The organism is Streptomyces sp. NPDC002958, assembly GCF_055563255.1.
This window is the reverse complement of the sequence record NZ_JBVHDS010000005.1, coordinates 170977-286319: the sequence shown is the minus strand read 5'-3', so window position 1 is coordinate 286319 and position 115343 is coordinate 170977. Positions and strand designations below refer to the sequence as shown.

Here is a 115343-nt window from a genome sequence, read left to right as displayed (position 1 = left end):
ACCGTCGGTGGCAGTGAACACGAACGTACCCGGCCGGACAACATTCATCGAGAGCAGTTCGTCTCCTTCACGGAAACTCATGCCCTTGACTCCCGAAGTGGCACGGCCCATCGGGCGCAACGCATCGTCCGTCGCAGTGAACCTGATCGACTGGGCCTTCTTGCTGATGAGCAGCAGATCGTCCTCGGCCGACACCAGCTCCGCACCGATCAACTCGTCCGCAGTGCCTTCGGCGCCATCTGCCGTCTCCCGGAGGTTGATGGCGATGACACCACCGGAACGCGGCGAGTCGTAGTCCTTCAGCGCGGTCTTCTTCACGAGACCGCCCTTCGTGGCCAGGACCAGATACGGCGCGACCTCGTAGTCGCGGACCGCCAGGATCTGGGCGATCTGCTCGTCCGGCTGGAAGGCCAGCAGGTTGGCCACGTGCTGACCACGGGCATCGCGGCCGGCATCCGGCAGCTCGTACGCCTTCGCCCGGTACACCCGGCCCTTGTTCGTGAAGAACAGCAGCCAGTGGTGCGTCGTCGACACGAAGAAGTGGTCGACGATGTCGTCTTCCTTGAGCTTCGTACCGCGCACGCCCTTGCCGCCTCGCTTCTGCGAGCGGTAGTCGTCCGTCTTCGTACGCTTCACATAGCCGCCGCGCGAGATCGTGACGACGATGTCCTCCTCGGCGATCAAGTCCTCGATGGACATGTCACCGTCGAAGGGCACCAGCTTGGAACGCCGGTCGTCGCCGAACTTCTCGACGATCGCCGCCAGCTCCTCGCTGACGATCTGACGCTGCCGCTCCGGCGACACCAGGATCGCGTTGTATTCGTTGATCTTCGCCTGGAGCTCGTCGTGCTCGGCCGTGATCTTCTGGTGCTCCAGCGCGGCCAGTCGGCGCAGCTGCATCTCCAGGATCGCGTTCGCCTGGATCTCGTCGATCTCCAGCAGGCCCATCAGGCCCTCGCGCGCCACCTCGACCGTCTGGCTGCGCCGGATGAGGGCGATGACCTCGTCGATCGCGTTCAGCGCCTTGAGCAGACCACGCAGAATGTGCGCCCGCTCCTCCGCCTTGCGCAGACGGAACTTCGTACGCCGGACGATGACCTCGATCTGGTGCGTCACCCAGTGACGGATGAACGCGTCGATCGAGAGGGTGCGCGGTACGCCATCGACCAGCGCCAGCATGTTGGCGCCGAAATTGGTCTGCAGATCGGTGTGCTTGTACAGGTTGTTCAGAACGACCTTGGCGACCGCGTCCCGCTTCAGCACGACGACCAGACGCTGACCCGTACGCGACGAGGTCTCGTCACGGACGTCCGCGATCCCGCCGACCTTGCCGTCCTTCACCAGGTCGGCGATCTTCTGCGCCAGGTTGTCGGGGTTGGTCTGGTACGGAAGCTCCGTGACGACCAGGCACTGCCGGTTCTGGATCTCCTCGACCGCGACGACCGCGCGCATCGTGATCGAGCCACGGCCGGTGCGGTACGCCTCCTCGATGCCCTTGCGGCCCACGACGAGCGCACCCGTCGGGAAGTCCGGGCCCTTGATCCGCTCGATCAGCGCGTCCAGGAGCTCCTCCTGCGAGGCCCCCGGGTGCTCCAGATACCACTGCGCACCGGCCGCGACCTCACGCAGGTTGTGCGGCGGAATGTTGGTCGCCATACCGACCGCGATCCCCGCGGAACCGTTGACCAGCAGGTTCGGGAAGCGCGCCGGCAGGACCGTCGGCTCCTGGTTGCGGCCGTCGTAATTGTCCTGGAAGTCGACGGTCTCCTCGTCGATGTCCCGGACCATCTCCATGGACTGCGGCATCATCTTGCACTCGGTGTACCGCATGGCGGCGGCCGGGTCGTTGCCCGGAGAACCGAAGTTGCCGTTGGAGTCCACCAGCGGCATGCGCATCGACCACGGCTGCGCCAGGCGCACCAGTGCGTCGTAGATCGACGAGTCACCGTGCGGGTGGTACGTACCCATGACGTCACCGACGACACGGGCACACTTGTAGAAGCCCTTCTCGGGCCGGTAGCCGCCGTCGTACATCGCGTACAGCACCCGGCGGTGGACGGGCTTGAGGCCGTCCCGCACGTCAGGCAGTGCACGCGAGACGATGACGGACATCGCGTAGTCGAGGTAGGAGCGCTGCATCTCCGTCTCGAGCCCCACGGGCTCGACACGCATGCCCACACCGGCGGCGGTGGGCTCCTCTTCAGGTGTCACAGGGGTGTTCTCGTCGGCCATTGCTGGTCAAAGTCCTTTCGGGCGGCGGCTTGCTGGTACGGCCGACTCAGATGTCGAGGAAGCGGACGTCCTTGGCGTTGCGCTGGATGAACGAGCGCCGCGCCTCGACGTCCTCGCCCATCAGCACCGAGAAGAGGTCGTCGGCCTGCGCCGCGTCGTCCAGCGTGACCTGACCGAGGACCCGGTGGTCGACGTCCATCGTGGTGACGCGCAGCTCCTCGGCGTTCATCTCGCCGAGACCCTTGAAGCGCTGGATCGAGTCTTCCTTGATCCGCTTGCCGTTCTGCTTGCCCAGCTCCACCAGGGCATCGCGCTCCCGGTCCGAATAGGCGTACTCGAAGTCGTCCCGGCCCCACTTGATCTTGTAGAGCGGCGGGCGGGAGAGATACACGTGCCCGGCCTCGACCAGCGGACGCATGAAACGGAAGAGGAACGTCAGCAGCAGGGTATTGATGTGCTGACCGTCGACATCGGCGTCCGCCATCAAAATGATCTTGTGATAGCGGAGCTTCTCGATATCGAAGTCCTCATGGACCCCGGTACCGAAGGCCGAGATCAGCGCCTGGACCTCGGTGTTCTGCAGGATCTTGTCGACCCGGGCCTTCTCGACGTTCAGGATCTTGCCCCGGATCGGCAGGATCGCCTGGTACATCGGGTTGCGGCCGGACTTCGCCGAACCACCGGCGGAGTCACCCTCGACGATGAAGATCTCGCACTTCGTCGGGTCGTTGGACTGGCAGTCGCTCAGCTTGCCCGGCAGCGAGGCGCTCTCCAGAAGCCCCTTACGACGGGTCAGATCACGCGCCTTACGGGCCGCGACGCGGGCCGTGGCCGCCGCGATGCCCTTGCGGATGATGTCGGCCGCCTCGTTCGGGTTGCGGTCGAACCAGTCCGTGAGCTGCTCGTGGACGACCTTCTGGACGAAGGTCTTCGCCTCCGTGTTGCCCAGCTTGGTCTTCGTCTGGCCCTCGAACTGCGGCTCGCCCAGCTTCACCGAGATGATCGCCGTGAGACCCTCGCGGATGTCGTCACCCGTGAGGTTGTCGTCCTTCTCGCGCAGCAGCTTCTTCTCGCGCGCGTACTTGTTGACCAGCGTGGTCAGCGCGGCGCGGAAGCCCTCCTCGTGCGTACCGCCCTCATGCGTGTGGATCGTGTTCGCGAAGGAGTAGACGCCCTCGCTGTACTGGGTGTTCCACTGCATGGCGATCTCGGCCGAGAGGAGGCGCTCCTTGTCCTCGGCCTCGATGTCGATCACCGACTGGTGAATGACATCGCCCTTGCGGGAGTTCAGGTACTTCACGAAGTCGACGATGCCGCCCTCGTAGTGGTACGTGACCGTGCGGGCCTGCTCCGCCTCGGCGACCTCGGCCACCTCGGCAACATCCGCGCCCAGCGTCGCCTTCGCCGACTCGCGCTCGTCGGTGAGCTTGATCGTCAGGCCCTTGTTGAGGAACGCCATCTCCTGGAAGCGGCGCGACAGGGTCTCGAAGGAGTACTCGGTCGTCTCGAAGATGTCCCCGTCGGCCCAGAAGGTGACGGACGTCCCCGTCTCGTCGGTGGCCTCGTTGCGGGCCAGCGGAGCGGTGGGCACACCGAGCTTGTAGTCCTGGGTCCAGCGGTAACCGTCCGTCCGGACCTCGACCGAGACCCGCGACGACAGCGCGTTGACCACGGAGACACCGACACCGTGCAGACCGCCGGAGACGGCGTAGCCGCCGCCGCCGAACTTGCCGCCGGCGTGCAGCACCGTCAGCACGACCTCGACCGCGGGCTTCTTCTCCGACGGCACGATGCCGACCGGGATGCCTCGGCCGTTGTCGATCACACGGACCCCGCCGTCGGGGAGGATCGTGACGTCGATCGTGTCCGCGTGCCCGGCCATCGCCTCGTCGACCGAGTTGTCCACGACCTCTTGTACGAGGTGGTGGAGGCCGCGCTCACCGGTGGAACCGATGTACATGCCAGGTCGCTTGCGGACCGCGTCCAGACCCTCGAGGACGGTGATCGCGCTGGCGTCGTACGAGGCCGTGACCTCGCCCGGGGCAGTTGCCCCGCGGCTCTCACCGGGTGTGGACGGAATGTTCTCGTTGGGGTTGCCGGAATCGGCCACGAAGCGCCCTTTCTGGCACAGCACAGGCCGTTCTCCGGACAGTCGGGAGCGGCTGCGTCGTTCGGCTTGTATCGACGACTCCCGCGAAAATGCGGGATTGCGCACCAGTCTACCGGTAGCACCGACACGAATGGGGGTTTGCCGGTACCTGAGTACGCATGTGCCGCCCTGAATGAGCGGCTGACGACTCCCCATATTCAGGAAGGGCCCCCAAGAGGCTCACGCGGGCATTGAGCGCTTCGGCCTGTCAACCTCCCGCTACCGTGAGGGACACCCCCCTCTCCCTCCGCACTTACAACCACCACATACCTGCACAACACGGACGCGGCGGACAGCACCGTCAGGAAGACAGCACAAGGCCGTCACCACATCCGGAACAGAGCCCCCACATGGCTCAGAGCCTGTCGGGTGACCTCCGACCGGGCGGCCACGCCTTGGCACGCACGCTTCCCGCGTTGTCGTCGGTCACCAACTCCCCCATAGCCTTGAAGGGCCTTGAAGGCATGGGGGACCCCTTCGCGTCGACTCCCTCCTCCGCCTTGGAATCGCACGCACCAGACCGCGTCCGCTATCCGACCGGAGGTCACCCGACAGGCTCTCAGAAACAGGAAGATCCCAGCTCAGGCACCTCAGCCGTACGTATCGCCAGGACCGGTGCTCCCCGGCGCCCGCAGCGGACCGAACCTGCGCTGCGGGCCACCCGGCCCCAACACCCTGATCATCCTCACCGTGCCATGCCCCAGATCCGCGTTCAGCCGGGCCACCAGCTGGGGCGCCAGCAACCGCAGCTGCGTCGCCCACGCCGTCGAATCGCACTGCACCGTCAGCACCCGCTCGTCCGGATGCTCGTCGTACCGCAGCGGCACACAGTGATTGGCCAGATCCTCACCGACGATCTGCGGCCAGCGCCCCATCACCCCGCCCACCGCCGCAGGCGTCTCCCAGCCACGCTCAGTGATCAGACGATTGATCGCAGCACCCAGCGGCAACGGATCCCGACCGTCCGCCCGCGCCCCCGAACGCAGCCCACCGCCCCGCCTGGCCTGTTTCTTCTGCTGCGCCGCGGCACCACGCGCCCGCGCCTGCTCCTTCGCCGCACGCAACGCCACCCGCGCCAGATCGACCCCCGACGCTTCCGGCTGCTTCTCTTCCCCCGGCCACTCCTGCGACGGCCGCCCAGAAGCCCCGGGCACCTCTTCACGGCCGCTCACAGCCGCTCCACCTCACCCGCGGACACCGCATACCGCGACCCCGCCAGCACACCCGGAACATCGTCGTCCACCGCAGCCGTCACCAGCACCTGCTCACCCGGAGCCACCAACTCCGCCAACCGCTCACGACGACGCGCATCCAGCTCGGCAAAGACATCGTCCAGCACCAGCACCGGCTCATTGCCCTCACTGCGCAGCAGATCGTACGAAGCCAGCCGAAGCGCCAACGCATACGACCAGGACTCACCATGGCTCGCGTATCCCTTGGCCGGCATCCCCCGCAACCCCAACAACAGATCATCACGGTGCGGACCGACCAACGTCACACCCCGCTCGATCTCCTGCTTGCGCACATCCACCAGGGCCGCGATCAGCTGCTCGTACAGCTCCTCACGCGTACGCGCCGGATCCACCCCCGCACCGACCGAACTCCGGTATTCCAACGCCACCGGACCACCACCCGGCGCCACATCCCCATACGCCTTGTCCGCCAGCGGCTGCAACGCAGCGATCAGTTCCAGTCGCTGCGCCAGCAGCTCCGCACCCACCCGGCCCAGATGCTGGTCCCACACATCGAGCGTGGACAGATCCATCGACCGGCCGCCGTGCCTGCGCGCCATGGCCGCCGACTTCAGCAAGGTGTTGCGCTGCTTCAGCACCCGCTCGTAGTCCGACCGCACCCCCGCCATCCGCGGCGAACGCGCCGTGATCAGCTCGTCGAGAAAACGGCGACGCTCGCCGGGGTCCCCCTTGACCAGCGCCAGATCCTCCGGCGCGAACAGCACGGTACGTACGATCCCCAGCACATCACGCGGCCTGACCTGCGACGATCTATTGATCCGGGCCCGATTGGCCTTGCCCGGGTTGAGCTCCAGCTCGACCAGCTGCGAACGCTCGCCCTGCGTGACAGCAGCCCGGATGACAGCCCGGTCCGCTCCCATCCGCACCAGCGGCGCATCGGAGGAGACCCGATGGCTGCCGAGCGTCGCAAGGTAGCCGACGGCCTCCACCAGATTCGTCTTGCCCTGGCCGTTGGCCCCCACGAAAGCGGTGACGCCCGGATCGAGAGGTACCTCGACCCGGGCGTACGAGCGGAAGTCGGCCAGCGAGAGATGCGTGACATGCATGGGTGTAAGCCGACCTTCCCGGCTTCCTGCTCCGTGCTCCGTAGGTACGGGTCGGTCGGACACCCTGGCCCGGCCCGCTCCTCGTTGCGGTTACTTCTTGTTCTCGACCGCGTGGCCACCGAACTGGTTGCGCAGCGCGGCAATCATCTTCATCTGCGGGGAGTCGTCCTGCCGCGAGGCGAATCGCGCGAAGAGCGACGCCGTGATCGCGGGCAGCGGCACCGCGTTGTCGATCGCGGCCTCCACCGTCCAACGGCCCTCACCGGAGTCGGCGGCGAAACCACGGAGCTTGTCCAGGTGCTCGTCGTCGTCCAGTGCGTTGACCGCCAGGTCGAGCAGCCAGGAACGGATGACCGTGCCCTCCTGCCAGGACCGGAAGACCTCGCGCACATCGGTGACGGAGTCGACCTTCTCCAGGAGCTCCCAGCCCTCGGCGTAGGCCTGCATCATGGCGTACTCGATGCCGTTGTGGACCATCTTCGCGAAGTGGCCGGCGCCGACCTTGCCCGCGTGGACCGAACCGAAGTCACCCTCGGGCTTCAGCGCGTCGAAGATCGGCTGGACCTTCGCCACGTTCTCGGCGTCGCCGCCGTACATCAGCGCGTAGCCGTTTTCCAGGCCCCAAACACCGCCGGAGACACCGCAGTCCACGAAGCCGATGCCCTTGATGCCCAGCTCGACCGCGTGCTTCTCGTCGTCCGTCCAGCGGGAGTTCCCGCCGTCCACGACGATGTCACCGGGCGAGAGGAGCCCCGCCAGCTCATCGACGGTGGCCTGGGTCGGGGCGCCGGCCGGAACCATTACCCAGACGACCCGGGGGCCCTTCAGCTTGCCCACAAGCTCTTCCAGGCTGTCGACATCGGAGACGTCCGGATTGCGGTCGTAACCGATGACGGTGTGGCCTGCGCGGCGGATGCGCTCGCGCATGTTGCCGCCCATCTTGCCGAGGCCGACGAGACCGAGCTCCATCAGAGATTCCTTAAGCGTTGTGCCGATTCGTACCCACGACCGAGCCTACGCCCGGCCGGAGACAGACCGACGGGCATGCTCGGCGCTGAGCGTGCCCGTCGGGAACTGCCGGTGCAGAACCGATGGCCGGATCAGCCGGAGAGGCGGACCGGCATGATCAGGTACTTGTACGTTTCATCCGCCTCGGCATCCACGGCCGGGCGGCCGCTGAGCAGCGCAGGCTTGGTGGACGTCGTGAAGGAGAGCTGGGCGACCGGGGAGTCGATCGCGCTCAGCCCGTCCAGCAGGAAGGTCGGGTTGAAGGCGATCGAGATGTCGGCGCCCTCCAGCACCGCGTCGACCCGCTCCACAGCCTGTGCATCGTCGCTGGAACCAGCCTCCAGGATCAGCACACCCTGCTCGAAGCTGAGCCGCACCGGAGTGTTCCGCTCCGCGACGAGCGCCACACGCTTGACGGCCTCGACGAACGGAGCGGTCTCGATGACCGCGACCGAGTTGAACTCGGTGGGGAACAGCGTGCGGTACTTCGGCAGATCACCTTCGAGCAGCCGCGTGGTCGTACGCCGGCCCGCGCCCTCGAAACCGATCAGGCCCTCACCGGCACCCGAGCCGGACAGCGCCAGAGTCACCGTGTCACCGCTGGTCAGCGCCTTGGCGGTGTCCAGCAGCGTCTTGGCGGGCACCAGGGCGACCGCCGAGGCATCCGGGTTCTCCGGCTTCCACAGGAACTCGCGGACCGCGAAGCGGTAGCGGTCGGTGGAGGCCAGCGTGACCGTCTCGCCCTCGATCTCGATCCGCACACCGGTCAGGACCGGCAGCGTGTCGTCACGACCTGCGGCGATGGCGACCTGGGCGGCGGCCGAGGCGAAGACCTCACCGGGGACCGTGCCCGTCGCGGTCGGCATCTCAGGCAGTGCCGGGTACTCCTCCACAGGAAGGGTGTGGAGTGTGAATCGCGAGGAGCCGCACACCACCGTCGCCCGCACACCGTCTGTGGAAATCTCCACAGGGCGGTTGGGAAGGGCGCGGCAGATGTCGGCGAGCAGTCGGCCGGAGACCAGCACCGTGCCGTCCTCCTCGACCTCGGCGTCCACCGAGACCCGGGCCGAGACCTCGTAGTCGAAGCTGGAGAAGCTGAGGGCGCCGTCCTCAGCCTTCAGCAGAAGGCCCGCAAGAACGGGCGCCGGCGGACGGGCCGGGAGGCTACGGGCCACCCAGGCCACAGCCTCCGCGAGTACATCGCGCTCCACCCGGATCTTCACCGGAACCGCCTCCTGCTGTTGCTCGCTCGCCCTGCTGGCCTTCGTCGTCTGATCGGGCCTCCCACCGATGGCAGCGGGAGGACGCCGGGGACCAGTCTGACGTACGGCACCGACACTCGGTGCTGCTCGGGGTCAAGTCGCGACAAGAGGTCCGGAGAGCTTCGGCGCCGAGTTGTGCACAGGCCCCACTTTGAAGCGGATTCCGGGCTAACTCTAGGTGGCAGTAGTAGTAGGGCCTGTGGAAACCGTGGATAACGTCGTTTCCGCAGGTCAGGCTCAGTTTTTTGTCCACCGACCCTGTGGGTGGCACCGGTGGACAACCCGGCGCTTCTGTGGACACGCGAAAGTTCTGCACACCCGATGCACAGGGCAGGGGGGTTTCTCCCCAGGGCTGTCCCCAGCTTTACCCACGTTCCCCACAGCCCAACCGACCCTCCTGGTGTGACGCCTTTCACTCGGCGCAGTGAAGAGCGGTGTTGCGTTGCCGAACAGTGGACAGAGGTGTGGAGAAGCTCGAGAAAGCTGGGGACAACACGGGCCGGTCTGTGGGCTGCCGGTGGACAACATCAGCGGCTCCCTGTGGACGAATATTTTGTCCACAGGCTGTGGATGACTGTTGACCACAAATCCCCAGCCTCTTGACCTGGCCTGATGGAGTATCGGCAGTCGCCCCTGTGGAAGCAATATGGACAACTTTTGGATCCCCAGGCTGTGGAGGGGAAAATCTCCCCAGATCTGTGGAGAACGGACCGCCGACGCCGGGTATTCGAACACCGCGACTGCGTCAGGGCGTTGGAGGACGGCTTCGCAGGGGGTTTCGGAGCGGGCTTCGGTGGCCCTGCAAGGGGCTTTCGAGGCTTCGGGCGGGACCGGGGCGGGCTCCGGGCGGGCTTGGAGCGGGCTCCGGACGGCTGGGAAAGTTGCCCGGAGCGGCTTCCAGGTGTGTTTTGGAAAGGTCCCCGAGAGGGCTTTGGGCAACGAATAAGGGAGCCCGGGGAACCCTGTGCGGGTTCCCCGGGCTCCCTCCCGGCGCGTACGGAGCGGGGTGCCGGCGGCCCCTCAGCCGTTTTTGATGCGGTTGGTGAGCTCGGTGACCTGGTTGTAGATGGAGCGCCGCTCCGCCATCAGCGCGCGGATCTTCCGGTCCGCGTGCATCACCGTCGTATGGTCGCGGCCGCCGAACTGCGCACCGATCTTCGGCAGTGAGAGATCGGTCAGCTCCCGGCAGAGGTACATGGCGATCTGGCGGGCCGTCACCAGCACGCGGCTGCGCGAGGTTCCGCAGAGATCGTCCACCGTCAGTCCGAAGTAGTCCGCGGTCGCCGCCATGATGGCCGTCGCAGTGATCTCCGGAGCCGAGTCCTCGCCGCCCGGGATCAGATCCTTCAGCACATGCTCGGTCAGCCCGAGGTCCACCGGCTGACGGTTGAGGCTGGCGAAGGCCGTGACCCGGATCAGCGCCCCCTCCAACTCCCTGATGTTCCGGGAGATGCGGGAGGCGATGAATTCCAGGACCTCAGGCGGGGCGTTGAGCTGCTCCTGCACCGCCTTCTTACGGAGGATCGCGATCCGCGTCTCCAGTTCCGGCGGCTGTACATCCGTGGTCAGACCCCACTCGAAACGGTTCCGCAGCCGGTCCTCCAGGGTCACCAGCTGCTTGGGCGGCCGGTCCGAGGACAGCACGATCTGCTTGTTGGCGTTGTGGAGCGTATTGAAGGTGTGGAAGAACTCCTCCTGCGTCGACTCCTTGCTTGCCAGGAACTGGATGTCGTCGACGAGCAGGATGTCCACATCGCGGTAGCGCTTGCGGAAGGTGTCGCCCTTGCCGTCGCGGATCGAGTTGATGAACTCGTTGGTGAACTCCTCGGAGCTCACGTACCGGACCCGGGTGCCCGGGTAGAGGCTGCGGGCGTAGTGCCCGATGGCGTGCAGCAGGTGGGTCTTGCCGAGTCCGGACTCCCCGTAGACGAAGAGTGGGTTGTACGCCTTGGCGGGCGCTTCGGCGACCGCGACCGCTGCGGCGTGCGCGAATCGGTTGGACGCACCGATGACGAAGGTGTCGAAGAGGTACTTCGGATTCAGCCGGGCCGCCGGCTCGCCGGGGCCGGGTGTGGGGGCGGGCTGCGCGCCCATCGGCCCGGTGGCGCCACCGGGCCGTCCGGTGCCGGCGCCGCCCTGCCGGTGCTGGGAGTCCTGCATGTCGTGGCGCTCGGGGCGTTGTTGTTCGTAACCCTGGCGCTCGGGCGGCTGCGACCGGTAGTCGTGCTGCGGCTGCTGGGGGTGGCCGCCGGCGTACGGCTCGCGCCACTGCTCCACGGAGGTGTCGCGGTCCTGGAAACCGCCGAGCCGGGGCTGCTGCCAGGAGAGGTCCTCCTGGGTACGCGGCCACGCACCGGGGTCGGGGCGCTGCTGCTGGTAGTCGGGGTAGGCGGGACGGGCGGTCGGCATGCCGTCGTCCGTGGGCCGGTGTCCATATCCGTCGTACGCGTCGTTGTGCTGACGCTCATCGTGCTGCGGTCCCTGGTAGCGGTGCTGCTGAAGCTGCTGGGACTGGTGCATCGGAGGCGCGGGCGGGCTCGGGGGGTCGCCCGCGGAGTCGTCGACGGTGATCGCGATGCGGATCGGGCGGCCGCATTCGCGGCTCAGTGTCTCGCTGATGAGCGGCGCGAGCCGGCCTTCCAGGACGCGCTTGCCCCATTCATTGGGGACGGCGAGCAGTGCCGTGTCGGCGACCAGCGCGAGCGGCTGGCAGCGCTCGATCCACTGTTTGTCCTTGGGCTCGATGCCCTGCTGGCCCTCCCCGAGGAGTTGCTCCAGCACTCGTGGCCACACTGCGGCAAGATCGGCAGGTACGTCAGCCACAAGGCACGCTCTCTCGCTGGTCCCACGAATATGTGGTTCTCGGGACGGGATGGGTCGGGATGGGTGAGGACCGGCAGGCAGGAAGAAAAAGAACCGGAGTTCAGCCACGGTAGTCAGGCCGACCCGCGTGGTTCAAGTCGTTGTCCACAGCCTGTGCATAGTGGGGGGTGCTGTGGAGCCGGTTTGACCGGATGGCGTAGCCGCGCGTACCGTGACCAGGTCGAGTTGTCGATGGCTGCTGCCGCCTGCCTCCGATGGGCAAAGATCACGATCTGTGATTGTGAAGCGGTGCACTAGAGCGTTTACGCGAGTCTCTCGTGGGCGCACGGTGACAGCCAGGCGATGTCCCGCCAACACACGAGTCATTTCTGGAGCCCCCGAGTGAGCAAGCGCACCTTCCAGCCGAACAACCGTCGTCGCGCGAAGACCCACGGCTTCCGGCTGCGTATGCGCACCCGTGCCGGCCGCGCGATCCTCGCGTCCCGCCGTGGCAAGGGTCGCGCCAACCTGTCCGCCTGATCGCTTACAGGTCATGACGTGCTGCCTACCGAGAATCGGCTGAGGCGGCGCGAGGACTTCGCGACCGCAGTACGTCGAGGACGCCGGGCCGGCCGCCCGCTACTCGTCGTTCATCTACGCAGCGGTGCAACCGACCCGCACGTGACTGGGGAGAATGCTTCCCCGCCGCGTGCGGGTTTCGTTGTCAGCAAAGCTGTGGGTGGAGCGGTTGTGCGCACAGCGGTGAAGCGTAAGCTTCGCCACTTGGTCCGCGAACGGCTGGCGCTGCTGCCCCCCGGTAGCCTGGTTGTCGTACGAGCGCTGCCCGGAGCGGGCGACGCCGACCATGAACAGCTGGCCCGAGACCTGGACGCCGCTCTGCAGCGGCTGCTGGGAGGGGGCGCGCGATGAAGTACCCGCTGCTGGCTCTTATCAAGCTGTATCAGTGGACGATCAGCCCACTTCTCGGGCCTGTCTGCCGTTACTACCCGTCGTGTTCCCACTATGGATATACGGCGATCGACCGGCACGGAGCGATCAAGGGAACCGCGCTGACGGCTTGGCGCATCCTGAGGTGCAATCCGTGGTCACCCGGCGGCGTGGACCATGTTCCACCACGCAAACGTCCGCGCTGGCACGAGCTGCTGCGCAATGCCGTGCGCGGTGGCAAGGGCGGCGACTCCGCCGCTGATGTGCCTCCTCGGGGATCGGTCTCCGAACCCCCGAGCTCGGCCGCAGAGACTTCGCCCAATGCTCAAGGAGCCTGATTAGTGGACACGATTGCCAGTCTGTTCAGCGTTATCACCTGGCCTGTTTCATGGGTCATCGTCCAGTTCCACACGATGTACGGGGCGATCTTCGGCCCCGACACGGGGTGGGCCTGGGGCCTGTCCATCGTGTCCCTGGTGGTAATGATCCGGATTTGTCTGATCCCGCTTTTCGTCAAGCAGATCAAGTCGACCCGGAACATGCAGGTGCTCCAGCCGAAGATGAAGGCGATCCAGGAGCGCTACAAGAGCGACAAGCAGCGTCAGTCCGAAGAGATGATGAAGCTGTACAAGGAGACGGGTACCAACCCGCTCTCCTCGTGCCTTCCCATCCTGGCGCAGTCGCCGTTCTTCTTCGCCCTGTATCACGTGCTCTCGTCCATCGCCTCGGGCCAGACCATCGGTGTCATCGACCAGGCGCTGCTCGACAGCGCTCGTCAGGCACACATCTTCGGTGCTCCGCTCGCTGCCAAGTTCATGGACAGCGAAGAGAGGGTCCAGGCCCTCGGTGCTTCGCTGACCGATGTCCGGGTCGTCACAGCGGTCATGATCGTGTTGATGTCGGCGTCGCAGTTCTTCACCCAGCGCCAGCTGATGACGAAGAACGTCGACCTGACGGTCAAGACGCCGTACATGACGCAGCAGAAGATGCTGATGTACATCTTCCCGGTGATGTTCGCCGTCATGGGTATCAACTTCCCCGTCGGTGTCCTCGTCTACTGGCTGACCACCAACGTCTGGACCATGGGTCAGCAGATGTACGTGATCAACCAGAACCCGACTCCGGGCAGCAAGGCGCAGGACCAGTACCTGGGACGTCTGCTGAAGAGTGTCACCGCTCACGGTGAGGTTCGCGGCAGGACCCGGCGCAATACGGTCAAGCGGATCGTGTCCAAGGGCTCGGACCGCAATGACATCGAGCGGAAGTTCATCACGGGCCTGGCCAAGCTGGGCTTCGCCGCCCAGGAGGACGGCACGGTGATCAAGAGCGAGACGGCTCTTTCCGAGTCCGAGGGTGGTGCTGCGCAGAGGCGCCAGCAGCCCAAGCGCCAGACCAAGGCCCAGCGTCAAACCGGTGCCGCCCAGCAGACGGGGGCCAAGGACACCGATTCCACCGAGTCTGGATCCAAGACCTCCCTGCAGAAGGACGCATCGCAGGACGACAAGCCCAAGCCGGCGGGTAAGCCCGCGTCCGGCTCCTCACGCCAAGCCAAGTCCGGACAACGCAAGGGTCCGCAGCGGCCCAAGCACCCGTCCAAGAAGTAAGAAGGAGTCCATCCGTGACGGAAGGCACCACCTCCACGGCCGCTGAGGGCAGCGACACCCTGACCCGCCTCGAGCAGGAGGGTGAGATCGCAGCGGACTACCTTGAGGGCCTGCTCGACATCGCCGATCTCGACGGTGACATCGACATGGACGTCGAGGCGGACCGGGCCGCGGTCTCGATCATCAGCGATTCGGCACGTGATCTGCAGAAGCTCGTGGGCCGCGACGGTGAGGTGCTGGAGGCGCTCCAGGAGCTGACGCGGCTTGCTGTGCACCGGGAGACCGGTGACCGCAGTCGGCTGATGCTGGACATCGCGGGCTTCCGGGCCAAGAAGCGGGCTGAGCTCGCCGAGCTGGGTGCCAAGGCCGCGGACGAGGTCAAGAGCACTGGTGAGCCGGTGAAGCTGGACCCGATGACCCCGTTCGAACGCAAGGTTGTGCACGATGCGGTTGCGGCCGCTGGTCTGCGCAGCGAGTCCGAGGGCGAGGAGCCGCAGCGCTTCGTCGTCGTTCTCCCGGCCTGACCGGACCCTTGTTCTGTCGGCCCCGTCTGTTCGCAGGCGGGGCCGATCTTTGTCAGCCTGATAGTCAGCCATTCACAGTGCGTTAGTGCGGTATGGAAGGACGGTTCCCGTGACGGCGGAAGTAGAGCTTCCCCAGGCGCCCGAAGGGGCGCGGGCAGTTTTCGGTGAGTTCTTCCCGGAGGCTGTCCGGTACGCGGAACTGCTGGCCGATGCCGGGGTGAAGCGGGGGCTGATCGGTCCGCGTGAGGTGCCGCGGCTGTGGGAGCGGCATCTGCTGAACTGTGCGGTGCTCTCCGAGGTCGTGCCTGAGGGCGTCACGGTCTGCGATGTGGGCTCCGGCGCGGGCCTTCCGGGGATTCCGCTGGCGCTGGTGCGTCCGGATCTCAAGATCACCTTGCTGGAGCCCCTGCTGCGGCGGACGAATTTCCTCCAGGAAGTCGTCGAGCTGCTGGGGCTGAACCATGTGACGGTTGTGCGTGGTCGGGCCGAGGAGGTTCTGGGGACACTTCAGCCGGTTCACGTTGTGACGGCTCGGGCCGTGGCGCCGCTGGATCGGCTGGCGGGCTGGGGTGTTCCGCTGTTGCGTCCGTACGGAGAGATGCTGGCGCTCAAAGGCGATACCGCGGGGGAGGAGATCGCCGGCGCGCGTGCGGCCTTGAGTAAGCTCGGCGTGGTGGAGACCGAGGTCTTGCAGGTCGGAGAAGGCGTGGTCGATCCGATGTCCACGGTGGTGCGCGTGGTGGTCGGGGAGAGTCCGGGCGGTGTGAGGTTCGCCGCAAAGAGAGCCAAGGCCGCGAGGACGAGCCGCGCGAGACGTCGTCGCTGATGCGTTTGGCCACGCTGTGGAATCGACCGTTACATACGGTTCGAGCCATCTGTCGGTGATGGTCCCGGCAAGCGGTCATACGTACCCCACGCGGAGTGTCGTGCCCCTGTAGCTACGCTGCAGGGGCATCGTGTTTCACGTGAAACGTCGCTCTCTGCTGCATGGGATCATCAGCCGTGGTCGCGCGGCTGCCGCGCCGCAGCACCGCAGGCCCGTTAGGGCTACGGAGTTGTCCACAGAAGTGGATTCATCCACAGAAGAGCGGGCCTCGCTGGTTCACGACCCCGAAAGCATGGCAGGCTCTGTTCATTGTGAGCCTGAAGTCGAGGAGAGTGAATCCTTGCGGTCCGACGCCAACATCGCGGGACCGATGACCGATCCGGTCCCCGGTCCCCGAACCGAATCGGCGGGGGAGGGTGTTTCACGTGAAACACCGCCGCCGATGGACGACACACCCATCGGTCGCGCGGCCCAGCTGGCGGTCGAGGCCCTTGGCCGCGCCGGCGAGGGCCTGCCCCGTCCTGACCGGACGCGCGTCATGGTGGTGGCCAATCAGAAGGGCGGGGTGGGCAAGACGACCACGACGGTCAACCTTGCTGCCTCGCTTGCGCTTCATGGCGCACGCGTTCTGGTCGTCGACCTTGACCCGCAGGGGAACGCCTCTACGGCTTTGGGTATTGATCACCATGCCGAAGTCCCCTCCATCTATGACGTCCTGGTGGAGAGCAGGCCGCTCTCCGAGGTGGTTCAGCCTGTTCCGGATGTCGAAGGCCTCTTCTGCGCCCCCGCCACCATCGATCTCGCCGGTGCGGAGATCGAGCTGGTGTCGCTGGTGGCGCGTGAGAGTCGACTGCAGCGGGCGATCCAGGCGTATGAGCAGCCGCTGGACTACATTCTTATCGACTGCCCGCCTTCGCTCGGTCTGCTGACGGTCAATGCCATGGTCGCCGGTGCCGAGGTGCTGATCCCTATCCAGTGCGAGTACTACGCGCTGGAAGGGTTGGGGCAGTTGCTGCGCAATGTGGACCTGGTGCGGGGGCATCTCAATCCCGACCTTCATGTGTCGACGATTCTGCTCACCATGTACGACGGCAGGACCAGGCTCGCTTCGCAGGTCGCGGAGGAGGTGCGCAGCCACTTCGGCAAGGAGGTGCTGCGGACGAGCATTCCGCGGTCGGTGCGGATCTCGGAGGCACCGAGCTATGGGCAGACCGTGCTGACCTACGACCCGGGTTCGAGCGGGTCGCTGTCCTACCTCGAAGCGGCGCGTGAGATCGCCCTGCGGGGTGTCGGGGTGCAGTACGAGGCCCAGCATGCCCACACGGGCAGTGGGAACAGCCAGCAGAGCATTTCGGAGGGGATTCAGTGAGTGAGCGTCGAAGAGGGTTGGGGCGTGGGCTAGGTGCCCTGATCCCCGCCGCTCCGCAGGAGAAGCAGGTGCCGTCCACGGGGGTGGGTTCGGCCTCTCCCGGGGCGAGTCCTGTCATGACGGCAGAGCGGGGAGTGGCCGCCGCGAAGGTGGCTACTCTTGCGGCTGCTCCGGTGGTGCCGGAGCCGAGTGGGCCGGTTTTGGAGCCCGAGGCGGCCGCAGTGTCGGCGGGAGCTGCCGGGGCGTACTTTGCCGAGGTTCTTCTCGGCTCGATCACCCCGAATCCTCGTCAGCCCCGTGAGGTGTTTGACGAGGACGCACTTGCCGAGTTGGTGACCTCCATCAAGGAGGTGGGTCTTCTTCAGCCCGTTGTGGTGCGGAAGACGGGTCCGGAGCGCTATGAGCTCATCATGGGTGAGCGGCGCTGGAGGGCCTGCCGTGAGGCGGGTCTGGAGCGTATTCCGGCCATCGTCCGGGCCACGGACGACGAGAAGCTACTGCTGGACGCGCTCCTGGAAAATCTTCACCGGGCTCAGCTGAACCCATTGGAAGAGGCAGCCGCGTACGACCAGCTGCTCAAGGACTTCAAGTGCACGCATGACCAGTTGGCCGACCGGATCGGGCGTTCCCGCCCGCAGGTGTCCAACACGCTGCGACTGCTGAGGCTGTCGCCTCCGGTGCAGCGGAGGGTCGCGGCCGGGGTGCTGTCGGCCGGTCATGCACGGGCGCTGCTGTCCGTGGACGACTCGGAGGAGCAGGACAGGCTGGCACATCGCATTGTCGCCGAGGGGCTGTCGGTGCGTGCGGTCGAAGAAATTGTGACCCTCATGGGCTCCAGTCCCACGAACACTGCCAAGGCCAAGGGGCCGCGGGCCGGCGGCCGGGTGTCGCCTGCGCTGTCCGATCTTGCCTCCCGGCTCTCGGACCGCTTCGAGACCAGGGTGAAGGTCGACCTCGGCCAGAAGAAGGGAAAGATCGTCGTCGAGTTCGCATCGATGGAGGATCTGGACCGCATTCTCGGCAGCCTGGCACCGGGTGAGGGGCGCGTGCTGGATCGGGCACCCTCTGAGGACCCTGCCGAGGGCGACGACGGCTGACCTCCGTCGGACGGGCTGTGGGGCGGGTTGTGTTCGGGTGGATGCCTGGACACAACCCGCCCTTTTGCTTTCTCTCGGTGTCAGCTTTATCTCTGGGTGGATACGATGCGTTCTGGTATGGCACATCCGTCTTGGGCCACCTCGGTGGAGGGAGGGCCATGCGATCAGTGAGTCGCAGCCGACTGGTGACAGTAGGGCTGGGCCTGGGCCTGGGGGCTGTCGGAGGGTTCGTCGGCAGCCTGCTCCTCAAACGGAGTGCACTGACTGTCGCACGCGATGCGGCGGGCGAAGGAAGCGAGGAACAGCCTTCATGGGGCGTCGGCTCGTACCGCTCACACTGGACAACCTTTCCGATCTCCCCAGACGTTGCCGCTCGTGTGTCTTCTGGGAGCTTGATCCGGTCAGCGGGGAAGCTGCGGTAAAGGCAGGAAGACCCGAGCTGGAGAAAGAGGCATGGATCTCGGCCGTTCTGCTGGAGTGGGGATCGTGCGGCCGCGTCGTCTATGTCGACGATGTGCCGGCGGGCTTCGTTCTCTATGCGCCACCGGCTTACGTACCGCGCTCGACGGCCTTTCCGACGAGCCCGGTCTCCCCCGATGCCGTGCAGTTGATGACTGCCTGGATCGTGCCTGGATACCAGGGGCAGGGGCTGGGCCGGGTCATGGTGCAGACAGTTGCCAAGGATCTGCTGCGTCGGGGATTCAAGGCGATCGAAGCTTTCGGGGACGCCCGGTGGAAGGAGCCCGCCTGTGTGCTTCCCGCAGATCATCTACTGGCGGTGGGCTTCAAGACCGTACGGCCGCATCCCGTTCATCCGCGGCTGAGACTGGAACTGCGTACGACGCTCTCCTGGAAGGAAGACGTCGAGCTGGCACTGGACCGGCTCCTGGGTGCCGTCCAGAAGGAGCCGGCGCTGCGGCCGCTGTGATCCGAGTACACGTGCAACATGAAACGGGTCCATCCCCTCGAGGGGATGGACCCGTTTCACGTGAAACAGATAGGACCACGGTCCTACTGGCCGATGAAGCCTTCGAGGTCGCGGAGGATTGCGGCCTTCGGCTTGGCGCCGACGATGGTCTTGGCGACCTCGCCGCCCTGGTAGACGTTCAGCGTCGGGATGGACATGACGCCGTACTTGGCAGCCGTGCCCGGGTTCTCGTCGATGTTGAGCTTGACGATCTCGATCTGGTCGCCGTGCTCAGCAGCGATGGCCTCCAGGGACGGGGCGATCTGGCGACACGGACCGCACCAGGCGGCCCAGAAGTCCACCAGCACAGGCTTGTCGCTCTTCAGGACGACCTCGTCGAAGGAGTCGTCGGTCACGTTCTTCAGGGCGCCGGCCACGGCGACCTCCTTAACTTCTTGGGGTGTGGGGTGAGAGGCGTGGATCAGACGGTGGCCGCAGCCGCCTTCTCTTCGTCGGCGAGCGCAGCGAGGAAGCGCTCGGCGTCGAGAGCGGCCGAGCAGCCCGTGCCGGCAGCGGTGATGGCCTGCCGGTAGGTGTGGTCGACGACGTCACCGGCGCCAAAGACACCGGTGAGGTTGGTGTGCGTCGAGGGAGCTTCGACCTTGAGGTAGCCCTCGTCGTCGAGGTCGAGCTGGCCCTTGAAGAGCTCGGTGCGCGGGTCGTGGCCCACCGCGATGAACAGGCCGGTCACGGCGAGCTCGGACGTCTCGCCGGTCTTGGTGTTCCGAAGGGTCAAGCCGGACAGCTTCTGCTCGCCGTGAACTGCGGCAACCTCGCTGTCCCAGGCGAACTTGATCTTCGGGTCGGCGAAGGCGCGGTCCTGCATGGCCTTGGAGGCACGCAGCGAGTCGCGGCGGTGGACGATGGTGACCGACTTGGCGAAGCGCGAAAGGAAGGTCGCCTCCTCCATCGCGGTGTCGCCGCCGCCGACCACGGCGATGTCCTGGTCCTTGAAAAAGAAGCCGTCACAGGTGGCGCACCAGGAGACGCCGCGTCCGGAGAGGGCGTCCTCGTTGGGCAGACCGAGCTTGCGGTGCTGGGAGCCGGTCGTCACGATGACCGCCTTGGCGCGGTGCACCGTGCCGGCAGTGTCGGTGACCGTCTTGATGTCTCCAGCGAGGTTCACGGAGACGACATCGTCGGGGACGAGCTCGGCGCCGAAGCGTTCGGCCTGGGCACGCATGTTGTCCATGAGCTCGGGGCCCATGATCCCGTCCTGGAAGCCCGGGAAGTTCTCCACGTCGGTGGTGTTCATCAGCGCGCCACCGGCGGTGACGGCGCCCTCGAACACCAGCGGCTTCAGTGAGGCGCGTGCGGTGTAAAGAGCGGCCGTGTAGCCCGCGGGGCCGGAGCCGATGATGATCACATTACGGACGTCGCTCACGGGTTTCTTCCTCGTCTCTGCAGACTGCCTACTGTCCACGCCTACTGGGGCCGGTTCAACGACTCTCACCCCACCCAACGGATCCTACGGGGGATGCATTCCCGACCGTGCCGGGGCGGGGTGCGGGGCGATTCTCAGGGGCGCGCGTAGGTGCGGGTGAGAAGTAGCTTCCCCTTGGCGGCGGGCTTTTCCCGGATGCAGGCCGCGTCGACGACATATGCCTGGACGCGGGTCGCTTCGGAGGGGTGCGGCAGGACGACGAGGAACGCATCCGTGCCTTCGTACGTGCCTTCTTCGACGGCGAGGGCCGCAGTGTTCCGCCCGATGCCCCGCTCCACACAGAGTGGGATGGACACGGTGGGTGCGCGCAATGGCGTTCGCGGTGACTCGGAGGCGGGAGTGTCGCTCTTGGGCGTCGGCTCCGTCGCGACGGAGGGTGCCTGCTTCTGAGCGCCGACACCGTCCGAACTCGACGGCTTCGTGCCGGCGCTCAGAAGGAGCGTCTGTACCCGGTCTTCGAGTGTGGACTCCGAGAAGGCTGCTGCGTCTTTTGCCGCGGAGCTGGAGCCGCGGTCCGCCGCCTTGAGGCTGGCGGCCTCCTGGGACGGCTGGACGCTCTGCAGGATGAAGACGCTCACACCGACCACGGCTGCACCGAGAGCGGTGCCGAGCACGATTGCGCGGCGGCGGCGGCGGCGCCGGGCCGGTCGGCGGCCAGGGCCGGTGGTGGTCCTGGGGTGTCCTGCGGGACGGTCCGGGTGACTGGATCCTGCGTCCGGTTTCTGCGCGATGGAAAGTTCTGTTTCACGTGAAACATGCGCCGGGCCATCGGGTACCGCGGTGCTGAGAGCTTCTGCGGCGAGTGCAGCGTCGATGCGGCCTGCGATGTCGTCGGGCATGTGCTGTGGCGCAGGCACAGTGCCGAGGAGTTCGCGGATCTCTATGAGGGATGCATGGACATCACCGCAGAGTTCGCACTTGTCCACATGGCCGCGTACCTCTGCCGCACGTGACGGCGGGAGGAGCTCTTCCGTGAGGTCGGAGATCTCCGAGACATCCGGGTGCTGGGTCGTGTCGGTCGTTGATGTCATGCGCGCCCACCTCCGCCCTTCACTGCAGCAGGATCGCTTGTACTGGCGTCCCTCGGCCCCGATGCGGGTGGGACGGATGCGCGCGGCGTCGGGTTCCTTCCCGCAGCGGGTTCCGCGGCTTCTGCGCCCTCACTGCGTAAATGTGTGAGCAGAGGAGCCAGCCGGGACCGGCCCCGGGCACAGCGGCTCTTCACAGTGCCTGTCGGTACATCGAGGATGCGTGCCGCCTCGGCCACGGGGTAGCCCTGCATGTCCACGAGGACAAGTGCGGCACGTTGCTCGGCGGGGAGGGTTGCGAGTGCGGCCAGGAGCTCGCGGTGCAGATCCTGGCGCTCCGCCGGTGCCTCCGCGGACTCATGGGGCTCAAGGAGCTGCTCGAATCGTTCGGTGTCATCGACCGGTGAGGTCTTGCGAGTGGCTGCCTTGCGGACCCGGTCGAGGCAGGCATTGACGGTGATGCGGTGCAGCCAGGTGGTGACGGCGGATTGACCGCGGAAGGTGTGAGCGGCCCGGAAGGCGGAGACCAGGGCGTCCTGGACGGCGTCGGCGGCTTCCTCGCGGTCGCCCAGGGTCCGTAGTGCCACGGCCCACAGCCGGTCGCGGTGGCGTCGTACGAGCTCGCCGAAGGCGTCGGGTTCACCGGCCACATGGCGAGCGAGGAGGTCTGAGTCGCTGAGTGGTTCTGACGGCTCGGCGGCCACCTCCCCTCCCTCCCTCTTTCTGCGTCAAGGTGCGTCTGTCTATCACGATTCGAGTGAGCAGGGGCAGAGGGCAGAAGATGCACAGTCCGGCGTGGGGATGCGATCGACTGAGCAGGTCGGGCCGGTTGCGCGAAAGGCCGGTGGGAGGGGGCTTCCCACCGGCCGTCTCCGTCAGCTGAGTACGGAGATCTCCGAGATTCCGCCCCGGTAGCCGTCGGCTGTTCCGTCCGATGGCAGTTCGGTGACATGGATCAGGATGTAGCGGGTCCGTACGGGCTTGTCCAAGGTCGTCTTCAGATCGCTCCCCACGGTTCCGAGCTTCGTGAGGCGCTGAGGGAAGTCCGCGAGGGACGACGGGGCGGAGGCGCCGGCATCGGCTGCGAGCACTTCGGCCTTCTGCCCGCTGCGGTACATCTTGGCCTTGATGCCGGCGACGTCCTGAACGCTGCCCAGATCGACGACTATGCCGCTGCCGTCCCTGCGGGGGGCGAGGTTGCCGAAGTTCGCGTAGCCCTCGTAGCGGTAAGTGATCCAGGCGGTACTCGCATCGCCGTCGATGGCCTTAGGTGCGTCTTCCGGCTTCATTCCCGAACCACTGGGCATGAACTCCGTCGCATCGGCGATCCGCAGCGGCTTGAGCGGGGCCGGGGCCCTGTTGTCGCCGTTCTTCGGGGTGGTCTGTGTGGTGTCGTCGCTCCCCGAGTCGTTGCGGCGGTCGAGGAGCGTCTCGGCGAGTTGCCAGCTGCCGAGGCCCAGTGCGGCGATGAGCAGCGCGGACACCGCCCACTTGAGGACCTTGCCGGTGCGGCTCTGGAGCGGGGCCGGGGGTACGGCGATCACGGGCTGAGGGGCGGCGCCGGGGCCTGTGGGCGGGCGTCCGTAGGTGCCTTGCTGGTACGTCGTGCGCTGGTACTCCGGGGGCGCTGTGAAGGCGGGCTCCGGAGGGCGGATGCGGGGCATCGCGGCAACGGCCTTGGCCAGCTCGTCCGGGGTGGTGCACGGCTGCTCCTGCCGGGAGGCAGTGGCGCCGTCATTGACGAGTGCACGCATGGCGAGCTCGGAAAGGCCGCGGTGGACGCCGGCCCGCACCTGGTCGGGGGCGATCAGCCCCACTTCCTTGGGCAGCCCGGACAGGCCGTAGGCGTCGGTCTCGTACGGCCAGCGCTGGGTCAGCGCGGCGTAGAGCAGGGCGCCGATCGCCTCGGTGTCCGCACGCTGCGGACCGTCGGCGGTGATACCGCGCAGGGCGGCGTTCACCGCAAGGCCACGGATCCGGTACTGCCCGGTCGAGCTTCGCAGCACCGCCCCCGGGGTGAGCCTGAGATGCGCGAGACCTTCTCGATGTGCGGCTGCCATGGCCTGGGAGACCTGGCTGACGAGCTGGTACGCGTCATGTGCGTCCATCGGACCCGCGGCCAGCAGAGAAGTGAGCTCGGTGGCGTCGGGGAGCCATTCATGGACGACATAGACGAGGTCGTCCTCTTCCACCGCGTCGAGTACCTGCACGAAGCGTGGGTCGCCGAGCAGTGCGGAGGATCGGGCGGCGGCCAGCACGGAGCGGGCCCGGGGGTGGTCGGCGGGGAGCAGATGGACGCCCACCGCGCGGCGCAGTTTCTCGTCGACAGCGCGCCAGCTGCTGAATCCGTCCAGACGGGTGACGCACTCTTCGAGCCGGTAGCGTCTGGCCAGTTTGTGCCCGCTGTGCAGATCAGGCGTCGGCAGGGCGGTCTCGGTGCTGATGCGCTCACCGTCCGTGTTCTGCGGCTTTGTGCCCGTTGTGTCCTGAGCTTCTGCCGTCCCGTCGGTCGTGGCCTCGTCCGCCTTGGCGGCCAGCGGTTCATCACCGCTGTTGTCGGCCACGTCGACGGCAGCCGTGCTACGTTCCGCCACCGTCGTTCCTGCCTCCCCATCCGTTGCGCGATGCCAGCCAGCTCTGCACAGTCACGCCAATTGTGCCCACACTCCGGCGCTATGCACGACACGCAAAGGGCGGTGATGGTTGTGCGGGCCAGTGATCCTCAGCGCCCGAGCCGTCCTCGGACCATGCCGACCATGCCGTTGATCTCTTCGATCCGCATCCTCTTGGCGGCTACGAAGAAAACGCCCAGCAGAACGGCCCCGCCGCAGATCAGCGCGACGAGTGACCCGAAGGCGTCTTCGCCGAGGCCGTGGAGAACAGCGAAGCCGACGCCGCCGCCGAGCACCGCTGCCGGGATGGCGGCCAGGCACAGACGGGCGTAGGTGCGTACGACACGGGCGCCATCCAGATCGCCGCCCAGCCGGTTCCGCAGCCGTCGCCAGGCGATGCCCACGCCGACGGCGTAGGCGAGTCCATAGGAGGCGGCCATGCCGACCACGGCCCACTGGGCCGGCAGAACCACGTAGCAGAGGGCCGAAGCGGCCGCGTTGACCGCGGCGACGATGACCGTGTTGTAGAAGGGCGTCCGGGTGTCCTCGTAGGCGTAGAAGCCTCGCAGCACCACGTACTGCACGGAGTACGGGATCAGACCGAGACCGAATGCCATGAGGATGAAGCCCATGGAGCGGGCGGCTTCGGTGCCCGCGGAGGCGTACAGAAGGGTGCACATCGGCAGGCCGAGAGCGAGGAACATGAAGGCCACCGGCACGATCGCCACGGCCGAGTTCCGCAGTCCCTGAGAGATGTCGTCGCGGACGGCGCCCGGGTCGTTGTCGTGGGCGGCGCGGGAGATGCGGGGCAGCAGGGCCGCCATGACCGACACGGTGATGATCGCCTGCGGCATGCCCCAGATGAGCTGGGCGTTGGAGTACGCGAGGATGCCGGTGCCGTCCTTGCCGGACAGCTCGCCCGCCGATGTCGCGAGCTGGGTGACGACGAGCACACCTGCCTGGTTGGCCAGGACGAACAGGACGGTCCACTTGGCCAGCTTGATCGTCTTGCCGAGCCCGTGCCCTTTCCAGTCGAAGCGCGGGCGGAAACGGAATCCGGCCTCACGCAGATACGGGATCATGGCCAGGGCTTGGACGACCAGACCGAGCAGCGTGCCGATGCCCAGGAGTCGGACGCCCTCCGGCGGGATCGTCTCGACCCCCATCTGGGACTCGGCGGAAGTGCCGTAGACCCAGATGAACATGCCGAACGTGAAGATCATGACGATGTTGTTGAGGACCGGGGTCCACATCATCGCGCCGAACCTGCCGCGGGCATTGAGAATCTGCCCCATCACGACATGCACGCCCATGAAGAAGATGGTCGGCAGGCAGTACCGCGCGAATGTCACGGCGACGCTGTTGGCCGCCTCGTGCCTGGCGATCGTCGGCGACATCATGTGGATCAGCAACGGAGCGGCGAACACCGAGATCGCGACAATCACACCGAGCGCGACCATCACGAGAGTCAGCAGGCGGTTGGCGTAGGCCTCGCCGCCGTCCTCGTCTTCCTTCATGGATCGCACGAGCTGGGGAACGAAGACCGAGTTCAGCCCGCCACCGACGGTGAGGATGTAGATCATCGTCGGCAGCGTGTACGCGATGGTGAAACTGTCGCCGAGTAGTGCCGCACCGAGCGCCGCGGTGATCACGAGGCTGCGGACGAATCCGGTGAGCCGGGACACGAGCGTGCCGGCTGCCATCACCGCGCTGGACTTCAGCAGGCCGGAGGCCCGGCCGCCGGACTTGGGCGGTGCGGGCGCCGGGACCGGTTCGGGCTGGGGCGGAACGGGGGAGGATCCTGTCGGGCCCTCCTGGTCCCGGAACAGGTGCGCGAAGGCATCCGGCTGATCGTGGTCCTGGGACGCCTGGCTGACGAGATCGTCCACCCCGACGAACTGGGTGGTCGCCGGGTCATCGCCGTACGGCAGGTGCCGGGACGGGCCGTCGGGCTCGGGAGGCGGGGTCTGTGCCCAGATACGCGGATCGGGTGCGTACTGCGCCGCGGGCGGCTGCTGGTAGAGCGGGTGGGGCTGCTGGTAGGTGCCAGGGGGTGGCGGCGGGTGCGCGGCGCGGTCGTACAGCGCCTCGGCCACCGGGTCCTGGAGGGACAGATCCTGGGCCCGGTAGGGATCGTGGTCGTACGCGGCCTGCAGATACGGATCGGGCACCGGCGGAACGCGGCCAGGTCCGGGAGGCATCGTGGGCCCGCCGGAAGACCCGGCTCCGTCCGCACCCTGACCGCGGTCACCGTCGTACGGCGCGTTCATCGAAACCCCACCTCATCGTCCCCGGCCGACCGGCCGCGACAGACATCGCTCAACGTTCCACTTTCTCACCCGAGCCCGGCGGCTCCCCGCTTTCCGGACCGGTGTCCGGTGTCGGGTCACTCGGCTGCTCGGGTTCACCGCCGTCGTCCCCGGCCGTGCCGCCCGCGTTGGCCCGCTTGCGATGGGTGTACATCCTGATGCCCGCGAGGACCAGAAGCAGCAGCCCGCCGGCGATCACCAGCAGCACGGTCGGGGTGATTTCGGAGACCTTCACGGTGAAGGCCATCTCTCCGCCGTACGGCGTGCCGTCCTCGGTGTAGAGCTGTGCGGTCATCTGCACCTGGCCATTGACGTTGGCCGCGGCGTCGAACTTCACGGACTGGCTGTGGCCACCGGCGATCCGGATCGGCCGCTCCGCCACGGCCCCGCCGTCGTCCAGCTTGAGCCGGGTCGCGTTCTCCGACTTCAGCCGAAGGACCAGATGGTCCACGTCCTGCAACAGCCTGTTCTGCACAGTCACGGGGATCGTGGCGCTGCGGCCGGACAGGGTGACGTCCGACTTCGAGATGAGCTGAACCTCGTTGATGAGGCCCTGCAGATAGGTGCGTACCGAGTCCCGGTACTGCTGGGCCTCCGGCGGCCTGCCACGCCACGAAGTCGACATGGACCGGTTGATCGCATTGCCGAAGGGGGTCACCACCCGCTCGGGCTGGGTGAGGATGACCTGGAAGTTGTTGAGCGAGACCTGGATGGACTTGATGTCCTGGAACGCCTGGGTGGGCAGCTCCTGACTGCGGAGCTCCTTGGGGTACTTCGAGGACCCGGGGACGCTGGTCGTGGCGTTCGCGTCGGGCTTCTCCTCGGCCGCGTCCACGAGCCCGAGGGGCTGTGTCCAGCGTTCGTCGTCGAGGGCGTGCAGGGCACTGGCCATCGAATGGGCCTGGGCGACCGTCGGCATCCGCTGCGGTGCGACGACGATGCTTCGTTCCGTGTTTGTGTCCTGCTCGGTCAGAGCGAGGGTCTGAGCGAGGAATTCCTGCACGGCGAGGGTGGAGTTCTCCGCCTTCGACATATCGCCCTGGAAGGCTGTGGAGAGCTGGGCGTCGGAGACGACCGCGGTGGTGCCGCCGCCGATCGGCCGGGCCGCGGTCGGCGTGTACGGCAGACCCCCGGTCTCCTGGAGGCTGTCGCTGCGGGTGATCACGTTGTCGGCGCCCGCCGAGGTGGCGACATCGACGATCGACGGGTCGATCGCCCCGTCGACGGGCCACGCGAAGTCGGTCGACGGCTTCACATGCAAGATGGTCTGCACCGTTGTCCCGGCGGCCTCAGTGGCGGTCTGCAGGTGGCTGAGGGTGCCCGAGACGTTCTTGCCGCGGTGGGCGATGGACGCCAGATCGGGGTCGGCGAACGGCAGCGCGACGACCTCGCTGTCCGAGACCGCGGCCTCCAGCGAGGTGAGCCACTGCTTGGCGACGTCCTGGTTCTTCCCGGCGACGGTGGTGTCGCCGGACTTGACGCGGTAGTCCGTCGTCATCGCATCGACGCTGGCCAGCAGATCCGGGTCGATGACCCACGTCACGGGCAGTGCGCTGCCCAGCGAGACCAGCTGTTCGAGGCGTCCGCCCGGAGCGAGTTCGGCGGCCAGGTCGTCGTCCGCGAACACAGGCGTCTGCTGATCGTCGGAGCCGGTCACGGCAGTGACATGGGCCGATGAGATGAGTGGCCAGAGGTAGGTGACTTGCGTCTTGGAGTCACGCTCCTCCTCCTGCCAGGGCAGGAAGGTGCGCTGGATCCCCAACACCTGGTGCGGGGCGCGGGAGGTCTGCCCCGACACCGAGACACCGAGCTGGTAGACGCCGTCGTCGCCGAGCCCCAGTTTGCCGACCGGGACGGACAGCGTGAAGTCCTGGCTGAGTCCGGAAGGGAGCTTCGCGAACTTCACCGTGTACTTGCCGCCGAGTGGCGCAGGGTCGCTGCCGGGTACGTAACTGGTGCGCTTGGCGGCGGCGTCGATCGATGTCCTGTCGACGAGCCTCGGGCCCACTCGCAGGTCGACCTCTGCCTCCGTGATCGTGTCCTGGCCGTTGTTGGTCACGGTGCCGGAGACGGTCAGCGTGTCCCCCTTCACCGGTGCGCTCGGAGTCACGGTGTTCAAGGACACACTGACTGTTTCGGAGCCGGTGGGGGCCTTGGCGGTCCCGTCGGCCTGTGCGGCGGGCGCGGTCGGTCCGGCCAACAGAGCTGCGACGAGCGGCGCCCCGATGATCAAGGAGACTGTGCGCCGCAGCCACCGGCGGGCAGGAGAGGGACCGATCCCCTGAGTGTCTGCCGCCTCGGCCACGCGCCTACCCGTCCCTCGTCGTCGTCATCTGGTGTCGATGGTTGTCGGTGCTGCGTCCCCGCATGGTAACGATGTGCGTGGGCGCCAAGTGCTGGGGAGTCCGCTTCATGATCGGAAGAGTCTCGCAGGGCGGGACGAAACCAGGGCGACCCGGCCGGTCCGGGCACGTACCCTTTTCTGTTGTGTCGAACGCCAATGAAGACAGCTCCCGTGCCCTGACCCAGGTGCAGCACCGCGCAGTCAGTGAACTGCTGCGGGTGTCCCCGGTCGCCGACGATCTCGCCCGCCGTTTCCAGGATGCCGGATTCGGTCTCGCTCTGGTCGGTGGCTCGGTCCGGGACGCGCTTCTCGGCAGGCTCGGGAACGACCTGGACTTCACGACCGACGCCCGCCCCGAGGCCGTACTGAAGATCGTCCGGCCGTGGGCCGACTCGGTATGGGAGGTCGGAATCGCCTTCGGCACAGTGGGTGTCCAGAAGGACGGCTACCAGATCGAAGTCACCACATACAGGTCGGAGGCGTACGACAGGACCTCGCGCAAGCCCGAGGTGTCCTACGGCGACTCCATCGAGGAAGACCTCGTCCGTCGTGACTTCACGGTCAACGCGATGGCCGTCGCGCTTCCGCAGAAGGACTTCATCGATCCGCATGGGGGTCGTGAGGACCTGGCCGAGCGTGTACTGCGCACTCCAGGCACACCCGAGGAGTCGTTCTCCGACGATCCACTGCGCATGCTGCGTGCTGCTCGCTTCGCCGGGCAGCTGGACTTCGATGTCGCCCCCGACGTGGTCACGGCGATGACGGAAATGGCTGGGCGCATCGACATCGTCTCCGCCGAGCGGGTCAGGGAGGAGCTCAACAAGCTGTTGCTCTCCCCCAACCCCCGCAAGGGTCTGGCACTGCTCGTCGATACGGGGCTGGCGCAGCAGGTGCTGCCGGAGCTCCCCGCTCTGCGCCTGGAAAGTGACGAGCATCACCGCCACAAGGATGTCTACGAGCACTCGCTGACCGTCCTGGAGCAGGCGGTCGACCTGGAGGAGGACGGTCCTGATCTGGTTCTGCGCCTTGCCGCTCTCCTCCATGACATCGGCAAGCCGAGGACGCGCCGCTTCGAGAAGGACGGGCGCGTCTCGTTCCATCACCACGAGGTGGTGGGCGCCAAAATGGTCAAGAAGCGGATGGCGGCACTCAAGTACTCCAATGACATGGTCAAGGACGTCGCGAAGCTCGTGGAGCTTCATCTGCGCTTTCATGGCTACGGCGACGGAGAGTGGACCGACTCCGCGGTGCGCCGGTATGTGCGTGATGCGGGCCCCCTGCTGGAGCGGCTGCACAAGCTGACCCGCTCGGACTGCACCACGCGGAACAAGCGCAAGGCTGCTGCCCTCTCGCGAATCTATGACGGGCTCGAGGAGCGCATTGCGCAGTTGCAGGAGCAGGAGGAGCTGGATGCCATCCGGCCCGACCTGGACGGCAACGAGATCATGAAGACCCTGGGTGTCGGCCCCGGGCCGGTGATCGGTAAGGCCTATGCGTTCTTGCTGGAGCTGCGGCTGGAACATGGGCCGATGGGGCATGACATGGCGGTCGAGAAGCTCAAGGAGTGGTGGGCTGCGCAGAACTGAGGGCGCTGGAGGCTCGCCCGGTAGCGGCGAGGAACGGGTGCGGTCATGTTTCACGTGAAACATGACCGCACCCGGTGCGGCTCCACCGGAACAGCAGTACGGCGATGACCGCATAGAGCACGGCTACCCCGATCACCACCATGAACGACTGCCCGTCAGGAGGCAGCATCAGGGCGGAGACTGCGGCAGCGCCCACGAACGCCACGTTGAACAGCACGTCGTAGAGGGAGAAAACCCGGCCGCGGAAGGCGTCGTCCACCGAGGTCTGCACCACCGTGTCCGTCGCGATCTTCGCCCCCTGGGTGACGAGTCCGAGGATGAACGCCGCAACGAGTATCGGTACGGGGATGAACCACAACCCCAGCGCGGGTTCGAGGACGGCGGCCGCTGTCGCGCACACCGCCATCCAGCGGAACCGGCCGAGCCACCCCACCGCCCAAGGTGTCACCACGGCCGCCGCGAAGAACCCCGCACCGGAGATCCCCACTGCCAGTCCGAGGAGGGCCAGGCCTTCGGATTCGCTGTCGGACCAGGCGTACCGGGACAACATCAACACCATCACGGTCAGCGCCCCGTAGCAGAAGCGGATCACGGTCATGGCGGCCAGCGCCCGGGTGGCCTGCTTTCGTTCCGCCAGATGGCGCAGCCCGTCGGCGAGCCCCCGTGCGGTGGTGGCCAGAGCCTTCCTCAATCGGATGCGATTCCCGTCCTGATCCGGTCCGAGGAGCCGGATGGAAAGGCTCAGGGATGCCAGCGCCGAAGCGAGGTAGAGAGCCGCGCCCAGCAGCACCACCGCCGCATCGGAGTCGGCAAGTAGCAGCCGCACGATGAAGGCGAGGCCACCGCCGGCCGTGGCGGCGAGCGTGCCTGCGGTCGGTGAGAGCGAGTTCGCCACCACCAGCCGGTCCCTGTCGACGACACGCGGCAGCGCGGCCGAGAGGCCGGCCAGCACGAAGCGGTTGACCGCGGTGACGCACAGCGCGGAGGCGTAGAAGAGCCAGTCGGGTGCGGAGCCGAGGATCAGGAGCGCGGTGCAGCAGGCGAGTGCGGCGCGCAGCAGATTGCCGTACAGGAAGACCTGACGGCGTGGCCAGCGGTCCAGCAGAACGCCGGCAAAGGGGCCGATGAGTGAGTAGGGCAGCAGCAGCACGGCCATTGCGGAGGCGATGGCCCCCGCCGATGCCTGTTTCTCCGGGGAGAAGACGACGTGAGCCGCCAGCGCCACCTGGTAGACGCCGTCGGCCGACTGGGAGAGGAGTCGTACGGCGAGCAGACGACGGAAATTCCGAAGGCGCAGAAGTACGCGCAGATCACCTACGACGGGCATGTGATCAAGAGTCACATACGTTGAGGGTCCCCGGGCGGATTACCCGGGGACCCTCAACGGTGCGGAAGGCAGGAGCGTTGCCGCTCTTCTCCGATCCGCGCCGACGCACCGTGTCCGGTCGCGTCAGTTGGCGACCTCGCCCTTGATGAACTTCTCGACGTTCTCGCGGGCCTCGTCGTCGAAGTACTGGACCGGCGGCGACTTCATGAAGTACGAGGAAGCAGAGAGGATCGGGCCACCGATACCGCGGTCCTTGGCGATCTTCGCGGCGCGGACGGCGTCGATGATGACACCGGCGGAGTTCGGGGAGTCCCAGACCTCGAGCTTGTACTCCAGGTTCAGCGGAACGTCACCGAAGGCGCGGCCCTCGAGGCGCACGTACGCCCACTTGCGGTCGTCCAGCCAGGCCACGTAGTCCGACGGACCGATGTGGACGTTGCCCGCACCGAGCTCGCGGTCACGGATCTGGGAGGTGACGGCCTGCGTCTTGGAGATCTTCTTGGACTCCAGTCGCTCACGCTCGAGCATGTTCTTGAAGTCCATGTTGCCGCCGACGTTCAGCTGCATCGTGCGGTCCAGGACGACGCCCCGGTCCTCGAAGAGCTTCGCCATCACACGGTGCGTGATGGTGGCGCCGACCTGCGACTTGATGTCGTCGCCGACGATCGGGACACCGGCCTCGGTGAACTTGTCCGCCCACTCCTTGGTGCCGGCGATGAAGACCGGGAGAGCGTTGACGAACGCGACCTTGGCGTCGATGGCGCACTGCGCGTAGAACTTCGCAGCGACCTCGGAGCCGACCGGCAGGTAGCAGACGAGGACGTCGACCTTGCGGTCCTTGAGCACCTGGACGATGTCGACCGGGGCCTCGGCCGACTCCTCGATGGTCTGGCGATAGTACTTGCCCAGGCCGTCGTGGGTGTGGCCGCGCTGGACGGTGAAGCCGGAGTTCGGCACGTCGCAGAGCTTGATGGTGTTGTTCTCGCTGGCACCGATGGCGTCCGCGAGGTCGAGGCCGACCTTCTTCGCGTCGACGTCGAAGGCGGCGACGAATTCGACGTCCCGCACGTGGTAGTCGCCGAACTGGACGTGCATCAGACCGGGCACCTTGCCGGCCGGATCGGCGTCCTTGTAGTACTCGACGCCCTGGACCAGCGAGGCGGCGCAGTTGCCCACGCCGACGATGGCTACGCGAACCGAACCCATTCCGGTTGCTCCCTGTGTGTAATGGATGTTTCCGATGAAGCCCCGCGGATCTGCGGGGACATCACCCTGAGGTGTCGTCGGACGGATCCGGCGGGGTGTTACCCCGGTGCCGGGGCAGGCCGTCCGTCTCTCCTGCTGTGTTCTGCTGAGCTTCACTCCCGGGCGAGGATCGTCGCTGATCCCGTCCCGACCGCTCGCTCTCGATGAGCTCGTTCAGCCAGCGCACTTCGCGCTCCACGGACTCCATGCCGTGTCGCTGCAGCTCGAGTGTGTAGTCGTCGAGGCGCTCGCGGGTGCGGGCCAGAGAGGCCCGCATCTTCTCCAGGCGCTCCTCAAGCCGGCTGCGTCGGCCCTCCAGCACCCGCATCCGCACTTCGTGCTCCGTCTGCCCGAAGAAGGCGAAGCGGGCTGCGAAGTGCTCGTCCTCCCAGGAGTCGGGGCCGGTGTGCGAGAGCAGTTCCTCGAAGTGCTCCTTACCTTCTGCCGTCAGCCGGTAGACGATCTTGGCGCGACGCCCGGCCAGTGACGAGGTGGGGGCGATCGGACGACCGGCGGGCGGAAGGTCGGCCGGGGCGTTTCCCGGCTCCTCGATCAACCAGCCGTTGGCGACCAGCGTCTTGAGGCAGGGGTAAAGGGTGCCGTAGCTGAAGGCGCGGAAGATCCCCAACGAGGTGTTGAGGCGTTTGCGCAGCTCGTACCCGTGCATCGGGGATTCGCGGAGCAGACCGAGAACGGCGAATTCGAGGATGCCGGAGCGTCTGCTCAACCTCGCCGCCTCCTTCTTCGAGTGCTGTTGCGGAACCCTGTGCCGGGCCGATGTACCGAGCTGATGTATCGACTCGATACATCATGACGATAGATCGGTCGTCGCTCTGCGACAAGGGGGGACATCGTGAACGGCGTCACATCGTGAATTCATAGGCGCCGACTTGCGTTGTTTGGGGTGAAGTTCGGCTCTAGGAGGGCTTTGACCGTGCGTAGTCTGTGCGGCATGCAGACCACCGGGAACCGTGAGACGCCCGTATGCGTCAGTCTTCGCGGACTTGCCGGATGCACTGCGGATGAGCCTGTCGCAGGGCTGGTCCGTAATTCGGGGGGACCGGATCTCAACTGCCGCTTCCAGGCGCTCTCGCCTGCCCGAGGAGTAGTCGTTCCATGAGCGAGCACCGTCGCAAAACGCCGCAACCGCAAGGTGGCGGACGTGCAGCGGCCAGACGAGCCGCCCAGCAGTCCGCAGGACGCCGCGCCGCACCGTCACGTGAAGTAACTTCCGATTCACCATCCGCTTCGCCTGGCGGGGACAGCCCGTACGGCGGCCGTGCCGAGGCTCGACGAGCCGCCCAGCGTGGCGGCGGGAGCCGTGGTGGCAGCGGCGGCGGTAGTCGTCGCCGCGGTGGCGGCGAGGGCGGACACGAGGGCCCGGGCAGGGGGCGCGGCCGCGGAAGTCAGCGGCCTGCCAAGAAGCGCTTCATCGACTACCCGCGTGCCGGGAAGTACGGTGTGCGGCGCTGGGTGCCGTCGTGGAAGCTGGTCTCCAGCCTCTGTGTCGGCTTCCTGGGCCTGCTCATGGGACTGGGCGGCCTCGCTTACGCGACGGTCGAAACGCCCGATGTGAAAAAAACCGCGGAAGCGCAGAACAACGTCTATTTCTGGGACGACGGCACGCAGATGGTCGCCACGGGCGGTGAGGTCAACCGTCAGATCATCGGTTACGAGAAGATCCCCGAAGCCATGCGGAACGCGGTCATCTCCGCTGAGAACAAGTCCTTCGAGCATGACCTGGGCATTGACCCCATGGGCATCGCCCGTGCTCTGTTCAACATGGCGACCGGCGGCCAGGTCCAGGGTGGATCGACGATCACCCAGCAGTACGTGAAGAACTCCTACCTGACCCAGGACCAGACCCTGAGCCGGAAGTTCCAGGAATTCTTCATCACGCTCAAGGTCACCAACGAGAAGGACAAGAAGGACATCATCCGTGACTACCTGAACATCTCCTCCTACGGGCGAGGTGCCTGGGGACTCCAGGCGGCGGCCCGTACGTACTACAACAAGGACGCCGAGGACCTGAACCCGAGCGAGTGTGCGTTCCTGGCCACGCTGCTCAAGGGCGCTACCTACTTCGACCCGGCGGGCGTCCCCGAAGTGGATCCGGAGGAAGCCACCAAGGAGAAGAACACCGCACGGGCCAAGGAACGGTGGGAGTGGATCCTCAACGAAGAGGTGAAGGACAAGCGCCTCTCGCAGGCGGAGCGCGACAAGTACACCGAGTTCCCGATGCCCGTTCCGCCGAAAAAGAGCGCCCAGCTGGGCGGTCAGACCGGCTACCTGGTTGACCTCGCCAAGTCGTACGCCCTGAACAACGTCAAGGATATGACGGCGGACACGCTGGCCCAGGGCGGCTACGAGATCCACACCACGTTCAACAAGAAGAAGGTCAAGGAGCTCGAAGCCGCGGTCCAGAAGGTCTACGACAAAAAGATCGATCCGGATAAGCGTCCTGAGACGGATACTCACGTACAGTTCGGCGGCGGGTCGGTGGATCCCAAGACCGGTGCCATCGTGGCGATCTACGGCGGTCAGGACGCGACCAAGCACTACACCAACAACGCCAACCCCACAGGTGCGCAAGTCGGTTCGACCTTCAAGCCGTTCGTACTGGCGGCAGCGATGGAGTACGGCAAGCGTGACCCCTTGCTCGGGCCGGACCAGGGTGATGCGCAGCGCGACAAGGTCTCGCCGCTGAGCATCTACAACGCCGACGACAACCTGAAGATCAAGGAATACAACGGCCAGATCTGGACCGACGAGAACGGCAAGCAGTGGCTGCAGGCCAACGACGGCCATGAGTCGAGGGGCAACATCACCCTTCGTGAGGCGATGCAGTGGTCCGCCAACTCTCCGTACGTACAGCTCGGCATGGACGTCGGCACCGACAAGGTGAAGGACATCGCCATCGCTGCGGGGCTCAAGGACGACGAGAGCATGGCGGATTCGCATGTGCCGTCGTTCTCCATCGGTACGTCCTCGCCCAGTGCGATCCGTATGGCCGGTGCGTACGCGACCTTCGCCGACAGCGGACAGCAGCGCGAGCCCTACTCGGTCACCGAGGTAAAGCTCAAGGGCGAAACCATCTACCGGCACAAGGGCGTCCCCAAGCGTGCCTTCGATGCCGACATCGCCGACAACGTCACCGACGTCCTGAAGAACGTCGTCGAGAAGGGAACCGGTACCCCGGCGCAGCTCCCCGGCCGTGACGTGGCGGGCAAGACGGGTACGACGGACGACAACAAGTCGGCCTGGTTCGTCGGCTACACCCCGCAGTTGTCCACGGCCATCAGCATGTACCGGCTGGACGACGACGAGAAGAACACGAACCGCAAGTTCGAGAAGATGTACGGCACGGGTGGTGAGGAGACGATCCACGGTGCCTCGTTCCCGGCTCAGATCTGGCACGACTACATGGCGGAGGCGATGCAGGGTCAGAAAGTCGAGACGTTCCCGAAGCCGATGCCGATCGGTGAGACGGTCTACGGTGGCGGCGCGCAGAGCCCCAAGCCGTCGCCCACCGCGGTGGAGTCGCCCTCGCCGTCCGCGTCGGCGTCCGAGTCGCCCTCGATGAGCCCGTCCCCGACGCCCGATCCCAGCGACAGCTGTAGCGCATGGGACTGGGACTGCCAGAACAACAATGGCGGGACCAACAACGGCGCGTCGAATGGCGGAGTCGACGGTGGTCCCAGCGGCAGCCCGTCGACGACAGCCTCACCACCGGGTGGCGACAGCGGCGGCAACGGCAACGGCAATGGCAATGGTGGGAACGACGGATTCATCGGGGGCTCTGCCGGTTGACACCCGCCCTGCCGGTTGACATTCGCCCTGCCGGTCAACGCCCGTCCGCCGGGTGGACCGGCGATCCGGCCGACCGGACCTGGTCATGAGGGCCGCCGCACCACACGGTGCGGCGGCCCTCGTCGTTCCCACAGTCCCGTACGGCAGGATGAGCGGCATGCCAAGCGCAGAAGACACGAGTGTGCACCCGGAGCGGCCCGTCGTACGGCCCACGCACCAGGACGAGATCGCCGCGGCCGGCAGCGAACTGATCGGCGGTCGGTCGGGGCGCTGGACACGGCTCGGCAGCACGGCACTCACGCCTGTGGGGAGCATCGCGCTGGTGGCTCTCGGGATGTTCGCGCTGGGCATGGTGCAGAAGCTGCCCTGTTACAACTGGGCGTGGTTCAGGGGCGCCGGTTCGCAGTACACGCATGCCTGCTACTCGGACATTCCGCATCTCTTCACCGGACGTGGTTTCTCCGACGGTCTCGTGCCCTACTTCGACCGGCTGCCCGGCGACATGCAGTACCTGGAGTACCCCGTCCTGACGGGGTACTTCATGCAGATCGCGTCCTGGCTGACACCGGGCGGATCCATTCAGCACCGTGAGCAGATGTACTGGATGGTCAACGCGGGCATGCTGATGATCTGCGCCGTGATCACCGCCGTCTGTGTCGCCCGTACACACCGGCGCCGCCCCTGGGACGGGCTGCTGGTCGCCCTCGCGCCGGCCTTCGCACTCACCGCGACGATCAACTGGGACCTGCTGGCCGTGGCGCTGACGGCTGCGGCGATGCTCATGTGGTCCCGGGGACGGGTGCTGGCATTCGGCGTCCTCATCGGGCTTGCCACGGCCGCCAAGCTGTATCCCGTGTTCCTGCTGGGGCCGGTCTTCGTGCTGTGCTGGCGGGCGGGCAAATGGCGGGAGTTCGGCTTGGCGACGCTCGGGGCGGCGGTGTCCTGGCTGGTGGTGAATCTGCCGGTGATGGTCTTCGCACCCGAGGGGTGGAAGAAGTTCTACACATTCAGCGAGGAACGGGGCATCGACTTCGGCTCATGGTGGCTGATCGTCACCCAGCGCACCGGAGAGACCTTCGAGGTCGCGACCGTCAACACCGTCTCGACACTGGTGACGCTCCTGTTGTGCGCAGCCATCGGTGCGCTGACGCTGATGGCGCCGCGCAGGCCACGTTTCGCGCAACTCGCCTTTCTCGTCGTCGCCGCGTTCATCCTCGTCAACAAGGTCTATTCGCCGCAGTACGTGCTGTGGCTGATCCCCCTGGCCGCCCTGGCCAGGCCGCGCTGGCGCGACTTCCTGATCTGGCAGGCGTGCGAGGTCATGTACTTCCTGGGCATCTGGATGTACCTCGCGTACACGACGAGTGGGGACAAGCACCAGGGGCTGCCCACGGAGGGGTACCAGCTGGCGATCATCCTGCATCTGCTGGGCACGCTGTACCTCTGTGCCGTTGTCGTACGCGACATCCTCAAGCCGGAGCGGGACGTCGTACGACGCGACGGGTCGGACGATCCGTCCGGCGGGGTGCTCGACGGGGCCCAGGACGTATTCGTACTGGGGCGGGCGGCGCGGCATGCCGTTCCCGCTGGTGAAGGGCCGCGGGTGGAATGGGGCGCGGAGCACGGACCGGCCGACTGAGACGGGTCTCTCCGGGGCCGCGGCCCCGGAGAGCGTCCCGGCGCCTTCCTACCGGTCGACGAGGCGGTCGAACTGGGTGGTCGTGTGGCGCAGATGGGCCACCAGCTCGTCGCCGACCTTGGGCTCCTGCGCGTCCGAGGGGACGAACAGGATCGACACCTGCATGTGCGGCGGTTCGGCGAACCAGCGCTGCTTGCCCGCCCAGACGAACGGGGACAGGTTGCGGTTGACGGTGGCCAGGCCCGCGCGGGCGACGCCCTTGGCGCGCGGCATCACACCGTGCAGGGCCTTCGGGGCCTCCAGGCCCACACCGTGCGACGTACCGCCCGCGACGACCACCAGCCAGCCGTCCGAGGCGGCCTTCTGCTGGCGGTAGCCGAAACGGTCGCCCTTGACGACACGCGTGACGTCCAGAACGGCGCCCCGGTACTCCGTCGCCTCGTGGTCGCCGAGCCACAGCCGGGTACCGATGCGGGCGCGGAAACGGGTCTGCGGGAACTGCTGCTGGAGCCGGCCGAGCTCCTCGGCGCGCAGATGGCTGACGAACATGGTGTGCAACGGCAGCCGGGCCGCGCGCAGCCGGTCCATCCAGCCGATGACTTCCTCGACCGCGTCCGAGCCGTCGGTGCGGTCCAGCGGCAGGTGCAGGGCGAAGCCTTCGAGGCGTACGTCCTCGATGGCGGCGTGCAGCTGCCCGAGCTCCTCCTCCTTGACACCGTGGCGCTTCATCGAGCTCATGCACTCGATGACGACCCGTGCGCCCACCAGGGCGTGCACGCCGTCCACGGAGGAGACGGACCGGATGACACGGTCGGGCAGCGGCACCGGCTCCTCGCCCCGGCGGAACGGGGTGAGGACCAGCAGATCGCCGCTGAACCAGTCCTTGATGCGAGCCGCCTCATAGGTGGTGCCGACGGCGAGCATGTCGGAGCCGAAGCGGATGGCCTCGTCGGCGAGCCGCTCGTGACCGAAGCCGTATCCGTTGCCCTTGCAGACCGGGACGAGGCTGGGGAACTGGTCGAGGACGGATTTCTGGTGCGCCCGCCAGCGCGCGGTGTCGACGTAGAGGGAGAGCGCCATGGCCGGTCCGGAACCCTTCTGGTGGTTGCGGTGTGTGGGAGGTGTGCGGAGTCGAAGTCCCCATTGAAACGAATGGAGCCGGTTTCGTCAGCGGGACGACGCGTATCAGCGGCGCGACATGTAGATGTCGAGCGCCTTGTGCAGCAGCTTGTTGAGCGGGAAGTCCCACTCGCCGATGTACTCGACGGCTTCGCCGCCGGTACCGACCTTGAACTGGATCAGACCGAAGAGGTGGTCCGTCTCGTCGAGCGAGTCGCTGATACCGCGCAGGTCGTAGACGGTCGCGCCCATCGCGTACGAGTCGCGCAGCATGCGCCACTGCATCGCGTTCGAGGGCCGGACCTCGCGTCCGATGTTGTCGGACGCGCCGTACGAGTACCAGACGTGGCCACCGACGACGAGCATCGTCGCCGCGGACAGGTTCACGCCGTTGTGCCGCGCGAAATAGAGCCGCATGCGGTTGGGGTCCTCGGAATTGAGCACCGTCCACATGCGCTGGAAATAAGAGAGCGGGCGCGGCCGGAAGTGGTCGCGGACGGCGGTGATCTCGTACAGCCGCTGCCATTCGGCGAGGTCCTCGTAACTGCCCTGGACGACCTCGACGCCGGCCTTCTCGGCCTTCTTGATATTGCGTCGCCACAGCTGGTTGAAGCCCTTGAGGACATCTTCGAGCGACCGGTTGGCCAGCGGGACCTGGAAGACATAGCGCGGTTGTACGTCACCGAATCCGGCGCCGCCGTCCTCGCCCTGCTGCCAGCCCATCTTCCGCAGCCGGTCCGAGACTTCGAAGGCGCGCGGCTCGATGTGGGTGGCCTCGACATCGCGCAGGCGCTTCACATCGGGGTCCTGGATACCGGACTTGATGGCGGCCGCGTCCCAGCGGCGGATGACGACCGGCGGGCCCATCTTCACGGAGAAGGCGCCCTGCTGCTTGAGATGCGCCAGCATCGGCTGCAGCCAGTCGTCCAGGTTGGGGGCGTGCCAGTTGATGACCGGGCCCTCGGGAAGGTACGCGAGGTACCGCTTGATCTTGGGCAACTGGCGGTACAGCACCAGACCGGCACCGACCAACTCGCCGCTCTTGTCGAACCATCCTAGATTCTCCGAGCGCCATTCGGTCTTCACATCAGCCCATGCCGGGACCTGGCAGTGACTCGCCGCAGACAGATTCTGGATGTACGCCAGATGCTGCTCTCGGCTGATGGTCCTCAGGGTCAGGCTCATGCGGGGCGCTCCTCGGCAGGTGTGTCCCCATCGGTCAGGGGCTCCGGCTCTCGCGCCGAAGCCTACTGCGACCGGGGAGCGCGCCGTCTGGCCCTATGGGACCTTGCCGGTCCCGTCCCGCCGGGACCCGGATGGCCCGTCCTTGTACACGGGCTCGGCGCGAGGAGCCCGTACAAGGGTCCTCGCGCCGGGCCCGCGTATCCGGCTGTCCGGTTGCGTCTGTCGGAAATCAGCTCACCACGCCGCCGAAGAGGCCGCCGTGGGCCATGCCCAGGAAGAACCCGATGGCGCACGCGCCCATACCGACGATCAGCGGGAACCTCTCGCGCGTGGTCACCGAGATGTACTGCCCGTACGCAGCCGTGAGGATCCCGATGAGCCCGGCCCACGAACTGATCAGATGCAGGCTGTGGAACATCGCCGTCACGAAGGCGAGCGCACCGAGGACCAGAGTCACCGCCACCAGGGTTTGCTGGAGGGGATGGGGCTTGCCGTCCGTGGCGAGAAGAGAAACGGGAGGACGGGGTCGTGTTGCCTGTGCCATGGAGTACCTCCTGGCCGAAAGGCGGCGCATTGTGGCGCCGCTCATACCCGGTGTGTCCAGATTGCGTCTCCTGAGCACCGGATTTCAACCGGAAGCCGGTGTGCGGGTAGTCTGTAACGTCTGCACCGGTGTCTGCCCAGGCCAGCACATCAGCTTCCTCTCGACGGAGGGTGTTGTCAGTGGTGGCTGTTTTACTCGGAGACACTGTTGCTTTACGCATCACGACCCTCCTGCCACGGAACGACCGTGGCCGCTGAGTCCAAAGGAGGTGGGTTCCACATGCGTCACTACGAGGTGATGGTCATCCTCGACCCCGATCTCGAGGAGCGCGCTGTCTCCCCGCTGATCGAGAACTTCCTCTCCGTCGTCCGTGAGGGCAACGGAAAGGTTGAGAAGGTCGACACCTGGGGCCGTCGTCGTCTCGCTTACGAGATCAAGAAGAAGCCCGAGGGCATCTACTCGGTCATCGATCTGCAGGCCGAGCCTGCGATCGTCAAGGAGCTCGACCGCCAGATGAACCTGAACGAGTCGGTCCTCCGGACCAAGGTCCTCCGTCCCGAGATCCACTGAGCATCTAGCTCAGCGGTCATCGGGTTCGAGTAGCAGCAAGCAGCCAGAAGCAATCCCCGCCGAGAGGTTCACCCATGGCAGGCGAGACCGTCATCACGGTCGTCGGCAATCTCGTCGACGACCCCGAGCTGCGCTTCACCCCGTCCGGTGCGGCGGTCGCGAAGTTCCGTGTCGCGTCCACTCCCCGCATCTTCGACCGGCAGACCAATGAGTGGAAGGACGGCGAAGGCCTGTTCCTCACCTGCTCGGTCTGGCGGCAGGCGGCGGAGAACGTCGCCGAGTCGCTCCAGCGAGGCATGCGCGTAGTCGTGCAGGGCCGGCTGAAGCAGCGGTCGTACGAAGACCGCGAGGGCGTCAAGCGCACGGTCTACGAGCTGGACGTCGAGGAAGTCGGCCCCAGTCTCAAGAACGCCACGGCCAAGGTCACCAAGACCACTGGTCGCGGTGGTCAGGGCGGCCAGGGTGGATACGGCGGCGGCCAGCAGGGCGGCGGCAACTGGGGCGGCGGTCCCGGTGGCGGTGGCCAGCAGGGTGGTGGCGGCGCTCCCGCCGACGACCCGTGGGCCACGAGCGCGCCTGCCGGCGGCCAGCAGGGCGGGGGCCAGCAGGGCGGCGGAGGCGGTTGGGGCGGAAGCTCCGGCGGCTCCGGCGGCGGCTACTCGGACGAGCCTCCCTTCTAGGGCAGCTCGTACCCCCACTTCTTGATCACACAGGAGAAACACCATGGCGAAGCCGCCTGTGCGCAAGCCTAAGAAGAAGGTCTGCGCGTTCTGCAAGGACAAGACCCAGTACGTGGACTACAAGGACACGAACATGCTGCGGAAGTTCATTTCCGACCGCGGCAAGATCCGTGCCCGCCGCGTGACCGGCAACTGCACGCAGCACCAGCGTGACGTCGCCACGGCAGTCAAGAACAGCCGTGAGATGGCGCTGCTGCCCTACACGTCCACCGCGCGATAAGGGAAGGGTGACCGAATCATGAAGATCATCCTCACCCACGAGGTCTCCGGCCTCGGTGCTGCGGGCGACGTCGTCGACGTCAAGGACGGGTACGCCCGTAACTACCTGGTTCCGCGTGGCTTTGCCATCCGCTGGACCAAGGGCGGCGAGAAGGACGTGGCGCAGATCCGCCGCGCCCGCAAGATCCACGAGATCGCCACGATCGAGCAGGCCAACGAGATCAAGACCAAGCTCGAGGCCGTGAAGGTCCGTCTGGCTGTTCGCTCCGGCGACGCCGGCCGTCTCTTCGGCTCCGTGACGCCGGCCGACATCGCCTCGGCGATCAAGGCCGCCGGTGGCCCCGACGTCGACAAGCGTCGCGTCGAGCTCGGCTCGCCGATCAAGACGCTCGGCGGACACCAGGTGTCCGTGCGTCTGCACCCCGAGGTCGCTGCGCAGCTCGGCATCGAGGTCGTCGCTGCCTAAGGGCACAGCTCACCAGAGCAGATGAAGGGCCGTACCCCACGGGGTGCGGCCCTTCGCTGTTTCACGTGAAACGGGGGGCGTCGGCCGGTGGCTCAGCGGGTGGCTCCGGTGACGATCCACTTGCCCGACCGGGTGCGCAGCCAGAGCGTCACCATCCGGACGGCCATCATCAGGGCCATCGCCCACCACAACGAGGTCAGGCCGCCGCCGAACGTCGGCACCAGCAGAGCGACCGGGGCGAAGACCGTCAGAGTGACGAGCATGGCCCAGGCCAGATATCGCCCGTCTCCGGCACCCATCAGCACGCCGTCCAGGACGAAGACCACGCCGGCGATCGGCTGGGACAGCGCCACCACCAGCAGCGCCGGGAACAGAGTGTCCTGAACGGACGCGTCGCCGGTGAACAAGGGAAGGAACAGCGGACGGGCGAGGACGATCAGTGCCCCGAACACCACCCCGGAAGCGATGCCCCACTGCACCATGCGGCGGCATGCCTCGCGTGCCCCTTTGGCGTCATCGGCTCCCAGGTAGCGGCCGATGATGGCCTGCCCTGCAATGGCGATGGCGTCGAGTGCGAAGGCCATCAGGCTCCAGAGCGAGAGGATGATCTGGTGCGCGGCAATCTCGGTGTCGCCGAGACGGGCGGCGACGGCTGTGGCGATCAGCAGGACGGCGCGGAGTGACAGCGTACGGACCAGTAGCGGAACGCCCGCCTGGGCGCTGGTCCTGATGCCTTTGGCATCGGGACGCAGCGAGGCGCCGTGCCGACGCGCTCCCCGGACCACCACGATCAGATAGGCGGCGGCCATGGAGACCTGCGCGATCACGGTGCCCCACGCCGATCCGGCGATGCCGAGTCCGGCACCGTAGACGAGCCCCGCATTGAGGGCCCCGTTGGCCGCGAAGCCTCCGAGGGCGACATAGAGCGGGGTTCTGGTGTCCTGCAGTCCGCGGAGTACGCCGGTCGCGGCCATCACCACGAGCATGGCCGGGATGCCGAGGCTGGAGATCCTCAGATACGTGATGGCGTAGGGGGCTGCGGTGTCGGAGGCGCCGAAGACGTCCACGAGCCAGGGGGCGGTGGGGAGCGTGATGGCGATGACGAAGATGCCGAGCAGGAGGGCCAGCCAGATGCCATCCATGCCCTGCCGGATCGCGGAGGTCAGATCGCCGGCTCCGACCCGCCGAGCCACTGCTGCGGTGGTGGCGTACGCGAGAAATACGAAGATGCTGACGGCGGTGGTCAGTAGGGCTGCGGCAACGGCCAGACCGGCCAGCTGCGGTGTGCCGAGATGGCCGACGATGGCACTGTCGACCATCACGAAGAGCGGCTCGGCGACGAGTGCGCCGAAGGCAGGGACGGCGAGCGAGATGATCTCGCGGTCGTGCCGTCGACGACTGGGCGGCGGGGTTGCGGGGGCCTGGATCACGGGGGCCAATCTAATCTTCCACAGGTAATGGATGCAATGCCTATTCAGTCCTTACATTTCCTGGGGCTCGGCGTTCTCCTGTGCGCTGTTTTTCGTGATCTTGTGCCGACTCGGAAAGTTTTTCTCCCCCACAGCCCGTGGATGGAGAAAGCCCAGGTCAGGGCGCTGATGGTATGGGTGCTATGAGTTTGTCCACAGCGCTGTCCCCTGCTCCGTGCACAGGTTCTGCAGAGTTCTCCACAGCATCTGGTCCGTCGTCCACATGCCCTGTGGATAACCAGATTGGCTGACGGTGCTGAGCGGCCTAACGTGGTCCGGCGCCCGCACTCCGTTCCGGCCCTGGAACCCCGCAGAACTCGACGCGTCGGATCCGGAGTCGGGCGGCTTGTTTGTCGGTGCTGTGCCGTAAGAAAGAGTGGCACGGCGAGGTCCGCGGAGCGGACGGGAGGAGGTGGCCCGGTGAGCATTCCTGAGCCTTTGGACGACCCCTGGGCCGACACCGGTCCCAGTGACCGTCTGCCCGTTTCCCGCCCTCGCCGCGGCGAAGGCCGGGACCGTGGTGAGCAGCACGAACGCGGCAGGGAGAGCGGTGGATGGGAGGGCGGTTCCCCCGGTTTCGAGCGGGTGCCGCCTCAGGACCTCGATGCCGAGCAATCGGTCCTCGGTGGCATGCTCCTTTCCAAGGACGCCATCGCCGACGTCGTGGAGATCATCAAGGGGCACGACTTCTACCGCCCCGCCCACGAGACCGTCTACCAGGCGATCCTCGACCTCTATGCCAAGGGCGAGCCGGCAGACCCGATCACGGTGGCGGCCGAACTGGTCAAGCGCGGTGAGATCACCAAGGTGGGCGGAGCTCCGTATCTGCACACCCTCGTCCAATCCGTGCCGACCGCGGCCAATGCTTCGTACTACGCGGAGATCGTTCACGAACGGGCGGTTCTGAGACGGCTCGTCGAAGCCGGTACGAAGATCACGCAGATGGGATACGCGGCCGACGGCGATGTCGACGACATCGTGAACTCCGCGCAGGCAGAGATCTACGCCGTCACCGAGCAGCGCACCAGCGAGGACTACCTGCCGCTCGGCGACATCATGGAGGGTGCTCTCGACGAGATCGAGGCGATCGGTTCGCGCAGCGGCGAGATGACCGGGGTGCCGACCGGCTTCACCGACCTCGATGCCCTGACGAACGGCCTGCACCCGGGCCAGATGGTCGTCATCGCGGCCCGTCCGGCCATGGGTAAGTCCACGCTGGCGCTGGACTTCGCGCGGGCCTGTTCGATCAAGAGCAACCTGCCCAGCGTGATCTTCTCCCTGGAAATGGGGCGTAACGAGATCGCGATGCGACTGCTCTCGGCCGAGGCACGGGTGGCGCTGCACCACATGCGTTCCGGCACCATGACCGACGAGGACTGGACACGACTGGCCCGCCGGATGCCGGATGTCTCGGCCGCCCCGCTCTATATCGACGACTCCCCGAACCTCTCCATGATGGAGATCCGGGCGAAGTGCCGCCGGCTCAAGCAGCGCAATGACCTCAAGCTCGTGGTCATCGACTATCTGCAGCTGATGCAGTCCGGCGGCTCGAAGCGTGCCGAGAGCCGCCAGCAGGAGGTCTCGGACATGTCCCGAAACCTCAAGCTGCTGGCGAAGGAACTGCAGCTCCCGGTCATCGCGCTCTCTCAGCTGAACCGAGGCCCCGAACAGCGCACGGACAAGAAGCCGATGGTTTCCGACCTGCGTGAATCCGGCTCCATCGAGCAGGACGCCGACATGGTGATCCTGCTCCACCGCGAGGACGCGTACGAGAAGGAGTCCCCCCGCGCCGGCGAGGCCGACCTGATCGTGGCCAAGCACCGTAACGGCCCGACAGCGACGATCACCGTGGCCTTCCAGGGCCACTACTCACGCTTCGTGGACATGGCACAGACCTGAGCACGCGGTTTGTAGGGTCTCAAATTTCGTGGCCGAATCTCACGAACGATGGCCAAGCGAGAACCGAACGGCCGCGAATCTGAGACCTCCTGGTCGGAGCGGTCACCCGTTTGGGTGGTCTGATCGCGAGTCGGACCGTCCATGGGCAATGGGCAATCCCTCGGCAACGTGGCTCTCGTACGAGCGCTCGGGCTGGGAGTGCACCATGGACGGTCGCGCGTCACTGTCAGCGTTCGTTGCCGCGGCGGCTGAAGTCGCCGAAGACAAAGAGCGGTTGGGTGCTTCTGTCGATCTGCTGGGTTCGGCTGCTCCGTGGCGGACCTTTCGCTGGTACAGGGGCCAGAAGCACTATTCCGGAACGTACTGGTCGACGACGGTCCGGGACCATGTGATCTACGAGTCGCGTATGGAGCTCGCGTGGCTGCTCTTCGCAGATTGAACCGCCCCGGGTTCGTAGAGATCTCAGACGGTGGTTGTGACGTGGGGTTTTGTGGTTGCTTGGTAGTGGCTGGCTTCGTATTCGGCGGGTGGGACGTGGCCGATCTCACCGTGGAGTCGGCTGTGGTTGTACCAGTCGACCCACTCGGCGGTGGCCAGCCCGACCTGGGAGAGGGTCTTCGACGGCCTCCGGCGGTTCACGACGGCGGAACAACGCGCATGACCACCGTCTCCACCAGGCGGTTCAAGGTGGTCTCGGCCCGGAGGTCGCCCTCAGGGCCGGTGAGTACGGCGGGCAGGGTGAAGTGCTCCAGCAGCAGGCCCGTCATGGCCAGGTAGAGCACCAGGAAGGCGTCCCTGTCGCCCGGCAGGCCCGCCTCTTGGTGGAACCGGGCGCTCTCGTCGAAGTTGACGCGGACGGTTTGTGTCAGCCGGTTGCGGAGAGCCGGTCGGCGGGTGGCCTCCAGCCGGAGTTCCAGCATGGCGAGGTAGCCGGTGCGGTCGTCATCCATGCGCTGTACCAGCCATCGCATCAGGTCGGTGACCAGTTCACGCGACGGTGTCGGGCGCATGGCTTCCTCGACCTTGGCCGGGTCCGGTGTCATCCGGACGGTGATACGGGCGGCCGCCTGCATGAACAGGTCGTCGCGGTTGGCGAAGTAGTTGGACGATGTGCCCACCGGGACGTCGGCGCGTGCATCGACGGCGCGGAATGTGAGCCCCCGCGCCCCCTCGTCCGCCAGTACTTCGATGGCGGCATCGACGAGCGCTGTTCTGCGCTCCGGGTTCTTGGCCATGTGTATGTCCTCCGTCGTCTTCCTCTGCCCTTTCGCGGAAAGGGTTGCGCAACCACTACACATGAAGCACTCTAGTTGAAGTGGTTGCGGCCTGGATACGCCGCAGCGGAACGGGGATCCTGTGCGAAAGCTGACTTACTTCGTCGCCTGCTCCATCGACGGTTTCATCGGAGACCCGAGCGGTGATGCATCGTCCATGTACCAGTTCGTGAGCGAGGAGTTTCTTGAGTTTCTGAAGACGCAGTACCCGGAGACGATTTCGACCGAGAGCCGCAAGTTGCTCGGCTTTCACGACATCGACAACCAGCGTTTCGACACGGTGATCCAGGGACGTGCCAGCTACCAACTGGCGTTGGACGTCAACATCGCCAGTCCGTATGCCCAGCTGCGCGAGCTCGTGGCTTCGCGGACCCTCAAGGAGTCACCCGACCCGAACGTCGAGCTCGTCTCCGACGACGTGGTCGCCAGGGTCCGGGAACTCAAGGCGGAGGACAGTGGGCTCGGGATCTGGCTCTGCGGTGGCTCCCAGCTCGCCGGAGAGCTGCTCGATGAGATCGACGAGCTGGTGATCAAGACGTATCCGCTGGTCTACGGCTCGGGGATGCCGATGTTCGGTTCGGATTTCGCGGCCACCGCGTTCGCGCTGGACTCGATTCGTGTCTTTGACAACGGCGCCCTGGTCAGGACCTACAGTCGCACCCGCTGACCGGGCGGCCGGTGGCGGTGGTGCGGTGTGGTCCAGGTGCTGTGAAATGTGTTCGCCACAGCTTGGGTTCTGGCGGTAGTTGTTGAGCATGACCTCCCCATCTGAACAGTTGCTTCCCGATACGCAGCGCGCTCTGCTGTACCGCATTGCCACCGCACAGTCGGAAGGCCGCGCACCCTCGCTCGTCGCCGCAGTACAGAGGCAGGGGCAGACCGTCTGGAGCGGCTCCCGTAGCTGCGTGGACGGCCACGCCCCCGACGCCGACACTCAGTTCAGGATCGGCTCAATCACCAAAACCTTTACGGCAGTGCTGGTCCTGCGGCTGCGCGACGAGGGACTTCTGGATCTGGGCGATCCGCTGGAGAAGTATCTGCCCGGCTCGGGCGTCGGCGGAGTCACTGTCCATCAACTCCTGGGACACAGCGCAGGACTGGGTGCCGAGTCGCCCGCACCCTGGTGGGAGAGGACGCCGGGCACACTGCGTCCCGAGCTCGCCGACGTACTTGGCGAGCAGACGCGGATGCACACTCCAGGCCGCCGTCACCACTACTCGAACCCTGGCTACACACTGCTGGGTGCGCTGGTCGAGAAGGTGCGCGGGGCGCAATGGGCGGAGGTGCTTCAACGCGAGATCCTGGAACCGCTGGGCATGCACCGCACGAGTCCGCAGCCGCTGTCACCGCACGCAGGTGGCTGGGCCGTGCATCCCTGGGCCGATGTCATGCTGCCCGAACCGACCGAGGATCTCGGACTGATGGCCCCGGCCGGTCAGCTCTGGTCCACCACCGGTGACCTCCTCCGCTTCGCGGCCTTTCTGGCCGACGGGGATGACCGGGTGCTCTGTGCCGCCTCCGTGGAGCAGATGCGTGAACCGTCCGCGCCGACCGAGTCCGGTGACTGGGAGTCCAATTACGGTCTGGGCATCCAGCTGGTACGGAGGGACGGCCGCACGCTCCTCGGGCACACAGGCTCGCTGCCCGGCTTCCTGGCCGCCCTGTGGATCAGCGTCGAGGACGATGTGGCGGCGGTCGTCCTCACCAACACCACGTCGGGCCCGACGGTCGGTGGTGTCGCCGCCGACCTTGTGGAGATCGTGGCCGAGGCCGAGCCCCGCATTCCGGAGCCCTGGCGCCCACTGCCCGAGTCGGATGCGGAACTTCTCGCGCTGACCGGTCCCTGGTACTGGGGCACGCACACGAACATCCTGCGACTGACCTCGGACGGCGGGCTGGAGCTTCAGCCCCTGCGAGGCAATGGCCGCGGTGCCCGTTTCACCGCACAGCCTGACGGCACCTGGATCGGTCTCAACGGCTATTACGCGGGGGAGACGCTGCGTATCGTCCGGAACGGCGACGGCAGTGTGAACCATCTTGATCTGGGTTCGTTCGTCTTCACACGGGAGCCGTACGACCCCACGGCGGCCGTTCCCGGCGGCGTGGACGAGGGCGGGTGGCGGGGTCTCGAAGCCTGAGCACCACGTTTCACGTGAAACGGGAGAAGGCAGCCGAATCAGGCAGTCAACTCCTGTTCCAGAGGGGTTCGCAACTGCTGGTCCAGTACCTTTCGGTGCCGATGAGCCAGTGCTCGTCCAGTCCATTGCCGTTGTCCGCCAAGTGCTTGAGGAAGGTACGGCGTTCCTTGGCGGCCACGGCCCGGGCGTTCGACGCGTCGACAGGGGCGAGTTCCTCCGATACGACGAAGAGGGGCTTGCGCATGGAGAGCTGCCGAACCAGAGGCGTCTTCGTAGAGAGCCCGTTCCACCGCGGCGACGCTTGCCTCGGACATCCGGGCACCCGCGGAAAGGAAGACGGTGGCGGCGTCGGTGGCGTGCAGAGCGACGACCGCGCCTGCGGCGAACACCGGGGACACAGTCCGTGGACGGGCCTGATGCGGTACACAGGCGGCCTCGGATTCCGGACTGCGATCAGAGGGTGAGCTTGAAGCCCACGTGGCTGGCGGTGAAACCGAGCCGCTCGTAGAAACGATGAGCATCGGTCCGGGTTGCATCGGACGTCAACTGGACCAACTGGCAGTCCTGGCGCCGGGATTCGTCCACGGCCCATTCGATCAGTTGGGTGCCGAGGCCGCTGCCACGCTCGTCGGTATGGATGCGGACGCCTTCGATGACCGAGCGGGTCGAGCCGCGACGGGAGAGTCCGGGGATCACCGTCAGCTGCAGGGTTCCGACGACGCGGCCCTCGCGCACGGCGACGACCAGATGCTGGTGCGGATCGTCCGCCAGCCGCCGGAATGCGGCTTCGTACGGGGTGAGGTCGTCCGGTGACTCGCGCTGTGCACCCAGCGGATCGTCGGCGAGCATGGCCACGATCGCGGGGATGTCGGCCAGGGCCGCGGGACGTATTTCCAGATCGCTCATGATCAGCAGACTACGCAGATCATCCGGGCAGCGTGGGGTTCACCCGGCCTGCGCGGGACCGGCAGCGGCTGCGCGACGGCTCACGCGACCTGTACGGGGGCCTTCAGCTCTTCGACCGCCCTGACGAGCGGGGCCAGCTCGGTTCTTGGTGGCTTCGTCGAGTGCGGCGCGCAGCGCGGTGTCATTGGTCGGCCGGGCCCCGGCGAGCAGGGCAAGGCCCGGCCTCGGTGACATCGGTGTAGATGCCGCGGCGATCGGTGTCGCAGAGGTATCGGGGCAGCAGTCCGCGGCCCTCGAGGCGGGTGACCAGGCGGGTGGTGGCGCTCTGGCTGAGCACGACGGCGTCCGTGACCTGCTGCTTTATCTGGAGATGGCCACCAGACCGCTGTGCTGTCGGCTCAGGACTTCGAGCAGGGAGTACTTTCGCATGCTGAGCCCGTGCCCGCTCCGCAGCGCCCGCTCGGCATGCGCCTCGATCGGTTCGCGTTCCCGGACCCCGCTATTTGTTCGGTCTGTGTTCGTGGCAGGGCATCCTGGGGCCGCGGGCCGTGTGGGTGCGTAAGGCGATCAGAAGACGTTCGAGGCGAGGCACAGATGGATGCTCCGGCGAGCAGGTGGACCGAAGACAGAACGGACAGATCTCCTGACGCGACCCTGATCCACCGCACCCTGGCCGAGATCTCGCCCGTCGCGGATCAAGCCACCTCGTACTTCTACGCCCTGCTCTTTGTCCGGCACCCCGATCTGCGTGCCCTGTTCCCGGTCGCGATGGATGTCCAGCGCGACCGTCTCCTCCGCGCAATCCTCACCGCGGCCGATCGGCTGGACGACCCCCGTGCGCTGGCCGAGTACCTCGGTGAACTGGGTCGGGGACACCGCAAGTACGGCACACTGCCCGCGCACTATCCCGCGGTGGGCGAGGCGCTCCTCGGTGCGCTCAGTCGCTACGCGACCGCCACCTGGGAGGCGGAGACCGAAGCGGCGTGGGTCCGTGCCTACACCGCGATATCGCAGATCATGATCGACGCGGCAGCCGAGGACGAGTCGCGGGCCCCTGCCCAGTGGCACGCGGAGGTCGTTTCCCACGACCTCAGAACCCGCGACATAGCGGTCCTCACGGTCCGTCCGGACCAGGCCTACCCCTTTCTCGCAGGCCAGTACGCGGCGATGGAGACCCCGTGGTGGCCCCGGAACTGGCGGCACTACTCCTTCGCCTCGGCACCTCGCCCCGACGGTCTGCTCACCTTCCATATCAAGGCGGTCCCGGCCGGCTGGGTCTCCAACGCCCTGGTGCACCGGGCCCGGCCCGGCGACATCCTGCGCCTCGGCCCGCCCACGGGCTCGATGACGGTCGACCACTTCACCCACAGCGGTCTGCTCTGTCTGGGCGGCGGCACGGGCATCGCGCCCATCAAGGCGCTCGTCGAGGACGTTGCAGAGCATGGAGACCGGCGTCCTGTGGAGGTTTTCTACGGTGCACGCAGTGATCAAGACCTGTACGACATCGACACGATGATGCGGCTCCAGAAGACCTATCCCTGGCTCGCGGTGCGGCCCGTGGTCTCCACCGGCCCGGCAACGGGGGGCGGGCTGAAGGGGCTGCTGCCCGAGGCCGTGCGCCGGTTCGGCCCGTGGCACGGGTACGACGCCTATCTCTCGGGCCCGCCCGGCATGATCCGCAGCAGTGTGGATGTGCTCAGGGGCGTTGGCATGCCGACCGAGCGCATCCGGCACGACTGGTTCGAGGAACTGGCGACCGCCGGCCCCGACTGACCGGTCCACGCAGCGGCAGTCCGGGGTGCTGACCGGGGAAGCGGCAGTCGCCGGCGCCGAACCGGGAACGGCGCGGCCGCAGTCCTCACCCCAGAAGCGGCGACCGGTCAGCCCAGGTCGGGCGCGTGCATCGCCCGCACACCCTCGATGTTTCCGTCCAGGTAATGCCGCAGCGACAGCGGAACGAGATGAACGGCTGCGATCCCCATCCGGCTGAACGGCACCCGTACGATGTCGTACCCCCCGCAAGGATCGTCGATCTCGGGACCGTGGCGTCGGGAGAGGTCCATGGACTCCAGCCGGCAGACGAAGAAGTGCTGGACTTTGACGCCCTTCACTCCGCCGCCCTCGATATGCTCCACGGTGTCGACGAAGCAGGGAACCACATCGGTGATCTTGGCGCCCAGCTCCTCGTCCACCTCGCGGTGCAGGGCATCGACGACAGTTGCGTCCTCGGGCTCGACGCCGCCTCCGGGCGTGAGCCAGTACGGATCCACCCCGGGCTTGGTGCGCTTGATGAGGATGAGGTCGTTGCCGTCGAGGAGGATGGCGCGTGCGGTGCGCTTGACCACAGGACGTTCGGTCATGGCAAGAGAGTGGCCCACGGAACCGGTTCTGAAACACTTGACCCGCGCCGGACCGTCCTGCGCTCACCACTCGGCGGCGGCGCGCAGCAGCCACTCGTGCGCCCGTGCGATGTGCGCCAGCGCGAGCGTTCCGGCCCGCACAGTCACCGCCGGCCTTCTCGAAGGCGTCACGCAGCTCACCCACCCCGGTAGGAGCTAGGAGGGGGAGGCTCGGACCAATCCGCACCACCGGTCGGTTCAGCTATCGCCCAGCGCCGCGTCCAGCGCCCGTTCCACGTCGGCCACCAGGTCGTCCGGGTTTTCGGCGCCGGCCGAGAAGCGGATGAAGCCCTCCGGTACGGCGTCACCGCCCCAGCGTGCACGCCGCTCGGCGGTGGAGCGCACGCCGCCGAAGCTGGTCGCGTCGTCGACCAGCCGCAGCTCGGTCAGAAAGCGCTCGGCCCGCTCACGGTCGGGCAGGACGAACGACACCACGGAGCCGAAGCGCCGCATCTGACGCACGGCGTTCGGATACGAAGGGTCGGTGGGCAGGCCGGGGTACCGCAGCCCGGTCACCTCCTGGCGCTTGCCCAGTGCCTCGGCCAGGGTCAGAGCGGTGGCGCACTGCCGGTCGATCCGCAGCTCCAGCGTGGCCAGCGAACGGTGTGCGAGCCAGGCCTCCATCGGTCCCGGAATCGCGCCGACGACCTTCCGCCACCGCCGTACACCCGCCGCAAGCTCCGGGTCACGGCAGGTCACATGGCCGAGCAGGATGTCTCCGTGCCCGGTCAGGCCCTTGGTGCCACTGGCCACCGAGAAGTCGGCACCCAGCTCCAGCGGACGCTGGCCGAGCGGTGTGGCGAGGGTGTTGTCGACGGCCACCAGAGTGCCGGACGTGTGTGCGGCCTCGACCAGCCGGCGTACGTCGCAGACATCGAGCCCCGGATTGGACGGGGTCTCGATCCACAGCAGCTTGGCGCCTTCGAGGACCGCCAGCTGGGCATCGCCACCGGTCGGTGCGGTCCGCACCTCGACGCCGTACGCCTCCAGTTGCTCACGCACCAGCCGCAGCGCCTGATATCCGTCGTCGGGCAGCACGATCACATCGCCGGTGCGCGCCTGAGAGAGCAGCACGGCCGAGATCGCCGCCATTCCGGAGGCGAAGACGGTGGTCTCGACCGTCTCCCCCGGCGCCTCCAGCTCGCCGATGGCGCGCTCCAGATGGGTCCAGGTCGGATTGGTGTCCCGGCCGTAGGTGTACGGACCGGTCGGTTCACCGGAGAGATGGAAGTGCGCGGCGAAGACCGGCCCGGGCAGGGTGGGCTCGTACTGTTCCGGTTCGGGCAGCCCGGCCCGGACCGCCCTGGTTCCGTCACCCATGGTGCTCATACGGCTTCCTCACTTCTCTCCCCCGATACTTCTCTCCCCGAGGTGCCATCGGTCCGACCTGCACTGTTTCAGCAGGCGTCGGTTCAGTCCTCGTCGGGCAGGACTACGTTCAGTGCCCACGACACGATCGAGATGATCAGACCGCCGAGTACGGCGGTCCAGAAGCCGTCGACATGGAAGCTCAGGTCGAGCTTGTCGGCCAGCCAGGAGGTCAGCAGCAGCATGAGCGCGTTGACCACCAGGGTGATCAGCCCAAGCGTGAGGATGAAAAGCGGCAGGGTGAGCAGCTTCACGATCGGCTTGACCGCAAAGTTCACCAGGCCGAAGAGCAGGGCGACCAGGATCAGCGTGAGTACCTTGCGGCCGGTGCTGCCGCCGGTCAGCGTGATGTCCTGGAGCAGCCAGATGGCCACGGCCAGCGCACCTGAGTTGGCGATCGTCTTGACTACGAAATTCTTCATGTGTCTGATCGTGGCAGACATGGTCGGTGGCGGACACCGGCAGGACAGAGGCAAGGGGCGGACGGGCCATGAAGGCATTCAGACTGGATGAGCTGGAGGCGGAACGGGCCGCCAACGACGGCGCGTACCTGCAGTTCGTGAAGGAACGGAACATGTCCGTCGGTCTGTACGCACTGGACGCCGGTGAGCTCGACCCGCAGCAACCGCACAAGCAGGACGAGGTCTATTTCATCGTCAGTGGCCGCGCCTCGATCACGGTCGGCATGGAAACCACGCAGGTGGGAAGAGGAAGCGTGGTGTACGTACCGGCCGGAGCGGCCCACAAGTTCCACCACATTACCGAGGACCTGCGGGTCATGGTGGTCTTCTCCCCGCCGGAGAGCTGAGCCGCTCGCCCGGAGGAACGGGCTCCGGTCTCAGGGATGCCTAGGGGGGCGATCAGGGGACTTCAAGGGCTGCGGACCCCCGTCGGCTCCCTCCACGCCTCTAGCATCGAAGTATCGGAGCAGGAACTCACAGAGAGACGAGGCAAGTACGATGGCCGTGCGGGAGATATTCACGAGGATGCCCTGGTGGGTGAAGTGGATCGCGGTGCCGGTCATCGCGATCGTCGTGTTCGGCGGTCTCATCGCCAGCGTGGTCGGGTTCGTGATCGGTCTGCTCTTCAAGGTTCTGGTCTTTGTGATCCTGGTCGGCGGACTTGTCTTCGTCGTTCGCAAGTTCATGTCGTCCTCCTCCTCGCGCAGTGACTGGTAGGACGATCGGAATCGGGTCGGGGGATTAGCCCAGCTGAGCTAAGCGCAAGACGAAACGACACCCCTTGCGGACGCGGTCGATATGGTGACAGTCCGCTGCCACCACCTGGGAATTAGCTGTCCGTCACCACCCTGACCAGTGGTTTGTACGGCGTTCGTCTCCGGACCCCAGTCATGCGGCGGTCTGTGGGGGCGGCCCCCACAGGCGGGCTGACCGCCCGTCACCATGCCTGGGGGTGACCGTTGACCACGGCATCGAGCACTGCTGTCCCGACGCTGATCGGTTCGGTTCAGCGAGCGCTGAGGCTGCTGGAAGCCGTGGGTGCCCATCAAGACGGGGCGCCTGCGAAGCAGCTGGCCAGGGAAGCGGGTCTTCCCCTTCCCACCGCCTACCATCTGCTGCGCACCCTGGCCCATGAGGGCTATCTACGTCGGGAGAACGGCGTGTTCCTCTTCGGAACCGCCGCTGAGCGTCTGGTCGGCGAGGGTTCGCTGCAGAATCGTCGCAGCAGAATGACCGAGTCGTTGAGCCGCTGGCGCGACACCATTGGCGCACCGGTGTACTGCGCCGTCTACCGCGAGGGCGAGATCGAACTCATCGCGGCCGCCGACACTCCCGCCACACCCGCAGTGGACGAGTGGGCGTCCTTCCGGGAGACCGGGCACGCCCATGCGATTGGTCAGTGCCTGCTGAGCCAGCTCGACGAGAAGGCCCGCGAGGATCATCTGGACCGTCACCCTGTGCGTCCGCTGACTCGCTACTCGGTGCGGGACCGTCCGGCGTTTCTTGAGCGATTGCGGTCTTTGGAGCGAATGGAACCTGTCATCGAACGACAGGAGTACGCCTTGGGGACGGTCTGTGCGGCCATCCCGATCACGGCGGGATTCACCGCCGCCGCGATGGCGATTTCGGTACCACTGGAGCAGGAAGACCTGTTGCTCCCCGCAGTCGAACGACTACGTGGCGAAGTGGCCAACCTCTTGCGTTCGTTCGTGTTCTCTATCAGTATCTGAAAAATCACTCCTTGTGATCCGCTATCGCGTGCACCACGATGGCGTCAATAGGGCCACGGGGGATCATTCCTGGCCAGATTCATCTACTGCGGGGTTGAACGATGCGCGAGTCGGTTCAAGCTGAGGTCATGATGAGCTTCCTCGTTTCCGAGGAGCTCTCTTTCCGGATCCCGGTGGAGCTCCGGTATGAAGTGTGCGATCCGTATGCGATCCGGATGACTTTCCATCTGCCCGGCGACGCCCCCGTCACCTGGGCATTCGGCCGTGAGCTGCTGCTCGACGGTCTCAACAGCCCCAGCGGCGACGGCGATGTGCACATCGGGCCCACGGAGCCGGAGGGGTTGTCTGATGTGCATATTCGTCTTCAGGTGGGCACGGATCGCGCCCTCTTCAGGGCCGGTACGGCACCACTTGTGGCGTTTCTCGATCGGACGGACAAACTTGTGCCGTTGGGGCAGGAGTGCACGCTGGGTGACTTCGAGGGCAACCTGGAAGAGGCCCTGGGCCGGATCCTCGCCGAGGAACAGAACGCCGGCTGAAGAGCACGACGTCGCAGACCGCCCCGCCGGTCGAACGCAACACCTGCCGAATGGGTGAATCGCTCTCCGTGTGGAGGCGTTCAAGGCTTCGTACTGCGACGGCGGCCTTTCCCGGTCCGTACGGGTGCCGAAGCTCCGGCTTCCGCGCCGAGCCCTGTGCGGTCCGCGGAGACGACCAGCGCAGCGAGCACCGTCGTCACTGGCACCGAGGCGACCAGTCCGATCGAGCCGACCAGCGTTCGTACGATTTCCTCCGCCACCAGCTCGCTGTTGGCCACCGTTCCCACGCTGCTCTGGGCGATCGAGAACAGCAGCAGCAGCGGCAATGCGGCGCCCGCGTAGGCGAGCACCAGCGTATTGACGACTGAGGCGATGTGGTCGCGCCCGATCCTGATCCCTGCCCGGTAAAGCCCCCGCACACCCATCGTCGGGTTCGCCCGGTGCAGCTCCCAGACCGCCGATGTCTGGGTGACCGTCACATCGTCGAGCACCCCGAGCGAACCGATGATGATACCGGCCAGCAGCAGACCGCTCATGTCGATGTGCGGGTACAGGCCGTGGATGAGGCCCGTGCTGTCGTCGGTGTTTCCGGTCAGGCTCGCCCAGCCGATGAAGAGCGATCCGAGCAGCCCGATCAGCAGCAGTGAGATCAGTGTGCCGATCACCGCGACCGAGGTGCGGGCGGTCAGGCCGTGGCACATGTAGAGCGCGATCAGCATGATGGCACTGGCCCCGACCACCGCGACGAGCAGCGGATTCGAGCCCTGGAGGATGGCGGGGAGGATGAACAGGGTCAGCACGGCGAACGACACGGCGAGCGCGACCAGTGCCATCACCCCGCGCATCCTGCCCACCGCGACCACGACCAGGGCGAAGATTCCGGCCAGCAGCGTCATCGGGAACTTCCGGTTCACATCCGTCACCGAGTACTGCAGATCGTGGGGCGCGTCGGGGGCGTACGCCACGACCACGCCCTGCCCCTCGTGCAACTGACGCGGTGCGTCGGGCTGGACGATCTCGACGAAGGTCCGGCCTTTGTCGTGACCGGTCGTCACCTCGATGGTGGCCTTCTCGCACAGCCCGGGCCCGTTCCCCGACGGCGGGGTGGTCTCGCCGCTGATGGGTGTCTGGGCGGCGTTCACGTCCTTGCAGTCCACCTTGTCGATATTCACCACCTTTCCCTGCTGGGTCTGCCGGTCGAAGCCGACACCGGTCCGCTCGTGCGGAGGTGCGCCGCCCGGCCAGAGCACCACCAGGCCGACGACGACAGCGGTGGCGAACGGGATCAGCACGGCCGCGATGACCTTGCGCAGATGTTTGGAGACGGGCGCGGCAGGACCGTGGCTGTGCGAGTGGCCCTGCTGATGGCCCTGTGGTTCGGCGTCGATATGGGGAGACGTCACCGGCCGATCATCGCAAGAAGAGCAGGGCCCTCTGTTCATCGCGCGGGACGGGGCGCTAGCGTGGAGGAACCTTTGCACACGCGGGAGCTCGGAGCACCGGGCTGAGAGGGCGCTGATATCCGTACATCCGTACGGGAGAGGCTGCGCCGACCGCCGAACCTGTTACCGGGTAATGCCGGCGTAGGGAGTAGGTCTCATGACCACATCGGACGCACGCACGCCTGCCTCGAACGAGAGCGACGAGGCCGGGAAGTCCATCGGCTGGCACAAGGGGTACGTCCAGGGCACACGCCCGGACCTCCGGGTGCCGGTCCGTCAGGTGCACCTCACCAACGGCAAGGACGTGACGCTGTACGACACGTCGGGGCCGTACACCGATCCCGCCACCGAAACCGATGTCCGTCGCGGACTCGCGCCGCTGCGGGAGAATTGGATCACCGCGCGCGGCGACACCGAGGAGTACCCGGGCCGCCCCGCCCGCCCCGAGGACGACGGGCTCAAGCACACCTCGCCGCGAATGGGGTCTCCCCGAAGCCGAGAGCTTGGGGAAGGGCTGCGTAACCTCGACGCGGTCTTCCCCGGCCGCCCGCGCCTGCCCCGCCGCAGCCGGGACGGGCGGCCGGTGACCCAGCTCGCGTACGCCCGCCGGGGCGAGATCACCCCGGAGATGGAGTACGTGGCGATCCGGGAGAACGTCGAACCCGAGGTGGTGCGCGAGGAGATCTCTGCGGGCCGGGCCGTGCTCCCGGCCAACGTCAACCATCCCGAGATCGAGCCGATGATCATCGGCAAGCGGTTCCTGGTGAAGGTCAATGCCAACATCGGCAACTCCGCGGTGACGTCCTCCATCGAGGAGGAGGTGGAGAAGATGACATGGGCGACGCGTTGGGGCGCCGACACGGTCATGGACCTTTCCACCGGCCGTAACATTCACACCACCCGTGAGTGGGTTCTGCGCAACTCCCCCGTCCCGATCGGCACCGTTCCCCTCTACCAGGCTCTCGAAAAGGTCGACGGCCGGGCCGAGGAGCTGAATTGGGAGATCTACAAGGACACCGTCATCGAGCAGGCCGAGCAGGGCGTCGACTATATGACGGTCCACGCCGGCGTGCGCCTGCCGTATGTGCCGCTGACCGCCCGCCGCAAGACCGGCATCGTCTCCCGCGGCGGCTCGATCATGGCGGCGTGGTGCCTTGCGCACCACAAGGAGTCGTTTTTGTACGAGCACTTCGAGGAGCTCTGCGAGATCCTCGCCACGTACGACGTGACGTACTCACTGGGCGACGGGCTGCGTCCCGGCTCGATCGCCGATGCCAACGACGAGGCCCAGTTCGCCGAACTGCGCACGCTCGGTGAGCTGAACACGATCGCCAAGCGGTTCGGCGTCCAGACCATGATCGAGGGCCCGGGCCATGTCCCGATGCACAAGATCAAGGAGAACATCGACCTTCAGCAGGAGATCTGCGAGGAGGCGCCCTTCTACACGCTCGGGCCGTTGACCACCGATGTCGCCCCGGCGTACGACCACATCACCTCGGGCATCGGCGCAGCGATGATCGCCTGGTGGGGCACTGCGATGCTCTGTTATGTCACGCCCAAGGAGCACCTCGGCTTGCCCAATCGGGACGATGTGAAGACGGGCGTCATCACTTACAAGATCGCGGCCCATGCGGCAGATCTCGCCAAGGGGCACCCGGGGGCGCAGGACTGGGACGACGCGCTCTCCGACGCCCGTTTCGAATTCCGCTGGGAGGACCAGTTCAATCTGGCTCTCGACCCGGTCACGGCAAGGGAGTTCCATGATGAGACGCTGCCGGCCGAGCCGGCGAAGACGGCGCACTTCTGCTCGATGTGCGGCCCGAAGTTCTGTTCGATGAAGATCAGTAGAAGCATCACAGAGCAGTTCGGCGGCGACCAGGCTGGGCCGACGCGCGAGGAGATCGCCGAGGGGATGCTCCAGAAGTCGAAGGAGTTCGCAGAGGCAGGGAACCGGGTCTACCTGCCGATGGCGGACTGACACATGCGACGGTAGCGCTGTCCTGAGAGCCTTCGCTTCTCAGGGCGGCGCTTCGTCGTTCCCGTTCCCGGTCCTGCCCAGGCCACCCGAAACTCCGTGGACGAGGCGGGAACCGGGTTGGTGGAATGTGCCATGGCCGATGTTCGGCTGCCTCGTCAGGCGGGTTGAAAGGTTTTGGTCGTGACCGAGATCAGGTTGCACCTGTCGGTGCGCGACCTGGCTCAGGCGGACCTGCCGTCATGCGGGTGGGCCGGCTCCGCCAAGCATGTGCGGCAGCTAGCCGAGCAACTGCATCGGGCTGAGGTCGGCGAGGTTGACTATCTGGGGGTATACACACCAGTGGGGCTTCCAGTGGCGTTCGGTGGTGTCGACTACGCGCTGAAGAAAGGCGTGGCACCCTCTGGCAGCTCGGAGTCCATTCGGCTCTCCAGTCATGCGGAATCGGCGTGGTGTTGATCCGATCCGTGGAGCTGCGGATCACAGCCCGGGGCTTGACGCGGGCGGAACTCGGCGTGGAGGAGAGCAAACCCCGAGCGCGGGCCTTGTACGAGCGGCTGGGATACCGGGCTTACGGCCGTGAGCTGAACTCCTGGGACGTGGAAGCGGAGGACGGCTCGATTCAGCGCTACGAGACGATGTGCACGTTGATGCGCAAGGACTTGGCGTAACAGGCCAACCGACTGGAGATCACCCGTGACCCCCGAGCATCCGTTGACCTATGAGGTCTTTGTCACCAAAGCTGCTACCGACCCGGCTGTCGTCGGACTTGTCCTCAAGGGCTCCCACGCTCACGACGGCATGGCCACCGGCCACTCCGACCACGACGTGTATGTCATCCTCGCTGACGAGGAAGAAAGCGACCTTGCCGGTCTCGACGGATACCGTTCCGCGGAGCTCGACCTCGTCGTCACCACGGTCGAGCGGTTCCGTCAGCTCGGCGGCTGGGAGCGTTACGCCATTGCGCGGGCCCGCGTCCTGTTCGACCGACACGACGGCGAGATTACGGAGATCGTCGCCGCCAAGGGGCGGCTCGGAGTTGATGAGGCTTTTCGGGATGCCGCCAACTGGCTGGATGCCTATGCCAATTCGCTCTATCGGTCGGCCAAGAACGTCCGTGACGGCCATCTGCTCGCGGGCCGTCTCGACGCGGCCAACAGTGTCGGCTTTCTGCTGGAGTTCTTGTTTGCCCTGGACGGTCGACCGCGCCCTTACAACAAGTACCTGGAGTGGGAGCTGGACAGGTTTCCACTTCCGGGGTGGGAAACCAGGGCGTTGCTGGACACGATCGGACGGATCGCGGCGAGCGGCGACGTGAGCGTGCAGAGACAGCTGTTCGCGAAGGTGGAAGGTGTGGCACGCGCCGCTGGCCACGCACCAACCCTGGATGCCTGGGGCGATGACCTGCTGTTGATGCGTCCCCCTTTGGATGGCCCGGCCTGAACACCGAATGTGGGGCCTTCGGGCTGAAGTTGTCCTCGATGAAGATCAGTAGAAGCATCACAGAGCAATTCGGTTCTGATGGGGCTGTGACCAGCGAAGATGAGGTCGCTGCCGGAATGCTCGCTAAGTCCGCCGAGTTCGCGGCGCAGGGCAGCCGGCTGTATCTGCCAATTGCGGACTGATCTTCTGTTTTCTCAGCGTCCCCCGGCATACATTCTGGGGGACGCTGTCGGTCTCAGAGTCGGTGCGCACTCGGCAGGATGCGAACCTGCAACCTTCTGATCCGTAGGATCGGGCAGGCCGTTGGGCGGGGGCTGCGCCTTACTCCCGGCTAATCGCTGGTGGTCGTGATCAGCAGCCTTCAGAGCCGTCGTTGCCGTCAGCTCTGAACAGGGTGGCACCGGCTCGCAGCGTACGCAGCACTTCCGGCCCAGCCTGGCTGAGAGTTACAACTTTCTCTGCAGGTTCAAGGAACCCGGCTGCGCTCCGCTCCGCCGGGCGCGCTTCTCGGCTCTGGCTGCGCCCGCGCTCCTGCCTTCGGCCCGCTCGGCGCTGCCGCCACCGACGCGCGCCCACGATGGATAGCCCGGAGGGGCATGAGACGAGAACCAAGCCTGCGGCTTCAAGACATGCCTCCGGCGGGGGCGCTCAGACTCCGGGATGGACGGGGCGCCGTACGCGAGTGCCGGCCGGAGCGTGGTGAGCGTCGTGGGCTCCCATCCCGACCACCTTCGACCCAGGCAGAGCCGAGCAGTCGCGGCCCAGGGCGTCAAGGTCGTTCGTACAGTGGCGCGCTCCACCTTGACGCCCTGAACCACGCCCGCTCCACGGTGTGTGGGTCGAAGGCGGACGGGATGGGAGCTGGGGTGAGTGGTGGGTTGGGATGGGTGGTGAAGGCCCGCTGTAGCGTGACCGCATGGATGAACCCAGGATAAAGGTGTACGGCTCAGCGACCGAGATCACCGTTGCGGCGAATGCTGCAGGATTGCGCGACTTGGCTGAGCGACTAATGGGGCTCGCAGATCCCGAACTCAGGGACGGGTATCACGAGCATCTTGAGAGCGGCATCAATCTCGAAGAGGGCTCGGTCAGCCTGATCCTGGCCCGAGACGAAGCGCTGTAGAGCCACGCCGGATACGGCGAGAGGGCAGAACCGGCCGGATTCGAACCGGCGTCCTCGCGATTTTGGAGACCGCGCGCGACGACCTCTGCGCTACAGCTCCGCCCTGTCCGCCATCCTAGCCTCGATCGTGCATGACGGTCCGTCGGTTCTTCCGTCGGGCCGTTTCGCTGTGGTGGGTTGGTCGTGGGAATCTTCTTCATCTGAGGAGTGCAGCTTTCCTGGCGACGAACAGGACCCTAGACAAGTCCCATCGTCCCAGGTCAGAGGCACTCCTCGCATATTTGATCAAGCCTCGGACGCTAACACTCGTGAAAGCGCGAGGCTAAAGTCGCGGACATCCCCCGGGAATCAGGGCTTGGTGACGCGAAAACTTCGGCTGATGCAGAGCGGAGGCTGGTGCCGTGCCGGTCACAAGCAGACCTCTATTCCGTAGCCTGCGCGGACCGCGACCGAGGTGAGGCTATCCACAAGAAGATCGGCCAGCAGCTCTGACGGCTTCACAGTCCCGGTCACGCCCAGAATAAACGCCCCAGCGGCACGTGCAGCGGCCACGCCAGCTGGAGCGTCTTCCACAACGACGCACTGGTCTGGTTCGTATCCGAGCAGTTTGGCTGCGCTGAGGTAACCCTGAGGGTCTGGCTTGCCGAGAGTAACGTCGTCCGACGTGATCAGCGCGGGTGGGGTGGGGAATCCGTTTGCCGCCAGACGGGCCTGCGCAACGCGGGTGCATCCGGATGTCACAACTGCCCAGGGGATAGTGGCCCGGTTCAAGGCGGTGACTAATTCGAGGGCGCCTGGCTTGGCGGGAATTTCTCCGGCTGAGCGGATCTCCTGCTCCTGCACGGCGGAGACTTCAGAAACTAAATCAAGGTGGGGCGCGGCCAGACGTACCACATCCGCGTCCGTCCGGCCATGCGACAGCGCAACGACTGAATCGGGGTCCAACCCGTGCGAGTGGGCCCAAGTGCGCAGTTGCGTCACGATGTGCGGAAGCGAGTCGACCAGGACTCCGTCTAAGTCGAACAAGACAGCGTTGCAAGGCAGTCCTCGCACGGGCATCGACTGATCTCCTTGTGCCAGAGAGTTAGAAACTATCGGAGTGAAGTTCCCCCCGGGTCCTGGACAGCGGGGGAGCTTCACACCTCGCGATCCCATCATGGATGGACAAGAGGTAGATGGAACTACTACCACTCGGCTTAGCCTTGATCGTGCATGACGGTCCGTCGGTTCTTCCGTCGGGCCGTTTCGCTGTGGTGGGTTGGTCGTGGGAATGCTGGGGCCCGGCTGTCGCGTCTTGCCCGGATCACGCACTGCCCGCGTCCTGCGCCACGGCGCCAACGCCGCCGATATCGCCGTATCCGGGCCGCTCTTGCGGACCGTCTCCACCAACAACACGGCCGCGGCCTGTGAGACCGCTCCGCGGCCACCGCCCTCGACACGGACACGGGGGTACGACCCGATACTCTTCTTCATCTGAGGAGTGCAGCTTTCCTGACGACGAACAGGACCCTAGACAAGTCCCATCGTCCCAGGTCAGAGGCACTCCTCGCTTATTTGATCAAGCCTCGGACGCTAACACTCGTGAAAGCGCGAGGCTAAGGACTCCCGCTGCTGCCGAGGTGGTTTCCGTGCCCGTTCGGCCGGGAACAGACATCGGCCCGGGCGGCCTCGCGGGTCTCCCAGTTCGCATGCCCCGTAGTGCGGGGAGTCTCGGGGAACACAGGGTTGTGACGGTAGCCGCACACGCAAGCGACCCCCGACCGATTCGTCTGGTCAGAGGCCGTTCACCTGCGGTGGGTGTGTGTTTTGAACCCACGGTGACATCGCTGCCACGACGGTTTTCAAGATCGTAGCTGTTCTTGGCAACCTTGCATCGGCTCAGATCACGCCCTGTGGCCAGGCCGGTCTACAGCACACGCAAGGCCTGATCCACGTCCCGCTCGCGCCTGGCCAGCGCATGCAACACGGCCCTATCACCGTGCCGGTCACGGGCGGCTGCAACGAGCACGTCCACCGCGATGGCGAGCGCAGCATCGGGCACATGACATTGATCGTCCACGCTCAGCGCCAGGTCATCGAGATGCACTGCCAGCTCTACGCAACGGGTCTGCAGGTAGCCGTCGAGCAGCATCTCCTCTCCCGGCCGGTGGAGGATGGCCACCCGTCGATCGGTCGGCTCCTCATCCAGCCGCTGCGTCAGCCGTTCCCACGCCGTCCGTGCCTGCTCAGCCACGACAGCGGGGCCGGCCGCGGCTGTTTCCTCGCTCCGCGCACGCACCCCGACGTTGAGCGCTGAGTCCGGCAACGACGTGTCGACGAGTCTCGCGTAATACCGCACCGGCGCCACCGGTTCCGCACCGAGCACCTGACCGTCGAGGAACCACTCAACCTGCAGGACGCTACGCGCAAGGTGACCAGCCAGCCCACCCACCGACATTCCGGGGAGCACGGACTCCGTTTCCCAGCAACGGGCTACCTGCTCCGTGGCCAGCAGGTGCACAGCCCTCTCGGCGGCCTGTAGATATGCCTTCCGTATGCCATCAGTCATGCAGGGCATCATCACCGCATCAACATCACGGCGGCTGGTCCGTCCACCTCGTGGACCGCCGGTCACTGCCCACGCCCGCCGCATGCAGACCGGGCAGACGTGCCACAACCGCGCCAGATCGGGCGGGAACTCACGGGGAACTGCGGCTGCTGGCGGAGACGACGGCCAGCAGACGCCGAAGTCGGCATCCCGCAGGTCAGACCCCAACTCGCCCCACCTCGCTCCTAAAGCGGGTGTGGCGGGTGCGATCAGCCGAGATAGGGCCGCTTGCGGTGTTCCAGGAAATGACGGATCCGGAGCTGCTGCGTGTGGTGCATCGGCAGTTGATCAATCTCTTCTGGCTGGACGAACCGTAGCTCCGTTGACTCGTCCGAGATCGCGAGTCGGCCGCCGACCACGCGGGCGGTGAAGCAGACGTTGAACTGTCTGCGCACCTCACCGTCCGAGTAGGCGATGATGTGGCGAGGGTCGGTATACGTGCCCACGAGCCCAGTGATCTCTACGTCCAGGCCCGTTTCCTCCTTTACCTCGCGGACGGCCGTTCCTGGGAGGGAGTCGGTCATCTCCATGCCGCCACCAGGGAGCGCCCAGAGATCGTTGTCCCGTCGGCGCTGAAGGAGCATGCGACCTTCGTCGTCGGTCACCACGGCGGACGCGGCGACCACCAAGCTGTTCGGCTCAGGTGCCGCCGGGTCGTCGTAGTACTCGGTCCGTGCCATGGTCACCCTTCACTTACCGGCGTCGCGGTCTCCCACACCGCGTCGAAGCTGCCAGCGTATGTGTCGAACATGCCGCCCTCTCCGCTGCGCCGAAGGTGCCACACAGGCGCAGCGTAGGCGTTCACGCCCCAGACATGGGCATTGACCAGCGCCTGGTCATCCGCCCGATAGATCGAGTTGTAGAGCGTGGTGGCATGGGTCCGCACCTCGATGCCAGGTACCCCGGCAAGGGGGCGATAGTGCATGAGGGCGAGGCGGCAACGGGACTCGATTCCGTGGCCGAACCTCTCTTCCTTGCCGCGCTCTTGGACATTCGCGCTGTCGGGGTCGCCGACCGCGATGCGGACCGCGCACCCCTCGGCAGCTCGCTCTCGCAGCACGTCGTTGAGCCGCGGGTACGCCTCGTGCAGGAAGACGGCCGCATACACCAACACGTCGATGTGCTCGCGGGCCTGCGTCAGCATGTCGACGAAGGTGGACACGGGGACGTCCGCCCGCTGGTCGTAGAGAGCCACAAGTTCCGGACTGACGGCGCGGGCAGGACGTGCCTGCCGGAGCGCTGGCCATAGAGCGTGCACGTCTTCTCCTAGCGTTTCCGCTGCCAGCATGGCCGTAGCACGGCGCGGCGTACGCCCCAAATTGACCCATCGTTCGACGGACTTGGGATCGACGTCGACCTTGTCCGCGAGGGCGGTGTACGTCCAGCCGCCGGCCGCCATGGCAGCACGTAGCCTCTCGTTCGGCATCCCAATCTCTCCCATCATTCGGGGACAGCACTAGGGACGTTTTACCCGACGCGGGACGTCCCGAAGTGGTGTTTGGTGGAGGTTCCGACGTCCTCATGCACGGCAGCATGCTCGTGCCCATGGCGAGCAACCAGCAGACCAGACCCGCAATCGGCGAACTGGCCAAGGACCAGAAGACCGGACGCATCGGCCTCGTCATGGGCGAGATTGGTGGCCGCGTTCAGATACGACCTGTGAGCGGTGGCATCGAGTGGGACGCCATGCCCGGTGACGTGGTGGCACCCAAGGCGCGGGAGGAACTGAGCGCGCGCCTGGCCGTGAAGAACAACAACAGCCGGGTTGGCCTGTGATGCGCGTCATCGGCCGGTACGCCGGCGTCCTCTTCATCATCTGCATCAGCGCTTCGTGCGGATTGGTGATCGGGGCCGCGATCGGGACCGGCACCTAGACCGGTCCGCCCTGGGCGGGTTGGCCGAATCCGCGGCTCCCCCGTCCCCGTTCAGGGCGGGCCACCAAACTCCCCCGGCGTTCTTCGAGCTGAGCTCGGCGGTCGGGATGGAGGCACTGCCCACGCACTTCTTCAACCCAAGGAGGACGTACGCATGACGGCAACGGTGAACGACCAGAGGACCGGCCGTGAGGTGGTCGGCGAGGAGCTGTTCGAGAGCCTCGCCTGCTTCGTGGCCGCCCACAACGGGCAGACGCCCGAGCGTGCCGAGCGGATCGCCGACCAGGCCGTGGCCTTCCTGGTCACCGTGGCGACGGCGACCGCTCCGATGGTCCCGTCCGATGACGTGGACCTTGGTCTGCACGCTCTGATCCTGCACACCAAGGAGTACGCCGAGCTCTGCGAGAAGCACGCGGGCCGCTTTCTCCACCACAACCCGAGGCCCGGCGGGGGACCGCGTGACCCGAAGCTGGTCGCCGCATCGGCCCAGGCCATGAAGGTCAGCGGGTTCATGGTCTTCGACGACCTGTGGACCGTGGACGGCGAGAACCTGGCGCAGTGCGACTCCGACTGCGGCCGGCCCTACGGTCAGGCGTAGCCCTCGGCGTCAAGGACGCGGCCGGCCTCTGCACGGGGTCGGCCGCACCCGTCTGGAACGAAGGAGAGAGTCTTGTCCGGCCCACCCCCTGAACTGCCGGGCGTCGTGCTCGACGCGCTCATGCCCACCGCTCAGCGTCTCGTCCTCAACCGTCGCGGCTCGATGGTCTGGGACGTGGAGAGTCACCGGGGCCGGTACGCGGTGAAACTCGGGTACCCGATCGAGGCGACGTCCGAATGGCCGGCCCAGCCCTGGACTGCGCTCGCCCCCGCACGCGAAGGCGCTGTTCTTTACCGCCTTGGCTCCGAAGAGATCGCCTACGGCGAGTGGGAGCACGGGACGTGGAACATCCAGCCGTGGCGCGAGGGGGCCGACCTGTACCGGGTGTGGGAACCGTGCCGCGAGCAAGGCTCGTCGGTCGAACCTCGCCCGAGCGTCGCCCTCGGCTGCCTGGAAGCTCTGGCGGAGCTGCACGTCAAGGGCTGGGCGCACGGAGACGTACAGCCGGCCCACTTCATCGTGGGGCCCGAGCGGACGCACCTCATCGACCTCGCCTTGGCCCGTGGTGGCCGGGTGCCCGCCGGGTACGACTTCCCGTTCCGTGGGTGCCTCGTCCACTACGAGGCACCGGAGATCGCGCGCAGAGTCCTCGCCACTGGCGTGGCCGAAGCGACACAGCCTGCCGACATCTACGCCCTGGGAGCCTCGCTGCTGATCTCGGCCACGGGCTGGCGGGCGGTGGAATACCCGGACGACGCGCCACGCCCGGTGCAGCGACAAGCCATCGTCGACGGAAAGCGCCGGGCCGTGCGGGTACCCGGTGAGCTCGGCGGCCTGGTCGAGGCCATGCTCAGCCCGGTGCCGGAGGACCGGCCGACCATCTACGAGGTGGGCAAAGCCCTGAGCTGAGTGCCGAGAGGCTCTGGCTCGTCCGGTCTGCTCGTGGCCGGCCGGGCACAACAACGAAAGACCGGACCACCCCTTGGCCTGGACAGCATCCGGGGTGGTCCGGTCGCGGAATCCCTGATCAGGACCCCGGTGCCGATGGTACCGGGGTGGTCGTCGTGCCCCGAGACGGGCTGATCCCAACCCCGCTTTTGACTTGTCGAGTTGGAGAGGAGCGCACGGCGTGCGGTTCGGGCGGCCTCGTTGTCCTGGTGAGCTGATGGGTGGTGCACGTGACATCGCGTCCGGCTGGAGCGGCTTTGGCCGGTGGCCTGCCCGGTCTGGGGTCGGGCATGTTCAGGGGGCCGTACGCTGGCCCGGCAACTCGGGCAGGCTTTGCCCCTGCCCGGAATTTGAACGAGTGGCCCCCTGGACTTGCCCGACGCGGGACCCGGACCGGGGAGGTGGGTAAAGCCGTGGAAGCCGGTCGCCCCAGCCACAGGGCCTCGGCCACGTACCGCGCTTCTGTGAACGTCGGAGGGATCGGCTCGTCGGGGCCGGCGTGCTGGTGTTCCAGTACGTGGACATCCGCCGGGTGCCTCGCGGGACGCTGCCTGGTGGTGCGACTGTGGGCGGTTGGGTTGCTTCCTGACTCATTCGGTTCGCCTTCGGGCTCTTGCGGCGCGAGTGGACCGGCCGTCGGAGCGGTGGCGGAGACAAGGAGCGTCGGCGGCCTGGGGCCGCCGCGCCGCGCGGCCCGCCGTGGCGGGCCGCCTTGATCCAGTAAAGAAACTCTTAACAGCCCTGCTGCCGTACGGGCTTGGCCGCGTCCTGGCGGAACGATCCGACGCAATCTCGCAATCCTGACCAACCTCAACCCCGCATGTCCTGGTGATGGCGATTCATGCCTGTTTGTTCTTCGGGTCGGCGGAATTTATCCACAGGCTCGGGATTGCAGGGTGGTCTTGGTAAGGGGGCTCGAGCTCGCCACGGCCTGGTCGTGACCATCTCGTGCCCTGTGGGAGGCGCTTTCGGCAAGGGCGGCGGTGAGTGGGGGCTGCTGAGGTGGATTCGTTGGACGCAGGTGTCACACGGGACCCGTTTTTCGCACCTGTAGCAGGTGAAGAGCGCAGGCCCCTACAGGACGAGGTGCGGAGGTTGAGCGCGTGAGACACGGACAACGCCAGGGCTGTCTTCTGGGGCGCGAAGCGGCGAAATGTACACCGGAAGTGCCGGTTAGCCAAACCGGGGATTCTCCGGAACATGGAGGCCCAGAAGCGAAAGGAGGTCAGGAGTCTTGATGCAGCTCGGCGCCGCATGTGACTTCTTCCCGGTGGCGTGGCCAGGGTGGAGCCGTGACATCGGCAGGTCCCGCTTGCGCCTGCGCGGTCCGTCGTGCGGGACGGCCTCGACGGCTGTTTCCCGTCCGATGGCTCGCGTCAGCGGTGTCGGCGAACCGGGGTGGCGAGGGCGGCTAGACCTGGGGGTCGGGGCGCTTCCGGCCGGCGGGCTTGTCCAGGGCGCTGTCCGGTCCGGCTGCTGGGATGGGCAAGCCCTCAGAGGTGAACGGGCAAGCCGTGGGCAAGCTTTTGGGCAAGCCCCGGTGAGTTGGATCGGCACGTCAGCAAGGAACGGCACGACATGAACGGGGCGGGAATGAAGAAGCATGAGGCCGCGGAGATCGCGGCTCGCCTGACGACGATGGAACAGAAGGTCGCCCGGCTGGAAGAGCTGGCGCGTCGGGTCGGTGAGCGGAGGGCCGCTATGGCCTCTTCGGCTTCTCGGTGACCCCGGCGAGCTGCTGAAAGATGTTCAAGAGGCTGTCCAATCGGGCGTCAATCGCGTTGAGGCGCTCGGACAGTTCGACGTATTCGGGTGTGGGCATGTGTCGGTCCGGCTCTTGGCCGCCCGCGTCGGCCTTCCTGCTGGTGTTGGCCGGCAGGGTGTCAACGACGAAGTTGCCCACACCCGGCCTGGAGTAGATCAGTCCCTCATCGCGCAGAACGCGGAGGGCCGATCGAGCCGTCATGTTCGCGATCTCGTACTCCACTTCGAGGTCGCGGGATGACGGGACGCGCTCACCCGGCTTGATGCGGCCGGACCGGATCTGCTTGCGGATCTCGTCGGCAACCAGCTGGTAGGGCGGGGTGTGGGAGTCCCTCGGCAAAGTCATGTGTCGAGGGTAGCCCGCCTAGCACACCAACCGCACTAGGACGCCAAAACACGGGCTCCTGCGCCTAGTGAGCTAGCTAGATCTCTGCACTAGGTGCGCTAGGTGTTTGACGGGCGTGTCGGGCGTAGTGCACTGTTGTGATCACGCCGCACCGAGCGGCATCGAATGAAAGGAAGTTCCCCATGGCGCGCATCCGCGTTGGCTTCACCAGCACGACCCGTCACATGGTTGGCGTTCTGCCCACCCCGAAGTTCACCGACATGGAGAAGACCCAGCTCGCCACCGACCGCGAGACCGGTGAGCCGCTGTACACGGTCACCGTCTTCGCGATGGAGGACGGCGCCGCTGAGGCGATCAAGGTCACGGTCCCGAAGAGCGGTCTGCCGAACGGGCTGAACGTCGGGGCGTTCGTGCGGCCGCTGGACCTGTTCGCCACTCCGTGGGCGCGGGTCTTCAACGGTCAGCTTCAGGACGGCATCGCCTACCGGGCCTCGGGCCTGGAGGTGCTGGCCATGCCCGCGCCGCCGGTCGCGGACGAGCCGTCCGAGATCGCCGCGTGACGGGCGCTATCGGGTTCCGGTTCGGCGCTGAGCGCAGCTATCCGCTCGCTCACGCCGGACCGGACCCCCGGTTCAGCGAGTCCCTGATCAACTCCGTGGCCGCCGTTCTCGTCGGCTACGGCTACCCGCCCTTCGGGTCCCTGGAGGACTGGGCGGGCCTCGAATCGGCCCTCGCGGGCTATCTCTACCAACGGAAGGAGACGACGTGACTGTGGGGGAGGTGACGGGCTACGCCCCGGTCGTGGTCGGGGCAAGCCTGGTCCTCATCGCAGTGTGGGCGGTCGTCTGGCTCGTCCGCTACGCGATGGCGGACACCGAGACGCGGGCCAGCATCCGGCAGGCGATACGGGTTCGCCGGACCTGGAAGCGGTTCGCGCCGATGGCGGGGCTGTCGGTCACGGACAAGACCCCGCCTGCGCTGGCCTCGCTGACGAACACCGACGGCAAGCCGCCCAGGCCACGGGTACTCATTCCCGCGTTGAAGGTGAAGCCCGACCGGTTCGGCGTCGTCGTCCGGGCGAACTGCCTGCCGAAGGTGGCTTTGGAGGAGTTCCAGAAGGCGGCCCCGTATCTGGCGGACGCCTGGCGGTGCACGCGGGTGTCGGTCGTCCAGGACAAGCCCGGACAGGTGCTGATCCGTGGTGTTCGCGTTGATCCGCTGCTGACGCCGACCACGCACGTCCCCTCCGGGCAGGCACCGGAAAAGTTGGTGCGGTGGGAACTCGGCCTGGACGAGTACGCACAGCCGGTCGCCGTGAACCTGGCCGAGGTGCCCGGGGTGACCATGGCCGGCCTGCCCGGCTTCGGCAAGACCTCGACGGTCAACCGCTTCATTTGTGACTGCGCGCCCTCACCCGCCGTACAGATCGCCGTAGCCGATGGCAAGGTGTCCGCCGCGTACGAAGGCGACTACGCCGACCTGATCAGCCGGTTGTTCGCCTTCGTCGGTGACGACCTGGACGACGCAAACGCCCTGTTCAAGCGGCTCGTCAAGCTCCGCCGGGACCGGTCCGCCGCGATCAAGACCGTGCTCGGGCGCAAGGACATGTGGCACGTCGGCCCCTCGACCGCGTGGCCGTGGGTGGTGCTCATCATCGATGAGGCGCACACCTACTTCCGCGACCACAAGGGATCCGACAAGGAGTCCAAGCGCCTCGCTGCCCTGGCGGCCGAGAACACCCGGCTCGTGGAAGAGCTGGTCAGGAAGGGCCGCAGCGTCGGAATCCTCGTCATCCTCATCACCCAGAAGCCCACGGGCGACGCCATCCCCACGTCCATCCGCGACGTGTGCCCGGTCGGCATGTCCTTCGCACAGAAGACCGCCGACGCGGCCGTGGCCGCCCTCGGGGACGACATCCGCGATTGGCCCGATGCCAATCCGACGACGTTGCAGGACCCTGCCTATGTCGGCGTCGCGGTCATGAACAGCCCTGGCAAGGCGGGCTTCACCCGCCTGCGTACCCCGTACGTCGACGAGGAGGACGCGGCCCGCATTGCGGCCGAGACCGCCCACCTCACGGCCGACCCCGCCGACCTGCTCTCCGCCCGGCTCCCCGCAGGCATCGACCTGACCAAGTACGACGGCTACGACGGAGGCGAGGAGCCGCTCGCCGCATAGCCCAGACGGCCAATCCACGTATCCCTGCGCGCTGTTGAGAGGAGGTGAACCCCTATGTCTGAGGACCGGATCACCCAGCGCACCGTGACCGTGGTCATGGGCGTCATTGCCGCCCTGGCCTTCGTCTTCTCCTTCGGCAACGTCTGGGCCCTCGCCCTGCGGCTCGGCATCCCCGAGCCCATCGCGCCGCTGATCGCTCCGATGGTGGACCTGTCCGTGGTCGGACTCCTGGTGGCCCTGCGCTACCTCTCGCTGCGCGGTGTCCCGCCAGAGCAGATGAAGGCTGCTACCCGGCTGATGCACTTCTCCGGCCTGCTGACCCTGGCCCTCAACATCGCCGAGCCCTTGGCCGCCGGCCACTACGGCCGCGCTGCCGTGGACGCCGTGGCCCCGCTGCTCCTCCTCGGCTGGGGAGCCGTCGGCCCCCAGCTCCTCCGGGCCTTCCACGCCATCGGCACCCCCGCGCCCGTCCCCGTCGTCACGGAGCCGAGACCGGAACCCCGGCCCGTTCCCGCGCCGGTCGTCCCGGCTGAGGAAGGCGAGCTTGCCGCCACCCCGGCCCCTGCCGATCCAGCCCCCGTGCCCGAGCCCGCACCCGTGACGGCCCCGCCCGTGCCCGCCCCGGCCCTGGTGCCTGCGGTCAAGGTGCCCGAGCCGTTGCTGAACGAAGCGCGCTCGATCGCGGACGCCCACCGCGTCCAGCACGGCGAGCCCATCACCACCGCCCAGCTCAAGGCGCGGCTCGGCGTCGGCCTGCCCATGGCCACCGCCCTGCACTCGGCCCTGACGGCCTGACCTTCCCGCCGGCCTTCCGGCTCCCCTCCCGCACCCGGCCCCCAAGGGGCTCGGTCCCCCATGCCCCGAGCAGCCCGCGCATCCGTCGGCCTGCTCGGGGCCCCAGCCCAGCACGAAGGGAGAACCCGCCCCATGAAGCGCCCCCTGGACCTGCGCCACGTCGTCAGCCCCGCCCTGCGGGACCTGATCGAGCTGGCTCACCTCGAAGACTTCGACCGCGTGACGGAGCAGGTCCGCAACGTCCGCGGCTGCACCCGCCCGGTCAACCTCGTCGGCCACACCGCCACCCTCGACGCCGCTACCCGCACCGTGGTCCGCGCCTACTCGACCGCCGACGAACCCACCGGCCGACTCCTCACCACCTGCGGCAACCGCCGTGCCTCCCTCTGCCCGGCCTGCTCCCGCGTCTACGCCGCCGACACCTACCACCTGATCAAGGCCGGACTCTCCGGCGGCAAGACCGTCGCAGAAGACGTCCGCACTCACCCCCGTGTCTTCGCCACGCTTACCGCGCCCTCCTTCGGCCCGGTCCACAACCGCCCCACCACTCCCTCGGGCAAGCCCCTGGACTGCCGCTGCGGCCGGCACCACGCCGAGGACGACCCCGCCCTTGGCACGCCGCTCGCCCCAACCTCGTACGACTACACCGGCGCCGTGCTCTGGAACGCACATGCCGGGGCGCTCTGGGCACGCTTCACCATTTACCTCCGGCGCGAACTCGCTGCCCAACTAGGCATCACACAGAAGGCGTTGAAGGCCGCTCTGCGTGTCTCCTTCGCCAAGGTCGCCGAGTACCAGAAGCGCGGCCTGGTCCACTTCCACGCCGTGATCCGCCTCGACGGCCCCGAGGGGCACACCACCGCGCCCCCTCCCTGGGCCACTTTTGACGCCCTGGACCACGCCGTACGCGCCGCTGCCCGACGCGCTCAGCTCACCATCGAGTCGGACGCCGTGGGAGAACGGGTGATCGCCTGGGGCGACCGCATCGACGTCCGTGAGATCAAAGCCCTGGGAGACGGCGAGCTCACTGACCAGAAGGTTGCGGCCTACGTCGCCAAGTACGCCACCAAGAGCGCCGAGGGCTCCGGCACGGTTGACCGCACCCTTGTCTGCCGCCCCTGCTCCGGACGCGGATACACCAACGGACCGGACGGCTTCCGCGACCTGTGCGCAGACTGCGACGGCACCGGACAGGCCGAACCCCTGCGAGACCTCCCCGTGCAGCAGCACGTCAGGCAGATGATCCGCACCGCCTGGGCCCTCGGCCACCTGCCGGAATTCGCGGACCTCAAGCTCTGGAAGTGGGCCCACATGCTCGGCTTCCGTGGCCATTTCTCCACCAAGTCCCGCGCCTACTCCACCACCCTCGGCGCTCTCCGCGACGTACGCCGCGCCTGGCGTACCGCCCAGGCCGATGCGGTCCGTACCCGCGCCGGCCACCCCGTCCCCGACGAGAACACCACCCTCGTCACCGAAGCCTCCTGGGCCTACCTCGCCTCCGGCTACCGGCCCGGTGAGGAACTCCTAGCCAATCAGGTCCGCCACGACCTCGCCCATGCCGAACGCCTCAAGACAGAAGGGAATCCTTGGCAGTGATCACGGTCGCGGAGAAGCCGGTTCGTTCCCTGGCGGACGAGGCCAGGGAACGGTGGGTCAGGAAGTACGTGGACGAGGCCCCGCCGCTGAGCGATGCCCAGCTCAAGAGCATCGGCACGGTGCTGGGCATCCGCCTCACTCGGAAGTACGCCACACAGGCTTGAGCAGCTCGTAGTCGAACGCCTTGTTCCCCTTGCCGCCGGGGACGGCCACAACGGCTACGAGCGCATCCTTTATGGCCTTGCGCTTCTGCGTCAGCGTCTTGCCCTGGAATGACGCAGCGATGTCGCCCTCTGCCGCCTCGGCCTCCGCCTTCAACGCCTCGTGCTTTGCCTGGTCGGTCCGCAACTCCTTGATGCGGCGCTCGATCACCGGAAGGTTCCGGAAGAACGCCTCGTCGTCGATGTCGGTGTCTTCGTCGTCGTGCCACCGCCGCTCCAGCTCCTTGCGGCTGCGCAGGGCACGTTCCAGGGCATCGGCCTTGTCCCAGTCGGGTACGTCGCGTGACCTGCTGGCCGCGTCCTTCTCCAGCTTGGCGATGACCACGTCCACCACGAACCGGTCGGTCTCGTCGCCTCGCTTGTACGTCTTGTTGCAGCCTCCGTCGACGGTCTTCTTGCACATGTAGGCGTGCTTGTACTTCAACCAGTCGTTCGCCTTGATGCCGATCATCTTGTTGTTGCAGACGGTCCCGTCCTCCGACACGTTGCCGCACCGGAGGATGCCGGTCAGCAGGTACTTGTGGACCAGACCGCCCGTCGGTACGCCGGACCCTCGTCCCCGCTCGCGGATGACCGTGGTCACGGCGTACCAGTCCTTGGGAGTGACGATCGCCTCCCACGTGCCGACCACCGGCTTGTCCTCCCCGTCGCGGACAAGCTCACCCTTGATTTCCCGGTAGCCGCAGAGTCGCGGGTTCATCAGTACCTGCTTGACGGTCTGGTACTGGAAGGGGTTGCCCCGGCTCGTGATGAACCCGGCAGCCTTCCACTGCCGGGTGATCTCGGAGATGGACGCCCCCGCGATCACGTCCTTGACGGCCTGGCGGACGGCGTCCGCCTCCTGCGGGCGAAGGGTGATCTTGTCGTCCTCCCAGCCGAACGGTCGCCACGCGGAGACGGCCAGACCGCGAATCGCGCGGTTGCGGTGACTGTTGCGTGAGCGGCGCTGCTTCTTCCTCGTCTCGCTGAGCGACATGGCCACGCCGACGAGGCCCTTGATCTCGAACCCCTCGGCGTAGAGGTCCTGCATGCCGTTCGAGTCGTGGTAGACGCGGCCTTCGTGTGCCGTGAACGCCTTCAGGTACCGCTCCCAGTCGCTCGGTCGACGGTAGAGGCGGTCATCGTTCACGGCCATCACGCCATGGATGGGGTAGCCCTCGGGTGTGTGGCCGGCCTTCAGATCGCTTATGAGCTGCTCGAAGTCGTCGCGGACGACGCTCTCCTTGCTCGCGCTCTTGTCGTTGTCGGTGTACCGGTAGACCACCAACCAGTTGAACGCGCGGGCATGCTCGCCCATCTCGCGGTGCTGGTCCTCGATGCCGTGGGCGTCCTTGACGCGCCCGTCGAACGAGATGCGCGCGTAGCAGACGACGCATTTGAGCGTCGGGTCCGCGGCGAGCATCGCTCGAACCTCGTCCACGGACGGCGTGCCTTCGGGCACTCCGCGCAACCTGCTGACGAGCTCTTCGCGCTTCTCCATGGGCGGCCCCCCGGGTCTCATGCGGTTGTCTGACCACGACCCTAGACCATATGGATACTTTGCTAATGCTCTGTTCGATGAAGATCTCCCAGGACATCCGTCGTGAACACGGCGGTTCCCAGGCGGAGATCGACGCGGGCATGGCGGAGAAGTCCAAGGAGTTTGCAGCGGCCGGCAACCGGGTCTATCTCCCGATCGCGGACTGACGCGGGACGCGCGGACGGGACGCCGTCCCGAGAGGCCGGAGCTTCTCGGGAGGGCGTCCCGTCGTCGGTACGGGCCCGGCGCCCGGACCCGGTCAGTCCGGTTCGTGCTCGGGGCCACCGAAGTCGGGGCTGGTGAAGTCCGGGCTGGTGAACGTCGGGCGGGGGCCCGCCGCCGGGCCCTCGTCCGGGCTGGTGAAATCCGGCCGGCTGTAGCCGATCTTCGGGATGCGGTTCGCCGAGCGCTGCGGTGTGCGTGATGCGCGGCCGGCATCGGGGTCGGCGAGTGCGTCCCGCAGGAATGGCAGGATGCCGCGCTCCAGCAGGGCGTGGCGCCATGCCTCTCTGGCGCGTGCCACATCCTCCGGCAACTCGTCCTCGCTGTCCTCGGCGGGCTGTGACGTCGACCCGTTGCGCAGTGCGGTGACGAGCAGTCCGATGGCGGCGACCAGGATGGCCGCGGCCATGGCCGCAGCGAAGAACCAGCCTGCGGCGACCATGGTGGAGGCGAAGGACGGTGGCGGGCTGAGCAGCTTCAGCAGGTAGCCGGCCAGCAGGAATATGAATGCGGCGGTGCCGGCGAGCACGGGCGCCAGGACCGTGACGACGGCTCCTATGCCGGCGCCCGACCGGTTCGTGCCGGACCCGGGGCCCGAATCCTGGCTTGCACCTTCGGCCGGTCCGCGCAGTTCCTCGCGGGCTTTCACATAGTGCTCGTACTCGGTGGCGGCCGTCGCGGTGATCAGCTCCGTGGCGTCCAGTGCCATGGTGCGCAGCTGTACGGCGTTGAGCTGCTTGCCGACCGCGGCCAGATCCGGTCGTTCATGGGCGTGGCGCAGCGCGTCGTCGAGGATCCGCTCGTACTCGGGGCGGTCCTCGGCCAGCAGGTGCGGAGCGCTGTTCATGTGCATCCCCCGATGCTCCGTAGGGCCTGATTACCCGCTTGGACCGGGCAGTTGGGCGGAAACGGAGGAGAGCCTGCTACTGATACGCCGATGGTAGAGCGCCCACGGCACGAGGTGACAGGGGGTTTCCGGAAATAGGCCCAGCGGTCGGCGTGGTCAGGTCGAGGATGCGTCTTCCCAGAAGAACGTCAGTCATGCAGGGGCAGTTGGACGACCAGTAGCTTTCCGGCCATGGTCACACCGCCGTCCATGGCGATGGCGAGCCCGTCCGCGTACACGTGCGGGCCTTCGACCACGGGGCCGGAACCGTCCTCTCCGTCCTCCGAGCCGACCTCGCCGAGGAGGTACGGAATGGGGCTGTGACCATGGACGATGCGCTGTCCGCCGTAGGTCGACAGCAACTCTCGGACGGCCTGCGGCCCCGACTCGTCGCGGAAGGCGAACCGCTTGGTGAGCTTCCGGAAGAGGTCCCAGCACTCATCGGCGTCGTTACGCGTGAGAATGGCGTGCACGGTGTCGTTGACGTCCTCGATGGTGGCGCCGTAGTCGAGGTACGCCGTCGTGTCGGAGTGCATCAGTAGATGCCCGTCCTCCTCGACGATCGCGTCGAGCCGGGACATCCACTGGATGTGGACGTCCTGAAGCCGCTCCATGTCGTTCTTCTGGCCGCCGTTGAGCAGCCAGGCGGCCTGGAAGGTGGCGGTGCCCGCGCCGGAGTTCACCGGTGTGTCGCCGAACCGCTTGGCGCCGATGAGCAGCAGCTCGTGATTGCCCATCAGGGCCTTGCAGTAGCCGCCGGCGGCCGCGGCCTCGGCGGAGAGGCGCATCACCAGGTCGATGACGCCGATGCCGTCGGGACCCCGGTCGGTGAAGTCGCCGAGGAACCAGATCCGGGCGTTGCCCGCGGACCAGTTGCCCTCGGTGTCGATGAGGCCCTGTTCGGCGAGGGCGGCATGGAGTTCGTCCAGATAGCCGTGGACATCGCCGACGACGTAGAGCGGTCCGAGCCCCGGATCCGGGACGGCCCGCGGGTCGGGCACGGCCCGCACCTGGACGGTGTCACCGCGATTGATCACGGGGAGGTCGCGCGCGGTGGGTGTGTACCCCTCTGGCGGTTCGTCCCCCGGAACGGCATTGCCCGGGTGCGGCGGCGAAGGCGGCACCGGGGTCTGCGCATAGGGCGGTACGCGGAAGTCACGCAACGTCGCAGTCCGCACCACGGGTTCCTGACCGGCCCCCTGTGTCATCGACCCCTCCACCACCGTCGCGCCGCCGTACACCTGACGGGCCCTGCTGGTCGGGGCGGTCCGCGGTGTCGTGCGCCCATCATAGGAATGCGGATCGTGCTGTGTGACGCACCAGGGGTGGTGAATCCCGGCGCACGTCAGGTTCACCGACCGTTTGGTCCGAAATGGCCTGATCAATTCCTGGCGGGGGAGCGCGGTGCGCTGACCGTGGTGCGGGGCGGACGGCGTTGCGAGGACGTCCGGACGATGAGCTCTGTCGGTATGACCTGCTCCACCGGCCCGTCGTGAGCCACGCCTTCGATGGCGTCGATCAGGAGCTGGACGACCGCCGTGCCGATTCTGCGCGGCTTGAGCGAGAGGGTGGTGATGGGGGGCTCGGTCGTCGCATACACGGTGGACTCGCTGCAGCAGACCAGCAGCAGGTCCTCGGGGACGCGCAGACCGTATCGTCTGGCGGCCGCCAGCAGATCGGTGCCATTGGGATCGAAGAGCCCGTAGACGGCGTCGGGTCGGTCCGGGCGGGCGAGCAGCCGGTCGGCGGCAACCGCGCCCGCGCACGGGTCGTGGGCGGGGTAGGACTCGTACACGGGGTCCTGTCCCACGCGCTCGCACCAATGAAGGTACGCGGTGGTGGAGAGGCGGGTGTACGTGTCGGTGGTGGTGCCGGTGAGCAGGCCGATACGGCGGGCCCCGGCGGCGGCCAGATGGTCGAGGAGGTCGAGCACGGCGGCCCGGTGGTCGTTGTCCACCCAGGCGGTCACCGGGAGTGTTCCGGCCGGCCGGCCGTCCGAGACGACGGGCAGTCCCTGGCGTACGAGTTCCGTGACGACCGGGTCCTGGTCGGAGGGGTCGATCACGACGGTGCCGTCGAGAGCGACGTTCGACCAGACGTCGTGGCGTGAGGTGGCGGGCAGGATGACGAGGGCGTAGCCGCGGGCGAGCGCGGCGGAGGTGGCCGCTCTGGCCATCTCGGCGAAGTAGGCGAATTCGGTGAAGGTGAAGGGTTCGTCCCCGTAGGTCGTCACGGTCAGGCCGATGAGGCCGGACTTGCCGGTACGGAGGGTTCGGGCCGCGGCGGAAGGGCGGTAGCCCAGGCGCTCTGCGACCTCGCGGACATGGCGGCGGGTGGCGTCCGGGAGCCTGCCCTTGCCGTTGAGCGCGTCGGAGACGGTCGTGATGGAGACCCCGGCGGCGGCGGCCACATCCCGGATTCCCGCTCGTCCTTGCCGGCCGCCGCGCCGGGGTGTGTCCGTCCGGCTCACCTGGTGCTTCCCTGCTGCTGTCATGGCGAGCCGATAGTAGGGCTCGGAAGGGAGGGTGGCCCGGTCGCATATGCACTCGTCGACAGGCACGTTTCTGCATGATCATCCAACATCAAAGGACTTGCAAAACAAGGATGTTGGCCAGGTTGGCCATAGTGTGTCATGCATCGAACCCGGTGGGCCTACTAAACGGTCGATGTCTCGAAGAGGTCTCATCTCACCTCTTCGGGGGACGCGCGCCACGGAGCGAACCACCGGCGCGCGTCAGGGCGGCAAGCGCTCCCCCCCCCAATCCCGGCCGCACCGGACGATTGGACGCTCCGGCCATTCGCAGCAGCGTCCAATCCTCATAAGGTGAGCAGTATTGATGTGTACAGACGGTCGAGGAGGACCTGCGGTGAGCGAGACGAGCCCCAAGCTGCGCGCCGAGCTGGACGGCGTCCCCGCCTATGTGCCGGGCAAGCCGGCTGCTGCCGACGGACCGGTTGCGTTCAAGCTGTCCTCCAACGAGAACCCGTATCCGCCGCTGCCCGGGGTGATGGAGTCCGCCCTGGCGGCGGCTGCGAACTTCAACCGTTACCCGGACATGGCCTGCACCGGTCTGATGAACGAGCTGGCCGACCGTTTCGGTGTGCCCGTCTCGCACCTTGCCACCGGAACCGGCTCGGTCGGTGTGGCACAGCAGTTGCTCCAGGCCACCTCGGGCTCGGGTGACGAGGTCATCTACGCCTGGCGCTCCTTCGAGGCGTACCCGATCATCACGCAGGTCAGTGGTGCGACCTCGGTGAAGGTTCCGCTGACCGACGGTGAGGTGCACGACCTCGATGCCATGGCGGACGCGATCACGGACCGCACTCGGATGATCTTTGTCTGCAACCCGAACAACCCGACCGGCACCGTGGTGCGCCGGGCCGCGCTGGAGCGGTTCCTTGACCGGGTGCCGAACGATGTCCTGGTGGTGCTCGACGAGGCGTACAGGGAGTTCATCCGAGACGTCGAGGTGCCGGACGGCATCGAGATCTACCGGGACCGGCCCAATGTGGCGGTGCTGCGGACGTTTTCCAAAGCGTACGGTCTGGCCGGTCTGCGGGTCGGTTTCGCCGTGGCTCACGAGCCGGTGGCGGCCGCGCTGCGCAAGACGGCGGTGCCTTTCGGGGTCAGTCAGCTCGCGCAGGACGCCGCGGTCGCCTCGCTGCGGGCCGAGGACGAGCTCCTGGGGCGGGTCGGTTCCCTGGTGTGCGAGCGCGACCGGGTGCAGCGGGCGCTGGCGGACCAGGGGTGGACCGTGCCGGAGTCCCAGGCGAACTTCGTCTGGCTGCGGCTCGGGGACCGTACCGCCGACTTCGCCGCGATGTGCGAGCGGGCCGGTGTGGTGGTCAGGCCGTTCGCGGGCGAGGGCGTGCGGGTCACGATCGGGGAGGACGAGGCGAACGACCTGTTCCTGAAGGTGACGGAGTCGTACCGCAAGGAGCTGTAGAGCGGCGCAGGCCGCCTGCGCACACCGCAAGGCCCAGGGCCCCGTACCTCGTTCACCGAGGTGCGGGGCCTTTGCGTTCGAGGCCTGGGAGACGCCCGGACCGCGGCGCTCCCGGGTGTCTGCTTCGGGGGGAATGATCGGAACATCCCAAGAGGGGTACCCCGCCCGAACGTCCCGAAAGTCTGTGCGTCATAATTGTTTGTGAATGTGAACGCGTTCACAAGCGCGTCCTGTTCCTCCCGTGATCACTCGGATTAAAAGGGCAAGCTGCCGGTTTGGCTACGGCGACGTAAGGAGAAGACGACGTGGAGCTAGCTCTGGCGCCGGAAACCCTGGCGCGATGGCAGTTCGGTATCACCACCGTCTACCACTTCCTGTTCGTCCCCTTGACGATCTCTCTTGCCGCGCTCACCGCCGGCCTGCAGACCGCCTGGGTGCGAACGAACAAGGAGAAGTACCTCAGAGCGACGAAGTTCTGGGGCAAGCTCTTCCTGATCAACATCGCCATGGGTGTCGTCACCGGCATCGTCCAGGAGTTCCAGTTCGGTATGAACTGGTCGGACTACTCGCGGTTCGTCGGCGACGTCTTCGGTGCCCCGCTCGCCTTCGAGGCACTGATCGCCTTCTTCTTCGAGTCCACTTTCATCGGACTGTGGATCTTCGGCTGGGACAAGCTGCCCAAGAAGATCCATCTCGCCTGCATCTGGATGGTCTCCCTCGGGACTCTCCTGTCCGCGTACTTCATCCTGGCTGCCAACTCCTGGATGCAGCACCCGGTCGGCTACGAGATCAACGAGGAGAAAGGCCGGGCCGAGCTCACCGACTTCTGGCTCGTGCTCACCCAGGACACCGCGGTCGCCCAGTTCTTCCACACCATCACGGCGGCCTTCCTGGTCGGAGGCGCGTTCATGGTCGGCATCGCCGCCTTCCACCTGGCGCGCAAGAAGCACATCCCCGTGATGCGGACCTCGCTGCGGCTCGGACTGGTCACCGTGGTGATCGCCGGACTTTTCACTGCCATCAGCGGTGACCAGCTCGCCAAGGTCATGTTCAAGCAGCAGCCGATGAAGATGGCCTCCGCCGAGGCGCTCTGGGAGGGGGAGGAAGGGGCTCCCTTCTCGCTCTTCGCGGTCGGTGATGTGTCCGAGGGCCACAACACCGTGGAGGTCTCCATACCCGGGGTGCTGTCCTTCCTCGCGGACGGCGACTTCGACTCGTACGTCCCGGGCATCAACGACCTCAACGAGGCCGCGCAGGAGAAGTACGGCCCCGGCGACTACCGGCCCAACATCGCGGTCGCCTTCTGGAGCTTCCGCTGGATGATCGGCTTCGGGATGGCTTCCTTCGCCCTCGGCATCCTCGGACTGTGGCTGACCCGGAAGAAGTTCATGCTGTCGCCGGGGCTGCGGACCGGTGAGGACGAAGTTCCCCATCTGGTCCTTTTCAAGAACAAGGCTCTCAGCCCGAAGTTCACCAAGTGCTACTGGATCGTCGCGCTCTGGACCATGCTCTTCCCGCTGATCGCAAACTCCTGGGGCTGGATCTTCACCGAGATGGGCCGCCAGCCCTGGGCCGTCTACGGCGTGTTCCAGACCAGCGATGCCGTCTCCCCCGGCGTCTCGCAGGCCGAAGTGATCACCTCGTTGATCGTCTTCACCCTGCTCTACGCCGTGCTCGCGGTGATCGAGGTGAAGCTGCTCGTGAAGTACATCAAGGCCGGGCCGCCGGAGCTCACGGAGGCCGACCTCAACCCGCCCACCAAGATCGGCGGCGACGAAGACGCCGACCGGCCGATGGCCTTCTCCTACTGAGAGCAGAGGAGCTGAGAGATGCAACTCCACGACGTCTGGTTCATACTCATCGCCGTCCTCTGGATCGGCTACTTCTTCCTGGAGGGCTTCGATTTCGGGATCGGTGTTCTCACCAAGCTGCTGGCCCGCGACCGCAAGGAGCGGCGGGTTCTGATCAATACGATCGGGCCCGTATGGGACGGCAACGAGGTGTGGCTGCTTTCCGCGGGCGGTGCCACCTTCGCCGCCTTCCCCGAGTGGTACGCCACCTTGTTCTCCGGCTTCTATCTGCCGCTGCTGATCATTCTCGTCTGTCTGATCGTGCGGGGTGTCGCCTTCGAGTACCGGGCGAAGCGATCCGGGGAGCGGTGGCAGACCAACTGGGAACACGCGATCTTCTGGACCTCGCTGATCCCCGCCCTACTCTGGGGCGTGGCCTTCGGGAACATCGTGCGCGGCGTGAAGATCGACGCTGACATGGAGTACGTGGGCAACTTCTGGGACCTGCTCAACCCGTACGCCATCCTCGGTGGACTGGTCACACTCACCCTCTTCACCTTCCACGGTGCCGTTTTCGCGGGGCTCAAGACCGTCGGGGACATCCGGGCGCGGGCGCGTAAGCTGGCGCTGAAGCTGGGGCCGGTCACCGCGGTGCTCGCGCTCGGCTTCCTCATCTGGACGCAGGCCGACAACGGCGACGGCTGGAGCCTGCTGGCGCTGATCATCGCCGTGGTGGCGCTGGTCGGTGCGATCGGCGCGATCGCGGCAGGACGCGAGGGCTGGTCGTTCGCGTTCTCAGGCGTGACCATCGCCGCCGCGGTCGCCATGCTCTTCCTGGCACTCTTCCCGAACGTCATGCCGTCCTCGCTGAACGACGCCTGGAGCCTCACGGTCACCAACGCCTCGTCCAGCCCGTACACGCTGAAGATCATGACTTGGTGTGCGGGGATCGCCACCCCCCTCGTCCTGCTCTACCAGGGATGGACGTACTGGGTGTTCCGTAAGCGCATCGGTACGCAGCACATCGCCGAAGCGCACTGAGTGCACCTGGGGCCTGTCCGGCCGTGATCCTCCGGGCAGGCCCCGCCATGGTCCACCGACCGAGTTCACCGGGAGCTGTTTCACGTGAAACCGATCGACCCGCGCCTGCTCCGCCACGCCCGCGCCACCCGCCTCTTCCTGGTAGCCGTGGTGGCACTCGGAATTGTCGGGGCGGCACTGGTCATCGCTCAGGCCATGCTCATCGCCGAAGTGGTGGTGGGTGGGTTCGAGGGCGGACTGACCGCCTCCGGGTTGCGGACACCGTTGATCCTGCTCGCGGCGGTCGTGGTCGGCCGGGCACTGGTCTCCTGGCTGACCGAACTGGCCGCGTTCCGGGCCGCCGCAGCGGTCAAGTCCGAACTCCGTGGTCGGCTGCTGGAGCGGGCCGCGGCACTCGGTCCCGGCTGGCTGAGCGGTCAGCGCACCGGCTCCCTGGTGGCGCTCGCCACCCGTGGTGTCGACGCGCTCGACGACTACTTCGCGCGCTATCTTCCGCAGCTCGGGCTCGCGGTCGCCGTGCCGGTGGCGGTCCTTGCCAGGATTGTCACCGAGGACTGGGTCTCGGCAGTGATCATCGTGGTCACGCTGCCGCTCATCCCGCTCTTCATGTTCCTTATCGGCTGGGTCACCCAGTCGCGGATGGACCGCCAGTGGCGACTGCTGTCCAGGCTCTCCGGCCACTTCCTCGATGTGGTCGCGGGACTGCCGACGCTGAAGGTCTTCGGCCGTGCCAAGGCGCAGGCCGAATCCATCCGCACCATCACCTCGCAGTACCGGCACGCCACGCTGCGGACCCTGCGGATCGCGTTCATGTCGTCCTTCGCCCTGGAGCTGCTGTCGACCCTGGCGGTGGCCCTCGTCGCCGTCACCATCGGCATGAGGCTCGTGTACGGCGAACTCGACCTCTACACCGGCCTGGTGGTGCTGATCCTGGCGCCGGAAGCTTATCTGCCGATCCGCCAGGTCGGAGCGCAGTACCACGCGGCCGCCGAGGGGCTCTCGGCCGCGGAGGAGATCTTCTCGGTCCTGGAGACCGAGCCCCGGCGGGGCGGCACGGCGGTCGTTCCGCAGTCGCTGCGGCTGGAGTTGGAGGGAGTGACCGTACGGCACGAGGGGCGTACCGAACCCTCGCTGGACGGGGCCTCACTGGTTGTGGACGAAGGGGAGACCGTCGCCCTGGTCGGCCCGAGCGGCGTCGGCAAGTCAACTCTGCTCGATGTGCTGCTGGGCTTCACGGCACCCGACGAGGGGCGGGTACGGGTCGGTGGCGTCGATCTGGCGACGCTGGAGCCGGAGCGCTGGAGGGAACAGATCGCCTGGGTGCCGCAGCGCCCGTATCTTTTCGCGGGCACGATCGCGGAGAACGTACGGCTGGCCCGGCCGGACGCGGACGACGGCGCGGTGACGGCGGCGCTGCGGGACGCGGGGGCGTACGACTTCGTGGCGGAGCTGCCGAACGGCGTGCAGACGCTCCTCGGTGAGGACGGTGCGGGTCTCTCCGCCGGCCAGCGTCAGCGGCTCGCGCTCGCGCGGGCCTTTCTCGCCGACCGCCCGTTGCTGCTGCTCGACGAGCCGACCGCGAGTCTGGACGGCGAGACGGAGGCGGGGATCGTCGAGGCGGTACGGCGGCTGGCAGCAGGGCGGACCGTGCTGCTGGTGGTGCACCGCCCGGCGCTGCTCTCGGTGGCCGACCGGGTGGTCGCACTGGAACCGGGCGTGAAGTTCCGTCCGGAGAGGCCCGAGCAGCCCGTTGCGGTGCCAAGGCCGACAGACCCGGTCGAGGACGGAAGTGACGCGGCGCCCGAGCCCGAGGTGTTGCGGTACACCGCGGCCCGCTCCGGGAAGGTCCTCGCCCGGGTGAGGGAGGCCGCAGGGGCACAGCGCGGACGGCTGGCACTCGCGCTGCTGCTGGGAAGCCTTGCGGTTGGCTGTTCCGTCGGGCTCATGGCCGTCTCCGGCTGGCTGATCTCCCGCGCCTCCGAGGAGCCCCCGGTGCTCTATCTGATGGTCGCCGTGACCGCTACCCGCGCCTTCGGTCTCGGACGGGCCGTCTTCCGCTACGCCGAGCGCCTGGTGTCGCACGCCGCGGTGTTCAGGATGCTCGCCGAGCTGCGTGTCGCGGTTTACCGGCGGCTGGAGCGCATCGCACCTGCCGGTCTGCGCCGGACCCGGCGCGGAGACCTGCTCTCCCGGCTCGTCGCCGATGTCGACGCCTTGCAGGACTACTGGCTGCGCTGGCTGTTGCCCGTCGGGACCGCCGCAGTCGTGGGGGCCGCGACCGCTGGATTCATCGGCTGGCTGCTGCCGGCGGCAGGCGTCGTGCTGGCGGTCGGACTGCTGCTGGCCGGAGTGGGAGTGCCGCTGGTCAGTGGCGCCTGTTCCCGGCACGTGGAACGCCAACTGGCTCCCGCCCGTGCCGATCTGGCCACCCGGGTCACCGACCTGCTCGGCGGGACCGCCGAACTGACCGTTGCGGGCGCCCTGCCCGCCCGCTCGGCGCGGACCCGGGAGGCCGACGGCGTCCTGACCCGCATCGCCGCACGCACGGCGACCGCCACCGCGCTCGGCGGCGGCCTCATCACCCTGATCGGCGGCCTCACCGTCGTCGCCACCGCACTCGTCGCCCTGCCCGCCGTGTACGACGGCCGGCTGGAGGGCGTGGAGCTCGCGGTGGTGGTGCTCACTCCGCTGGCCGCCTTCGAGGCCGTGACCGGTCTGCCGCTCGCCGTGCAGTACCGGCATCGGGTCAAGCGCAGTGCGGAGCGGGTGTTCGAAGTGCTGGACGCCCCGCTGCCCGTGTGTGAGCCGGACAGCCCGGCCGAGACGCCCGGATCGCCCTTCCCGTTGGAGGTACGGGGGCTGTCCGCCCGGTACGCGGGAGCGGGACGGGACGCCCTGGACTCCGTCGACCTGAGGCTGACGGCCGGTCGGCGAATCGCTGTCGTCGGGCCTTCCGGTTCCGGGAAGACCACCCTCGCGCAGGTCCTCCTCCGCTTCCTGGACGCGCGGTCCGGGACGTACCGGATCGGCGGTGTCGAGGCCTCCGCGCTGGAGGGGGACACGGTTCGGCGGTTCGTCGGGCTGTGTGCCCAGGACGCCCATATCTTCGACAGTTCCATCCGGGAGAACCTGCGGCTGGCCCGTACCGGTGCGACGGACGAGGAACTGCGGGCCGCTCTCGACCAGGCACGGCTGCTCGACTGGGCCGAGGCGCTGCCCGAAGGGCTCGACACCCTCGTCGGCGAGCACGGCGCACGCCTCTCCGGCGGCCAGCGTCAGCGCCTCGCCCTGGCCCGGGCGCTCCTCGCCGACTTCCCCGTACTCGTGCTGGACGAGCCTGCGGAGCACCTGGACCTGGCGACCGCGGACGCCCTGACCGCGGACCTGCTGGCCGCCACCCGGGGGCGTACGACGGTGCTGATCACCCACCGCCTCCAAGGGCTCGAAGCCGTCGACGAGGTGGTGGTGCTGGATGCCGGCCGGGTCGTGCAGCGGGGGACGTACACCGATCTTGCCGCAGGGGAAGGCCCGTTGCGCCGGATGCTGGAACGGGAGCGGGAGACCGTACAGGCGCCTGAGGGAGCCGTGGGTGCAGGGGTGTGAGCGGGGTGGGACGATAGCCGACTTTCCCCTCCAATAGGGACTAACTAGTCTCGTGGTATGCGAGAGCAGGACCCGAAGGACGCACTCGAAGCCGCAACGCGGGCGACCCGCAGCCTGCAGGGCCTGTCCACCGACTTCACCGCCCGTGTACCGCTGCTGCTGGAAGCCATGCGTTCCGTCGGCACGGGCCTCGAGCTGCACTCCACCCTCGACCGGATCTGTGAGACGGCGGCCGAACTCGCCCACGCCCATTACGCCGCCATCGGCGTCGTCGACGAGGAGGGCGCAGGGCTCTCCGATTTCGTCACGTACGGAGTGTCGGACGAGGTGGCGCACCGGATCGGTCGCCGCCCCGACGGGCACCGGGGGCTGCTCGGCGCACTGATCCACGACCCCGTACCGGTGAGGCTCGCCGATCTGACGGCCGATCCGAGGTTCGCCGGGTTCCCGCCCGGCCATCCCCCGATGCGTACCTTCCTCGGCGTCCCGATCCGCGTGCAAGGAGAGATCTTCGGAAATCTCTATCTGGCCGAGAAGGACGGCCGGGGCGAGTTCAACGACTACGACCTGCACATGGTGCGGGTGCTCGCCACGGAGGCCGGGATCGCCATCGGCAACGCCCGGCTGTACGAGGCGGCGCGCCAGCGCGAACGGTGGATCGACGGTTCGGTGGCCGTGACCACCGCCCTGCTCTCCGGTGGTGACGCCGATGACGCGCTCTCCGTCGTCGCCGAACAGGCCCGCCATCTCGCCGCGTCCGCAGCCGGGATCGTGCTGCTGCCTGCCGAGGAGGGCGGCCTGGAGATCGTTGCCGTCTCCGCGGACAACCCCTCCGCCCAGCTGGGGGCCATCATCGGGCCGGAGAGCCCGGTTGCGGCGAAGCTGCTGGACGGCGAGGCGGTCTTCGTGGACGACTCGGCCACTGATCCCCGCATGGTCACCACGTCGGCCCACCAGTTCGGCCCCAGCATGCTGCTGCCCCTGCACAGCGGCGGACGGGTGCTGGGCGCGCTCGCCACCCCTCGTGCCCGGGGCGACCGGCCGTTCACGGAGACGGAACGGACCCTCGCCACCCAGTTCGCCTCGCAGGCCGCGCTCGCGCTGATGATGGCCGAGGCACAGCGGGACCGGGAGCGGCTCGCGGTGTACGAGGACCGTGACCGGATCGCCCGCGATCTGCACGACCTGGTCATTCAGCGGCTGTTCGCCACCGGGATGATGCTGGAGAGTGCCCAGCGCCGGTCGGTCGTGCCCGAGGTGCAGACCGGTGTCGGCCGTGCGGTCGACGAACTGGACGTGACCATCCAGGAGATCCGTACCGCGATCTTCGCGTTGCAGCAGGAGCCGGCCGAGGCACCGTCGGGGCTGCGGACCCGCGTCCTGCGCGAGATCAACATGGCGGCGGTCCCGCTGGGTTTCAAGCCCACGCACCGTTTCCTCGGCCCGATTGACTCGCTGGTCGGCGAACTGACCGGCAAGAACCTGATCGCGGCGCTGCGGGAGGCGCTGTCCAATGCCTTCCGGCATTCCGAGGCTTCGCTGATCGACGTGGTCGTCGATGCGACCGTCACATTGCCCGACGGGAGGGACGCAGTGAGACTGTCGGTCGCCGACGACGGGGTGGGCATTCTGGAGGGCGGTCGGCGCAGCGGCTTGCGGAACCTGGCCCGTCGGGCGGAATCGCTCGGCGGAGCGAGTTGGTTCGGACCCGGCATCGGGGAGGACGGGGGCGGCACGACGGTGGTGTGGGAGGCTCCGATCTGAGGGCGGTCTGGGGGCAGGGCCCGGCCCCGCAGGGCGGTGTCGAGCACGGGCGGTGTCGGGCGGGCGTGGGCCTCAGCGTGCCGTGTCGGGTTTGCGGCGCTCGGTGAGGATCTGCTCGATGATGACCGCGACGCCGTCGTCGCCGTTGGTGGCGGTCCGGCCGGAGGCGGCGGCGAGTGCGGCCGGGTGGGCGTTGCCCATCGCGTACGACGTGCCCGCCCAGCGCAGCATCTCCACGTCGTTGGGCATGTCGCCGAAGGCGACGACCTCGGCGGGCGAGATGCCGCGCTCGGCGCAGCAGAGCGCCAGGGTGCTGGCCTTGGAGACTCCCGGGCCGCTGACTTCCAGCAGGGCCGTGGGGCTGGACCGGGTGAAGGAGGCCCGGTTGCCTGCTGCCGTACGGGCCAGGGCGAGGAAGTCGTCCGGGGTCAGTTCGGCGTGGTGGGCGAGGAGCTTCAGCACGGGGGCGCCGGTGCCCGGCGTCTCCTCGTGGAGCAGCTTCTCGGCGTCGGCGACGGTGGCACCGGGATCCAGGTGGAAGGGCGGGTAGGCCGGTTCGTAGTGGATGCCGGTGGTCAGCTCGACGGCGAAGGAGGTGCCGGGGGCGGCCGCGCGCAGGGTGTGTACGACGTCGAGGGCGATGCCGCGTTCCAGCGGGCGGACCTCGACCAGCTTGCCGCCCGCGTGCAGATCGGCGACTGCGGCGCCGTTCGCACAGATCGCCAGGCCGTGGCCATGGACATGGTCGCTGACGACATCCATCCAGCGGGCCGGGCGTCCGGTGACGAAGAAGACCTCGATACCGGCCTCCTCGGCGGCGGCGAGCGCGGCGACCGTACGGTCCGAGACGGTCTTGTCGTCGCGCAGCAGTGTGCCGTCCAGATCGGTGGCGATCAGCCGGGGAGCGGCAGGCGAAAGCGAGTCGGTAGCTGAGGTCACACGCCCATTCTCGCGTACGAAGGCGCACGGGCGTGCAGAGGGGCGCACATATGAGAATGCGCGCCCCTGATCAGGGGCGCATGCCCATCGCATATGCCAACGGGCTCGGGTGGTGGTGCCGGCCGGAAGGCGGTGGTGCCGGGCCGGACGACGGTCGTGCCGGGCCGACTGAGCGGTCGTGTCGGGTCTGTCAGCCGGCGAGCTGAGCCAGGCCCTCGGTGGCGATGCGCTCGAAGACCTTCTCGTCCGCCGCGAAGTCGGAGTCCGGGATCGGCACGTGAATGACGATCTCCGTGATGCCCAACGCGAAGTGGGTGCCCGCGAAGTCCACGAAGGCGTCGAAGGACTGCAGCGGGCGGTCCGGCGTGAAACCGGTGAGAAGGATCTTGTCCAGTTCGGCGGAGTCCCGGCCGATGGACTCGCAGGCCGCGCCCAGCTTGGTGAGCTGCCCGCGGATGGCCTCCACGGACTGCTCCGGGGTACCCGCTTCGTACAGCTTCGGGTCGCCCGTGGTGACCCAGGCCTGGCCGTACTGCGCGGCGAGCTTCATCCCGCGCGGCCCGGTGGCGGCCACCGCGAACGGCAGCCGGGGCCGCTGCACACAGCCGGGGATGTTCCGGGCCTCGTTCGCCGAGTAGAACCGGCCCTCGTACGACACCGAGGGCTTGCGCAGCAGCTGGTCGAGAAGCGGTACGAACTCATCGAAGTGGTCGGCCCGTTCGCGCGGCGTCCACGGCTCCTCGTCGCTCCGGCGCAGTGTCGTGGCATCGAAACCGTTCCCGCCCGCACCGATGCCCAGGGTGAGGCGTCCGTCCGAGACGTCGTCCAGTGTGATGAGGTCCTTGGCGAGCGTGACAGGGTGCCGGAAGTTGGGGGAAGTGACGAGGGTGCCCAGGCGCAGCCGCTGGGTGACGGCGGCCGCGGCGGTGAGGGTCGGTACCGCGCCGAACCACGGCCCGTCGCGGAAGGTTCGCCAGGCCAGATGGTCGTAGGTATAGGCGGCGTGGAACCCCAGCTCTTCGGCACGCTGCCAGACCTCTCGGCCCTCGCTCCAGCGGTGGATCGGCAGAATCACAGTGCTCAGACGCATGTCTACGACCATACGGGTCCGGAAACGGTGGGGCCCGCCATCACGGAAGCGTTTCCGGACGCCGGCGAGATCAGTCGGAAAACCTCGGCGGGACCGGTCGTGGGATCAGCGGCCAAAGCGCAGGAACTCGGGTGGTACGGCAGCTGCGAGCCAGACTCCGTTGGCGCTGACGTAGAAGGTGCGGCCCGCGCGGTGCATCGCGGCCGCGTCCACGGACAGGACGACGGGGCGGCCGCGCCGGGCGCCGACCCTGGTCGCCGTCTCGCGGTCGGGTGAGAGGTGGACGTGCGTGCGGTTCATGGGGCGCAGCCCCTCGCTGCGGATCGCGTCCAGTGCGCGGCCCACCGTGCCGTGGTAGAGGTACGCGGGCGGCTTGGCCGGCAAGAGGCCGAGGTCCACGGGGACGGTGTGGCCCTGGCTCGCACGAATGCGCCCGTTCTCGACGGCGAAGCGCCGCTTGTCGTTGACGGCGACGACATGGTCGAGCTCGGTCCGTGTGATGGGGAAGTTGTTGCGGGCCATGGCGCGCAGCAGTTCGTCGATCGTCACCCAGCCGTTGGCGTCGAGCGTGATTCCGATCCGCTCCGGCTGGTGGCGCAGGTGCTTCGAGAGGTACTTGGACACCTTGACGGTGCGTCTTTCGTCCATCCCTCCAGGGTGCCTGTGGCGGTCTTCAGGGCGCATCCGGATTTCACCTCCCGATTCACTACAGCGAATTTTATTCGCTGTAGCAATTTTCGTCCACAGGTTTGATCCACAACTAACTTGAGTTATCCACAGGGTAATTGGCGATTCTGTGGACAAGTGACGGGAGGATTAACCGTTTTGGGTAACGTGCCCTACATTAGGGGGAGATGAGGCGAGCGCATCCAATGTCCTTGACTGCACCTCGCGTTCTACGGCTGCCGTGACGAAGGCGGATACGTTTTCCGGACCAACCAGCTGTTGTACGGAGTGAATTGTCTCCCCCGGTAGGTCCACTCGGAGTGTCTCCGGTGTCGAGATCTCCGAAATGAACGGGGTGTTCCCGCCGAGATGGTGCTGCGAATGACGGGTGGCGAACGTCCGTATCGCGCGTGCCAGTTCGGCGTCCACGGTCTGCCGGGCGAGCGGGCGCAGCCTGCGTACCATGGCGGCAGCTTCCGCCGCATCCGAGTCCGTCGGCGGGTGATGGCCGAGATGTTGCGCGAAGACGTGTTCGGTTGTGAAATCCAGGAGACGCGAGGCGATCTGCTCGACCTGTCCGCGAAGTTCCCGAAGATGGCTTGAGATTGCACCGAGTGGTACTCCAGCTGCGTACAACTCGACGGCTACAGCCAGCTCGCGAAAGCTCGGAACCAGGAACTCGTCGTCCCGGCCCGGGATCCGTTCGAGTACTCCTAGGTCCACCGCCTCGGCGACCGCCTCGTCGTCCGGGCTGCCGCCGAACCTGGTGTTCAGCTCGGCCCGGGTGATTCGGTTGGCCTGATCTTCCGTCCAGGGACCGTGCGCCTCGGCGACGAGCCCGAGCACCCCGCCCAGACCGCGGCCCGTGTCCCAGGCCTCCAGGAGTTCCTTGATGCTGGCCAGGGTGTAGCCGCGATCCAGCAGATCGGCGATCTGCCGGAGTCGGGCGAGGTGGGTGTCCCGGTACACATTGGCCCGGCCGCGCCGTTCCGGCGTCGGCAGCAGGCCGCGGTCCTGGTAGGCGCGGATCGTACGGACCGTGGCGCCGCTCGCATGCGCCAGGTCCTCGATCCGGTACTCGGGGGCGGACCGGCCGGCTGCCGCCGACGGCTGCCCGGGGCCGCTCACAGCGGCGGCTTCAGTCGGGCGATCCCGCGCAGTGCACCGGGGCTGAACCGGGACAGGAAACGCGCGCCGCGGGCCTCCGGAGTCACCGGCACAACGGCTTGGTTGCGCACCACCGCCTTGAGGATCGCGTCGGCGACTTTCTCCGGCGGATAGTTGCGCAGCCCGTACAGCCGGCTGGTCCGCTTCTGCAGACGCTTCTCCTCCGAGGCATCGGTACCCGCGAAGTGCGTTGTCGCGGTGATGTTCGTGTTGACGATGCCGGGGCAGATCGCGCTGACCCCGATCGACCGGTGGGCGAGCTCGGCCCGCAGGCACGCGCTGAGCATCAGCACGGCTGCTTTGGAGGTGCTGTACGCGGGAAGCGCCCGGGAAGGCTGATAGGCGGCTGCGGAAGCCGTGTTGACGATATGGCCGCCCTGGCCGCGTTCGGCCATCTGCTTGCCGAAGATCCGGCAGCCATGGATGACACCCCACAGATTGACGTCGAGGACGTTCTTCCAGTCCTCGCTCGTGGTGTCCAGGAAGGAGCCGGACAGGCCGATCCCGGCGTTGTTGACCAGGACGTCGACGATGCCGTACTTGGTGGCGACCTTCTCGGCGAGCTTTTCCATCGCCTGTTCGTCGCTGACGTCGACCGCTTCGCCCCAAGCGGCGGGGGAGCCGATCAGCCGGGCCATCTCCGCCGTCCTGGCAGCCCCCTCCGCGTCCCGGTCCACGGCCACCACCCGGGCGCCCGCCTCGGCGAAGGCGAAAGCGGTGGCCCGGCCGATGCCGCCTGCCGCGCCCGTCACCAGGACCAGCTGTCCGCCGAACCGGTCCGCGTACGCCCCGGTCGGCGCGGTGTCCTGCACCGGTCGGCCGTCCGCCTGTGCCGCCTCGTTGGCGGCGACGAAATCGCTGATCCAGGAAGCAAGTCGGTCCGGCCTGGTGCGCGGCACCCAGTGTTTGCCCGTCAGGGAACGGCGTACCAACTGAGGTGCCCAGAACTCCAGTTGGTCGTACAGCTTCTCTGACAGGAAAATGTCGTCGGCCGGGGTGATCAGCTGGACCGGCACATGCGCATAGGCGTCGGTACGCGGTCTGCGCAGCCGGGCCCGGACGTTGTCACGGTAGAGCCAGGCGCCGTGCGCCGCATCGTCGGGCAGGGAGGGCGTCGGGTAGTCGCCCGCGGGCACCTTCTCCAGCCGCTGGAGAATCCGGGGCCACTGCTTGCCGAGCGGGCCGCGCCAGGCCAGCTCGGGCAGGACCGGCGTATGCAGCATGTAGACGTACCAGGACTTGGCGCCCTGGCCGAGCAGCTGGCCGACCCGGCGCGGAGTGGGCCGGGTCATCCGCTGCTTGATCCAGTGACCGAAGTGGTCCAGGGAGGGCCCGGACATCGAGGTGAACGAGGCGATCCGGCCTTCGGTCCGCTCGACCGTGACGAACTCCCAGGACTGGACCGACCCCCAGTCGTGCCCGACCAGATGCACCGGCCGGTCCGGGCTCACCGCATCGACGACGGCCAGGAAGTCATCGGTGAGCTTCTCCAGGGTGAAGCCGCCGCGCAGCGGAGTCGGCGCTGTGGACCTGCCATGCCCGCGCACGTCGTACAGCACGACATGCCACTGATCGGCCAGCTGCCTCGCCACGTCCGTCCAGACTTCCTTGCTGTCCGGGTAGCCGTGGACGAGGACGATCGTCGGCTGCGTCTCGTCGCCCAACTCGGCCACACACAGCTCGATTCCGCCCGTACGCACCCGGCGTTCGCGCGCCCCCGGCAGACTCTGCAGACTCATGCCGCCAGCCTCTCCTCGGCCCAGCGCCGCACATGCGGAAGATCGTCATCCAGCCAGAAGGCGCTCTGCTCGGGGTCCTTGGAGTCGGTGACCGCCAGGACCTCCTCGAACTTGGCGCCCGTACCCCGGAATCCGGAGATCTCGCGCAGCGAACGCCGCTGCCGCACCTCGCGCCGCACCCCGCGCTCGCGCAGCCAGTCGCGCTGCACGCGTACCGCCTCGCGCTCGGTCACCCCCGGAGTGAGCCGGCCGGCGAACGCCTCCGCGCAGGAGTAGGCGAGCCGCTGTACTCCTTTGAACCCCCGCAGCTCCGGGGCCTGTTCGTCCTTCACTGCCGAGGTCATGCCACCGTCCGTTCCCTGCCGTGTGCGGTACGTGCCCGTAACGTGACACTGATGAATGTGACAATGTCCGGCGACTGCGTCAAGAGGTGCGCGGAGACCTGTGGACAACCCGGGGACACACTCCCCCCGACGCCGACGCCGACGCCGACGCCGACGCCGACGCCGACGCTCCTCCCCTGTGGTGGCCCCTTACGGGTCCGTACGCCTGGAGTCTGATGCGGATCCAGCCGCCTGGGCTGACGACCGGTTCGGCCCGCGCCACTAACTTCGAAAACGTGACTGTGATCGCGACCGAAAGCCTGAGCAAGCGGTTCCCTCGGGTGACCGCACTTGACCGGCTCTCCCTGGACATCGGGCCCGGTGTGACCGGCCTGGTGGGTTCCAATGGGGCCGGCAAGTCCACATTGATCAAGATCCTGCTGGGTCTGTCCCCTGCCACCGAAGGCCGGGCCGCAGTGCTCGGGCTCGATGTCGCCGCCCATGGCGCAGCGATCCGGGAACGGGTCGGCTACATGCCCGAGCACGACTGCTTGCCGCCGGACGTCTCGGCCACCGAGTTCGTCGTCCACATGGCGCGGATGTCCGGACTTCCGCCGACGGCAGCGCGGGAGCGCACCGCTGACACGCTGCGCCACGTGGGTCTGTACGAGGAGCGCTACCGCCCCATCGGCGGCTACTCGACGGGCATGAAGCAGCGCGTGAAGCTGGCCCAGGCACTGGTCCACGACCCGCAGCTGGTCTTGCTCGACGAGCCGACCAACGGCCTCGACCCGGTCGGCCGCGACGAGATGCTCGGGCTGATCCGCCGTGTGCACACGGACTTCGGTATCTCTGTCCTGGTCACCTCGCATCTCCTGGGCGAGCTGGAACGCACTTGCGACCATGTCGTCGTCATCGATGGCGGCACACTCCTGCGCGCCAGCTCCACCAGCGACTTCACCCAGAGCACCACGACCCTCGCGGTCGAGGTCACCGACAGCGACGCCTACCCGGACGGCACCGACGCGCTGCGGCAGGCCCTCACCAGGGCCGGCGTCAAGCTCATGGGCCACGACGGTCTCGCCGGGCAGGGGCTGCCCGGCGCGGGGCACATCCTGCTGGTCGAGGCGACGGGCGAGGAGACGTACGACATCGTGCGCGACAGCGTCGCCGGGCTCGGGCTGGGGCTCGTACGGATGGAGCAGCGACGCCACCACATCGCCGAGGTCTTCCGCACCGAAGAGGCGCCGCGGGCCGCAGCCGCGCTTCAGACCGGGGCTGCGATCGTCGGGGCCGTACAGCAGAAGGGGAGCGGTCGTGATGAGCACTGAGAACGGGGCCGTGAGCGGGAGCGAGACCTCCCGGATCCACAACATCGGGTACCGCTCCTACGACGGCACGCGGCTGGGCCGCGGCTATGCGCGGCGCTCGCTCTACTCGCAGTCTCTGCGGGGTTCCTTCGGACTGGGCCGTTCCGCCAAGTCCAAGGTGCTGCCGATGCTGCTTCTCGGTGTGATGTGCGTGGTGGCGGCGATCATCGTCGCCGTCGCCATCGCCGCGCCGGGGGCCACGGCTCTACCGATCAAGTACACGGCGTTCGCGATCTATCTGCAGGCCGTCATCGGCCTCTTCCTTGCTGCGCAGGCACCGCAGTCGGTCTCCCGTGACCTGCGTTTCAAGAGCATGCCGCTGTATTTCTCACGGCCGATCGAGCGGGTCGACTATGTCGCCGCGAAGCTGGCGGCCATGGCCTCCGCGCTTTTCGTTCTCACCGGGGCGCCGCTCGTCATCCTCTATGCGGGCGCGCTGCTCGGGAAGTTCGACTTTGCCGACCAGACCAAGGGTTTCGTACAGGGGATGGTGTCGGTGGCGCTGCTCTCCGTGCTTTTCGCCGGACTGGGCCTGGTGATGGCCGCGCTGACACCGCGCCGCGGTTTCGGTGTCGCCGCGGTGATCGCCGTACTGACCATCTCCTACGGCGCGGTCTCCACGGTCCAGGCCATTGCCTGGCAGACGGGTTCGGCGGGGGCCGTCGAGTGGCTGGGACTCTTCTCCCCCATCACGCTGATCGGCGGAGTGCAGACCGCGTTCCTCGGGGCCACATCGGCCTTCCCCGGAGGGGAAGGCCCGGGGGCGGGGGCCGGTGTGGTCTATCTGATCGTTGTTCTCGCGCTCGTCGCCGGCTCGTACGCCGTACTGATGCGCCGCTACCGGAGGGTCGGGCTGTGACCACCATCGAGATCGACCACACCTCCCGCTGGTTCGGCAATGTGGTCGCCGTCAACGACGTGAGCATGAGGGTGGGCCCGGGTGTCACCGGACTGCTCGGCCCCAACGGCGCGGGAAAGTCCACGCTGATCAACATGATGGCCGGCTTTCTCGCCCCGTCGACGGGCACCGTCACGCTCGACGGCCAGGCGATCTGGCGCAATGAAGCGGTGTACAAGGAGATCGGGATCGTGCCGGAACGGGAAGGGATGTACGACTTCCTGACCGGCCGCGAATTCGTCGTCGCCAATGCGGAACTGCAGGGACTGGGCGGTGCGGCGGCGCAGAAGGCGCTGGTCACGGTGGAGATGGAGTACGCGCAGGACCGCAAGATCTCGACGTACAGCAAGGGCATGCGCCAGCGCGTGAAGATGGCGTCCGCCCTGGTCCACGAACCGTCGGTGCTGCTGCTCGACGAGCCGTTCAACGGGATGGACCCGCGCCAGCGGATGCAACTGATGGGGCTGCTGCGGCGGATGGGGAACGAGGGCCGTACCGTGCTCTTCTCCTCCCACATCCTCGAAGAGGTCGAACAACTCGCCTCGCACATCGAGGTGATCGTGGCAGGACGGCACGCGGCATCCGGTGACTTCCGGAAGATCCGCCGGCTGATGACGGACCGCCCGCACCGCTATCTCGTACGTTCCAGCGATGACCGCGCCCTCGCTGCGGCGCTCATCGCCGACCCGTCGACGGCAGGTATCGAGGTGGACCTGGGCGAACAGGCCCTGCGTATCCAGGCGGTCGACTTCGGACGCTTCACCGAGTTGCTGCCGAAGGTCGCACGTGACCACGGAATTCGCCTTCTGACCGTTTCGCCGTCCGACGAGTCCCTCGAATCGGTCTTTTCCTATCTCGTAGCGGCCTGAGTAGTGGCCTGAAAGGAGCTGTGAAGCGTCATGTACGACCCCACAGTCGCCCGGCTCACCTACCGGGCCCTGCTCGGCCGGCGCCGGGCCGCCATCCTCTTCGTCCTGCCGGCACTGCTGCTGGTCATCGCCGTGGCGGTACGGGTGTTCGCCGGAGCCGATGACCAGGTCGCCTCGGATGTGCTGGGCGGCTTCGCCATCGCCACGATGGTGCCGCTGATCGGCGTGATCGCCGGAACCGGAGCCATCGGTCCCGAGATCGATGACGGGTCGATCGTCTATCTGCTGGCCAAGCCGGTGAAGCGGCCGACGATCATCTTCACCAAACTGATCGTGGCCATCGCCGTCACGATGGTCTTCTCCGCACTGCCCACGCTGGTTGCGGGGCTGATCCTCAACGGCAACGGCCAGCAGATCGCGGTGGCGTACACCACCGCGGCGCTGGTCGCCTCGATCGCGTACAGCGCGCTGTTCCTGCTGCTGGGCACCGTCAGCCGGCACGCGGTCGTCTTCGGCCTCGTCTACGCGCTGGTCTGGGAGGCCCTGTTCGGCACCATGGTGCCGGGGGCGCGCACGCTCAGCATTCAGCAGTGGTCCCTCGCGGTTGCCGAGAAGGTCGGCGGGGCGGGCGCGATCACCTCCGATGTCGGGCTGCCGGTCGCGACGGTCCTGCTGGTGGCGGTCACGGTGGTGGCAACCTGGTACGCGGGTCAGAAGCTGCGCACGCTGAAACTGGCCGGCGAGGAGTGATCAGGGGGCTTCCTTCGGGTACCTCTGCCGTGCTCCGTTTCCGATCATTTCGATCTGCGTCAACCCTCGCCCGCTGGGCGGGGGTTGACGCATTTCGGACAGTAGTACGCGTAACTGTACGGTTATCGGTTCGTTGTGCCTGGGTGCGTGGAGGCAACTGGAATCTGTGGCGTCGTAGCTTTTGTGAAATCAGGGATTGTCGATGCCGGTGAGGGAGTACCCGCAGGGTCGGTCATTGAGTGAGTGGCAGCCGTGAGCGTCCTCCGCCCCTCAAGCCCGGGACAGGGCTGCCCAGCGTCGGTTTCACGATCGGAAGGCATGTCCATGCCACGGAAGTTGCCCTGCTCGAATCGCGTGCGCTGCGCGTCGAACAGATGGGGCGCGTCGACGTCCTCGACAAGGTCAAGAGTCTTGTCATGCTCCCAGGCGGAATTCACCTTCGCACAGAGGATGTGGCTTGTTACTTCGAAGTATCCACAGAGGTCATCAAAAAGGTCACCCAGCGGCATCGAGCCGAGGTCACGGAGAATGGGCTCAGGCTGCTTCGTGGCCCTGAGCTGCGGGAATTCCATAGGGACATGGTGTCCCTATGGGGCGGTGACGAGGACGGCAGTTATCCACAGGCCGCCACTCAGCTCACCCTCTACACCCGCAGGACCGTGCTCAACGTCGCGATGCTTCTTCGCGATAGCGACATTGCCCGATGCGTCCGTACGTATCTGCTCGACGCCGAGCAGGACCTGCGCGCTGGCTATGCCTCGCTCGAACATCGAGTTACCCGGATCGAGAGCTGCCTCGCAGGAGTGGGCAGCGCGCTTCAGGAGCTCGGGCCCGTCCTCAACCGGATGTCGCGCCGGCTCGACAGCCTCGACCGGAGGATGGACATCACACATCAGGTCGTCGGCGCCATGAGCGTGCGGCTGGGCCACCTCTCCGAGGACATCGTCCGTATCGACGGAAGGATGGACGATCTCGCCCGCCGCCTGAAGGATCTGAGCCGCCGCAACAAGCAGCGCTGATCCGAAGGCCGTTCACGGCCTTTCGGTATTGCCCGGAAAATGGGTGGCACCCTCCCGGAGGATTGGCCGAGTGGTAAGGCAGCGGCTTGCTAAGCCGTCGTCGGGGCCGTGAACCCCGCGCGCGTTCGATCCGCGCATCCTCCGCAGCAGCAGTGCCGCAGGCACCAGTACGAGTGGAGCGGCCGATCCAGCCGCCCGCGCCCGTACCTCTGCCCGTACCCGTACGACTAGAGCAGCCGCTCCAGCACCACAGCGATGCCGTCGTCCTCGTTGGACGCGGTGATCTCCTGGGCCACGGCCTTCAGATCCGCATGCGCGTTGGCCATCGCCACACCCCGCTTCGCCCAGGCGAACATCGGGATGTCGTTCGGCATGTCACCGAAGGCCAGCGTGTCGGCGGCCTTCACACCCAGCCGACGCGCGGCCAGCGAGAGTCCGGTCGCCTTGCTCAGTCCCAGGGGCAGGATCTCCACCACGCCCGGACCGGCCATGACCACGTCCACCAGATGGCCGACGGCCGCTCGCGCGGCCTTCGCCAGTGCGTCGTCGTCGAGATCGGGATGCTGGATGTAGACCTTGTTCAGGGGGGCCGACCACAACTCGGCCGGGTCCTTTGCGGAGAGAGCCGGAAGGGGCCCTTCCTGTACGCGGTAGCCGGGGCCGACCAGCACTTCGCCGTCGAGCCCGTCGCGGCTCGCCGCCAGTGCCAACGGGCCGACCTCGGCCTCGACCTTGGACAGCGCGAGAGCGGCGAGCTGCCGGTCCAGCGTCAGCGAGGTCAGCAGCTTGCGCTCGCCCGCGTGGTAGACCTGCGCACCTTGGCCGCAGACCGCGAGCCCTTCGTAGCCCAGGTCGTCCAGGATGTGCCGGGTCCACGGGACCGCGCGGCCGGTGACGATGATGTGAGCGGCACCGGCCGCGGTGACCGCGGCCAGTGCCTCACGGGTGCGCTCGGAGACCGTGTCGTCGTTACGCAGCAGCGTGCCGTCGAGATCGGTCGCGACGAGCTTGTACGGAAAGGTCACTTGGCGACCGGCTCCAGAACCTCGCGTCCGCCCAGGTACGGCCGGAGCACCTCGGGCACCCGTACCGAACCGTCGGCCAGCTGGTGGTTCTCCAGGATCGCCACGATCGTGCGCGGCACGGCGCAGAGCGTGCCGTTCAGCGTGGCCAGCGGCTGGAGAACCTTCTTGCCGTCGCGGGTGTCGCGCATCCGGACAGACAGGCGACGCGCCTGGAAACCGTCACAGTTCGACGCGGACGTCAGCTCGCGGTACTTGCCCTGCGTCGGGATCCACGCCTCGCAGTCGAACTTCCGGGAGGCCGAGGCCCCCAGATCGCCGGTGGCGACATCGATCACCTGGAAGGGCAGCTCAAGAGCGGTGAGCCACTGCTTCTCCCAGTCCAGGAGCCTGCGGTGCTCGGCCTCGGCGTCCGCCGGGTCGACGTACGAGAACATCTCGACCTTGTCGAACTGGTGGACCCTGAAGATGCCCCGGGTGTCCTTGCCGTACGTACCGGCCTCGCGGCGGAAGCACGGCGAGAAGCCCGCGTACCGCAGCGGCAGCTTGTCGGCCTCGATGATCTCGTCCATGTGGTACGCGGCGAGCGGGACCTCGGAGGTGCCGACCAGGTAGAAGTCGTCCTTCTCCAGGTGGTACACGTTTTCCGCGGCCTGGCCGAGGAAGCCGGTGCCTTCCATGGCACGCGGGCGGACCAGCGCCGGCGTCAGCATCGGGACGAAGCCGGCCTCGGTCGCCTGGGCGATCGCCGCGTTGACGAGGGCGAGCTCCAGCAGCGCGCCGACGCCCGTCAGGTAGTAGAAGCGTGAACCGGAGACCTTGGCGCCGCGCTCCATGTCGATGGCGCCGAGCTTCTCGCCGAGCTCCAGGTGATCCCTGGGCTCGAAGCCCTCGGCCCCGAAGTCACGGATCGTGCCGTGTGTCTCCAGGACGACGAAGTCCTCCTCGCCACCGACCGGCACGTCCTCGTGGACGATGTTGCCGAGCTGGAGCATCAGGCTCTTGGCCTCCGCTTCGGCCTCGTCCTGTGCCGCGTCGGCCGTCTTGACGTCGGCCTTCAGCTGCTCGGCCCTCTTGAGGAGCTCGGCGCGCTCCTCGGGCGAGGCCTTGGGGATGAGCTTGCCGAGCGATTTCTGCTCGGAGCGGAGTTCATCGAAGCGGACGCCGGACGACCTGCGCCGCTCGTCGGCGGAGAGAAGGGCGTCGACGAGCGCGACGTCCTCTCCACGGGCGCGCTGGGAGGCGCGAACACGGTCGGGGTCCTCACGGAGCAGGCGAAGGTCAATCACCCCTCCAGGCTACCGGTGTGGGCTTCTCCCGCTCGAACCGATATTGCCAAGCGTTTCATTTTGCCCGAATTGCCCGAGTTAGTAATGCTGGAGGGTATTGCGTGGCCGAAGTTGATCCCCGGCCGTCAATAAAAAGAGTTTATTCCCCTAAATAGGGCAGAAGGCTTCGAGCGTCTTGACGCATCGGCCTTGCTTGGAAGGGCAGTTGACCGTTACTTGTCCACAGGCGTGGGCGCTTCCCAGAGTTATCCACAGACTGTGAGGGAGATCTGTGGACGCTGGAAGGGGTCATTCCGAAAGTCGTGTGAAAGCTCATGGATTCCCCGTTCAAACCCACATCGGACGCTCGTTCGGGTGGGAATTTCTCGTCCTAAAGAGTTGATCAATGGAATTGAGGCGACATGGGGCTGCCCGGGTAACCTGTTGGCCTGTGGATGCATCTGGGCCGACTGGGGCGATATGTCGATCATGTCGCATTTCAGTGTCGACTTGTCCCCAGGTCGAGAACCGACCCTGTGGATAACTTTGTGGATGACGAAAACCGCAGATAGCACCAGTGGTGCGGGCGTGCCGACGCCAGAGCCGCGCCCGTCGAAGGCCCCCGGGGCAGCAGCCCGGGACGGGACAGCAGCCCGGACCATCAGCCCCGCACCTCGGCCCCGTACGGCTGTAGACGACGAGTGCCGTCGGTCGGTGCCGTCGGTCCGTGCTGCTGGTCCGTACCGTCGTCAGCCCCGGCCGTCCAGATTCCGGGCCAGCCAGTCGTAGGCCTCCGTGAACTCCGCGTCCGACGTCCCTGCCCGCAGCGGCCGTACGTCCTGCAGCGCCACCCCGGCCCGCGGATAGGACCCGAGGAACCGCACCTTCGGGCAGATCCGCTTCAGCCCCATCAACGCCTCGCCGACCCGGCGGTCCGCGATGTGCCCCTCGGCGTCCACCGCGAAGCAGTAGTTCCCGATGCCGGCCCCCGTCGGCCGCGACTGGATCAGCATCAGGTTCACCCCGCGCACCGCGAACTCCTGGAGCAGTTCGAGCAGCGCACCGGGGTGGTCCTCGCCCAGCCAGATGACCACCGACGTCTTGTCCGCACCTGTCGGCGCCGCAGGCCGGGCCGGGCGGCCCACCAGGACGAAGCGGGTCTGCGCGTTCGCCGCGTCATGGATCTCGGTCACCAGCGGTTCGAGACCGTACGTCGTCGCCGCGAACTCACCGGCGAAGGCGGCGTCGTACCGTCCCTCCTGCACCAGCCGGGCACCGTCGGCGTTGGAGGCCGCCGACTCCCATACGGCGTCCGGGAGATGGGCGGCCATCCAGTTGCGCACCTGCGGCTGCGCGGCCGGATGCGCGGTGACCGACTTGATGTCGGACAGCTTGGTACCGGGCCGCACCAACAGCGCGAAGGTGATGGAGAGCAGCACCTCGCGATAGATCATCAGCGGTTCGCCGATGGTCAGCTCGTCGAGAGTCGCGGTGATGCCGCCCTCGACGGAGTTCTCGATCGGTACGAGCGCCGCCGCGGCGGCCCCGCTGCGCACCGCGTCCAGAGCCACTGGTACGGAGACCATCGGTACGAGTTCGCGGGTGGCGGCCTCCGGGAGCGTACGGAGGGCGACCTCGGTGAAGGTGCCTTCAGGGCCGAGATAGGCGTAGCGCGTGGCGGACATACCGTCACCCTAATGCGCCCGGGGCACTCAGGACTCCAGTAGCCGCTGACCCACATATTCGCCGTCCGCCGCACCGCCCGGCACCGCGAACAGGCCGCTGGCCTCGTGCCGGATGAACGGCGACAGGGCATCGCCCCGGTCCAGCTTGCGCTGCACCGGAACGAAGCCCCGCAGTGGATCCGTCTGCCAGCAGATGAACAGCATTCCGGCGTCCGGAGTGCCGTCTGCCGCTATGCCGTCGTGGTACGAGAAAGGGCGCCGCAGCATGGCTGCACCGCTGTTCGTTTCGGGGGAGGAGATTCGAGAGTGGGCGTTGTCCGGGATCAGGAGTTTGCCGTCGGGGCCCGCCTTGTCGAGGTCCATCGCGGTGGTCTCGGTGCCACCGCTCAGCGGAGCGCCGTCCTTCTTGCGGCGCCCTATGACCTGCTCCTGCCGCTGTACCGGGAGCTTCTCCCAGTCGTCGAGCAGCATCCTGATCCGGCGTACGACCGCATACGAACCGCCGGCCAGCCATTCGTACTTCGTCTCTGCCCCGGCCGGGACGAAGACGCGCCGGTCGAAGTCGCTCTCGGCGGGCTTCGGGTTGCCGGTGCCGTCGATCTGGCCCATCAGATTGCGAACGGTCATCGGCTGCGCGGTGGCGCCGGGGGACCGGTTGAAGCCGTTCATCTGCCAGCGGACCCTGGCGGCCGGGGCGGCCTCCTTCTGCACGGCGCGCAGTGCGTGGAAGGCGACGAGTGCGTCGTCGGCGCCGATCTGTACCCAGAGATCACCGTTGGAGCGCTTGGCGTCGATGTGGTCGGAGGAGAACGGCGGCAGCGGGTCGAGTCCCGGTGGCCGGTGGTCGACCAGGTCCGTGCGTTCGAAGAAGGTGCGGCCGAAGCCGAAGGTGATGGTCAGCGAGGACGGTCCGGCATCCAACGCGATTCCGGTGTCATGGGCCGCGCCATCCCCCGTGCCGCTGTCGACGGGTTCGCCGGCCATCAGGCGCCGGGCCATGTCCGACCACCGGCGCATCAGGGCAGCCGCTTCCTTGCGTCCCGCGCCGGGTGCCAGATCGAAGGCGACGAGATGGCCGCATGCTTGAAGCGGAGTGGTAATCCCCGGTTGGTGTTTCCCGTGAAACATCAACCGGGTGGAGCCGACCGCGGTCAGAGCAGTCGGCTCGTCGGGCCGGGTCATGGCATAGCCGGTGGCTCCGCCCGCCGCGCCAAGTACCAGTCCGGTTGCGCCGGCCGCGCCCGCGCTGCCGAGCAGCCGCCTCCGGGAGATGGCGCCGCTGCCGCGGGCCCCGTCGTCCCCGCTGTCCGCGGAGATCTTCCTGTTGCTGTTTCCGTTCACGATCCTGCTCAGCCGATCTTCACGTTCTTGTCGATGGTTGTCTGATCGATGTCCGACGTACGTACGGTCACCGCGACCTTCCAGTTGCCCGCCATCGGGATCTGGACGTCGCTCGCGATCCAGTGCCCCTCGGCAAGCCGGACAGGGACGACGGGGAGCGGGCCGATGTCCTTGGATTCGAGGGTGAAGGCGAGCTTCACCTCGGGGACGTCCATGGCCTTGCCGTCGATGCTGTCGATCCAGATGTGGAGTTCATTGGCGCCTGTGCGGGCGGGGCCGATGTCCATCCGCACCGTTCCCTTGCCGTTCTTGCCGCCCGTGTCGAAGGGCAGAGTCAGATTGACCGGGCCTTCGGCTGCGGGGGCGGTTGCCGCCGTCGAGGTGCGAGCCGCTTCCTCCTCGGTGCGTGCGGGCTCGGTCGAGGTCAGTACGGTCGTCACGGCCAACAGCGCCACTGCGACTGCGGCTTCCGTCAGCACCGAGCGGCGGAGCCCGGACCGGTCGGGGTCGGCATCACGGATCCGCTTCTTCTCGGCGGTGGCCATGGCGGTCCGCTGCCGTGCGAGCTGGGCCGCCCGCGTGGGGTCCTCGGCCACGGACGCCGGTGCGCCCGTGGCCTGGACCTCCTCGACCTCGGCTTCGGCCCTGGCCGCGGTGTCGTCGGCCTCGGCCGTGGCCCGGGTCTCCTCGTGTCCAGCCCCAACCCTGGCCTCGGCCAAGGTCTTCACTTCCTCCGCGCCGGTTCCGCCGGCGACCAGTCGGCCGGTCCAGCGCCGTGAGGACCAGGCGATCCCGACCAGGACGGCAACGAGTCCCACCTTCACGAGCAGCAGTTGCCCGTACTCGGTGCCGGTGAGCGCGGACCAGGTGCCGACCTGGCGCCAGGACTGGTAGATCCCGGTGGCGGTGAGCACCAGCACGCTGCCGAACGCGATACGGGAGAAGCGCCGTACGGCCGTGGCTTCGATGTCCGGCGTCCGGTACAACGCGACCAGCAGGGCTGCCAGCCCGCCCAGCCAGGCGGCGGCGGCGAGCAGATGGAGCACGTCGACCGGCATCGCGATGCCCGGCTGGATTCCTGTCGAGGCGTGTTCGGCGAGCGCCCAGGTCCCGGCGATCCCAGCAGCGATCACCGTGCCGCCGATGGCCAGTCCGAAGGTGAGGTCCCTCTTCTCGCGCTCGTCCTCGCGCTTCGCGTACGTCCCGAACAGCACGGCGATGAAGAGCGCGGAAGCGCCGAGCAGCAGCAGCCGGGATACGAGCGCCGCTCCGGGCTTGGTGTCGAGCACGGCCTTCAGACCGTCGAGGTCGAAGACGTCCGCGAGCTTTCCGGAGCCGGTGTACGGGTTGCGCAGGAGCAACAGGGCCAGGGTGGCCGCGGTGAGGGTCATCCAGCCGCGTACGACCAGGCGTTGCAGGGGGCGTGCCCCCGCTCCGCGCTGCCAGCAGGCCAGTATGAAGGCGGCGCCACCGGCCATCAGGATGAAACCGGCGTAGGCGGCGTAGCGCGCGATGCCGTAGAGGACACCGACGAGGCCGCCCCCGGCCTGGTCCGCCGGGAGGGCGACGGTGGTCTTCGAGGGGGCTCCGACGGAGAAGGTGAAGGCGCCCGAGATGGGGTGGCTGTCGGCGGAGACGGCCTGCCAGGAGACGGTATACGTACCGTCGGGCAGCCCGCTGTGCAGCGAGACTCCGTATTTCACGGTGGAGCCGCTCTGCAGATCACGCGGTGCGGCGCCGGTGTCGGCGCGCTTGCCGTCGGGGTCAAGGACCCTGATGGAGCCGTCGCCCATGGCGACCTGTTCGGAGAAGGTGAGGGTGACCTCCTTGGGAGCGGTGTCGACCACCGCCCCGTCCTGCGGATCGCTCCCGGTGAGTGCGGCATGCGCGGACGCGGGTCCCGCGCCGCCCAGCAGCAGGCCGAACACCATGCTGACGAGGGTGGCGAGGAGTGCGGCCGCGGCCAGTGGCCGCCGTTTCGCGGTAGTGGATGGGGTCGGTCCGAAGTGCGGGGCGGTGGCTGTCATGGCGAGTCAGTCCCTCACTGCTTCTTCGGGTTGTGGGTGGTCTCCTTCACGGGAAGGTCGACCTTGATCGGGTCGGCCTTCTCGAAGTGCAGCTCCACGGGCACCTTCTCGCCCTGCTTGGGCTGCTGCTTGAGGTTCATGAACATGATGTGGTTCCCGCCGCGTTCCAGATCCAGCTCGCCGCCGGCGGGGACGTCGAAGGACGACACCATGCGCATTGTCTGGTTCTTCGTCTCGTGGATCGTGACGTCGTCCGAGAGGGGGCTGGTGACCGAGGTGAGCCGGTCGGACGTGTCACCGTTGTTCTCGATGACGAGGAAGCCGGCTGCCATGTCGCTGACGGGCTGCGGCATGAACGCGCCTGTCACCTTCAGTTCGGGCTTGGTGTCCGAGGACGAGCATCCCGCCAGCGTCAGCCCGGTGGTGACGGCGATGACACCGGCGAGGGTGGTCCGGCGGTTCACGGAGTCTCCCCCTTGATGATCTTGGGGAGGTCCTTGGCGTAATCGTCGGGCGAGGTGTCCTCGCTGTACACGAGGTACCCCTGGTCGGTCTTCGGGGAGAACGCGATGACCTGGGAGCCGTGCATCGAGACGACCGTGCCGTCCTTCTCCTTCTGTGGCGCGTCGACGCCGATGCCGATCTGGCGTGCGCCTGCCTGGATGGTCGGGAAGTCGCCGGTGAGGCCGATGAAGGACGGGTCCTGGGCCTTGAGCCAGCTGTCGAGCGAGGACGGGGTGTCCCGCTCGGGGTCGGTGGTCACGAAGATGACCTGGAGCTTGTCCTGGTCGGCCTTGGGGAGGGACTTCTTGGCGATGGCGATGTTGCTCATGACGAGCGGGCAGATGTCTGGGCAGTTGGTGTAGCCGAAGTAGATCAGCGTCGGCTTGCCCTTGGTCTGCTCACGGAGGTCGTACTTCTTGCCGTGGGTGTCGGTGAGGACGAGGTCGGGCTTGGTGAACGGCTGTTCGAGGACCGTCGCTGCCTTGGTCTGGGGCTGGGTCGACACATCGGCGACGGGCTTCTGGCCGCCGTCGCTGCTGCCGCAGGCGGACAGGGAAAGCGCGGCCGCGGCGACGAACGCCGCGGCCAGCACAGTTTTCTTACGCATGGAGCACTGGTTCCTGGTGGGTTGGTGGGACTGGTGGGGCTGTGGATCAGGCGGCGCGGCGGCGGCCTGCGAGGATGCCGAAGGTCACTCCCGCGGCGCCGATGACGATGCCGACGATGCCGAGGACGCGGGCCGTGGTGTCACTGGAGGACTCGTCCGACGCGGCCGTCGTCTGCTTGTCCGCCGCCTGCGCGGTGGCTTCGGCACTGCCCTTGTCGTCGGCGGCCGAGCCGTGCTCGCCGGTGGTCGCCGCAGTCAGCTTGAGGACTGGTGCCGGGCTCTCGGGCTCGGCTGCGCCGTCCTTCTGCTCCTCGATCCAGCGGACGACTTCCTTGTCGTCGTACGTCTGGATGGCCTTGAACACCAGCTGGTCGGCGTCCTCGGGAAGCTGACCGATGGACAGCGGGAACTGCTGGAAGCTGCCCGGGCGGATGCCGCGCTCGTCCTTGTCGCCCGTGGCGGTCCAGGTGACCTTGGAGACGGCCTCGTTGATCGTCTGGCCGTGCATCTCGAGCGGCTTGGCCAGCTTGCTCTCGGTGACCTCGATGTCCCAGCCGGGCACGGCCTGCGGCATGACGGAGGCCAGCGGGTGGTCGGTCGGGAAGTTGACCTCGACCTTGGTCGTCGAGGCGTTGTCGCGCTCGTTGGGGACCTTGAAGTTGACGGTGGCGTAACCGCCCTTGGCGGCCTCGCCCTGCGGCTGCACGCTGACGTGCGCGGAGGCCGTACCGGCGAAAATCAGGACGGTGGACGCGGCGAGGCCACCGGTGAGGGCGATGCGGGAAACGTTCATGACAGAGATCACTCCACAGAAGCACGAAGGAAGGTGGTCCGACGCGCGGGTGCACGACGGCATCGCGACACCTCTTCCCTACATGCGGCGTACGTACGTCGACTCACACGGCACGGAGTGATCCGTGCGTCGAGTCGTGCATGTTTCGAGTGGAGGGTGTCGCGTCAGACTGCGAGCGCGTATACGGGTGGCGGCCCGCGCCTGATCACCATGTGCTGCAACGGGTCCCCGGTGGCGGGGGCCGGGGCGTCGACCGCGGTACGGAGAGTGCGCGGCCCGGTCGCCGGGCTGCCGGGAAGGCCGGCGCGCAAAGCGTTCACGAGCGCGAGCGCGACACGCAGCGCACGCAACCGGGCCCCGGCCGCGACCTGCTGGGCGCCGTGTGCGGACAGCCGGGCCAGCCGGAACAGGGCGATCTCGCCGCGCCGCAGCAGCCAGCCGGTGGCCACGGCGGCCAGCAGGTGTCCGAGCAGCATGGGCAGGCTGGGCAGCAGACCGGCGAGGCCGGCCGGGTCCGGGCCGGATGCGGACGCCATGTGCTGCTGGCCACGGGCCGTCACCGACGCCGGGTCGATGCCCGCGGTGGTGACGATGCGGTGCGCTTCGGCGGCGTTCAACTGCGCCGGTCCCATGCCGCACACGAGGCTTGCCGCGAACCGGATCAGTGGGTCGTCGCCTGCCACGGTGTCCGTCGATGTGCCGTGCGTACCCGCGCCGAACAGGATGTGCAGGGCGATCTGTCCGCCGGCCAGCGCGACGCCGATGGACGGCAGTGAGCGCTCGCGTCCGGCGAGCGGTGCCGCCACCGCGAAGATCCCCAGGAATCCGGCGAGCAGGGTCCACCAGGGGATGGCCACGCCGGAGGCCAGGGAGTGACCTGCCGCGGACAGCGCGACACAGGCCGCGGTGAACACCGCAGCCCTCAGGAGCCGCAGACCGGTTCCGACGCGTGCGACAGGCATAGACATGGCGGGGTCATCATCGCACCGCGCTTCGGGCCTTCGTACGGCAGGTCCGGAAGGTCACTTTCCGTCCGGTTGGATACGGGTCGGGACCACTGCGGCCGGATCAGGCCCCCAGTCGGGGCCCTCGACCGGTCTGGCATACACGGGTGTATGGAGTGCTGGTATCCGCCGAATGAGCGGTCTCACATCCGGTCTGTGCTTACGAACGGTCCTGTGCGGCAATACGTATCGGTATGTCGAGCCGCAGCCAGGAGGCTGGAGCATGAGCATCTGGTGGTCCCTCCATTTGCGGCGCGAGGCTGCGAGCGTTCCGCTCGCCCGTCGTTTCCTGCTGGGCGCGATGGAGACGGCGGGCGTGGATCCGGAGATCTCCTTCGACCTGTCGGTCGCGCTCAGCGAGGCCTGTGCGAACGCCGTTGAGCACGGTGGTGACCACCGGGTCCAGCGAGAGCAGGGTGGTGGCCGGGATCCGTGGGATGTATGGGACGAGCTGCCGGGGACGTCCTCGGGGCAGTACCGGGTCACTGCGTATCTGGACGGCGAGAAGTGTCGTATCGAAGTCGCCGATTCCGGGCCCGGTTTCCCCGCCCGGTGCACGCTTCGTACTTCGGCACAGCACGAGCCCCAGCAGTACCCGTCGCTCAGCGCCGAGGACGGCCGCGGTCTCTGTCTGATCGAGCAGCTTGCCGACCATGTCCACTTCGGCAACCGTCCCGGCCGTGGCGCAGTGGTGAGCTTCGACAAGGTTCTGAAATGGCGGAAGGGCGCCCTGCTCATGGTGTCCTGAGCGGGGCGCCCTTCGACGCGTGGCAGGCCCGTTGCCGGATGTGCCGGATGTGCCGGACCTTTCGGATCAGCCCTTGAGTTGAGCCATCCACGCCTCGACCTCGTCGGCCCGGCGCGGCAGCTTGTCGGAGAGGTTCCGGTTGCCGTCCTCGGTGACGAGGATGTCGTCCTCGATCCGGACGCCGATGCCCCGGTACTCCTCGGGGACGGTCAGGTCGTCGGCCTGGAAGTACAGACCGGGCTCGACCGTGAGGCAGACGCCGGGTTCCAGCGTCCCGTTGACGTACGTCTCGGTGCGCGCGGCGGCGCAGTCGTGGACGTCCATGCCGAGCATGTGGCCGGTGCCGTGCAGCGTCCAGCGGCGCTGGAGGCCCAGCTCCAGGACCTTGTCCACGGTCAGGTCGCCCAGCAGGCCCCACTCGACGAGCTTCTCGGCGAGCACGCGCTGTGCCGCGTCGTGGAAGTCGCGGTAGTCGGCACCGGGCTTGACGGCCGCGATGCCCGCTTCCTGGGCCTCGTACACCGCGTCGTAGATCTTCCGCTGCAGCGGCGTGAACGTGCCGTTGATCGGAAGGGTGCGCGTCACGTCGGCGGTATAGAGGTCATTGGTCTCCACACCCGCGTCGAGCAGCAGCAGTTCGCCGGAGCGCACGGCGCCGTCGTTGCGCACCCAGTGAAGGGTGGTGGCGTGTGGGCCGGCCGCGCAGATCGAGCCGTAGCCGATGTCGTTGCCCTCGATGCGGGCGCGCAGGAAGAAGGTGCCCTCGATGTAGCGCTCGCTCGTCGCCTCGGCCTTGTCGAGGACCTTCACGACATCCTCGAAGCCGCGTGCGGTGGCGTCGCAGGCCTTCTGCAGTTCGGCGATCTCGAAGGCGTCCTTGACCAGCCGGGCCTCGGAGAGGAAGACGCGAAGCTCCTCGTCGCGCTCCGCGGTGACCTTGTCCGCCAGCGCGGCCTCGATGCCGGCGTCGTGGCCGCGGACGTTACGGACCGGGCCGGTGGCCTCGGCCAGCGCGGCCGGGAGCTCGCGCACATCCTTCGCCGGGATGCCCAGCAACTGCTCGGCCTCGGCGAGGGAGTGGCGGCGGCCGACCCACAGCTCGCCCTGGCCGTCGAGCCAGAACTCGCCGTTCTCGCGGTTGGAGCGGGGCAGCAGGTGGATGGTCGCCTCGTGCCCGTCCTGGGTCGGCTCCAGGACGAGGACGCCGTCCTGGGTCTGGTCGCCGGTGAGGTACGCGTACTCGGTGGAGGCGCGGAAGGCGTACTCGGTGTCATTGGAGCGGGTCTTCAGCTTGCCCGCGGGGATGACCAGGCGCTCACCGGGGAAGCGCGCGGAGAGCGCGGCGCGGCGGGCGGCGGTGTGCTCGGCCTGGGCGATGGGTTCGAGGCCGTGCAGCTCGGTATCGGCCCAACCGGACTTCATGTTCGCGGCGAGTTCATCGGAGACGCCCGGGTACAGGCCGTTCTTCCGCTGCTTGACCGTCTCTTCTTCTTCGGTCTCCGGGTTCTCCGGGGTGAGCTCCTCAGCCACGATTTGTCTCTCCTTGATACGACACTGGACCCCGTCCATCGTACGGGCGTACGGAAGGGGGCCCAGGGCCGGAAGACCTGTTACACAGCCCGACCGGGGCGGGCCGCACAACTCGGCCGGGGCGAACTGCGCCGCTCAGTCGAAGCGCGCGGCCAGAATGACCACGTCCCGTGTGCTGTCGCCCTGGTCCAGCCCGTCGGGCAGCACGGTGCGCAGCACGTGGTCGGCAACGGACCCGGCGTCGTCACGAAGCGCCTTGGGCACGCAGGCCGCCGCCGAGTGGAGCCGTGCGAACGCCCGGTCCGTCGAGTCACCGGTGCGGCGCAGCAGCCCGTCGGTGTAGAGGAGCACGGTCTCGCCCGGTGCCATGGTGATCTCCACGCTGGGCGCCTCCCAGCAGGCGAGCATGCCCAGTGGTGCCGAGACCGAGGTCTCGACGAACTCGGTGCGTCGGTCGCCGATCACGAGCGGTGGGGTGTGGCCCGCGCCGGCCAGCAGGATCTTGCGGCGGACCGGTTCGCAGTAGGCGAACAGGGCGGTTGCGGAACGGGCGGGTTCGGTCAGCCGCAGCAGTAGTTCCAGATCTGAGAGCACGGCGACCGGATCCTCCCCCTCCATCACGGCGTACGCCCGCAGACCGGCACGCAGCCGGCCCATGGCGGCCAGGGCGCTCGGCCCGGAGCCGTTGACCGAGCCCACGGCGAGACCGAGCGCACCTTCCGGCAGGGCCAGTGCGTCGTACCAGTCGCCGCCGCCCTGCGGTGCCGTGCGATGGCGTGCGGCCAGTTGTACGCCGGCGGTCCAGGGCAGTCGGCTGGGCAGCAGCTCTTCCGTGACGGTGGCGACATCGGCCCTGGCCCGTTCC

The 115343-nt window shown here is 67.2% G+C and carries 105 protein-coding genes, 2 tRNA genes and 4 pseudogenes (2 of these 111 only partly in view); 53 read left to right on the top strand and 58 right to left on the bottom strand.

Annotation, left to right across the window (positions count from 1 at the left end; genetic code table 11):
- The 7 genes from gyrA to dnaA all read right to left on the bottom strand — a co-directional run.
- A protein-coding gene (gyrA, locus tag ACZ3IC_RS12250) for a DNA gyrase subunit A (protein WP_467415221.1) crosses the window boundary here: on the bottom strand, positions 1–2232 show its 5' portion. It extends 402 nt beyond the left edge of the window; 2232 of the gene's 2634 nt are visible here — the first part of the coding sequence; it begins with the start codon at positions 2230–2232; the stop codon falls past the left edge of the window.
- A gap of 46 nt (positions 2233–2278) precedes the next feature.
- Positions 2279–4366, bottom strand: coding sequence for a DNA topoisomerase (ATP-hydrolyzing) subunit B (gyrB, locus tag ACZ3IC_RS12245; RefSeq protein WP_467415219.1), 2088 nt, complete (start codon positions 4364–4366; stop codon positions 2279–2281).
- A gap of 605 nt (positions 4367–4971) precedes the next feature.
- Entirely contained in the window at positions 4972–5535 is a 564-nt protein-coding gene (locus ACZ3IC_RS12240; RefSeq protein ID WP_467415426.1) for a DciA family protein, read from the bottom strand.
- 14 nt (positions 5536–5549) lie between these two features.
- On the bottom strand, positions 5550–6680 hold the full coding sequence (gene recF / locus ACZ3IC_RS12235) for a DNA replication/repair protein RecF (RefSeq protein WP_467415216.1): 1131 nt from the start codon (positions 6678–6680) through the stop codon (positions 5550–5552).
- Positions 6681–6770: 90 nt separating this feature from the next.
- Positions 6771–7649 (bottom strand): phosphogluconate dehydrogenase (NAD(+)-dependent, decarboxylating), encoded by an 879-nt coding sequence (gene gnd, locus ACZ3IC_RS12230; protein WP_467415215.1) that lies wholly within the window; start codon positions 7647–7649, stop codon positions 6771–6773.
- A 131-nt stretch (positions 7650–7780) separates the two neighbouring features.
- The gene (gene dnaN, locus ACZ3IC_RS12225) at positions 7781–8911 is read right to left on the bottom strand and encodes a DNA polymerase III subunit beta (protein ID WP_467415214.1); all 1131 of its coding nucleotides are present in this window, start codon (positions 8909–8911) and stop codon (positions 7781–7783) included.
- Between the two features lie 1059 nt (positions 8912–9970).
- Positions 9971–11773 (bottom strand): chromosomal replication initiator protein DnaA, encoded by a 1803-nt coding sequence (gene dnaA / locus ACZ3IC_RS12220; protein WP_467415212.1) that lies wholly within the window; start codon positions 11771–11773, stop codon positions 9971–9973.
- Between the two features lie 381 nt (positions 11774–12154).
- On the opposite strand from dnaA, the gene rpmH reads away from it, so the two are divergent.
- From rpmH to ACZ3IC_RS12175, 9 genes are all read left to right on the top strand, one after another.
- Entirely contained in the window at positions 12155–12292 is a 138-nt protein-coding gene (gene rpmH / locus ACZ3IC_RS12215) for a 50S ribosomal protein L34 (RefSeq protein ID WP_030930485.1), read from the top strand.
- Between the two features lie 18 nt (positions 12293–12310).
- Positions 12311–12682: a ribonuclease P protein component gene (rnpA, locus tag ACZ3IC_RS12210; RefSeq protein ID WP_467415209.1), complete on the top strand. Its 372-nt coding sequence runs from the start codon at positions 12311–12313 to the stop codon at positions 12680–12682.
- Positions 12679–13038 carry a membrane protein insertion efficiency factor YidD gene (yidD, locus tag ACZ3IC_RS12205; RefSeq protein ID WP_467415207.1) on the top strand — a complete coding sequence of 120 codons (360 nt, stop codon included), beginning with the start codon at positions 12679–12681 and terminating at the stop codon, positions 13036–13038. Before rnpA ends, yidD begins: the two co-directional genes overlap by 4 nt.
- Before the next feature lie 3 nt (positions 13039–13041).
- Positions 13042–14304, top strand: coding sequence for a membrane protein insertase YidC (gene yidC, locus ACZ3IC_RS12200; RefSeq protein ID WP_467415205.1), 1263 nt, complete (start codon positions 13042–13044; stop codon positions 14302–14304).
- A 14-nt stretch (positions 14305–14318) separates the two neighbouring features.
- Positions 14319–14828 (top strand): Jag family protein, encoded by a 510-nt coding sequence (locus ACZ3IC_RS12195; RefSeq protein WP_114245516.1) that lies wholly within the window; start codon positions 14319–14321, stop codon positions 14826–14828.
- 109 nt (positions 14829–14937) lie between these two features.
- Positions 14938–15654, top strand: a complete 717-nt coding sequence (gene rsmG, locus ACZ3IC_RS12190) for a 16S rRNA (guanine(527)-N(7))-methyltransferase RsmG (protein WP_467415202.1) — start codon at positions 14938–14940, stop codon at positions 15652–15654.
- A 292-nt stretch (positions 15655–15946) separates the two neighbouring features.
- On the top strand, positions 15947–17023 hold the full coding sequence (locus tag ACZ3IC_RS12185; protein WP_467415424.1) for a ParA family protein: 1077 nt from the start codon (positions 15947–15949) through the stop codon (positions 17021–17023).
- On the top strand, positions 17020–18120 hold the full coding sequence (locus tag ACZ3IC_RS12180; RefSeq protein WP_467415200.1) for a ParB/RepB/Spo0J family partition protein: 1101 nt from the start codon (positions 17020–17022) through the stop codon (positions 18118–18120). Before ACZ3IC_RS12185 ends, ACZ3IC_RS12180 begins: the two co-directional genes overlap by 4 nt.
- 310 nt (positions 18121–18430) lie before the next feature.
- Positions 18431–19048, top strand: coding sequence for a GNAT family N-acetyltransferase (locus tag ACZ3IC_RS12175; RefSeq protein WP_467415198.1), 618 nt, complete (start codon positions 18431–18433; stop codon positions 19046–19048).
- A gap of 83 nt (positions 19049–19131) precedes the next feature.
- Here the strand turns inward: ACZ3IC_RS12175 and trxA are convergent, their stop codons facing one another.
- From trxA to ACZ3IC_RS12140, 7 genes are all read right to left on the bottom strand, one after another.
- Positions 19132–19464 carry a thioredoxin gene (gene trxA, locus ACZ3IC_RS12170; RefSeq protein ID WP_467415196.1) on the bottom strand — a complete coding sequence of 111 codons (333 nt, stop codon included), beginning with the start codon at positions 19462–19464 and terminating at the stop codon, positions 19132–19134.
- Positions 19465–19508: 44 nt separating this feature from the next.
- Positions 19509–20471, bottom strand: coding sequence for a thioredoxin-disulfide reductase (gene trxB / locus ACZ3IC_RS12165; protein ID WP_467415194.1), 963 nt, complete (start codon positions 20469–20471; stop codon positions 19509–19511).
- A 134-nt stretch (positions 20472–20605) separates the two neighbouring features.
- Positions 20606–21562 carry an anti-sigma factor gene (locus ACZ3IC_RS12160; RefSeq protein ID WP_467415191.1) on the bottom strand — a complete coding sequence of 319 codons (957 nt, stop codon included), beginning with the start codon at positions 21560–21562 and terminating at the stop codon, positions 20606–20608.
- Positions 21559–22263, bottom strand: coding sequence for an RNA polymerase sigma factor SigM (sigM, locus tag ACZ3IC_RS12155; RefSeq protein ID WP_467415188.1), 705 nt, complete (start codon positions 22261–22263; stop codon positions 21559–21561). Before sigM ends, ACZ3IC_RS12160 begins: the two co-directional genes overlap by 4 nt.
- A gap of 171 nt (positions 22264–22434) precedes the next feature.
- Complete coding sequence (locus tag ACZ3IC_RS12150; RefSeq protein ID WP_467415185.1) at positions 22435–24153, bottom strand: protein kinase family protein; 1719 nt, start codon at positions 24151–24153, stop codon at positions 22435–22437.
- Positions 24154–24281: 128 nt separating this feature from the next.
- Entirely contained in the window at positions 24282–26441 is a 2160-nt protein-coding gene (gene murJ / locus ACZ3IC_RS12145) for a murein biosynthesis integral membrane protein MurJ (RefSeq protein ID WP_467415184.1), read from the bottom strand.
- Between the two features lie 49 nt (positions 26442–26490).
- On the bottom strand, positions 26491–28785 hold the full coding sequence (locus ACZ3IC_RS12140) for a DUF6049 family protein (protein WP_467415181.1): 2295 nt from the start codon (positions 28783–28785) through the stop codon (positions 26491–26493).
- Between the two features lie 182 nt (positions 28786–28967).
- On the opposite strand from ACZ3IC_RS12140, the gene ACZ3IC_RS12135 reads away from it, so the two are divergent.
- Positions 28968–30410 (top strand): CCA tRNA nucleotidyltransferase, encoded by a 1443-nt coding sequence (locus tag ACZ3IC_RS12135; protein ID WP_467415179.1) that lies wholly within the window; start codon positions 28968–28970, stop codon positions 30408–30410.
- Positions 30411–30453: 43 nt separating this feature from the next.
- On the opposite strand, the gene ACZ3IC_RS12130 is transcribed toward ACZ3IC_RS12135, so the two are convergent.
- The 3 genes from ACZ3IC_RS12130 to ACZ3IC_RS12120 all read right to left on the bottom strand — a co-directional run bounded on the left by ACZ3IC_RS12130 (position 30454) and on the right by ACZ3IC_RS12120 (position 33709).
- Positions 30454–31737 (bottom strand): MFS transporter, encoded by a 1284-nt coding sequence (locus ACZ3IC_RS12130; RefSeq protein WP_467415177.1) that lies wholly within the window; start codon positions 31735–31737, stop codon positions 30454–30456.
- A gap of 123 nt (positions 31738–31860) precedes the next feature.
- Positions 31861–32943, bottom strand: a complete 1083-nt coding sequence (locus ACZ3IC_RS12125) for an inositol-3-phosphate synthase (RefSeq protein ID WP_467415174.1) — start codon at positions 32941–32943, stop codon at positions 31861–31863.
- A 61-nt stretch (positions 32944–33004) separates the two neighbouring features.
- A complete protein-coding gene (locus ACZ3IC_RS12120; protein ID WP_467415172.1) occupies positions 33005–33709 on the bottom strand; it encodes a PadR family transcriptional regulator in 705 nt (234 codons plus the stop codon).
- A 389-nt stretch (positions 33710–34098) separates the two neighbouring features.
- Here ACZ3IC_RS12120 and ACZ3IC_RS12115 point away from each other — a divergent pair, with 389 nt between their 5' ends.
- On the top strand, positions 34099–36792 hold the full coding sequence (locus ACZ3IC_RS12115) for a transglycosylase domain-containing protein (protein ID WP_467415170.1): 2694 nt from the start codon (positions 34099–34101) through the stop codon (positions 36790–36792).
- Between the two features lie 157 nt (positions 36793–36949).
- A complete protein-coding gene (locus tag ACZ3IC_RS12110; RefSeq protein ID WP_467415167.1) occupies positions 36950–38431 on the top strand; it encodes a glycosyltransferase family 87 protein in 1482 nt (493 codons plus the stop codon).
- Between the two features lie 48 nt (positions 38432–38479).
- On the opposite strand, the gene ACZ3IC_RS12105 is transcribed toward ACZ3IC_RS12110, so the two are convergent.
- From ACZ3IC_RS12105 to ACZ3IC_RS12095, 3 genes are all read right to left on the bottom strand, one after another.
- The gene (locus ACZ3IC_RS12105; RefSeq protein ID WP_467415165.1) at positions 38480–39511 is read right to left on the bottom strand and encodes an alanine racemase; all 1032 of its coding nucleotides are present in this window, start codon (positions 39509–39511) and stop codon (positions 38480–38482) included.
- Positions 39512–39616: 105 nt separating this feature from the next.
- On the bottom strand, positions 39617–40735 hold the full coding sequence (locus tag ACZ3IC_RS12100) for a lipid II:glycine glycyltransferase FemX (protein ID WP_467415163.1): 1119 nt from the start codon (positions 40733–40735) through the stop codon (positions 39617–39619).
- 229 nt (positions 40736–40964) lie between these two features.
- Entirely contained in the window at positions 40965–41279 is a 315-nt protein-coding gene (locus ACZ3IC_RS12095) for a hypothetical protein (protein WP_467415161.1), read from the bottom strand.
- 279 nt (positions 41280–41558) lie between these two features.
- Between ACZ3IC_RS12095 and rpsF the strand changes: the two genes are divergently transcribed.
- The 4 genes from rpsF (at position 41559) to rplI (ending at position 43274) form a co-directional block, all read left to right on the top strand.
- Complete coding sequence (gene rpsF / locus ACZ3IC_RS12090) at positions 41559–41849, top strand: 30S ribosomal protein S6 (RefSeq protein ID WP_030930552.1); 291 nt, start codon at positions 41559–41561, stop codon at positions 41847–41849.
- A 74-nt stretch (positions 41850–41923) separates the two neighbouring features.
- Positions 41924–42529: a single-stranded DNA-binding protein gene (locus ACZ3IC_RS12085; protein WP_114245535.1), complete on the top strand. Its 606-nt coding sequence runs from the start codon at positions 41924–41926 to the stop codon at positions 42527–42529.
- A gap of 43 nt (positions 42530–42572) precedes the next feature.
- Complete coding sequence (rpsR, locus tag ACZ3IC_RS12080) at positions 42573–42809, top strand: 30S ribosomal protein S18 (RefSeq protein WP_003967857.1); 237 nt, start codon at positions 42573–42575, stop codon at positions 42807–42809.
- An 18-nt stretch (positions 42810–42827) separates the two neighbouring features.
- Entirely contained in the window at positions 42828–43274 is a 447-nt protein-coding gene (rplI, locus tag ACZ3IC_RS12075; protein ID WP_266747338.1) for a 50S ribosomal protein L9, read from the top strand.
- 92 nt (positions 43275–43366) lie between these two features.
- On the opposite strand, the gene ACZ3IC_RS12070 is transcribed toward rplI, so the two are convergent.
- Entirely contained in the window at positions 43367–44704 is a 1338-nt protein-coding gene (locus tag ACZ3IC_RS12070) for an MATE family efflux transporter (protein WP_467415158.1), read from the bottom strand.
- A gap of 459 nt (positions 44705–45163) precedes the next feature.
- Here ACZ3IC_RS12070 and dnaB point away from each other — a divergent pair, with 459 nt between their 5' ends.
- Together dnaB and ACZ3IC_RS12060 are read left to right on the top strand one after the other, a co-directional pair.
- Complete coding sequence (dnaB, locus tag ACZ3IC_RS12065) at positions 45164–46642, top strand: replicative DNA helicase (protein ID WP_467415157.1); 1479 nt, start codon at positions 45164–45166, stop codon at positions 46640–46642.
- A 205-nt stretch (positions 46643–46847) separates the two neighbouring features.
- On the top strand, positions 46848–47081 hold the full coding sequence (locus ACZ3IC_RS12060; protein WP_467415154.1) for a hypothetical protein: 234 nt from the start codon (positions 46848–46850) through the stop codon (positions 47079–47081).
- A gap of 23 nt (positions 47082–47104) precedes the next feature.
- Here ACZ3IC_RS12060 and ACZ3IC_RS12055 read toward each other — a convergent pair whose 3' ends face one another.
- Positions 47105–47281, bottom strand: coding sequence for an integrase core domain-containing protein (locus ACZ3IC_RS12055; protein ID WP_467415153.1), 177 nt, complete (start codon positions 47279–47281; stop codon positions 47105–47107).
- Positions 47278–47877: a TetR/AcrR family transcriptional regulator gene (locus ACZ3IC_RS12050; protein ID WP_467415150.1), complete on the bottom strand. Its 600-nt coding sequence runs from the start codon at positions 47875–47877 to the stop codon at positions 47278–47280. Before ACZ3IC_RS12050 ends, ACZ3IC_RS12055 begins: the two co-directional genes overlap by 4 nt.
- A 121-nt stretch (positions 47878–47998) precedes the next feature.
- Between ACZ3IC_RS12050 and ACZ3IC_RS12045 the strand changes: the two genes are divergently transcribed.
- Both ACZ3IC_RS12045 and ACZ3IC_RS12040 read left to right on the top strand, forming a co-directional pair.
- A complete protein-coding gene (locus ACZ3IC_RS12045) occupies positions 47999–48583 on the top strand; it encodes a dihydrofolate reductase family protein (protein WP_467415147.1) in 585 nt (194 codons plus the stop codon).
- An 88-nt stretch (positions 48584–48671) separates the two neighbouring features.
- Complete coding sequence (locus ACZ3IC_RS12040; RefSeq protein WP_467415146.1) at positions 48672–50054, top strand: serine hydrolase domain-containing protein; 1383 nt, start codon at positions 48672–48674, stop codon at positions 50052–50054.
- A gap of 88 nt (positions 50055–50142) precedes the next feature.
- Here ACZ3IC_RS12040 and ACZ3IC_RS12035 read toward each other — a convergent pair.
- The 3 genes and pseudogenes from ACZ3IC_RS12035 to ACZ3IC_RS12025 all read right to left on the bottom strand — a co-directional run.
- Positions 50143–50452, bottom strand: a pseudogene (locus ACZ3IC_RS12035) (DNA glycosylase AlkZ-like family protein); the annotation flags it as partial.
- Between the two features lie 55 nt (positions 50453–50507).
- The gene (locus tag ACZ3IC_RS12030; RefSeq protein WP_467415145.1) at positions 50508–50960 is read right to left on the bottom strand and encodes a GNAT family N-acetyltransferase; all 453 of its coding nucleotides are present in this window, start codon (positions 50958–50960) and stop codon (positions 50508–50510) included.
- Positions 50961–51040: 80 nt separating this feature from the next.
- A pseudogene (locus tag ACZ3IC_RS12025) lies at positions 51041–51437 on the bottom strand (MarR family winged helix-turn-helix transcriptional regulator); the annotation flags it as partial.
- 117 nt (positions 51438–51554) lie between these two features.
- Here ACZ3IC_RS12025 and ACZ3IC_RS12020 point away from each other — a divergent pair.
- Positions 51555–52733, top strand: coding sequence for a globin domain-containing protein (locus ACZ3IC_RS12020; RefSeq protein WP_467415142.1), 1179 nt, complete (start codon positions 51555–51557; stop codon positions 52731–52733).
- Positions 52734–52840: 107 nt separating this feature from the next.
- On the opposite strand, the gene ACZ3IC_RS12015 is transcribed toward ACZ3IC_RS12020, so the two are convergent.
- The 3 genes from ACZ3IC_RS12015 to ACZ3IC_RS12005 all read right to left on the bottom strand — a co-directional run bounded on the left by ACZ3IC_RS12015 (position 52841) and on the right by ACZ3IC_RS12005 (position 55149).
- Positions 52841–53320 carry an NUDIX domain-containing protein gene (locus tag ACZ3IC_RS12015; RefSeq protein WP_467415140.1) on the bottom strand — a complete coding sequence of 160 codons (480 nt, stop codon included), beginning with the start codon at positions 53318–53320 and terminating at the stop codon, positions 52841–52843.
- 237 nt (positions 53321–53557) lie between these two features.
- Positions 53558–54688: a cystathionine gamma-lyase gene (locus ACZ3IC_RS12010; protein WP_467415137.1), complete on the bottom strand. Its 1131-nt coding sequence runs from the start codon at positions 54686–54688 to the stop codon at positions 53558–53560.
- 83 nt (positions 54689–54771) lie between these two features.
- Positions 54772–55149 (bottom strand): phage holin family protein, encoded by a 378-nt coding sequence (locus ACZ3IC_RS12005; RefSeq protein WP_467415134.1) that lies wholly within the window; start codon positions 55147–55149, stop codon positions 54772–54774.
- Positions 55150–55217: 68 nt separating this feature from the next.
- Between ACZ3IC_RS12005 and ACZ3IC_RS12000 the strand changes: the two genes are divergently transcribed.
- From ACZ3IC_RS12000 to ACZ3IC_RS11985, 4 genes are all read left to right on the top strand, one after another.
- Complete coding sequence (locus ACZ3IC_RS12000) at positions 55218–55535, top strand: cupin domain-containing protein (protein WP_467415133.1); 318 nt, start codon at positions 55218–55220, stop codon at positions 55533–55535.
- A gap of 157 nt (positions 55536–55692) precedes the next feature.
- Positions 55693–55905, top strand: a complete 213-nt coding sequence (locus tag ACZ3IC_RS11995) for a DUF5326 family protein (protein ID WP_467415131.1) — start codon at positions 55693–55695, stop codon at positions 55903–55905.
- Positions 55906–56147: 242 nt separating this feature from the next.
- Complete coding sequence (locus ACZ3IC_RS11990) at positions 56148–56918, top strand: IclR family transcriptional regulator (protein ID WP_467415129.1); 771 nt, start codon at positions 56148–56150, stop codon at positions 56916–56918.
- Between the two features lie 101 nt (positions 56919–57019).
- Positions 57020–57457 (top strand): SsgA family sporulation/cell division regulator, encoded by a 438-nt coding sequence (locus ACZ3IC_RS11985; RefSeq protein WP_093895105.1) that lies wholly within the window; start codon positions 57020–57022, stop codon positions 57455–57457.
- Between the two features lie 80 nt (positions 57458–57537).
- On the opposite strand, the gene ACZ3IC_RS11980 is transcribed toward ACZ3IC_RS11985, so the two are convergent.
- Positions 57538–58860, bottom strand: coding sequence for a YibE/F family protein (locus tag ACZ3IC_RS11980; RefSeq protein ID WP_467415126.1), 1323 nt, complete (start codon positions 58858–58860; stop codon positions 57538–57540).
- A gap of 196 nt (positions 58861–59056) precedes the next feature.
- Between ACZ3IC_RS11980 and thiC the strand changes: the two genes are divergently transcribed.
- The 5 genes and pseudogenes from thiC (at position 59057) to ACZ3IC_RS11955 (ending at position 63440) form a co-directional block, all read left to right on the top strand.
- Entirely contained in the window at positions 59057–60877 is a 1821-nt protein-coding gene (gene thiC / locus ACZ3IC_RS11975) for a phosphomethylpyrimidine synthase ThiC (protein WP_467415124.1), read from the top strand.
- 180 nt (positions 60878–61057) lie between these two features.
- A pseudogene (locus tag ACZ3IC_RS11970) lies at positions 61058–61545 on the top strand (GNAT family N-acetyltransferase).
- A gap of 25 nt (positions 61546–61570) precedes the next feature.
- Entirely contained in the window at positions 61571–62317 is a 747-nt protein-coding gene (locus ACZ3IC_RS11965; protein WP_467415122.1) for a hypothetical protein, read from the top strand.
- A gap of 38 nt (positions 62318–62355) precedes the next feature.
- Positions 62356–62499, top strand: coding sequence for a hypothetical protein (locus tag ACZ3IC_RS11960; protein WP_467415119.1), 144 nt, complete (start codon positions 62356–62358; stop codon positions 62497–62499).
- 734 nt (positions 62500–63233) lie between these two features.
- Positions 63234–63440 carry an Imm32 family immunity protein gene (locus tag ACZ3IC_RS11955; RefSeq protein ID WP_467415118.1) on the top strand — a complete coding sequence of 69 codons (207 nt, stop codon included), beginning with the start codon at positions 63234–63236 and terminating at the stop codon, positions 63438–63440.
- 25 nt (positions 63441–63465) lie between these two features.
- On the opposite strand, the gene ACZ3IC_RS11950 is transcribed toward ACZ3IC_RS11955, so the two are convergent.
- The 6 genes and pseudogenes from ACZ3IC_RS11950 to ACZ3IC_RS11925 form a co-directional block, all read right to left on the bottom strand.
- Positions 63466–63540 (bottom strand) — tRNA-Trp (locus tag ACZ3IC_RS11950).
- Between the two features lie 308 nt (positions 63541–63848).
- Complete coding sequence (locus tag ACZ3IC_RS11945; protein ID WP_467415422.1) at positions 63849–64499, bottom strand: HAD-IA family hydrolase; 651 nt, start codon at positions 64497–64499, stop codon at positions 63849–63851.
- Between the two features lie 234 nt (positions 64500–64733).
- Positions 64734–64913 (bottom strand): annotated as a pseudogene (locus ACZ3IC_RS11940) (IS1380 family transposase); the annotation flags it as partial.
- 433 nt (positions 64914–65346) lie between these two features.
- On the bottom strand, positions 65347–65988 hold the full coding sequence (locus ACZ3IC_RS11935; protein WP_467415420.1) for a maleylpyruvate isomerase N-terminal domain-containing protein: 642 nt from the start codon (positions 65986–65988) through the stop codon (positions 65347–65349).
- Positions 65989–66236: 248 nt separating this feature from the next.
- Entirely contained in the window at positions 66237–66707 is a 471-nt protein-coding gene (locus tag ACZ3IC_RS11930) for an NUDIX domain-containing protein (protein ID WP_376274463.1), read from the bottom strand.
- 2 nt (positions 66708–66709) lie between these two features.
- On the bottom strand, positions 66710–67453 hold the full coding sequence (locus ACZ3IC_RS11925; protein ID WP_467415418.1) for a helix-turn-helix domain-containing protein: 744 nt from the start codon (positions 67451–67453) through the stop codon (positions 66710–66712).
- A 107-nt stretch (positions 67454–67560) separates the two neighbouring features.
- On the opposite strand from ACZ3IC_RS11925, the gene ACZ3IC_RS11920 reads away from it, so the two are divergent.
- From ACZ3IC_RS11920 to ACZ3IC_RS11910, 3 genes are all read left to right on the top strand, one after another.
- Positions 67561–67803 carry a hypothetical protein gene (locus ACZ3IC_RS11920; protein WP_376297053.1) on the top strand — a complete coding sequence of 81 codons (243 nt, stop codon included), beginning with the start codon at positions 67561–67563 and terminating at the stop codon, positions 67801–67803.
- Between the two features lie 252 nt (positions 67804–68055).
- Positions 68056–68499 (top strand): glycine-rich domain-containing protein, encoded by a 444-nt coding sequence (locus ACZ3IC_RS11915; RefSeq protein ID WP_467415115.1) that lies wholly within the window; start codon positions 68056–68058, stop codon positions 68497–68499.
- Between the two features lie 72 nt (positions 68500–68571).
- Positions 68572–69408 carry a protein kinase family protein gene (locus ACZ3IC_RS11910; protein WP_467415112.1) on the top strand — a complete coding sequence of 279 codons (837 nt, stop codon included), beginning with the start codon at positions 68572–68574 and terminating at the stop codon, positions 69406–69408.
- 1738 nt (positions 69409–71146) lie between these two features.
- Here ACZ3IC_RS11910 and ACZ3IC_RS11905 read toward each other — a convergent pair.
- The gene (locus ACZ3IC_RS11905; protein ID WP_467415111.1) at positions 71147–71557 is read right to left on the bottom strand and encodes a GntR family transcriptional regulator; all 411 of its coding nucleotides are present in this window, start codon (positions 71555–71557) and stop codon (positions 71147–71149) included.
- Between the two features lie 182 nt (positions 71558–71739).
- Between ACZ3IC_RS11905 and ACZ3IC_RS11900 the strand changes: the two genes are divergently transcribed.
- The 6 genes from ACZ3IC_RS11900 (at position 71740) to ACZ3IC_RS11875 (ending at position 76290) form a co-directional block, all read left to right on the top strand.
- A complete protein-coding gene (locus tag ACZ3IC_RS11900) occupies positions 71740–72117 on the top strand; it encodes an SCO3933 family regulatory protein (RefSeq protein WP_467415109.1) in 378 nt (125 codons plus the stop codon).
- A complete protein-coding gene (locus ACZ3IC_RS11895; protein ID WP_467415106.1) occupies positions 72114–72326 on the top strand; it encodes a hypothetical protein in 213 nt (70 codons plus the stop codon). Before ACZ3IC_RS11900 ends, ACZ3IC_RS11895 begins: the two co-directional genes overlap by 4 nt.
- Positions 72323–73735, top strand: coding sequence for an FtsK/SpoIIIE domain-containing protein (locus ACZ3IC_RS11890; RefSeq protein ID WP_467415105.1), 1413 nt, complete (start codon positions 72323–72325; stop codon positions 73733–73735). The genes ACZ3IC_RS11895 and ACZ3IC_RS11890 overlap by 4 nt, the downstream gene beginning before the upstream one ends.
- A gap of 54 nt (positions 73736–73789) precedes the next feature.
- A complete protein-coding gene (locus ACZ3IC_RS11885) occupies positions 73790–74530 on the top strand; it encodes a DUF2637 domain-containing protein (RefSeq protein ID WP_467415102.1) in 741 nt (246 codons plus the stop codon).
- A 132-nt stretch (positions 74531–74662) separates the two neighbouring features.
- Positions 74663–76126, top strand: coding sequence for a replication initiator (locus ACZ3IC_RS11880; RefSeq protein WP_467415100.1), 1464 nt, complete (start codon positions 74663–74665; stop codon positions 76124–76126).
- Complete coding sequence (locus ACZ3IC_RS11875) at positions 76117–76290, top strand: hypothetical protein (RefSeq protein WP_467415098.1); 174 nt, start codon at positions 76117–76119, stop codon at positions 76288–76290. Before ACZ3IC_RS11880 ends, ACZ3IC_RS11875 begins: the two co-directional genes overlap by 10 nt.
- On the opposite strand, the gene ACZ3IC_RS11870 is transcribed toward ACZ3IC_RS11875, so the two are convergent.
- Positions 76262–77827 (bottom strand): recombinase family protein, encoded by a 1566-nt coding sequence (locus tag ACZ3IC_RS11870; protein ID WP_467415095.1) that lies wholly within the window; start codon positions 77825–77827, stop codon positions 76262–76264. The genes ACZ3IC_RS11875 and ACZ3IC_RS11870 overlap by 29 nt on opposite strands.
- A 50-nt stretch (positions 77828–77877) precedes the next feature.
- Here ACZ3IC_RS11870 and ACZ3IC_RS11865 point away from each other — a divergent pair, with 50 nt between their 5' ends.
- A complete protein-coding gene (locus ACZ3IC_RS11865; protein WP_405692467.1) occupies positions 77878–78033 on the top strand; it encodes a hypothetical protein in 156 nt (51 codons plus the stop codon).
- A gap of 92 nt (positions 78034–78125) precedes the next feature.
- Here ACZ3IC_RS11865 and ACZ3IC_RS11860 read toward each other — a convergent pair whose 3' ends face one another.
- The 3 genes from ACZ3IC_RS11860 to ACZ3IC_RS11850 form a co-directional block, all read right to left on the bottom strand.
- The gene (locus tag ACZ3IC_RS11860) at positions 78126–78941 is read right to left on the bottom strand and encodes a hypothetical protein (RefSeq protein ID WP_467415093.1); all 816 of its coding nucleotides are present in this window, start codon (positions 78939–78941) and stop codon (positions 78126–78128) included.
- Between the two features lie 182 nt (positions 78942–79123).
- On the bottom strand, positions 79124–80182 hold the full coding sequence (locus ACZ3IC_RS11855) for a metallophosphoesterase (RefSeq protein WP_467415090.1): 1059 nt from the start codon (positions 80180–80182) through the stop codon (positions 79124–79126).
- A 173-nt stretch (positions 80183–80355) separates the two neighbouring features.
- Positions 80356–81468, bottom strand: a complete 1113-nt coding sequence (locus ACZ3IC_RS11850) for a LacI family DNA-binding transcriptional regulator (protein WP_467415087.1) — start codon at positions 81466–81468, stop codon at positions 80356–80358.
- A gap of 373 nt (positions 81469–81841) precedes the next feature.
- Between ACZ3IC_RS11850 and hisC the strand changes: the two genes are divergently transcribed.
- The 5 genes from hisC (at position 81842) to ACZ3IC_RS11825 (ending at position 91119) form a co-directional block, all read left to right on the top strand.
- A complete protein-coding gene (hisC, locus tag ACZ3IC_RS11845) occupies positions 81842–82921 on the top strand; it encodes a histidinol-phosphate transaminase (RefSeq protein ID WP_467415084.1) in 1080 nt (359 codons plus the stop codon).
- A 305-nt stretch (positions 82922–83226) separates the two neighbouring features.
- Positions 83227–84732 (top strand): cytochrome ubiquinol oxidase subunit I, encoded by a 1506-nt coding sequence (locus ACZ3IC_RS11840; protein ID WP_467415082.1) that lies wholly within the window; start codon positions 83227–83229, stop codon positions 84730–84732.
- 18 nt (positions 84733–84750) lie between these two features.
- Positions 84751–85752 carry a cytochrome d ubiquinol oxidase subunit II gene (gene cydB / locus ACZ3IC_RS11835; protein ID WP_467415079.1) on the top strand — a complete coding sequence of 334 codons (1002 nt, stop codon included), beginning with the start codon at positions 84751–84753 and terminating at the stop codon, positions 85750–85752.
- A gap of 84 nt (positions 85753–85836) precedes the next feature.
- The gene (gene cydD, locus ACZ3IC_RS11830) at positions 85837–89355 is read left to right on the top strand and encodes a thiol reductant ABC exporter subunit CydD (RefSeq protein ID WP_467415077.1); all 3519 of its coding nucleotides are present in this window, start codon (positions 85837–85839) and stop codon (positions 89353–89355) included.
- Between the two features lie 57 nt (positions 89356–89412).
- Entirely contained in the window at positions 89413–91119 is a 1707-nt protein-coding gene (locus ACZ3IC_RS11825; protein ID WP_467415075.1) for a sensor histidine kinase, read from the top strand.
- A 72-nt stretch (positions 91120–91191) separates the two neighbouring features.
- Here ACZ3IC_RS11825 and ACZ3IC_RS11820 read toward each other — a convergent pair whose 3' ends face one another.
- The 6 genes from ACZ3IC_RS11820 to ACZ3IC_RS11795 form a co-directional block, all read right to left on the bottom strand.
- On the bottom strand, positions 91192–92058 hold the full coding sequence (locus ACZ3IC_RS11820) for a Cof-type HAD-IIB family hydrolase (protein WP_467415072.1): 867 nt from the start codon (positions 92056–92058) through the stop codon (positions 91192–91194).
- Between the two features lie 190 nt (positions 92059–92248).
- Complete coding sequence (locus ACZ3IC_RS11815) at positions 92249–93160, bottom strand: LLM class flavin-dependent oxidoreductase (RefSeq protein ID WP_467415071.1); 912 nt, start codon at positions 93158–93160, stop codon at positions 92249–92251.
- Positions 93161–93253: 93 nt separating this feature from the next.
- Positions 93254–93796: an RNA 2'-phosphotransferase gene (locus ACZ3IC_RS11810; RefSeq protein WP_467415069.1), complete on the bottom strand. Its 543-nt coding sequence runs from the start codon at positions 93794–93796 to the stop codon at positions 93254–93256.
- A 168-nt stretch (positions 93797–93964) separates the two neighbouring features.
- Entirely contained in the window at positions 93965–94942 is a 978-nt protein-coding gene (locus ACZ3IC_RS11805) for a MerR family transcriptional regulator (RefSeq protein ID WP_467415067.1), read from the bottom strand.
- The gene (locus ACZ3IC_RS11800; RefSeq protein ID WP_467415064.1) at positions 94939–96720 is read right to left on the bottom strand and encodes an SDR family oxidoreductase; all 1782 of its coding nucleotides are present in this window, start codon (positions 96718–96720) and stop codon (positions 94939–94941) included. Before ACZ3IC_RS11800 ends, ACZ3IC_RS11805 begins: the two co-directional genes overlap by 4 nt.
- Positions 96717–97064 (bottom strand): hypothetical protein, encoded by a 348-nt coding sequence (locus tag ACZ3IC_RS11795; RefSeq protein WP_467415061.1) that lies wholly within the window; start codon positions 97062–97064, stop codon positions 96717–96719. The genes ACZ3IC_RS11800 and ACZ3IC_RS11795 overlap by 4 nt, the downstream gene beginning before the upstream one ends.
- Before the next feature lie 320 nt (positions 97065–97384).
- Between ACZ3IC_RS11795 and ACZ3IC_RS11790 the strand changes: the two genes are divergently transcribed.
- The 6 genes from ACZ3IC_RS11790 (at position 97385) to ACZ3IC_RS11765 (ending at position 102093) form a co-directional block, all read left to right on the top strand.
- Positions 97385–98374, top strand: a complete 990-nt coding sequence (locus tag ACZ3IC_RS11790) for an ABC transporter ATP-binding protein (protein WP_467415415.1) — start codon at positions 97385–97387, stop codon at positions 98372–98374.
- Complete coding sequence (locus ACZ3IC_RS11785; RefSeq protein ID WP_467415058.1) at positions 98364–99272, top strand: ABC transporter permease; 909 nt, start codon at positions 98364–98366, stop codon at positions 99270–99272. The genes ACZ3IC_RS11790 and ACZ3IC_RS11785 overlap by 11 nt, the downstream gene beginning before the upstream one ends.
- The gene (locus ACZ3IC_RS11780; RefSeq protein ID WP_467415056.1) at positions 99269–100180 is read left to right on the top strand and encodes an ABC transporter ATP-binding protein; all 912 of its coding nucleotides are present in this window, start codon (positions 99269–99271) and stop codon (positions 100178–100180) included. Before ACZ3IC_RS11785 ends, ACZ3IC_RS11780 begins: the two co-directional genes overlap by 4 nt.
- 30 nt (positions 100181–100210) lie before the next feature.
- Complete coding sequence (locus tag ACZ3IC_RS11775; protein WP_467415054.1) at positions 100211–100930, top strand: ABC transporter permease; 720 nt, start codon at positions 100211–100213, stop codon at positions 100928–100930.
- A 374-nt stretch (positions 100931–101304) separates the two neighbouring features.
- A complete protein-coding gene (locus ACZ3IC_RS11770; protein ID WP_467415051.1) occupies positions 101305–101949 on the top strand; it encodes a hypothetical protein in 645 nt (214 codons plus the stop codon).
- A gap of 56 nt (positions 101950–102005) precedes the next feature.
- Positions 102006–102093, top strand: a tRNA-Ser gene (locus ACZ3IC_RS11765).
- A gap of 83 nt (positions 102094–102176) precedes the next feature.
- Here the strand turns inward: ACZ3IC_RS11765 and ACZ3IC_RS11760 are convergent.
- The 8 genes from ACZ3IC_RS11760 to ACZ3IC_RS11725 form a co-directional block, all read right to left on the bottom strand.
- Positions 102177–102974: an HAD family hydrolase gene (locus ACZ3IC_RS11760; protein ID WP_467415048.1), complete on the bottom strand. Its 798-nt coding sequence runs from the start codon at positions 102972–102974 to the stop codon at positions 102177–102179.
- Complete coding sequence (gene serS, locus ACZ3IC_RS11755; RefSeq protein WP_467415046.1) at positions 102971–104260, bottom strand: serine--tRNA ligase; 1290 nt, start codon at positions 104258–104260, stop codon at positions 102971–102973. The genes ACZ3IC_RS11760 and serS overlap by 4 nt, the downstream gene beginning before the upstream one ends.
- Positions 104261–104988: 728 nt before the next feature.
- Positions 104989–105924: a prephenate dehydratase gene (gene pheA, locus ACZ3IC_RS11750; RefSeq protein WP_467415043.1), complete on the bottom strand. Its 936-nt coding sequence runs from the start codon at positions 105922–105924 to the stop codon at positions 104989–104991.
- A gap of 27 nt (positions 105925–105951) precedes the next feature.
- Positions 105952–107265 carry an iron uptake transporter deferrochelatase/peroxidase subunit gene (gene efeB, locus ACZ3IC_RS11745; protein WP_467415042.1) on the bottom strand — a complete coding sequence of 438 codons (1314 nt, stop codon included), beginning with the start codon at positions 107263–107265 and terminating at the stop codon, positions 105952–105954.
- Positions 107266–107273: 8 nt separating this feature from the next.
- The gene (locus ACZ3IC_RS11740; RefSeq protein ID WP_467415039.1) at positions 107274–109292 is read right to left on the bottom strand and encodes a copper resistance CopC/CopD family protein; all 2019 of its coding nucleotides are present in this window, start codon (positions 109290–109292) and stop codon (positions 107274–107276) included.
- Between the two features lie 14 nt (positions 109293–109306).
- Entirely contained in the window at positions 109307–109756 is a 450-nt protein-coding gene (locus tag ACZ3IC_RS11735) for a copper chaperone PCu(A)C (protein WP_467415037.1), read from the bottom strand.
- On the bottom strand, positions 109753–110403 hold the full coding sequence (locus ACZ3IC_RS11730; protein WP_467415034.1) for an SCO family protein: 651 nt from the start codon (positions 110401–110403) through the stop codon (positions 109753–109755). The genes ACZ3IC_RS11735 and ACZ3IC_RS11730 overlap by 4 nt, the downstream gene beginning before the upstream one ends.
- Positions 110404–110449: 46 nt before the next feature.
- Positions 110450–111196: a YcnI family copper-binding membrane protein gene (locus ACZ3IC_RS11725; protein ID WP_467415032.1), complete on the bottom strand. Its 747-nt coding sequence runs from the start codon at positions 111194–111196 to the stop codon at positions 110450–110452.
- Between ACZ3IC_RS11725 and ACZ3IC_RS11720 the strand changes: the two genes are divergently transcribed.
- Entirely contained in the window at positions 111195–111317 is a 123-nt protein-coding gene (locus tag ACZ3IC_RS11720; RefSeq protein ID WP_467415029.1) for a hypothetical protein, read from the top strand. The genes ACZ3IC_RS11725 and ACZ3IC_RS11720 overlap by 2 nt on opposite strands.
- A 43-nt stretch (positions 111318–111360) precedes the next feature.
- Here the strand turns inward: ACZ3IC_RS11720 and ACZ3IC_RS11715 are convergent, their stop codons facing one another.
- The gene (locus tag ACZ3IC_RS11715; RefSeq protein ID WP_467415028.1) at positions 111361–112164 is read right to left on the bottom strand and encodes a hypothetical protein; all 804 of its coding nucleotides are present in this window, start codon (positions 112162–112164) and stop codon (positions 111361–111363) included.
- A 259-nt stretch (positions 112165–112423) separates the two neighbouring features.
- Here ACZ3IC_RS11715 and ACZ3IC_RS11710 point away from each other — a divergent pair, with 259 nt between their 5' ends.
- Positions 112424–112948: an ATP-binding protein gene (locus ACZ3IC_RS11710; RefSeq protein WP_467415026.1), complete on the top strand. Its 525-nt coding sequence runs from the start codon at positions 112424–112426 to the stop codon at positions 112946–112948.
- A gap of 66 nt (positions 112949–113014) precedes the next feature.
- On the opposite strand, the gene ACZ3IC_RS11705 is transcribed toward ACZ3IC_RS11710, so the two are convergent.
- Positions 113015–114478 (bottom strand): aminopeptidase P family protein, encoded by a 1464-nt coding sequence (locus ACZ3IC_RS11705; protein ID WP_467415023.1) that lies wholly within the window; start codon positions 114476–114478, stop codon positions 113015–113017.
- A gap of 135 nt (positions 114479–114613) precedes the next feature.
- Positions 114614–115343: the 3' portion of a PP2C family protein-serine/threonine phosphatase gene (locus tag ACZ3IC_RS11700; protein ID WP_467415021.1), read on the bottom strand. It continues 641 nt past the right edge of the window; only the last 730 of its 1371 coding nucleotides appear in the window; its start codon lies off the right edge, out of view; its stop codon occupies positions 114614–114616.

Excerpts from the sequence above, each read along its gene's own strand:
- recF (WP_467415216.1), bottom strand. The coding sequence starts at position 6,680 with ATGCATGTCACGCATCTCTCGCTGGCCGACTTCCGCTCGTACGCCCGG.
- gnd (WP_467415215.1), bottom strand. The coding sequence starts at position 7,649 with ATGGAGCTCGGTCTCGTCGGCCTCGGCAAGATGGGCGGCAACATGCGC.
- yidD (WP_467415207.1), top strand. The coding sequence starts at position 12,679 with ATGAAGTACCCGCTGCTGGCTCTTATCAAGCTGTATCAGTGGACGATC.
- ACZ3IC_RS12185 (WP_467415424.1), top strand. The coding sequence starts at position 15,947 with ATGGCAGGCTCTGTTCATTGTGAGCCTGAAGTCGAGGAGAGTGAATCC.
- ACZ3IC_RS12175 (WP_467415198.1), top strand. The coding sequence starts at position 18,431 with ATGGGGCGTCGGCTCGTACCGCTCACACTGGACAACCTTTCCGATCTC.
- ACZ3IC_RS12160 (WP_467415191.1), bottom strand. The coding sequence starts at position 21,562 with ATGACATCAACGACCGACACGACCCAGCACCCGGATGTCTCGGAGATC.
- murJ (WP_467415184.1), bottom strand. The coding sequence starts at position 26,441 with ATGAACGCGCCGTACGACGGTGACCGCGGTCAGGGTGCGGACGGAGCC.
- ACZ3IC_RS12130 (WP_467415177.1), bottom strand. The coding sequence starts at position 31,737 with ATGCCCGTCGTAGGTGATCTGCGCGTACTTCTGCGCCTTCGGAATTTC.
- ACZ3IC_RS12125 (WP_467415174.1), bottom strand. The coding sequence starts at position 32,943 with ATGGGTTCGGTTCGCGTAGCCATCGTCGGCGTGGGCAACTGCGCCGCC.
- ACZ3IC_RS12115 (WP_467415170.1), top strand. The coding sequence starts at position 34,099 with ATGAGCGAGCACCGTCGCAAAACGCCGCAACCGCAAGGTGGCGGACGT.
- ACZ3IC_RS12110 (WP_467415167.1), top strand. The coding sequence starts at position 36,950 with ATGCCAAGCGCAGAAGACACGAGTGTGCACCCGGAGCGGCCCGTCGTA.
- ACZ3IC_RS12105 (WP_467415165.1), bottom strand. The coding sequence starts at position 39,511 with ATGGCGCTCTCCCTCTACGTCGACACCGCGCGCTGGCGGGCGCACCAG.
- ACZ3IC_RS12100 (WP_467415163.1), bottom strand. The coding sequence starts at position 40,735 with ATGAGCCTGACCCTGAGGACCATCAGCCGAGAGCAGCATCTGGCGTAC.
- ACZ3IC_RS12095 (WP_467415161.1), bottom strand. The coding sequence starts at position 41,279 with ATGGCACAGGCAACACGACCCCGTCCTCCCGTTTCTCTTCTCGCCACG.
- rpsF (WP_030930552.1), top strand. The coding sequence starts at position 41,559 with ATGCGTCACTACGAGGTGATGGTCATCCTCGACCCCGATCTCGAGGAG.
- ACZ3IC_RS12085 (WP_114245535.1), top strand. The coding sequence starts at position 41,924 with ATGGCAGGCGAGACCGTCATCACGGTCGTCGGCAATCTCGTCGACGAC.
- rpsR (WP_003967857.1), top strand. The coding sequence starts at position 42,573 with ATGGCGAAGCCGCCTGTGCGCAAGCCTAAGAAGAAGGTCTGCGCGTTC.
- rplI (WP_266747338.1), top strand. The coding sequence starts at position 42,828 with ATGAAGATCATCCTCACCCACGAGGTCTCCGGCCTCGGTGCTGCGGGC.
- ACZ3IC_RS12060 (WP_467415154.1), top strand. The coding sequence starts at position 46,848 with ATGGACGGTCGCGCGTCACTGTCAGCGTTCGTTGCCGCGGCGGCTGAA.
- ACZ3IC_RS12050 (WP_467415150.1), bottom strand. The coding sequence starts at position 47,877 with ATGGCCAAGAACCCGGAGCGCAGAACAGCGCTCGTCGATGCCGCCATC.
- ACZ3IC_RS12040 (WP_467415146.1), top strand. The coding sequence starts at position 48,672 with ATGACCTCCCCATCTGAACAGTTGCTTCCCGATACGCAGCGCGCTCTG.
- ACZ3IC_RS12030 (WP_467415145.1), bottom strand. The coding sequence starts at position 50,960 with ATGAGCGATCTGGAAATACGTCCCGCGGCCCTGGCCGACATCCCCGCG.
- ACZ3IC_RS12020 (WP_467415142.1), top strand. The coding sequence starts at position 51,555 with ATGGATGCTCCGGCGAGCAGGTGGACCGAAGACAGAACGGACAGATCT.
- ACZ3IC_RS12015 (WP_467415140.1), bottom strand. The coding sequence starts at position 53,320 with ATGACCGAACGTCCTGTGGTCAAGCGCACCGCACGCGCCATCCTCCTC.
- ACZ3IC_RS12010 (WP_467415137.1), bottom strand. The coding sequence starts at position 54,688 with ATGAGCACCATGGGTGACGGAACCAGGGCGGTCCGGGCCGGGCTGCCC.
- ACZ3IC_RS12005 (WP_467415134.1), bottom strand. The coding sequence starts at position 55,149 with ATGAAGAATTTCGTAGTCAAGACGATCGCCAACTCAGGTGCGCTGGCC.
- ACZ3IC_RS12000 (WP_467415133.1), top strand. The coding sequence starts at position 55,218 with ATGAAGGCATTCAGACTGGATGAGCTGGAGGCGGAACGGGCCGCCAAC.
- ACZ3IC_RS11985 (WP_093895105.1), top strand. The coding sequence starts at position 57,020 with ATGCGCGAGTCGGTTCAAGCTGAGGTCATGATGAGCTTCCTCGTTTCC.
- thiC (WP_467415124.1), top strand. The coding sequence starts at position 59,057 with ATGACCACATCGGACGCACGCACGCCTGCCTCGAACGAGAGCGACGAG.
- ACZ3IC_RS11960 (WP_467415119.1), top strand. The coding sequence starts at position 62,356 with ATGAAGATCAGTAGAAGCATCACAGAGCAATTCGGTTCTGATGGGGCT.
- ACZ3IC_RS11955 (WP_467415118.1), top strand. The coding sequence starts at position 63,234 with ATGGATGAACCCAGGATAAAGGTGTACGGCTCAGCGACCGAGATCACC.
- ACZ3IC_RS11945 (WP_467415422.1), bottom strand. The coding sequence starts at position 64,499 with ATGCCCGTGCGAGGACTGCCTTGCAACGCTGTCTTGTTCGACTTAGAC.
- ACZ3IC_RS11935 (WP_467415420.1), bottom strand. The coding sequence starts at position 65,988 with ATGACTGATGGCATACGGAAGGCATATCTACAGGCCGCCGAGAGGGCT.
- ACZ3IC_RS11930 (WP_376274463.1), bottom strand. The coding sequence starts at position 66,707 with ATGGCACGGACCGAGTACTACGACGACCCGGCGGCACCTGAGCCGAAC.
- ACZ3IC_RS11925 (WP_467415418.1), bottom strand. The coding sequence starts at position 67,453 with ATGCCGAACGAGAGGCTACGTGCTGCCATGGCGGCCGGCGGCTGGACG.
- ACZ3IC_RS11920 (WP_376297053.1), top strand. The coding sequence starts at position 67,561 with ATGCTCGTGCCCATGGCGAGCAACCAGCAGACCAGACCCGCAATCGGC.
- ACZ3IC_RS11915 (WP_467415115.1), top strand. The coding sequence starts at position 68,056 with ATGACGGCAACGGTGAACGACCAGAGGACCGGCCGTGAGGTGGTCGGC.
- ACZ3IC_RS11905 (WP_467415111.1), bottom strand. The coding sequence starts at position 71,557 with ATGACTTTGCCGAGGGACTCCCACACCCCGCCCTACCAGCTGGTTGCC.
- ACZ3IC_RS11900 (WP_467415109.1), top strand. The coding sequence starts at position 71,740 with ATGGCGCGCATCCGCGTTGGCTTCACCAGCACGACCCGTCACATGGTT.
- ACZ3IC_RS11885 (WP_467415102.1), top strand. The coding sequence starts at position 73,790 with ATGTCTGAGGACCGGATCACCCAGCGCACCGTGACCGTGGTCATGGGC.
- ACZ3IC_RS11880 (WP_467415100.1), top strand. The coding sequence starts at position 74,663 with ATGAAGCGCCCCCTGGACCTGCGCCACGTCGTCAGCCCCGCCCTGCGG.
- ACZ3IC_RS11870 (WP_467415095.1), bottom strand. The coding sequence starts at position 77,827 with ATGGAGAAGCGCGAAGAGCTCGTCAGCAGGTTGCGCGGAGTGCCCGAA.
- ACZ3IC_RS11865 (WP_405692467.1), top strand. The coding sequence starts at position 77,878 with ATGGATACTTTGCTAATGCTCTGTTCGATGAAGATCTCCCAGGACATC.
- ACZ3IC_RS11860 (WP_467415093.1), bottom strand. The coding sequence starts at position 78,941 with ATGCACATGAACAGCGCTCCGCACCTGCTGGCCGAGGACCGCCCCGAG.
- ACZ3IC_RS11855 (WP_467415090.1), bottom strand. The coding sequence starts at position 80,182 with ATGACACAGGGGGCCGGTCAGGAACCCGTGGTGCGGACTGCGACGTTG.
- ACZ3IC_RS11850 (WP_467415087.1), bottom strand. The coding sequence starts at position 81,468 with ATGACAGCAGCAGGGAAGCACCAGGTGAGCCGGACGGACACACCCCGG.
- cydB (WP_467415079.1), top strand. The coding sequence starts at position 84,751 with ATGCAACTCCACGACGTCTGGTTCATACTCATCGCCGTCCTCTGGATC.
- ACZ3IC_RS11825 (WP_467415075.1), top strand. The coding sequence starts at position 89,413 with ATGCGAGAGCAGGACCCGAAGGACGCACTCGAAGCCGCAACGCGGGCG.
- ACZ3IC_RS11815 (WP_467415071.1), bottom strand. The coding sequence starts at position 93,160 with ATGGTCGTAGACATGCGTCTGAGCACTGTGATTCTGCCGATCCACCGC.
- ACZ3IC_RS11810 (WP_467415069.1), bottom strand. The coding sequence starts at position 93,796 with ATGGACGAAAGACGCACCGTCAAGGTGTCCAAGTACCTCTCGAAGCAC.
- ACZ3IC_RS11800 (WP_467415064.1), bottom strand. The coding sequence starts at position 96,720 with ATGAGTCTGCAGAGTCTGCCGGGGGCGCGCGAACGCCGGGTGCGTACG.
- ACZ3IC_RS11795 (WP_467415061.1), bottom strand. The coding sequence starts at position 97,064 with ATGACCTCGGCAGTGAAGGACGAACAGGCCCCGGAGCTGCGGGGGTTC.
- ACZ3IC_RS11785 (WP_467415058.1), top strand. The coding sequence starts at position 98,364 with ATGAGCACTGAGAACGGGGCCGTGAGCGGGAGCGAGACCTCCCGGATC.
- ACZ3IC_RS11775 (WP_467415054.1), top strand. The coding sequence starts at position 100,211 with ATGTACGACCCCACAGTCGCCCGGCTCACCTACCGGGCCCTGCTCGGC.
- ACZ3IC_RS11770 (WP_467415051.1), top strand. The coding sequence starts at position 101,305 with ATGGGGCGCGTCGACGTCCTCGACAAGGTCAAGAGTCTTGTCATGCTC.
- pheA (WP_467415043.1), bottom strand. The coding sequence starts at position 105,924 with ATGTCCGCCACGCGCTACGCCTATCTCGGCCCTGAAGGCACCTTCACC.
- ACZ3IC_RS11740 (WP_467415039.1), bottom strand. The coding sequence starts at position 109,292 with ATGACAGCCACCGCCCCGCACTTCGGACCGACCCCATCCACTACCGCG.
- ACZ3IC_RS11730 (WP_467415034.1), bottom strand. The coding sequence starts at position 110,403 with ATGCGTAAGAAAACTGTGCTGGCCGCGGCGTTCGTCGCCGCGGCCGCG.
- ACZ3IC_RS11720 (WP_467415029.1), top strand. The coding sequence starts at position 111,195 with ATGACAGAGATCACTCCACAGAAGCACGAAGGAAGGTGGTCCGACGCG.
- ACZ3IC_RS11725 (WP_467415032.1), bottom strand. The coding sequence starts at position 111,196 with ATGAACGTTTCCCGCATCGCCCTCACCGGTGGCCTCGCCGCGTCCACC.
- ACZ3IC_RS11715 (WP_467415028.1), bottom strand. The coding sequence starts at position 112,164 with ATGTCTATGCCTGTCGCACGCGTCGGAACCGGTCTGCGGCTCCTGAGG.
- ACZ3IC_RS11710 (WP_467415026.1), top strand. The coding sequence starts at position 112,424 with ATGAGCATCTGGTGGTCCCTCCATTTGCGGCGCGAGGCTGCGAGCGTT.